We start from the raw sequence: 115,343 nt of genomic DNA on the forward strand, positions 1-115,343 counted from the left end.
CCCGAGAGCGACCCCGCCGTGATATTGACATTACCTCCCTGCCTTGAGTATTAAGAAATCGCGCCTGACCGTAAGCACCACTGGATATTCCGTTTGTACCCACTCCATCAAAAGAGACTTTATCGCGGGCGTTAATAGTTACGTCGCCTGCGTCCCCTTTTCCAAGGGTACCGGCACTTAGGTAAGCACCACCTGTGACCTCAAGCGACCCTGTCGAGATATAAATATCACCCGCTTGCCCCACACCTGTTTTATCTACCTGGCTGTAGGCACCGCTGCCTAGGTAGGGGTAGAATCTACGATTTCTACCCACTCCATCAAAAGAGACTTTATCGCGGGCGTTAATGGTTACGTTGCCTGCGTCCCCTATTCCAAGGGACCTGGCACTCAGGAAAGCACCTTTTGTGACCTCAAGCGACCCTGTCGAGATGTAAATATCACCCCCCTGACCCCTGGCACCTGGGTTCACTTGAGTTTGAGCAACACTAGGAAAAAAATCGTCAGCAGGAGGACCCGCTCCATCAAATCGAACTGTATCGCGGGCATCAATAGTTACATTGCCTGCATTTCCATACCCCTCAGTATTAGCATTTAGGAAAGCGCCATCACTCACTAAGAGCGACCGTGTCTTAATATAGATATTACCCGCTTGCCCCACGCCTTCGTCTCCTACCCAGGTGTAGGCACCACTGGAACGATTATTGGGACTCTCCCCAACAAAGGAGACTGTATCACGGGCGTTAACATTCACATTGCCCGCATTTCCTTGTCCTCTAGTATTCGTGTTCAACTGAGCACCATTGGTAACGAAGAGCGAACCTGTCGTAATATTGACATTACCTCCCTGACCCCTGGCATCTATGTACACTGAAGCGTAAGCACCACTAGGAAAATAATTGTCAGCAGGAGGACCCGTCCCAACAAAGGAAACTGTATCGCGGGCATCAATAGTCACGTTGCCTGCGTCCCCTATTCCTAAGGTAATAGCACTTAGGAAAGCGCCATCACTCACTGAGAGCGACCCTGTCTTAATATAAATATCACCTCCTTGCCCCACACCTTTTTCTTCTACCCGGCTGTAGACACGGCTGGAACGATTATTGGGGCTCTCCCCAACAAAGGAGACTTTATCACGAGCGTTAACGTTCACATTGCCCGCATTTCCTTGTCCTCCAGTACTCGTATTTAATTCACCTCCATTGGTGACAGACAGTGAAACTGCCGTGACATTGATGTTGCCTGCGTTGCCAATAGCGTTTGATTCTACCTGATTGTATGCACCACTCCCTTCTCCATCAAAGGAGACATTACCAGTGCTATTAATCTCAATATTGCCTGCTTTAGTGTCACCTAAACCTAACCCCGACGCTATTCCGGCTTCCAGTTTACTTCCTTGCGTCAGATTCAAGTTCTGAGCATTGATAGCAATACTACCGCCACCAGAGGCGCGGACATTCACTTCAGCACGATTGTCGAGGTACACATTAGCTCGTGCCACCACATCAGGAAAACTCAAACGCAGACCATTACCATCAACAAAAAGCTTTACCGCTCCCGGTCCCCCCACACCTGCTATCTCCACTCGACCATCCAGAGCACTCAAACTGCCGCCATCCAAACCTACATCGCCGCCCACAAGCGCTAAGGTTTTACCTGGCTGAACCTGTAAACCTACAAATTCACTACTACTATTGGTCGCCTGGGATTGATTTTGGATGCCCGCCGCATTCCCTCCGTATTGCAAACCTATTGGAACACTAACAGTCAACAAGGGTGTGCTTTGGGGAGCAGTCGCACTGAACTGAGTCCCATCAGCAAAATTCAGGCTACTCGCCGTACTCCCCACAAACGAACCACCGATATCTAGACTGGCATTCGGTCCAAAGATAATGCCATTAGGATTGAGCAGAAACAGGTTAGCTGTGCCGTTAGCTTGGAGCAAACCATCAATATTCGAGACTGACTTACCCGTCACCCGGCTAATAATGTTCTGAATATCCGCAGTATTGTTGAAGAAGGCTGTACCTCCAGTAGGCACAGAAAACTGCTCAAAGCTGTGGAACAAGTTGCTTCCCGCCTTGGTTCCTTCCTCAATAATGCTGGTATTGCCAGAGGGAGTGACACGAGAATTATTGGGTAGAGTAGCATCAGGTACGATCTGGGCAAAAGTGCTATTAACAGAGGCGAGCGTACTACCCACCACTAACCAACTCCCTAGTCCCAATTGCGATCGCCAACGCTGCCTACACCTAAACATTGCGTTCCCTAAATAAACAGCACTCAAGTGAACTACAACCTTCACAATAGACAGGAAACTTACCGTAAAATTGCTTGAAATAGTTACAAATAGTTACATTGCTGTTTCATCGGCTCACCTCTCATATGTTGCATATATATAGCAATCGCCAAGGCGATTAGGACATATACTAGAAGTAGCCCCTTTTGTGGTACAGCGATCACTTTGACCTATGCCCAAACCTTACAGTTATGATCTTCGTCAAAAAGTCATCCAAGCCATTGAACTTGATGGACTGAAGAAAACTGAAGCAAGTCTTCTATTCAACATCAGTCGCACTTGCGTTAGATTTATGGCTGAAGCGACAAGGCGAAACAGGTGACTTCCGAGCCTTACCCAATCAGCCTCCTGGTAATAGTCACATGCATCACTGACTGGGAGAAGTTTCGTGAGTTCGCTCTGACGCATGGGGATAAAACCCAAGCTGAGATGGCAGAACTTTGGGACGATCAGATTAGCGATCGCACAATCTCACGGGCCCTGAAGAAAATTGGTTTTACTCGAAAAAAAAGACATATGGCTACCGTGAGCGTGATGAAGACAAACGACAGGCGTTCATAACGCATTTGTCCACCCTACCCCAGGAAAAAATTGTGTACGTTGATGAGTCTGGGATGGATAGCCGCGACGCATATGATTACGGTTGGAATGAAAAAGGGGAGCGCTTCCATGCACTTAAATCAGGGCGACGTGAAGGTCGGGTGAACATAATTGCAGCACTTTGCGCTCAAAATCTGATAGCGACCTTTACTGTTGAAGGGGCGTGTAACCGAACAGTGTTTGAAACTTGGTTGGAGACTTGTTTGCTTCCAACACTTAAACCAGGACAAGTTGTGGTAATGGATAACGCCACATTTCATAAAGGTGGTCGTATTCAAGAATTGATTCAAAATGCTGGTTGTCAGCTATTGTACTTACCCCCTTATTCTCCAGATCTAAACTTAATTGAAAAATGTTGGTCTTGGTTAAAGAGTCGAATCCGTAAAAAACTAGGGCAGTTTGATTGTTTACGAGATGCCATTGAGGACGTCTTGCGTTTGGCGTCCTAACCGCCTTGGCGGTTGCTATAGATGGTGTTGCTTTTTCTCCGTCACTGCATCACCGTTTGAAAAGCCATAATTCTTAGGGTTTTCAATATTACTGTGAACTATTGTAAAGAGTTGTGGAATTCCAGGACTTTTGATTCTGATAAATAGGCGATGGTTCACAAGGAGCATCCAGAGGAACATCCAGTCCAACAAGTTTTACTAGGAGGAATCGCTGTGGAAAATCAAAATCTTTACTTAACACCTTTTCAACGAAAATTGCTGCTAAAAAGTTTAGAAACAGATTTGCGCCTAGAATATCGCCGTCGTATTGAAATTATGTTGCTGGCAAATGCTGGTCAATCTCAGGCTCAAATCTGTGAAGCTCTGGGGTGTTCGCAAGAGACAGCACGATACTGGATTGCAATGGCACAAGCAGGTAACGCTCACCACTGGAACGATCGCCCGATGGGACGCCCCAAGGCTGTTAATGAGCAGTATCTCGCTCGCTTGAAAGAACTAGCAAGCCATAGTCCGCGTGAGTATGGTTATACATTTGAACGTTGGACAGCGCAATGGTTAAGCAAGCATCTAGTAAAAGAACAAGGAATTAAGGTTAGCGCTTGCCACATTAACCGCTTGCTTAAGGAGATGGGACTTTCCACTCGGCAGAAACGCGAAACTATCGAGAAAGGAACCGATCGCACCAAGGATTGCAGCATTACTATTCGCGATTTGCAGTCGAACTCCGAGCCTACTTTCCTGTGGTCACTCAATCTCATCAAAACTGGTAACTGTAAAACTCAAATTTGATGCTTATCCTTTCCAAGATTATGGAGTGGTGGAAGGCAAGCTTCGCTGGATTTCTCCTGACTCTAAAGTTGTCGAGACTGCTCAAGAAAAGGTTGAAAATTTTGAACTAGAAATTGAATTGCCACAAACCTATATCCAAACTGAAAACAAACGTCTTGCCTTAACACCAGGTCAAACAGCAACGGCTGAAGTCATTGTTCGGCAGCGTCGCATTGTTGACTTTGTGCTAGACCCGTTTAAAAAGTTGCAAAAAGGTGGTTTGAAACTCTAGAAAACCTGTTCTTAACTGTTAATAAGTAGATAAGATATGTCGCAAATTTCCACTATATATTCAGACGAAATTATTCATCAAATCAAACTTTCTTGCCAAATTCCTACTATTGTTGAGAGTATTCTCACTCGCAAAATTATTGTGAGTGCAGCACAAGAAGCAGGCATTAAAGCAGAGCCATCAGAACTTCAGCAGACAGCAGACAACTTGCGGTTAATGAGCAATCTTCAGAGTGCTGACGCCACTTGGCTCTGGTTACAAAAACATACTCTATCATTAGATGATTTTGAAGAGTTGGTTTATCATACTGTCATTTCTTCAAAGTTGACAGAACACTTATTTGCCGACAAAGTTGAACAGTTTTTTGTTGAACATCAGTTGGATTATACACAAGCGATCGCGTATGAAGTGGTCTTGGATGAGCCAGATCTCGCGATGGAACTCTTTTATGCAATTACTGAAGGTGAAATAAGTTTTCCTGAGGTTGCCCACCAATATATTCAGGATACTGAAGCTCGCCGCTCTGGAGGATATAAAGGAATACTGAATCGCACAGATTTAAAACCAGAAATATCAGCCGCTGTATTTGCAGCAACTCCGCCCCAGATTCTTAAACCAATTGTTACCTCCCAGGGAGTACATTTGATTGTGGTTGAGGAAATCATTCAACCACAATTAAATAATATTACCCGTTCAAAAATTATTTCTTACTTGTTTTCTGAATGGCTGAAGCAACGAATTGAGCAATTGGAAGTTGAAATTGTTCTTAACTCAAAATAATGAGGCTTTCAACCTGAAAACGTCAAAGTCATTGCTGATATGAGTGATGGCTATTTTCTCTGAGGAGAGTCCTAAACCGCGCTCGGTAAGAAATTGCTCCACTATGGGTTGCGAGAGGTAGGCGATGGCTACCTCTGATTTTTTGATTATCATTCTTTTATTAGTTTATTTCTATATTTGGATGTGTTGACAAAATTTACTTGTTTTTAACTTGTCACCAATGTGCAGAGCATGGAAACGAAGGTGAATACTCTACAAGATCCCTGACTTCTTCAAGGATGCTGTTGGCGAATGATGGGTCTGACCCCTCACCCTAACGATTTTATAGGCGTTTCAAGACGATACTCAGAATGCGATCGCGTCCTGAAATGGCGCTAAAATAGCTTATTTCTCGTCAATAGGGGGTGTCACCCCCCATCGCCAGATGTATCCTTCAAGAAGTCGGGGATCTGACTAATTTACAGCCATTTTCAGGTAAATAGACCACAGATGTAGGGGCGCAAGGCATTGCGCCCTTACAAACGGTGTGGTTCATTTAAGTGAAAACTGCTGTAAGTCACAAAAGTGTCATACAGGCACTACTCAAAATACAGATTGTGATGTTAGGCTTAGGTATCAAAATTTACATAATTTTACCAAGCTGCATCAACTTAATTCTATGTCTAAGTTTTTATCTGTAACTTTATTAGGAATGGCTCTTTTTTTAGGAGGAACTGACCACAACACCATTACGCTCGCTGGAACTTGTGCTTCACACTGCGGTCGAAGTCCAATTGAATTTACACCCGGTCAGCACGTGCGAGTAGAAGTGTTAAATGCTACATCAAGATTAATCCAAGTAGAAAAGCCCTATGGTGTTGGTCAAATTTCCATACGGTCAGGACAGCAAATACGCTTAGAACAGGGGGATGGTACGGAACCCAACATATCTGTCGTATTTTGGGATGACACTGGACGACCTTTGAAAGCTATTGTCTCCAAACCAAATTTTGGTACGTTGCGAGTCGAACTTCGTCCTAGTAGGCAATCCCCTGGCGATCGCTCCGTGTATATTCGCGACGATGGGCGCGTTAACATTCTTTAAATTATGAATGGTAAATTATGAATTATGAATGATAATTTAGAATTCATAATTCATAATTTTTTATTGTGCTAGATCAGTCTATTCCTAAATTTTCTCGTCTCGGGCAAAAACTACCATCACAGCGATGGCAAATTTACCCTCAGAAAAATGACTTAGCACAAAAGCTCGCAGCAATTACGAATTTACCTCCTCTGATTAACCAACTTCTCATAAATCGAGGAATTGAAACACCAGAACAAGCACAAGCTTTTTTAAATCTGGAGTACTTGGCACTACCTTCGCCCTTAGAAGACTTCCCCGACTTAGCTGTATCTCTGGAGTTATTGCAAGAAGCCATTGCCACGCAAGAAAAAATAGCTATTTGCGGGGATTATGATGCTGATGGTATGACAAGCACTGCGTTACTTTTACGCAGTCTCCGATGGTTGGGTGCTCGAGTCAATTACGCCATTCCTAGTCGGATGCATGAGGGATATGGCATCAACAAACGCATCATTGAAGAATTCCATAGTGAAGGCGTCAGTTTGGTTTTGACTGTAGATAATGGGATTTCAGCATTTGAACCAATTGCTAGAGCTAGAGAACTAGGTCTAAAAGTTATAATCACCGACCATCACGATATTCCCCAGCAATTACCACCAGCTCATGCCATCCTCAATCCCAAACTTATAGATGAATCCTCACCTTACCGAGGTGTGGCTGGAGTTGGCGTTGCCTATATTTTAGCGGTATCCCTGGCACATCAATTGGGAAAAGCTCAGAGCAGCATACTCGATCCACTTCTCGAACTGTTTACACTAGGAACCATTGCAGATTTAGCACCTTTAACAGGTGTGAATCGCCATTGGGTGAAAAATGGTTTGCAGCAATTACCCAAATCCAAACTTGCTGGAGTGCAAGCACTTATTCAGATGTCTGGAGTGCAGGTGAGGGGACTGGGGACTGGGGGGGGAAGCAAGGGAGCAGGGGAGCAGGGGAGCAGAGGAGCAGAGGTGATAACTAATCTTCAATCCTCAATCCAAAATCCAAAATCTAAAATCCAAAATCCAAAATCCCTCAAGCCAGAAGATATTGGCTTTCGCCTCGGTCCGCGAATTAATGCGATTGGTCGTCTTGCCGATCCCGAAATTGTGATTGAATTGCTGACAACTGACGATATGGGAATAGCGTTGGAAAGAGCAATGCAATGCGAAGACATCAATCGCCAGCGTCAAGAAATGTGCGAGCAAATTGAAAAAGAGGCAATAGCAATTGTAGAAGCAGAATATCTTGCCTCTCTTCCAGAAGAGCGCGTGTTGGCGATCGTACAACCTGAATGGCATCATGGGGTGATTGGTATCGTTGCTTCTCGCTTGGTGGAACGCTATGGTGCTCCAGTCTTTATCGGCACTTATGAAGGGGAAGAGCATATTCGCGGTTCGGCACGAGGAATACCGGAATTTCACGTATTTGAAGCGTTAGATTCTTGTCGTGACTTGCTCGGTAAATTTGGCGGACACAAGGCGGCGGGAGGTTTCTCTCTGCTAACGGAAAATTTGGTGGCTCTGCGATCGCGTCTCAGCGAGTTTGCAAATCAGTGCCTCGAACAACAGCACCTTAAACCTTTAGTCAAAATTGATACTCAAGTCAATTTAAATCAAATCGATCGCCATTTCTACCAACAGATGAATGTTTTGGAACCCTGCGGTATTGACAACCCAGACCCCATACTTTGGACGCCGAATGTCCGCGTTGTTGAGCAGGAAATTGTGGGCAAAAGTCACGTTAAACTAACAGTAAGTCAAACAATTAACAATCAACAGTACAGAATCAAAGCGATCGCTTGGCGATGGCGCGACTATTTTCCCCTACCGTCACAAGTCGATATTGCTTATAAACTGAGAGAAAATGAGTTTAACGGTCAGATAAACATTGAGTTGGAGCTACTGGGTGTAAGACTCCCAAGTCAAAACCAATATTCGGTCACTCAAGCCACTCCAGCAAGAACTTCTTTTGAGTTTAACGAGCGTTATTATGACTGCGGTATTTATGAAAACTCTGCTCTACCTGAATTAAGAATTATGTACCCTGAAAAGGTTATCTTAGCTGTTCCGTTGGGACAATCTACTGGCTTATTGGGAACAAGTCGTCAAGAGGCTAGAGAAGTTGATATTTCTCAGCCTCAATATGCTTGTCTTATTCAAGCAGCTTTTCACGCGTTATCAGTTGAACGTACTATATAGTATTGAGCTATAATTTGGATACGAGACAAGCCGGATAGCACGATCGCAATGGCAGAATTAACAATTCAAATTCCTGATGAACTGGCTCAACGTTTAAAACCTTTGCAAAATCGCTTACCCGAATTGCTTTGGCGATTGTTAGACGTATCTAATTTACCAACTAATTATCAGTCACCAGTTCTAGCTGAGACTACAGACATTCCCGCCGCTTATCAAGAAGTTCTGGACTTTTTAATTAAGCGTCCAACACCAGAAGAAATTATGACTTTTAAAGTTTCATTACAAGCTCAAACACGCCTGCAAGCATTATTAGAAAAAAATCGCTCTGCAATACTCAGTCCAATGGAATTAGTAGAATTAGATGTTTACGAGCAATTAGAACATATGATGATTTTACTAAAAGCACGAGCCTCCACTAGAATTTAACAAATGACTTCTAATTCAATTCCTGCCGAACTACGTAAGCTAGTTATATCAAGAGCATCTGGATGCTGTGAATATTGCTTAATTCATTAAGATTTTTCAATTTATACCCATGAAGTAGACCATATTATTGCCGTAAAGCATGGAGGTGAAACGACCGCCGACAATCTAGCACTTTCATGTTTATCGTGCAACCGTCATAAAGGTTCGGATTTCGCCACCATAGACCAAGTTACTAAAGAAATTGTCCCATTGTTTAATCCTCGTCGTCAGGTTTGGGATGAACATTTCTATCTTGAAGATGGGAGAATAGAAGGGAGAACTCAGATTGGTCAAGGGACTGTAAGGTTGCTTCAGTTTAATGTTCCTAATCGCATACTTCAACGGCAAGTTTTGATGAATCAAGGACAATATCCGTAGATAGAAGACGAAGTGTAGCTAAAGGGATTGGTTGATGAGAATAAAGAAGATGCTAAGGAAGGATAAGGCTGTAACCTAGGTTAAAGTATTCCGCTTGTTTGCGTTTGCTTTCCTCTCCAGACACTATGCTTATTAGTAACATAGCGATCGCTTTCTTTTTCCCAATCAACACTTTCCGCTTCCCACACATTCTATTTTTGTCAACCCCTATAGCCCATTTTTCTGATAAAACCCCTTCTTATAAGAGTTTTGTGATTGTTAAGAAAGATGCAGGTAATGGATAGCTTAAAAAGTTACATTATGGCAAGCCGAAAAACTGTTTAATAACAGGTATGAGATTACCACAGGTTTTAACGAGTTCTGCTGTAGAAGGTAGATCTACAATTAATCCTTTCAAGAATGTCAACGCATTTTTAGCTATTTTCTGCATAGCCCCCTCTTCTGGCTTTTGACCTGCTTCTGCAATTTTTTTAACCTGTTCTAAAGCTTCGGCTTTGTCCTCTTCACTCAGACTAGTATCAGCTTCAATAGAGGCTTGCAGGTCGGTTAGAATTTCTTTAATTCCAGGTTTGTCCGGTTCATCAGAGTCAGGTAATTGATTAATGGTATTGGTAACATCACCACTAATCGTACCCATTGCAACTCCAGTCATAGATGAATCTTCACCTGTTGCGACAACACCGCTAATATTTCCTTGAGTGCCACTTATATTTAAATTTCCTTTACTAATATTTTCTTCACGTTTAGACATAATAAATTCTCCATGAGATTGATAAGTTTGTGCGAAAAACTTGGGCTGTTGCATGGCATCTGACAGCAATTTTTCTAAACTACGAATCCTTTCATCTTTTTCTGCTACTCCTGCCAGCATTGCTTGTAAATCAGTATAAGATAAAGATTGAATTTTTGTGTACTTTTGAAAATATTCTTGATTGAGTTCAGAGGAATTAGCGTTATTTGAAACTATTGCTTGCAATCGAATTTTTTCTTGTCCTCTTCCCTCTAGTGCTACCAGTTCCAAATCTGCTGTTGGATGACTTTCTGCTAACTGAGTGATGGCAATGGCAGCAGCAGTTGGATCGATACCTTCATAGTGAAATAGGTCAAGAGTTTTAAACTTTTTCCCAACTTCACGCGGATCTACATTTTGACTTTTGTACAAATCAAGGGTTTGAATAATGGGAGCAATAAAATCAGCAAAGTCTCCTGATTTGAAGGTCTCTTGTCGATTATCAGGTTTACGCCAAGGGTCGGGATCATCCGGTGTTGGTAGTCGCATATATACATAATCGCACTGAATCCCGTCAAGTTGAGTATCAGTGGAAATACCCCAATTTTCAATATATGCTCCAGTTAAGCAAGCACCTGTAAGGTTGGCTTGATATAGCTGAGTCTGAGCCAGTTTGACACCAAATAAATTAGCATTTTGCAAATTAGCTTCACTTAAATCTGTGCTGATAAAGCTGGCATCTTGTAAATTGGCATCTTTAAGGTTAAGATACCTCAAATTTAGATTATTAAACTCTTCTCCTCTGCCGTCTTTGGTGATTGCTAAATGTTGTACATTTGGTTGTTCTAAATATGTGCCTTCTACGCGAGCTTGTTCTAAATTTTTAGCTTGAAACCAACAGGTACGGATGAGATTAGCTTCTCTGAAATCTACACTTGTGAGAGTGGCTTGGGTAAAGTCTGCATCTGTTAAGTTGGCACCACGAAAACTTGTTCCCCCATAAGCAACAATACCAACTGTTAGCGAACGAATAAGTTGATATTTTGTATTTCCATTTATAGCTTCCTTGCCAACAGAACTACCGATTGTAATTGATAATAAAGCAATTAAGCCTGCTTGAATGTAAATTAATTCATTTGACCTAACTCCCAGTGAAACACCGAGCATAATACCGACAAAACCTATCAATCCAGTGGAAGTTGTAGCCAGAGGCATAGCTATGACTTTTGCTAAAGCCACAGCTACAGCCATATTAATAACACTAGCCATTGCACCAGCTAAAGCGATCGCTGTAAATTGTGCATTGATGGTAAGAAATATTTCAGGTTCTTTGTTTGGGAAAAACGCAACTGCTGCAATTAAACAAGAAGCTAATACCTCAGCTAGTGTTGCCAGCATTACTCCTAGCCCACGCCAGAAAATAATAGTTAAAAAAATTGCTAAAGTGATTAAAGAGAATAACCCGAAAAAGTAGAATCCATAACTATTGTTACTCAACAAATCCCCTATGAGTGCAGCAGCATACCCTGAAACTAATCCAGCCAATAATGCCATAATAATTGACAATCCTGTCAGGCTAATAACCCAGAAATTTGGTAAGCCTGCTTTAGAATTGCAGAAATTTGCACTAATCAAAACAGCGTTACTAAAATCTGCACCCCGAATATCGACATGGCTAAAGTCTGCTCCTGTAAAATCTTTTTCCTTGAAGTTTTTGCTTTTTAAATTAGTGGGATGAGGTTGATATTTCATCAATTTCCATTAGTAAAATTAAAATTATTTTTACAAAGGCTTGTGATTTTTATTCATCTGTTATAATCTTTTTTGTGGCTGAGGATTATCTGTTTTTTTATCAACCTGTGTTTCTATATTTTCAGTCAGCTTCTCGTCTGGACATTTCCAAGGAAGTAAAGTTCGTATTATTGAAACTTTACATACTACAAGTGGTTGGGCAGCTAAGTAATTTCTTGTTACTTTCCTTACCTTACTCGCTCTACTTCCAGTTCCATAATAAGGCGAGAGCATAAAATTATCCCCATATATGTTTACAACGGAGAGAATCTTCTTATCAGGGGCAATCGTGTTTATAGCCCGTAAAGCTTGATAACGAACATAATTTACATTCTTTCTATTTAAGAAAACGTTAGTAAGTTCAGGCAGTGCCTCTTTTGCTGCTGTACCAATTTGTCCTAATACTCCAGCAGCCTCATAACGGACAATATCATCTTTATCTTGAAGAGCTGTAATGACAACTGGAACAGCGTCTTTACCAATTTGAACTAGAGAAGAAACAATCAAACTATCAGAAAAGACACTATCATATTTACTTAGTTTTAGAGCTTCAATCAAATTAGTAGATGCATATTTTAAGTTTCCCCTAATTCTAGCAATAGCACTTATAGCCATATAGCCGAATATCCTATAATCATCATAATTATCATCTTCAAGAGCAGTAATTAATGCCGGAACAACTTCTTTTGCCCTGATACCAATTTTTCCCAACGCACCAGCAGCCATAAAACGAACATCACTATCTCCATCTTTGAGGGCAGTAATTAATGCCGGAACAACTTCTTTTGCCCTGATACCAATTTTTCCCAAAGCATAAGCAGCTCCAGAGCGAACATCACTATCTCCATCTTTGAGAGCAGTAATTAATACCGGAACAACTTCTTTTACCTCTGTGCCAATTTTTCCTAACGCTTTAGTAGCCTTATGGCGAATATGACGATTGCTATCTTTAAGAGCAGCAATTAATACCGGAACAACTTCTTTTGCCTCTGTGCCAATTTTTACCAACGTATAAGCAGCGCTAGAGCGAACATCACTATCTTCATCTTTGAGAGCAGCAATTAATGCCGGAACAGCTTCTTTTGCCCCTGTGCCAATTTCTCCCAACGCCTCAGCAGCGCCATCACGGACAGAACTATCTTCATCTTTAAGAGCAGCAATTAATGCCGGAACAACTTCTTTTGCCCCTGTGCCAATTTTTCCCAACGCCTCAGCAGCGCTATTACGGACAGAACTATCTTCATCTTTGAGGGCAGTCATTAATACTGGAACAGCTTCTTTTGCCCCTATGCCAATTTCTCCCAACGCATCAGCAACTCCAGAGCGGACAGAACTATCTTCATCTTTGAGGGCAATAATTAATGCCGAAACAGCTTCTTTTATTCCTGTGCCAATTGTTCTCAAGGCTTCAGCATCCCTATCGCGGATAGAACTATCTTGAATAACAGTAATCAGAAATGCATCTTGTTCCCCAAAGCTAATTTTTCCCAAAGCATCAGCAGCGCTATCACGAACAGAGCTATCTTCATCTTTGAGGGCAGTCATTAATGCCGGAACCACTTCTTTTGCCCCTATGCCAATTTCTCCCAACGCCTCAGCAGCGCCATCACGGACAGAACTATCTTCATCTTTAAGAGCAGCAATTAATGCCGGAACAACTTCTTTTGCCCCTGTGCCAATTTTTCCCAACGCCTCAGCAGCGCTATTACGGACAGAGCTATTTTCATCTTTGAGGGCAGTCATTAATGCCGGAACAGCTTCTTTTGCCCCTATGCCAATTTCTCCCAACGCATCAGCAACTCCAGAGCGGACAGAACTATCTTCATCTTTGAGGGCAGTCATTAATGCCGGAACAGCTTCTTTTGCCCCTATGCCAATTTCTCCCAACGCATCAGCAGCGCTATCACGGACAGAGCTATCTTCATCTTTGAGGGCAGTCATTAATGCCGGAACCACTTCTTTTGACCCCGTGCCAATTTTTCCCAACACTTCAGCAACTCCAGAGCGGACAGAACTATCTTTATCTTTGAGGGCATTAATTAATGCCGGAACAACTTCTTTTGACCCCGTGCCAATTTTTCCCAACACTTCAGCAACTCCAAAGCGGACAGAACTATCTTTATCTTTGAGGGCAGTCATTAATGCCGGAACCACTTCTTTTGACCCTGTGCCAATATTTACCAAAGCTTCAGCAGCGCCGGATCTGACCTCACTATCTCGATCTTTGAGGGCAGCAATTAATGCTGGAACAGCTTCTTTTGCTCCGATACCAATTTTTCCTAATGTATGGACAGTCAGAAATCGAAGATCCTTACTAGGATTGTTGAGTGATGCGCTTAAGTAACGTGATGCTGGTGCTGCATTTACACCAATTTCACCAAGTACAGAAATTGTAATAAAGCGAACAGTTCCATCCGGATTGTTGAGGTCTTTGATGAGGTAGGGTACTGCTTTGGAGTTACATTCTACTAGCTTTTTGAAAGCAGAAAGTGAACCATTCCTTGTTTGTCTAATATACAGTTCAATCTTTATTTCTACACACGGAGAAATTGTTGTTGAGTAAGACTGAGCCTGAGCTAGCATTTTTGTATTTGTTAACAAAGATAAGTTGACAGTCCCCAGCATACTTAGAACTGTAAGTATAACGGCTCTGAATTTACGACCTTTGTTAACCACTAGAAATTTTCTGTAAAATAAAAATAGATCTTAACTTATCTTATGTAAGAATACTGTTGTTACGCAAGCGCATACAGTAGGGTAGTTTAACTGCTGTAGGAAAGAGTGACAAATATGCCTTAAACGACATCTCCCCACAATCTACTCACAAAGCGGATTTCATCCCACAATGATATCGAATTCCTTGACTAGGCTTTAGCTTAACCCTTTGATACGGGTTTTGGGTTGCGTGCTCTGGGCGTTGCGATGCCCAAATAATTACATATCGAGGATAGGGGTGAGGGGCGCGTTAGCATTCGCGATCGCTATCATTTGGTAAAATGGTATTACATCTCCATTTTCCGCTTTTTCCAGTAATCCGGTTTGCGCTTTCCGTGTGCAATCGCGATCGCTCAAATCACTTCTTCAAGTTCTGTATAAAAAATGAGATAGGGAAAATGTTGAATAGTGTAACGGCGTACCCCTGTGATTTTGGATGGCGTTCCTACATTGGGATTTTGTTGAATTTTCCCAATAACTTTCTCTACTTCAGATAATAAATCAAGTCCCAAGCCTACTTTTTGCTCTTCATAGTAAGCAATCGCACACGTCGAACTCCTTTCGAGCTTCAGTATGGATAACGATAAATTTCATGAATACTTCTCGCGTAACTGGGAAAACACTTGAACTGAGGGTTCGCCAATCGCCGTTCCGCGATGAATATCTTCCAACCGTTTGGTTAATTCTGTATCCCAAGCAGCCTCTACATCATCATTTACACCTTCATCTAAAGAATGAATCAAAAAGTGTGCAAGTTCAGCACGTTCTTGTAGAGAGAGTTGAGAAAGTTCAAGCTTAAGTTTTTCCGCAGTCTCAGTCATGTTATTATATTTTCCAAGAATTCAGACTTTATGCTTAACTATTCAATCTTATCAGCACGTCGATAGCGATCGCTATGTACGCTTGGATGGGCAAGGTTTGGCTTACCTGGAAAGGAGAAAAAAATGAGGCTTTGCGATAATGTCCCCTATTTTATGCAATGACTCGCGCACGGTATAATTCTTGCTAACTCAATTCCGCACCTTTTGGGGCGAAAAACTCATGTCCGTGCCCAAAAGCCACGGGAGGTTGTGCAAGAGGTGTATGGTTGGTTGTTGGGGCATTGGTGAGTAAGAGTGTTAATGCAACAAGGCTGCGATCGCTGCTGATGTTCCACCATTACGTCTAAGTTTTACAGGGACATTACGAGTCATCCGTCGTGCTATTCCGCGCGTTTCAACGCTTACAACAAGAAGAATTACCCCTTTTTTCGATTGGTTAACTGTAGAGATTTTGAATACGTTGTTGCCCCGCCGTGAGTACCGATCACCTATTCGCTCCTGTCAGCAATGAAGTTGAAGAAATGCAGAAGATTATGGTGGCAAGTATTAATAAACTTAAAACTTAAAACCATATTCCTCTACATCCTTCAGCATAGCTGCCCCCTGCTCTCTGCCTTTTTTTCGTGCCATTCTGCTACAGCCGGGGGTTATCTTACTATTAAAGGTTACCGTTGCGAAATGCTAGAACAAAAATTACCGCAGGACCGGCTAACATAATGAGTGCAACAGATGTCAGCTGGAAAATCACTTCCCAGTTAATATTGGCTAAAGCTTCCATTTTTCCTCCCAATTGACCTAAGAGATTAAATACAGGTGTAATACTTGGAAATAATCATATCTGGCATTTGGCGGTAGACTTTAAGTAACTTAATAAAAGTATAAGAAATAAAAAATAAAGGTTTTAATAGTGGCAACTTGGCAATGTGTGAAGCAATGTGGAGCGTGCTGTTATCTCGACCCAGCAGAGCGCCCAGACCTGGATGAGTATCTATCACCTAAAGAATTGGAACTTTACCTGAGTATGGTAGGTGACGACGGGTGGTGTGTGAATTACGACAAGGAGAATCGGGAGTGCCGTATCTACCCAAATCGCCCGCGCTTCTGTCGGGTGGAAACAGAAGTGTTTCAGGATATGTACGGTATAGAACCAGAAGAATTAAACGATTTTGCCATAGACTGCTGTCACCAGCAAATAGAGGGAGTTTATGGCGATCGCAGTTTGGAAATGTTGCGTTTCGACCAAGCTGTTGGTTTCTAGAGGAAGCGATTTTTTGGGAAATCTAGAAGATACACGGTTTTCAGGTCTGCATCTCATCCATGTCTACGTATTTTTGTCAAGTTCATTTTTGACAAATTTTAATGCGTTTGCCCTCCACAAGCAGAAGAAAGATTTCAAAAGTTGCTGCACTCTCAACTAGTTCTACTAATAAACATGGCAACCGTGTTGGTTTGAGCCACAACGAGTTTGGTAAGTTCACCAATGTTAAGTGCTTGCTGCTTAGCTACTTCTAAATGACCATTCACGGCGCTGGTGAGTTCACTAATGCGGTCAGCTAGTCCATCAATTTTGTCACCCAACCGCTCGATTTTGATATCGATTGCGGTGAGATGCTCGGACATCAATCCGACCTGGATTTCAATCCGGTCAGCAGACTGCCGCATCCCTGACACGGCATCGTTGACGTGACGTTCAATTCGGTCAGTAGTCTGCTGCATCCCTTCTAGAGTGCGGTCAACATTCTGACCTATGCGGTCAATATTCTGACTAGTTCGCTCTACTGTCGCAGCCAAAGCACTAAGTTGACGATCTGTCACCTCACGGCTGGCTGAGATCGCCTCCATGACTCGGTTAATTACATTGCTACTAGATTCAGTCACTTATGTTTCCTATATCTTGCACCAGCATCTCCGCCGAGAAAATCATAGCCTAAAAAGCTTGTTATTTCTTTAGGATAGGCACTGCTAGCCCTGTCAAGGTGGATAAAAACTTCAGGCAATCAATAGCCCTCTCACCTCTTCCCTCTGCGTTCTCTGCGCCTCAGCGGTTAAATAAATGACTTTGGAACCGCAGAGTACGCAGAGGGCGCAGAGAGTAAAGATGAGGAATTCCTGCCTGAATCAAAATTTTATGAGCCACCTTGACAGGGCTAGATAGGCACTGCCCACCTTACCTTAAAAAGGTTATTGTTTCGTAAGCAGACTTCTGAACTAGATAACACCTGCGCTACTTTGTCATTCAGGCTGTGTCAATTAAGCCATTTGTCGAGCCATCAACTGGGCAAACAATCCTTCCTGAGAAGTTAATTCCTCAAAATTGCCTTGTTGTACAACTCGACCACCTTGGAGTACATAAATGCGATGGGCATTGCGAATAGTGCTAAGTCGATGGGCGATCGCTATCCGGGTTACTTGTAGCTTTTCTAAACTTTCACTGACAATTGCTTGGGTTTTGTTATCTAAAGCACTAGTAGCCTCATCGAATAGCAAAATTCGGGGTTTCAATGCCAAAGCGCGAGCAATGAGTAACCTCTGCCGTTGTCCTCCAGAAAGATTGCCACCACCTTCACTAATTACTGTATGCATTTCCATTGGCATGGCTGCAACATCATCAGCAAACCCAGACATCCGGGCTGCTTCCCAGGCTTCATCCAAAGTAATTTGAGCACCACCAGCGATATTATCAAAAATGGAAGCTGATGTTAACTGACCACCTTGCAAAACAACACCCAATTGACGGCGCACTGCGTCAACATCTAACCCAGACAGGTCTTGACCGTCGTAGTAAATGCTACCAGCTTCTGGAGTTTCAAATCCCAGCAATAATCGGAATATGGTTGATTTCCCACTGCCAGAGCCTCCTACCAACGCAATAAACTCTCCAGGTTCTGCATAAATACTTACATCATCCAGCGTCTGCGGTCCATCACTCCGGTAGCGGAAAGTAACACGATCCACAACAATTCTACCGATGAGCTTACCAGGATCGGCTTTGCTCAGATCCACTTCCGGTATGCTTCCTAGAATTGGCTGGGAGCGTTTCCACTGAGGAATGACTTGCAAAACCTCAGTAACTGTATTGCTCAGGTTTGTGGCTCCCTGAATAAAATTGCCAAAGGCTGTATTGAAAGCGAGGAAGGTGCCAAGGGATAGTCCGATACCTCCTGAAGTCTGAGCCTCCTCAAGCAAGCTGATGGTAAACCAAAAAAGTACTCCAGAAGTCAGTGTCGGCATTACAGTATTGAAAAGTGCAACAATATCTTCAACTTGCTGTGTGCTCAATTCAAGTTTAACTTGCCGACTGTAGTTTTTACTCCAACAGGCAAAGGCGCGTTCCTCAGCCCCAGCAATATGCAATTTAGAAATGCCATTAATTAATTGCACCGTTTGTCCAAAAATATTTCCCTGTAATTCCAGCAGTGGACGTACTTTACGCAGGAGGAGCATACCAGAGATTGTCGTAACAGCGATCGCGACTATTGCTACAGCAACAGCAACTAGGGCTAATTTGAAATTGTAGTAAAACAACTGCCCCAAGTAAAATAATGCAAAGAGGCTAGTAATCAGATTTATGAGAGTCCTACCACTGAGTTGGCGACGGATCGTACTAATTGAAGATACGCGAGACTGAAGGTCACCTGTTGTGTACTGGCGGAAAAAAGATACTGGTAGGTTCAGCAGTCGATCCCAGACAGCCGCTTGAGTGGAAGCGTCAGAAGTTGATTCCAAACGCAAGATAGCAAAGCCTTGAGCTAGCTGAAATACAGCTGTGCCTAAAGCAGCAGCCAGCAGCCCTAATCCTACCTGTAGCAATAATCCTCTGTCACTATCTGGAATCGCATTGTCCATAAGAATTGCAGTCGCTTGAGGTGTGAGCATCCCCAAAAGCGTGACGGCAATGCCTGTAACTAAAATGACAAGCAGTTCCTTGCCACGTCCTTTCAGTGCAAACTGGAGTAGCTCCAAAGCTTTGAGAGCTTTATCGGGCAAAGACCGATAAAACATATAAGCGATTGGAGCCAACGTTGCGGCTATGCGTTCATCCACCCTCACGCGGGTTTGCTCAATGGGGTCAAAGATTTCATAGGAAGTTGCAGAAACGCTCAGCAGCGCCACTGGTCGGTTTTCTTCCTGCGTATAAGCAACCATTGGACCGCAATCTTTCTCCCACCAGTTGTCCCGCAACAAAACTCGCCGCATCCGGATGCGCGAAGCCCGGACAATTGCTTCGAGTGGTTCTTTGACCCGCTTGAGGTTTTCTGAACGAGCGGGAGGGCGGATTTTTACCCCCATAGCTCTTCCCACTGCACCAGCAGCAACTAACAAAGGTGTACCTTCTAGGAAAAAGTTCCCATCTTGATAATTCAGGGTGGATGCTAGTTCCCCTAGAGCTTCCGCTGTGACTTGACGATTAAGACGTTGGCGATCGCGCAGACGCTGTAGTTCTTCTTGGGCTTCCCGTTCATCCAGCAGGTAAATGCAGTGTAGGAGTTGAGTATGAAACTGGGATAGCCCTGCTTTGATAATATCTGGGTCTCGAATTTCTGAAGTGGTCACAGTAGCAAGCTGAACCCCCTCTACAGCTTCTAACCACATTTTGTCATTGAGGGGAAAAGTTTGTGCCGCACTTGTCAAAATCAGTTCTTCAAACCCCAAAAAACGGACAAGTCCTTGAGTCAGCTGTACCCAACAAACGACATCTGATTCAGGTTGGAAAGTCTGACCATTGTTCAAAGAAAATCGTGCTGGTGCAGAAGCCCTCACTGCAATTGCTGGCGTCGCAACATGGGAGAGTGTACTGCCAAGTTGCAACAGCCAACTTTCTACCCAAGCGTTAAGCGAAGCTCTGCCGAAGGCAATCGCCGTTGCATCTGCATTACTTAACAGCTGCGAGAAACATTCCTGATGCACTTGTAGCAGTTGCGTTTCCCCAATCGGTACTGCCAAAATCTGGCGTTGTGGATCAGAAGAATTGACAGATGTTCCAAAAAGTGCTTCACCCTGTTTCATCGTGCATAGATAACGGCGAGTGCCTTCTATAACACCATCTTTAACTGTAACGGCAAACAACGCCATAGACCCACACTGGATTACCCAAACCTTATCTAGGTCATCCAGCAGTATCGGCTCATTGCCCTTAACTATATAAAGTTGCCCTTGTATTACCATAATCAATAGTCAATTGTTTTTATATGAATTCGCGCTTATTACTGCTAGAGATAACTCCCCCTGCTCGCCATCACTCCGCCTGTAGCGCTTCACCTTCGGTGCGAATTAACCGCGAGTAAACTCCCTCTACGTGCCACAATTGTTGGTGAGTGCCTCGTTGTACCACCTTTCCTCGTTCTAGGACAATGATTTCATCACAATCCCGGATGGTGCTTAAGCGGTGTGCCACGATAATGCAAGTGCATCCCCGCTGCCGCAGATTCTCGTCAATGATTTTTTCGGTTTCCGCATCCAAGGCGCTAGTAGCTTCATCCATGACGAGTATGGAGGGGTTGTTCACCAAAGCGCGTGCTATTTCCAGCCGCTGTCGCTGACCTCCACTTAAATTAGCAGCACCTTCTATCAGTTCTCCATCGAACCCACCAGACATAGAAAGAACCACATCGGCGATCGCTGCATCCTGACAAGCTCGAATCAAGCTTTTGTCTGGTACCGTAGTATCCCATAAGGTTAAATTATCCCTGACGGTTCCGCCAAATAGCAGGATATCCTGTTCTACCATTGCAACAGAGTTAGTCAGTACTTGATGCGGAATCTGCTCTCTGGATTTACCATCAAACAAAATTTCTCCCGCCCAAGGTTGATAAAGCCCGCTTATCACTTTGGCAACAGTAGATTTGCCAGAACCGCTCCCACCTACCAACGCGACTCGCTGTCCGGGTTGAACGGAGAGGTTTAAGTTTTCAATCAAGGGGGGTTCTAGGCGGCTATAGCCAAATGTGATGTTGTGCAACTCGACATACCCCTGTAGACGAGGAGACAAGGAAGAATTTGTTCCTTTATCTCCCCCTTCTCCCCCTCTCCTGTGCTCTATTATCGGATCGATAGGGTTGTCCAGCACATCATCTAGGCGAATTAAATTGCCCTCCAGTTCTTGAAGAGTACTACCGAAGTTGACGAGATTGTTCACAGGTTGCTGAAAACTGTGCATTAAACCTTGAAAGGCTATAAGCATCCCAATACTAAGGTGTCCATCCATCACCCGCAAACCGCCTACAATCAACAAGAGCATGGACGAGAGGGCTGATAAGAGCATGGGTAATACTGAGAAAATCTGGTTTGTGACACCAAGCTCTTGCTGGGAATTGATAGCTTTGGTGTAGTAACCTGACCATCGGGAAAAGAAATCTGACTCTAACCCAGATGCCTTGAGTGTTTCTATACTTTGAAGAGCGGCAATGGAAGCACCAGCAGCTTTGCCATACTCTTGTATCAGTCGCTGATTGGCGTCTACCCGTTGTCGGGAAATCCACTGTAATGTTAACACATTTATGGCAGCAAAACTAACTACAATTAAGCTCAGTACCCAGTCATACTGAAGCATGACTAGGGCGTAAAAAATTACCATTACCGTGTCGATGCCTGTAGTTGCCAACTTTCCGGAAAGGACATCAGCAACTTCGTCGTTAAGAGTGGTGCGATTGCTAATTTCTCCGGCAAAGCGTTGCGCGTAAAAACCAACAGGTAAACGCAGGATGTGCCAGAGAAAGCGACTGGACATTCCGACAGACAACTTGATTTTCAAGCGACGCAGGTACCGTAACCGCAGTAATGTTAGCGACCCCTGGAGTACGGCTGCGATCGCCATTCCCAAAAGCAGTGGACGCAGCCAGTGCTGTCGTTGCTGCACCAAAATGTCGTCTACAAACACTTGGCTAAATATGGGTACCGCCAGCCCGACAAGAGTTAATAAAAAACCCGCAATTAGGCAGTAAACTAAAGCACCAGCAGCACCGTGTAGCCGTTCCCACAGCGCTGTTAACATACTGGGTTTGCGACCACCTTTGGTGAACTCAGTACCTGGTTCCATGACCAGCACCACTCCAGTATACCCCTCGTCAAATTCCTGTTGGGATATAGTACGCGGTCCAGTGGCGGGGTCATTGAGATAAACGCGTTCTTTGCTAAATCCCTCCACTACCAGGAAGTGGTTGAAGTTCCAGAACACAATATAAGGAGGACGCAGGTCTTGCAGTTGCTGTAGTTCTTTTTTAAAACCTTTCGCTTGGAGTCCGTAGCTTCTGGCAGCTTTGAGCACATTAGACGCCTTGCTGCCATCGCGGGAAACTCCACACTCTCGACGCAGTTCTGGCAGTGGTACAATCCGACGGTAGTAACCTAAAATAATTCCTAACGCAGCAGCACCACATTCCACAGCCTCCATTTGTAAGAGAGTGGGAGTCTTTACGCGTCGCCTGCCTCTATTATTAATCAATGTTTGCAGGTGCCGCAAAAGATGAATCGGTGTTTCTAAAGTTGGATTAGTAGATACCACTGAAAGACCTCAAAATAGGTAAAACGAAGGTGATAGGAGCGCGTTCATCCACCTGAACTCGAACAACAGTGGTAGTTCCAGGAGAGATTTTTAAGTGCGGTCCAGTGGAAGAAGACCACTTGTAGCCACTGAAGGTGGAATCCGTCTGTAGCTCAGCGAAGACTTGCATTAGACCTTCCTGTTTTTGAGATATCAGACCTTCTACCACTTCTGGATTGCCCACCTCATTAGCGGCTGCCTCTTTTGTAATAGGAAACCGTGAGATACTGGTTACAGTACCCACAATGCCGCCAAAGCGTTCTCGTTTGACAGTTTGGGGGGTAATTTGGATTGCCATACCCGACTGAATTTTCTTGCCTTCCGCAACCGGAAAATAGGTGACGCCAACCAGCTTGTTGGATGGATTCTCCGCCTCCACGGTTGCCAAGCGGGTTCCCGCATTGACGACTTGCCCAGGCGTAACAGTGAGTTCGAGAATGCGTCCGTTATGTTGGCTGATAATCTGGCTGTTATTGCTGAGTTGTTGTTCGAGTTTGGCAATCTCGCGCGTAACTTCTTGAATTTCGTTTTTCCGGACTGTTAAAGTTTGTAGGTCTTGTTGAGCTAGATTGGCTTCTTTACTTTCCTGTTCTTGCAACTGGGCTTGGATATTTTTGATTTCGTTCAGGTTCGAGAGGTATTGCTGTTGTGCATCTGCTTCTTTAACATCAAGTTGCTTCAACTGAGCTTCAGCTTCATCAATGTTTACGCGGGCATCGTCATATTGCTGCCGCGCTTGTAGCACCGTATCATCGGCAACCGCTCCCTGTTTAAATAGCATCTGGCGATTGTCCAATCTCTTCTTGTAAGTAGGAAGCAGCCCCCGGAGTATTTGCAAGCGTTGTTGTAAGTTCTGACGCTCGCGCTGGATTGACATCAGCCCTTTCTCCCTCAAAATAGGTGTCAAATCCTGCACGATCTTTAGTTTTTGCTTAAGAGACAGGCGTTGTTCTTGGATTGCTTTTCTGTCAAGTTGTTGACGTTGCACTTGGAGCGAGCTAGCGTTACGATCTTGCTCTTCTAGTTGGACTAGTTTGGCGCGTACTAATTGTAGCTGCTTGCGTAAATCAACTTGGTCAATTGTCGCTAGCACCTGCCCCTTTTTAACAACATCCCCAACTTTGACATCAAGAGCAAGTAATTGCCCTGCGCTTTTCGATTGCAGTGGCACAACTTTGCGGGGGTAAATGACTACCCCTCGACCCTCGACAGTGATGGGGATGCGTCCGTAAATACTCCAAACGATAGCAACTGCTACCAGAGAACCTAAGGCGGTTAGAGGTAGCCAGCTTTTAGGACTAACCACCTGCATGAGTTGGTCTAGTCTTTCAGGGGAAGATAAACGTTCAATTGATTCTTTTCTAAATAAACTGCGCTTTTGGTCTAACATTTACACTCACGTTTGTATCATAAATATGGGATTTTAGGTTTTAAGTGTCAGGAATGAATAACAGCACATTTGGTGCTTGACAAGAAATTCAACTTACTTTTAGGCGTCCCTGCATCCAATCAAATCTTTTTCCAGCCAGCGCCATACGATCTAAAACACTGACATCCAGTTCATCCTCATATTCAACATTTTCATCTAATGGCTGACCTTTGCTATAAACCCGCCTACCATAACCAAGGCTGCTAAGCATTCCTTGCAATCTATGTGAAAGCAAAGTTGCAATCACTCGATAAAAGCGGGATGCAAAACCGATATCTTGCAGTAATTTTGCTGCTAATTGCTGGCGCGAAATCGACAACACAAATGAGTCTTCAAGAGTTTTGACCGTTGCAGAGGGTAAACGACCATCGATAAAGGGTGTTTCTCCCACGATTTCGCCTTTCGATAATCTCGCTATCTCGAAACCAGAAAAATCATCACCCTCTATAGCTGCAAAAGCACGAGCCAAGGGATTGCGCGAGTCACCAGAAACAGACAGAGACATTGTTCCACCAAGTAGAATATACAGCGCATCCACAACTCCTCTTTCATTGATGAGTACGGTGTGAGCAGGAATTCTTTGCTGAGTTCCACAACCCACGATCCAGTCAATGTCACTGTCATGCAATTCGCTCAAAATAAACAGCACGTCCCTTAGGGGTTGACTTTGAGCAAAGTTGCTACGACCAAACCGATTGATAATGCTTTGCAGTCTGTCTGAGAATAAAATAGCGATCGCCCGATAAAAGCGTGAAGCAAAACCTACATCTTGTTGTAATTTTGCTGCCAAATGCTGTTGGGGAATTGACATCACCAGGGACTTTTCAGTAGCCTTAACCGTAGTGGCGGACGGACGGACACCTACAAAAGGGATTTCTCCCACGACCTCACCACTGGATAACCTAGCAATCTCCCGTCCTGAAGTTTCACTACCCTCTATGGCTGCAAAAGCACGAGCCAGAGGATTGTTGTCAGTACTTGAGACGCTAACTGTTAAATTTCCATCTAGTAGGATATGCAGACTATCGGCAGCTTTTCCTGGGTGAAGGAGTACAGTGTTGGCAGGTATTTCTCGCTGACGCCCTGTAGCAATCATCCAATCGATGTCGCTATTACTCAATTCTTGTAGGAGAACTTCTGTCATAACTCATACCTCTTATAGGATGGGTGGATTTTGAACCGCAGATGGACGCTGATGGACGCGGATAATTTTCGGTGTTATCTAAGTATATTCGCGTATATTAATAGTTGCTTTTTTGATGGCTATATACAGATAGTAGGGTGGGCATTGCTAACTATCTCTCCTCTTACCTCTGCGTACTCTGCGTCTCTGCGGTTAAATAAATTACTTTTAAACCGCAGAGGCGCAGAGAGCACAGAGAGAGAAGATAAGGAATTGCCGCCTGAATCAAAATTTTATGAGTTATCTTGACAGGGCTAGCATTGCCCACCCTACGCCTCCTTAATAAGGGTCTTTTGGATACGTGAGGAGGCCTCAACAGAAGCCAATTCTTCCAATGTCAAATGAGTCAGTGCCATCAACATAAAGGTTTGACCATTAACGGTTCTTAACTCGTCTGCATACTCAGCATCAAAGCGCTCTAAATTTTCTGCGGCAGCTTTCACTAACGTCTGTAGAATCTTAAAAGCGCCATCGGAAAGTGGGGGCTGACCCCGGTAGTTTTCCAGCCTACCTCCTTTTCGGTAATTGGGAAACGACTCCAACCCCACAAAGCGCAAGAACCAATCGGCTCGATAGTGTCCTGTAGCGGCGACAATGCCTCTGTAGTCGGCAATGAGTTCGTCGAGCATATTGTTTCGCATTGAGTTAAACAAGCGATGTGTGAAGTAGTGGGTACATTCATGTTCTAGCCGAAGGATTAGGGATAGGCGCTGCCATTCGGGTTCTTCTAGTCCCACGTCCTTGGCAGAAACGTTGCTATAGGGACCGTCACTCAAAATAATGAACCGATCCTGATAAAGCTCCTTTTGTGAGATTAAGCGTTTAAACTCTTCTGCCCAACTACTTTCGGAGCAATTGCCGGGATTTTGAGTTTTCCATTGTTGCCGATAGGAGCGAATCCTGTCCCAGTTGTTGTACCCGCCGACTATGCATGCTCCCATAGAAGCAGGGACTGGTAGTGGTTCATGCCGCATGGTGAGCGCCTGTACCAGAGAAACAAAGTCCTCTCGATTTGGGGCAACCAAAACCGGGATGGCTCCTGCTACGCTTTGATGTACGATCGCCTGGAGTTTCTCAGGTTGTTTCAAGACTAAACCAGTCGCCTCTGGTATGCCATCCACTGGAACGCCCTTACGGGTAGCAGCGCGATATGCCTCACTTTGGCTGATACCTTCGAGTATGGGAAACCGGAACTGCACAAGCCGTTGCTTGAGTGCTTCAAATGCTCCGTCAATTGCTGCAACAGCATACTCCTGCCAAGCTGCCACATGGGCTTCAGGTGCAAGTGGAAATTTAACGGGATGGGTAAACGTGTTGCGATGAAAGACGTTTTGATTGTAAGCCAGTAGTTCCTCTACCTCTTTTGCGCTGGCTGCGAAACTGGCAAGGACACTAGCGCGGAATGATTCTTGAGCAAGCATAGGACATCGTTACCAAATGGTTAGTGGTTAGTGGTTAGTGGTTAGTCGTCCTTTTTTACAACTAACAACTATCAACTATTAACTATCAACTAACAACTAACAACCAACCCACAAATCTCGTCAACAATCCCTTTCACAGTCTGACTTATGGGATGTTCAGAATAACTTAGGCAGAAGATACCTTTGCTGGCTAATTGTACCATTTCTTCAGACAGGGGCAAAATACCAGCCACAGGGACGTTATAAGTTGTCTCAACTTGTTGCCGTAAGTCGGCAAAATCGAAGGCTGATAACACCTTATTAACCACTAGCAGCATTTTGGGTACTTTGAGCTTTCGAGCTACATCCACTGTTACAGCAGTACCTTGGAAGTCTTGGTGATCTGGACGTAGAATGACGATTAGAACATGAGATATCCCGATGGAAAGTAAAGTTTCTTCATTAAGACCGGGGTGCGTATCAATTAACAAGTAGTCTAGGTTCAGACAGCGAATGAGTTCTTGAAAACCATCGTTGAGCCGGACTACGTCATACCCCTCGCGCAGAACTCTAGCGATTTCACTAGCCTTAATACTAGAGGGAATCAGGTAAAGGTTACCTTTTAGCGTACTTATTTCCCCCTGTGTCATGAGAATATGACTTACGTCATGAGCAGTGTCTTTAATATCACAGCGTCCCCACAGGTAGTCATTGAGGGAGTAGTTCATGTTTTCCTCGTTGAGACCGAAAAGAACGTGAACTCCTGGTGACTGAATGTCAGTATCAACAATACCTACTCGTTGTCCCTGACGCACCATAGTAGCAGCAACGTTAGCAATCAAGTTTGATTTGCCAGTACCACCACGGAAAGAATGAACAGCTATAATTTGTGCCATATTTTACCTCTAGTTATTTGTTAGTTGTTGGGTGTTACTCTCTTTCCGCTATAAGACTACTGATCGTATGTTCCTCTTTCTTCGCGCTCTTTGCGTCTTTGCGGTTCATTTAGATAGGTAATCTTTGGGCGGGAAGGGAGTAGTTGTCAAAAAGTACCACTATCCACTAACCACTAACTCTCCATCTTTGGGAAATGTCAACTTTAACCAGCACGAGTCGCTAAAAAGAGGTAGCAAAACTCGTCCGGTGGATAGTTTCAAGTCAAACTGTATATTCTTGTTTCCACTCTCGACTTCTATAAATGCAGGTAAACTCTTTGAGTCTCCGTTGAAGTTGCTACTGTGTGCCCATACTCTCAGTTCTTCTTCTCGCTTAGTTGTTAAGCGGAAGATGGCATAACGCAACGTCTTTAGGGATGGAATTTCCACACTAGCAGCTTGGTGGTATTGTTCACCCTCAGCATATCCCAGGTATACCTCTGCCATTTTTGGTTGTCCGCTAGCAGTGATAGTGAAGACGGATCGTCCTCCTAAGTGCTGCTCTTTTCGCAACTCTACTACCACGCGGGAAGCGAAGGCTCCATAGCGCTTCATGACAAGGGTTGCTCCTAGCGATAGCAAGGCGATGCACAATGCGCTGATACGTGCCACAGGATTCGACCAGATGAACAAACCGTGGACGAACAAAATGGCTAAAAAGAGGCTGTAGATACCAACGCTGAAAAACGGATGGTTAAGAATTTTCAAGACAACTCCCGGCACCAACTCGCCCTTGCGTCGGCTGGAAAACAACAGTAAAACTGGGAAAATACCACCAACCAAGGAGTTACCTAGAACACCAGCAAAGGCAAGTATACTAGTAAACGATTGTACACCAGTCAGGAAAAGCCACTCAGTCAGCAGGAAGACTAGCACTAACGGGCTGATGGATAGAAGGAAGCGACGTTGGTTGAGCAGGGTTGTCCAGAATCGTTGCGCCCTTGTTGGCATATTGACATTATCAACAGTAGTATTGCGGACATCTGCCTTTAACCTTCCTTCATAGGCTATGAGCATTGGTGAAGTGACTTGTAAGCACACACTATCTTGGTTTGCCGAACGTACCTCTAAAGTTAGGTGAATGTCCCACTTGTGGAGGTCTGCAAACTGATCGAGTACCTCTTTAATCTCCCAACGCTCTGTCACTGTTATCTCTGTATGACGGATTTTGCCACTCGATTGAACATCTAGGCGAAACCTTGGCGCTTGTTCTTCCAGTCCTAGGTAGGTTAAACCAATATGGGGAACACGACTGCGATCGCCACATGGGTGTAATATCAATGTTCCTTGTTGTCTAGGCAACATCAAGACGGGTTGAGGTCGGATAGGTAACCACTCCCTAGCTAGGTTAAGCAGAAGACTCGAACTACGGAGCCAAGCCATTCCCAAGAGGAGTGTGACTAAAACTGCTCCCAATACTGAGACAATGGGACCGACTTGAAGCGCTAGTGGCTCCAAGGCAGTGCCTGACTGTCCAGCTAGCAACTCCGGTGAAATAGCTCCGTTGACAGCCAACACCCAGATGCAAAAAAGAACAGTTAAAAAAGCAGTTCCCGCTACACTACCCCAAATCAGTGATGAAGCACTTGGGTCGCGTGGGAGTATGACCTTAGCGCATTCTCCCACATAGACATGCCCAAAGTAAAGCATGAGGCTAACACCAAGTACTTGCTGTAGCATCCAAGGTTGGAAAGGATGACCATTGAGGAAAGGCAAGTTGAGATAAAAAAGGTTGTCCAATTGCAGATGGCTCAAGGCAAAAATTGAGAGAATCAGGAGCAAACTCACGTTGATTGCTGCAAGAGATACCATTACGGCAACGGTAAAATTTAGGGATTTACGCGATCGCAAGTACAACCCGGCAAAGAAAAGTAACACTGCCCACAGTGCTGGGCTGATGTGGGTGAAGTTTGCTAGAGTTGTTGACAAACCGATGTAACAAGCTAAAGCTATGAGAAAAACACGGATGCCTACAGCTAGAGAAAGTATAAAGGAGCCAGTATTTCCTAAGTAATTGGATACTAATTGTTTGATAAAAGGATTACCATAACGGAAGTCACCACTACGACCAACAGCCTCAGCCATACAAGCCATAGTTAGTATGTTAATGATGCCGATGATGACTAAAAAAGCAACAGTAGCCAGAGGACCAATATCGGCGACAGCAATGGGCAAGGCTAAGAAGGCTTGGGGCAAACCCAAAGCAACTGTAATCAAGCAGGCGAGCCAGAAGGGTGGCAAAGACTCTAGCCGTTGGGCTAGAGCAGATAAATTCCAGCGCAATTGTTCGGTTATGGGTAGCGTAGATGCAAATATTTTTACTACTTGTCTTTTGTATAGGCGGGAATAAGCCACCTGTACCGCTTTCTCATCCAAACCCAAAGCTGCCCGGATATTAGGCACTGCCTGGTATGTGAAAGTGTACTTCTCGCCCAGAGCGTGGACAACAGCGGCTTTAAGTTTAGTGTTTTCCGGCACTAAGGGTGTCCATTCCGAGGCATAGCGTTCTAGATGCTGGATGGTGGGGTGGAGTGGAGGCGCATTTCCTAAGGCAAAGGCTTCCAAAAAAGCCAAGTCGCGCTCTGACGCAGTTTGTTCTGTGAGGGCAAACTCCACCCGCGATCGCGCTACTATCTGCGCTGTCCGACTCTCAATCAAAAACAGCAAAGTATTTGCTCGTCTAGCTGGAAAACCCGCTAGCACCTCCTCACGCGAGATAAGTTCGTCGTCATCAGATGTCATATTTATCACCTCTCAAGAAGCATGGGGAGTGGGGAGTGGGGAGTAGGGAGTGGGGAAAAGAGTGTTTCTTTCATGCATAATGGGTTGCAGGTTCTGTCGGTGGGATGCTTTTAAGGTACAAAGTAAAAATAAGGTTTCATTTAGTAACTTGTACGCTCTTTAAGGGATTGCACCTTGCTATGCAATCGCTGGAAGTACTCTGTCTCAGTCTCACCTGAGCTTACGGTTTGCTGTTTCAGCTTTTGTATCTTTTTTTGTAACTGTTTAAAGTGTTCGTTCTCAGTAATTTCCGCAACTTGATTGACTCTTTTAGTTTCGTCTATCTCAATTCGCAGGGCGGTTACCTGCTGTTTTAGGTTTTGCTCTCTAGTTTTAACTTCACGAGCCATGTGTAAAAAAATACGCACAAGTTGACCCATGTCGTCATGAGTGCGAGACACAACAGCCAATTCTTGAGGATTGAAATCCCCTTGTTCCAGTGCTTGTGCTGCGGTTGTGAGGGCGCGAATTGGTCTGGAAATAGTCCGTGCTAAGAACAATGCTATGATTGCCGTCATTCCCCCTACAACTAGCACAATACTGCCGTGTTGCCAGATTAGGCGATTCAAGGGAGCGGTAAACTGTGCTTTGGGTTGGTTGACTCCTAAAACCCAAGGTTGCTCTTTCAAAGGTGCAAAGCCAACTATCTGGGGCATTTGTGCAAGTCTCAAGCGATAGCTGGTGTGTCCCGGATCGTTGGCTCCCACCATTACCGCTAACTCTGGAATGTTTAAGCTCTCGATCTGCTTAAGACCATAGCGTCTGTCGGTTTCGACCTGCTTTCGCGTTTCTGGCGGCAAGGGGTTGAGGCTATGATAAAGTAGGGATTGGTCGGGATGACTGATAATCACCCCGTACTGGTCAACAAGGAAGGCATAACTCTGGGAGCCATGCAATTCATTAACAATTTCCCAGATATCTTCTCCCTTAATCTTGAATACCGCCACTCCCACAATTTTGCCCTTTTCAGATTGCACCGGGTGCGAGAGGAACAGTCCTGGTCGTCCGGTCGTTTGACCTACCAAGATGGTAGAGACGTAGGATTTTCCTTGGATTGCCTGTTGGAAGTATTCCCGATAGTTATATTTATTACCAACGAATTTTGGTTCGGTGGAAGCGACACATTTACCTTGTGTGTCCATGAGAAAGATAGCATCAAAGTCTGGGTTAGAGTGGGAGATGTTTTCCAGTGTCTGCTGCATCGACAGACGGAAGGCTTTTTGCTTTCCAGGAGCGTTGGAAGTGAGGAAACTTACCACATTGCGATCGCTGCTAACTTGGACTAAAACGCGATGAATATCAATAATCAGTTGGTCTAGGCGACTAGCAGTACTGGTAGCTTGTAATTCTAGTTTGCGGTATTCGCCAGCTTCTAGGCTATCTAAGCTCTGTCGCAGGTTGTAGTAGGCGGTGAAGCTCATCGGTATAATTGCAACTGAGAGCAATGCCGCCGAAAGTTTGGCGGCGATCGACCAGGCGGGTGGGTAAAGTAACCGATGTGTAAGCTTCATGTAGGTGTAAAATTTGTCAACAGAACTGGATTGATAAACAGCCTCAACCCCAGAGGGTAGCAGTAATCTCTGCCATATCCAGGGCTTGTTTCGCCTTAATCAGAATCCTCAAAAAAGCTTGTTGATTCTGCCAAGCAGAGCGAGGTAAAAGGGGAGACGGAGAATCCAATTGACCTTCAGAAACACTTTTCGACCACTCTTGATGCTCGGTGTTCTCAGAATCGACTGAGTTGTTCTCTGGAACTGAGAATTCACCAGTTGTTTCGTTCACAGTATTTATCTTGCTAAGGAGTAAGTGTATTCAGGTTCTTCTTGCCAACTGTTTGACCATTGAATGCGGTCAGCAGTAAAATGAAGTGGATCGTCGAGAGGCCAAGGAGCGTCAAGTGGCTCCTCAATCAAGGCAAACTCACCGTTATCAAAAGGAAGTCCTTGCGCCCTTACTTTAGGGTAAACACGCTCTCGTATGCCATGCTTCGCTTGCTCTAGAGCGCGGTGATGGCAGTAAGGATTGTTACCTCTGCGATTGAAAAAGACGTGAGCCGTCCAAGTGCAGCCTCCACGGCATAGCTCAGCAAACTTGCAGGTCTTGCAGAATCCCCACAAATGTTCCGTCCCTTGGGGAGTATCGGCACCGAGGTTAAACCGCAGCTCTTCTGTTTGTTCAATAATTTCACGTAGAGAGCGCTCTCTAATGTTACCACCAGTATATGCTGCCGTGGGTAATGAAGGACAGCCTTTAATTGCACCATCCGCTTCCAGACCCAGCGTGGATAATCCGGCACCGCAACCCTGCCAAAATGTCCATTCATTACCTCCCCCACGTAGCAACCGTTCATAAGGACCGTAGTAACCGATGTTATTACCAGCACGTACCTTGACTCCTTCACGGTTGGCTCGTTGGGTAACACGGGCAAGCATGGGGTAGATATCTAATAGTTCGGATGGTTGGAGCAGGATGTCTGCGTTATCTGCTGCGTTGCCCATAGGAACAGTCAGCTGGATTTGCCATGCACACGCGCCAGCATCACGGATATGCTCGTAGATAAGCGGGAATTCCGGAGCAGACAGGCGGTTGATCTGGGTATTGCAACCGAAGGGAATACCAACTTCCTTGAGGTAGCCCATAGTTCTCAATCCGGACTTCCAAGAGCCTTTTCGACCACGCAGGTGGTCATGAGTCGCCTCCATTCCATCCGTTGAGACGGAAACCATAGAAATTCCTGCTTCCTTCATCCGGCGTGCCATGTCTAGTGAGATGCCATAGCCGCCGGTAGTCATGCCGCAGAGCATACCTGCCTGAGTAATAGCTTTAGCAATCTCCAGCCAGTCCGGACGCAAAAACGCTTCTCCTCCAATGAGAGTCACTTCCTTGATGCCAACTTCGGCTAACTGTTGAACAAGGTCAAGCGCTTCTTCTGTTGAGAGTTCTTTTGTACGAGCTTGACCTGCTCGTGAACCACAGTGGCTGCAAGCGAGGTTGCACTTGAGGGTAATTTCCCAAACAGCATAACTGATTCGTTGGTACTCTTTAGACATTGTTTCACCCTGCTTAAAAGGTTCTAAAGTCTTGGTCCGCCGTAGAAAGGATACACAATTGGCCGTTTCGGTAGCTTGCCTAAGAGCACTGACGCTCCACCGCTAACTGCTGTTAGTTCTGCGTCGCTGAGTTCTTCATCAGATGACTCTGAGATTTGAGTCATGGCGGCTTCCCATTCTTCTGGGGTAAAGTTATAGCCAGCAGCTAGTACAATTTCTCGGCGTTCATCATCACTGACAGCATTTTGGTATTGAGTTTTGAATGCTTCATCGGTAACAATCCTTTCGTAAAAGGCTCTTGCGCTTTCAATAGACATACATTCCTCCTGTGAAATTTAAGTGATGTAAGTTAATACTTGACGTACAACCGTTTTAAGACCAGAGGCAAGTTATAGTTTTGGTTTTGGCCAACGAAGGTTGGGCGGTAGAATAACACCATATGCAGCAACAGGCAAAATACCACCAGCGATCGCCTCTAGCTGAGCATCGTTGAGTTCTGTGTTAGCTTCAGATGCTTCTAAAATATCAGCGGTAGCAGCTTCCCATTCTTCTGGAGTGAAATCGTATCCGGCTGCTTGTATGATTGCTGTGCGTCCCTCACTGGCAGTATTCTGGAGTTGAGTTCGGAATGCTTCATCTGTAGTTATTCTTTGATAGAAGGCGTTTGCGCTTTCAATGGACATATTTCTTTCTCCTGTTGATAACTAGAGCTTAGGCGAGTAAAACTCTGACCACAATACACAATATTTCTGTGAGAGTAGCAATTTTTCGGGTTCTGCGGATGTAGACTGTAATGCGCTCGGATATCAGACAAATCAGTTCAAAACTCTTTACCTAACCATCGCCAATTTTTGCAACAAAAAGATTTTTGTTGCTGTTGCGTTTCTGTAGCAAACCTGCACTTAGAAGACTAAACGCCAAGACACCCAACACCGACGTGGGTTCAGGAATGGGCGTTACAGAAGGACTAACGAGTGCCGCTACGGCTCTATCAGCCTGAATAAAGCCATACCCGCTGTCAAAGTCAAAGCCAAGTGTCCTCATATCGAGTGCTGTGCTTTCCAGGAGCGAATAAATCTTACTAGGGCTGGTGTCCGGAGCTGCTTGGAGCATTAACGCCGCTACAGCTGCCGCATGTGGGGCGGCGGCTGATGTGCCAAAGAAGTTCGGTAATCCATCATTATCGGGATCTACCCCAGCAAAGAAAAATGTGGTGTTAACCCCGGTTGGAGCAACGATATCCGGCTTCAAGCGAATCTCCGGGTTTGCCAATCTATTGCCAGATGTATCAAATAGTATTGGTGTCGATCCGGCTGAAGAAAATGGATCTAGCACTGCCGGAGACGTACCAAATTCAGGTGTTAAATAGTAAGGTGCTGCTACTACCGCCTCTGCTCCAGCAGCGTTAGGATGTCCGTAGAGCGCCCCACTATCGGTGTTAAACTCGTTGATAGTACCCAAAAAAGTTAACGCTACGTACTTCATCAAGTTAGCGTAGGGTCCAGCTGAGTGCGAAATTGCGAGGTTGAATTGATCTGTCCCGAAGGAGCCGTCGTTGACGAACGTGAAGACCTCTATAGCATCTGCACCAATGTTGTTATCGGCGCTGAAGCTCAATACATTGGTACCAGTACTATCAAATAAAAGAACGTTCAGATCGTTGGGGGAGCCGCCACTGCCAGGGCTAACAGAAAAAAACGGTGAATCCCACTGGAAGGAAATTCTAAACCTGGTACCTTCGGGAACTGTAATGCTTTGTAAAACATCCACTCCTGATCCCGGATCAAAATCATGCAACTCACCCCTCAATATGGGGTCGCTTAAGCCGCTTGGATTAAATGCACTTTCATAAGCGTCGCGACCATAATTGCCAGCAGAGGAGAAGTAGGAAACGCCTTGAGCCACTACGCTGTCCACAGCTTGGGCAATAATCCCATCTTGGAACATCGGCTCAGCGAAGTAAATTACGTTGTCTACGATGACGTTAGCCCCAGCTTCGTTTGCTAGCCTTAGAATGCCATTGGCGAAATCAGCCTCACTCACGAATGCCGTGTGAAAAGCCAAGTTGGCACCGGGAGCCACATCGTGAATCACCTGCATTGTGGCACGACCTTCATCGTTGCCACCACTTGGCAAATCCTTCAGCACGTTAATGCCGGATGGTAGGTCGCCACTAGCCACATCGGCGGCTGCCCCGCCCAAGTTATCAAAGCTGTTCGACAGTACGCCCACCGTAACACCAGTTCCGTCCACATTAAAGATACTCCGGGCAACGTCGGCCTTCATAGCGATATCGCCTTGGCTAGTAGTTAGTCCTACATTGGCTAACGGTTGATAGGCTGGTCTAGCAAATTGCAGGCTGTTTAAGTTTGCCATATTGTCTATAGCTTCGATAGGCAGCATACCCGAAACGATAGATCCTCTTGTTGAGGTCTTGTGTAACCCTAACTGTTCCAGGTTTTTTAACAGGGCGTTTGTGCTACCAGAAGCAACGGCATTAATTGCCACATGATTGTTGTGCAATTGTAATAAAGAGTCGGGCAGTTGGAAGGTGACACCGTCTGCTTTTTGGAGAGCCGATTCATATGCAGTATAGAGCGAAGCTAGGTCGCCGCCCACCTTAGCTATCGGCTCCTCCCGATCGAAGCTAATGCTGTTGGTCAACGTGGCTGCTTGTGTGATCGCCGACAAACCTCCAAGGAATGCAGTTGTAGCGATCGCTGTTGATGCAATGGTTTTGTGGAGAAGCCTCATTTCTTCATTCCTCTACGTATTTAGAAGCTGTCAAGCACTTTTCGCCTAAGTTGGCTTAAAACCGTATTTTTGCTGAATTTACATGAACAATCTTATCTTACTATTACTTAGACGTTACTGAATGAAGAAATGATTGAGGTAAACAAAGAAACCATTCTTTACTCCAAGTAGTACAGCAGCAAGCGCCTTGACTTTTGGAGTATCATGCAGTTTCCTACTGCCATAGCAGCACAGAGGGAAGCAAGTTTGGATACGCTAACCTCAATAGCTCGTAACCAATTCCAGATGTTCCCAAAAAGAAACCAGGATTGTAAATATCTTTATGAAGATTGGGAAAGAGATAAAAAGAACCAGCTTGTTCTGCTCTAGTCACAACCCATGCTGCTTGTTTTTGAGCGGTTTCAATTAATTCCGGGCGTGATAGTTGCTGGGCTGCTATTAGCAGAAGCTCAATTCTGCCAAAGTTGCCGCAGCACAGACGGTCTACTCCTTGCAAATTGACTTGTAGCGTGGTCTTTAAAGCTACTTCAATTTCATGTCGAATTTGACAAGTATCAAGCACCGAAACACCACCTAAGCGCACCATACCAATACCAGGAGCGCCATGACACCAGCTGGTTTTAAACGACGGTTTTTCAAACCTTAAGTCCGGCCAATTGCCAGCTTCTGGAGAAAAGACGCTGTGTTCATAGGCGATCGCTTCCTTGGCAGCTTTCAGAAACACTGAATCTTGAGTGGTATCATACAACCGCAGCAAAGCGTAGGCAATGCCAGCTGCACCGTGGGAAAATCCTGTCAATAGTTTTCCGTCTAAACTTAACCAAGTTCTAGAACCAGTATCACTGGCAACACGGTTTTTCAAGAGATGATTGCCACAAATCGTTGCCTGTTCCAGAAATGCTGGCTCAGCAGTGAGATTGTGTAAGGCTAACAAACCTAGAATTGCCCCTGCAGATCCACCCATAACGTCAAAATGTTGATCGGTACCAATAGCCTCCGGTTTCATTAGGTGTGCTGCTTGTTTAGCATCTTCCACGAGAGCGGGTTCGCCCAAAAATTGACTAATTCGCACTAAAGCATAGATAATTGAACCTAGCCCCATAGCTCCACCGATACCTGTTTGCTCGGCGAATTTTTGCTGATATTTAAGGTCTGAGGTTTGCAAAACCCGACGCAGGGGTTGCAAAGCTTCCAATGCCAAGTCGCGAAATCCAATGCCGCCCGTGACAGCTTCTAATGCTGCCAGGAATAAGGCTACCCCACAACGTCCGTCGTACAAGCCATCTCCTATTGGCTGAAGTTGGAATCGGTCTGCCAGAGGCATATATCCTAGTCCAATCCAGGTAGCACTACCGTCGGCAGCACAAATTGCGGAGCGTTTCAGATCTTGAGCGATCGCAACTGCCTGCTCCACCATCTGTTTCTGGCTCAAGGGGGCGACAGCATCAAAATTCAAATAGGCATTACTATATGGTAATGTATCGCTCAGTTCACTAGTGATACTTGAGTACAACGAACCCCGTATAATAATAATCTGCTGTGCTAGATCCTTATCGCTGAGCTGCTGTAGCCGAGAATTCACTGCGGAATAAGTAGGTTCTGTAAAACATTGTTCGATAGTTTGACTGGAGCCAATCGACAATGCAGCACTATCTGAATAAGCAACGAAGTAGGGGATATCCATCTGCTCCATCGCCTGTAGTTCTACTTTCAAGAGTGACCATAAGAGAGGCTTTGAGTCTGATGAGAGAAAGGCTCTGCTGAGAAGGTCGAGCTTAATACTGCGTTCGACGCCATCCCGCAGCCATTCAGGTTGCAGCGAATTGCAAAGTATAGAACCATAGACTTGGGTGGCACGAAAAACAAAGCGAACTTGTTGATGGTTTAGCGCTGTCAAAGGGCTATCTGAGACCAAGAGTGCTTCCCGGTGTTTTACCAGGAATTGATACATTTGTTGAAAACCATCCACAAGTTCTTCAACATAATCGTTTGGCAATAAAGTGACACCCTTTAAAGGAGGCACATTAGCTCTCGACGGGATTTTCGCAAATTCATAACTTAAGGACATATTATCGGTGTTAATGTTACGCCATTTAAGTACGTGATAAGATGTCTCCTGTTCGCCGTCTGCCCCTCCTAATCCACTTAAGGTAAAAACTTTGCGTCCGTCCGGTCCAAAGAGCCATTGCGGTAAGAAATTGCTTCGCAGGACAGAATCCTTAAAAAGTTGTCGATCCGCCAGTAATTGAGCCTGTGCATATTTTCCTGAGTCTGCCGTCTCCCGGACTTGGTGATGCATTAACGTCTCCATATCCACCAAGACTGGGTGTTCCCCGCAACTAATCAGATTTTCAAAATGGCAGTCATTTGCTTTTAGGAGATACAGCACGCACAGCAGCATCCCAGCACGCTGGTAATAGCGTTGGACTTCCTGTTTATCTTGACATGGCAAAGACTCTACAAATTCAACCCAACCGTAGGTTGAGTGATTGATCGTTCTAAGTAACTTAAAAGGTAAAGAGATTCCTTGCTGATTAATCCAGGCAAGTAACTTAAAATACCCTTCTTCCAAGCCTAAGTCTCTAGGTTTGTATATCAATTTCAGACCTGAGGCAAAAACTACCGCGATCACGGAACGACCATTATTATGGGGGTCAGAAAGAGACGGATAGATGGTAACGACCTGACTTAGTTCCGCTTCAGTCTGAAAAGTTCGCTGAATTTCAGACCAGTCTGAGGCTAATCGCAGAAGAAATTCCCCAATAGCATCGACCCAAAAGTCTGTTACCGTCGCAACTAGTCTAGCTAACACAGGGTATTGCTGGAAAAAGGACAGGAGTCCCCCTCCCTTGAGCATATACTTGATAAAAGCTTGATACTGCTCCTTGGAATGACTACTCTCAAATTGTCCAAGTAAGCGGAGTAGTGGAGACTGCTTACTGGCACGAAAAGTTGAGAAATTTAATTCCAGTATTGGTGAGGAATAACCAGCAAGCAATCCCAAAAGACTACGCTCAAGTGTTGCCTGGGCTTCTTCTGAAAGTAAATGGTACTTATCGCCTGTCCGAACAATTAATTTCTGCTTGGCAATATGTATGAAAGGCAAAAAAACTTCTTCAAAGGGAACTGGCTCTTGGCAACTCAAACAACGGTACACTTCTGCCGCACCCTTTTCTAAGGTTTCAACAGAAATCAAAGCAGAGGCTTTAATACCTTCATTTAAAGTTTTCACCCACGGTGGTAAATTCTGCTCATCAGCCATGTGAACAGAACCAAGCACACGGCGCACAGTGTCTAAGGTAAGACCATCCCAAGCAAGTCGCTTCTCGAATTTCTCCTGGTCTCCCTTAGCGACAATCTGACACCACTTTTCAAGCCTGGATGGAACGATATCATCGAATTCTAGAGCATCATTAGGCAAGAACCCAGTTCCAAGGCGTTCGGTAATTGTGCTGGCTCGCTCTACGATGTTAACCAGCTCTTTTTTAGAAAATTCCATCGCTTATTAATCAAGTCTTTTGGTGAATTAGGCCAGTACTAGTTCTTGAACGAACACGGTTAGGGTTTTGTCCGAGGCAGACTTAAAACTTTACAACATCTTGCAGGGCTTTGGTAATGATTTGCTGTTCAAAATTTTGATTGGAGTTGCTCATATTGTAGCCTCTAATTGAAACTGTACAGGCGCTTATAAGACTGTAGGTAAATTATGTTTAGTAATGCCTCGGACAAACACGGCTAGGCGTTTCTCCGAGGTTACCGTGTCAAGTACTTGACACGGTAGTGAGAAGGCAAATTCTCACTGTCCGTTACTCAGCAAAATGCCTCACAATCAGTGAAGCAGTAACTACTTACACACTCCTGAATTAGCGTCTACAGACGGCAATACTAAAGATTACAACGGCACAAAATGGTGTTGTCTGTGCTTCAGCTCCTACACCTCCTGCCACAGCTTCTAACTGTTGCTCAGACAACTCTTGATTCGGCAGTTCATCTGTATTTGGGGGAAGTACCAGGTAAACTTTCTTTTTCGTTTGCTGAACAACTTCAATTTCAACTTCCTGTGGCCAAGAACGACCCAGTTCTTGTTCAATAATTAACCTGGGATTGCTCATTAGCTGTTGCTTATAAGCCTCATCGTTCATTGCTTTGGCAATAATGCGTTCTTCGAGAGTTTGATTTGGATTACTCATGTCAATTACCTCTATTTAGTAACCTACGGGCTTCTGTGTAAGCGCTTATTACATCTCTAAGATTAAAATGGATAAACCGAGGTTACAATCAACTATTTTTTGGTCAGACTCGCGTTTATTTTGATGCTGGTTGTTACTGATAATGTATAAACCAAGGTCATAATCAACTATTTTTTGGTTAGACTCACGTTTATTTTGATTTTGCTTATTGCTGACATTTTCTTCCAAAAATTATGAATTAAGTGCTCTTATTGGAAAATAATTTTAATGAAAAAATATATTTTTAAAAAAATAAATAAATCTCTCTGACTATGATGGCACTGCGGATAAGAATTTGATTTTTTGTAATCGCACTAAACTAAACCGATGAGGAGATGCGATCGCACTTCTGCTCCCAAACTCTAAAGCTTGGATTTTCAACAACAGTCAGTATGATTTTGGCTCGTAAGGCGAGTACTTTGACCTGTTTTGCGGACGATACGGCTTTAGCCGTTAGCGCTTACGCTATCGCTTGTTGCTGCAACAGCCTTTTTTCGTATAAATGTCAGTTGCACAGAGTAAGTTGTTTGCCGACCAATCATAATCCTGAATGGTTGAGGGAAGTAAATCCAAGACCAATATCGGCGACAGCAATGGGCAAGGGCGTCTGTCGGTTTTGACCTGCTTTCACGTCTCTGGCGGCAAGGGGTTGAGGCTATGATTAAAATAGGGATTTGTCGGGAGACTAATAATGCCCCGTACCGATCAACAATAAAGGCGTAACTCTAGGAGCCACGCAATTCATTAACAATTTCCCAGATATCTTCTATCTTAACGTTGAATACCGTTACTCCCACAGCAATACGGAAGGAAGTGATTCTGGATATGCTAGCCTCAGGAGTTCATAACCAATTCCAGCAGTGCCTTGAAAGAAACCAGGGTTGTAAATATCTCCGCGAAGTTCGGGAAATAGATAAAAAGTACCAACTTGCTTTGCTCTTGCTACAACCCATGCCGCTTGTTTTTGGACAGTGTTCCAGAGTTCGGGACGCGACAGTTTGCAGGCTCCTACCAATAGCACCTCCATCCTGCCAAAATTGCCGCAGCAGAGATGGTCGATGTTCTGCAAACCAAACTGTTGAGTTGTATTTAAAGCGACTGCAATCTCTTGTCGGATTTCAGGAGTATCGAGAATTTCCAGACCCCCCAAACGACCTAAACCAATGCCAGGAGCGCCATGACACCAATTGGTTATAAACGAAGGCTTACCCCCTTCAAGAGTAAAGGATCTTACGTCTGGCCAATTTCCAGCGTTGGGAGAAAATACACTGCGTTCGTAGGCGATCGCTTCTTCCGCCGCTTCTAGAAAAACCGTTTCTTGTGTGGTTTTGTACAATCGCAGTAGGGCGTAGGCAATGCCCGCCGCGCCATGAGAAAAGCCCGTCGCTAACTTGCCTTCTAGAGTTGCCCAAGCTCTAAATCCAGAATTGCTCTTGGTGCGATTTATCAGCAGATGATAACCTAAAGCAGTGGCTCGATCCAGAACAGCTGGATCTGATGAAGCTTGGTAGAAACTCAGTAATCCTAGTATTGCTCCTGCTGCCCCTGCTATTATGTCAAAGGAGCGATCGCTAGCAATGCTTTCCTGAGTTATTAAGGAGGCTGCAAGGCTAGCAATATTTAAAAGCTCCGGTTCATCTAGAGATTGACTAACCCTTACCAAGGCGTAAACTATAGACCCTAATCCAGTACTTCCACTGATACCCATTTGCTTGGTAATTCTACGCTGAAAACTTGTATCTGTCTCCTGCAAAGTTTTTCTCAGGGGCTGTAAGGCGCTCAGTGCTAAATCTCGAAATTCTGTATCATCCGTAACTTTTGCCAACGCTGCTAAAAATAAAGCGACTCCGCAAACACCATCATACAATCCATCCCCCAAGGGTTGAAGTTGCATCCGCTCAGCCTTGGGCAGGTATCCCATGCCAATCCAGGTAACACTACCATCGGCGGCTTGAATTGCTCGTTGTTGCAGTTCTTTGGCAATTTCCACTGCTTCATGCACCAGTTGTAATTGTGTCAAGTGAACAGTTGCATCCAAATCTAAACCAGCATTAACAAACGTACAGGGTGCGGTATCGGTCATGCCACGAGCAACCCGCGAGTAAAAAGAACCCCGAATAATTGCAATCTGTTGAGCTAAATCTGCATCATTAAGCCTCTGGAGATGTCTAATCATTCGATTATAACTAGGTTCTTTAAAATATCCCTCAATTATCAAATCAGGGTTGACTATCAGGGCATCACTACTGGAATCAGCAACAAAGTAAGGAATATCCATTTGTTCTAAGGCTTGGAGTTCCACCGCTAGCAGCGACCAGATTGGGGGTTTTGCGTCGGCTGCCAAAAACGCACGACTCAGTACATCCAGCTCAATACTATAGTCTACGCCATGGCGCAGGTAATTTGGATTGAGGGCTTTACCTAGAACATGAGAGTAGACTTGGGTAGGGCGAAACAAAAACCGTACTTTCTGATGAGCAAAGGCGGCTATTGGACTATCAGTTGCCAGAAGCACTTCTCGTCGCTCTGACAAGAACTGATACATCTGCCGGAAACCATCTATGAGTTCATTAACGTAATCATTTGGTGATAAGGTAATATCATTCAGCAAAGGTGTATTGGCTGCGGGTGGCATGATGCCAGGTTCATACTCCAGTGCCATGTTATCAGTGTTGATGTTCTGCCACTTTGGCATTCTAAAAGGGATTTCCCCGCCAGCTCCCCCCAAACCACTAATGTCGTGAGCGTTCCCTCCATCTGCCCCAAATTCCCATCTCGGCAGGAGTCCAGTCCACAGCACGGAATCTTCAAAAAATTGCTCATTGGCTAAGGATTGCGCCCCTACTTCATTTGTGGCATTAACCTCGCGGGCACGGGGATGCAGAAGGGTTTCCAAATCTACCAGCACTGGGTGTTCTCCACTGGCGATCAGATTTTCATCATGGCAGTCATTTCCTTGCAGCACATAGAGTAGACACAGCAGCATTCCGGCACGTTGGTAGTATCGCTGCACTGCAGCTTCGTCTTCACATGGCAAATGCTCTACAAATTCCATCCAGCCGTGGGTTTTGCAGTCGATAACTTTGAGTAACTTGAACGGCAACAGAACTTGCTGCTGATTACACCAGGCTAGTAACTCAAAATACGTAACTTCCAAGCCCAAGCTTCTAGGTTTGTATATCAGTTTCAATCCAGAGGCAAAGGTCAAAGCTATCACCGAGCGTCCCCTATTGTGAAGATCGGAGAGATTCAATTGGATGGCAACAACCTGACCTATATCTTTTTGGAAGTTTTGTTGTATGGTTGACAAGTTTAATGCTAACCGGTGGAAAAATTCCGCTTTTTCCTCCACCCAGAGATCCATTGCCGTTGCTACCAAGCGAGCTAAGACGTTGTACTTCTGGAAAATGGACAGTAACTTGCCTGTTTTCAGGTCTTTGACAAAAGTTTGGTACTGCTTATTAGAATTAAAGCCTATGTCTTGTCCTCCTCCCCATAAAAGAGTGAAAGCAGATTGCTTGAGCGCTTTAAATAATGAAAACTCTAACTGTAGCGGCTGGGCGGAAAGAGACGCTAACTGCAACAACAGTTGACGTTCCAGAGATATGTGAACTGCTTCCGACAGCAGTTGCCAACTAGCACCGACGTGTGCAATGAGTTTCTGTCGCGCTACATACACAAAGGGTAGATAAACTTCTTCAAAGGGAATTGGTTTTTCGATATCCAGACAGCGAGACGCATCAGCATCAGCTGTTTCCCAATCACTTTGTAAAACTTCCCGCAAAGTTTCTGTCCAGACAGGAAGCTGTTTTGGATCGACGAGGCGGACAGATCCAAGAACACTCCCGACAGCTTTAGAATCCAGTCCATCCCAGGCAAGACGTTTGGCAAATTTTTCTGGGTTGCTTTGTGCAACAACCTGACACCAGGTTTCCCACTGGGAGGTAATCAGCTTTTCGTTAGTTTGGGACTCATCAGGAATAAAGCACTCGCCCAATCTTTCAGTGAGTGTACTAGCTTGCTCAACTATTTTGATTAAATCTTGCCGTGAAACTTCCATTTTTGCATCCTGTTTTATTTGAAGCAGAATGTTTGTCCTACTGTTACTTAGATTTGTAGTTTAGGAGATGTAAAGCCCGAATCACAATCTACGATATTTCGGTAAGACTAACAATTTTTCAGCTTCTGCTTTGTACCTAATGGAAAAAGATGAAACTTGAGCAAGCCACTGGTCTTTTTTACCTTACTGTTTTCCTTATTAAATACTGTTGCTGATGAATGATTTTATTTTTTGATTTGCTAACTGCTTCACCATGTTTCAGTAATATATCTTCATTATGAAACTACTGTTTTTTAAGATTTTATACCTAAAAAAAGTACATTGACGCTTCAGTTTAGAAATCGATATTCTGGTTAGTGTCAATCCTAAATTGACAAAAGCAAGTAAGGAGAAAAGGAAATGCACGAAGAACTGAAACAAATCATCTCTCAGGCAATGAACAACCGATTCGAGTTCGAGCAGAAGCTCATTCAGCGGGCTTGGGAAGATGAGAACTTCAAGCAAGAATTGCTGAGCAATCCCAAAGCAGTTTATGCGAGGGAGTCAGGAGAAGAACTACCAAATGATCTGAAAATTGAAGTCATCCAGGAAACTGGAAACAAGGTCTACTTGATGCTTCCAAATAACCCTGCTTCAGCTATTACAAATGAGGGAGAATTATCAGAGGAAGCCCTGGAAGCAGTAGCAGGTGGTAAATATTGCGTGCAACGTAGTGCTGCACACAATACAGAGGGGTGTTCATGGTTTAGCTCTGCCTATACACGCAGCGCCAACAATAAGGTGTAAGAGTAAACTTAGTACGCTAGTAACCACTTGGAGTTCCGAACTATTATAACCTAGTGAGCCTTGACAGAGAATTCTGCTGGACTCACTAGATTCTCTGGGATAATTAACATTTAAGTGTCTCAGTTCGTTACTCCTCATTTTTTTGAATATCTTCCTAAACAATTCAAATAGAAAGTTGTTTCTTCCCATCAAGATTCTGAGTTATTAACAGAAGCAAGGAGAAAAGAAAATGCACGAAGAACTGAAAAAAGTCATTACTCAAGCAATGAGTACCCGCTTCGAGTTTGAGCAGAAACTCATTCAGCGGGCTTGGGAAGATGAAACATTCAAGCAAGAATTGCTCAACAATCCCAAAGCAGTTTATGCGAGGGAGTCAGGAGAAGAAATTCCAACAAACCTTGAAATTGAAGTCATCCAGGAAACAGCCAACAAGGTTTATTTAGTACTGCCAATTAACCCGGTTGCAGCTAATACATCTGAGGAAGAACTATCTGAGGAAGCTCTGGAAACAGTGGCAGGTGGTGTCGAGTGTACGTTCTTTAGTGCAGTAAGAGCTACATTTTGCATTATCAGCAGTAGAACAATAAGAAACGCCAACAACTTAACCTAAGCGTAAGTTTAGCACGTCAGTAATCAGCAATAAATTTCATTAGTACTGCCAATTAACCTGGTTGCAGCTAATACATCTGAGGAAGAACTATCTGAGGAAGCTCTGGAGGCAGTGGCAGATGGTGTTTGCTTAGGATTCACTTCCCTTATAATACATAAGTGTACTTAGTTTATTGCCACTAAGGTACGCAACCCTAAAGATAAGGTGTAAGTGTAAGCTAAGTACAGGATTGCACAAGTTCGTAACAATTTTCATCCCAATGCAATTGCTGCTCGTAGTAAGCGCTTAACCGCTTACTACAAACTTTTAACTGAGTTACTTAAATAATGCTACGAATTAATGCAATTCTGTACTTAACCCGCCAGTAGTTAATTAACAGTACATCCAACCTGCTCTAACAAGAGTGAATCTTGAGAAGGTCTTTAAATGCCATGAGAGATTTGAGACTACTCCAAAGAATCGTCACGTCAGGGGTGATTGCGACGACTGCGGTACTAGGAAGCCTCGTTGTCGAGGTTCAGGCGGCTACCTTCACCCTACCGATTGAACCAGCTGCCAAAGCTACAGGGGTTGATATTTTGCGCGATCGCTATGGTTTAGATGGCACCGGGATCACCATCGGTTTCATATCTGATAGTTTCGCCACAGCAGAGACTTTCGGCACCTCTGGCAACCTAGATACTTATGCAACCAACATAGCTGATAGCTACTTACCATCTGGCGTTAATGTGCTTAAGGACTACTCAGAACCTGGTGCCACGGATGAAGGTCGCGCCATCGCGCAGCTTATCCATGCTGTAGCTCCGGGAGCTAAGTTAGTATTCCACACAGGTGTGGGCGGTGTAGATGACTTCGGTCAGGGCATTCAGGCTCTAGCGGCTGCTGGGGCAGATATCATCGTGGATGATGTCGGCTATATCCCCCAAAATATCCCTGATGCGCCTTTAAACCTTCTAGATCTGGAGCCTCCGAATGGACTTATTAACCAGGCGATTAATGCGGTAGTCAATCAAGGAATTTCTTACTTCACTGACGCTGGTAATGATTTTCCCGAATTGCCAATTTATGGGCACACCAATAACCCAAATGCACTCACCGTTGGAGCAGTGTATTATGGGAACGCAAAATCCTACTCAAACCAGAGGTACGGCGTTGTTATAGAGCAGGGGCAATTGCAACCTTTTTCTTCAGAAGGTAACTTTAATTCCCTAAAGCCTGATGTTGTGGCTCCGGACGCACTGCCGATTTCCTTCGGCTTGGGCGGTGAAGATGCTCGCCGTGTTGCCAACCCCGGCTTCTTCGACTTCTTCGGTACCTCTGCGTCGGCTCCGTACACGGCTGCAGTGGCAGCATTGCTACTACAGGCAGATCCAAGCGCAACACCCACTGATATCTATAATGCTCTAAGAGATACGGCTGACAGTCCTTTGCCAGGTTTTGACTCCCGACTTGGCTTTGGTCTGATTCAGGGAGAGAAAGCCCTCATGGCACTCAATACGCGAGCCAAACTGAAAACAGTTCCCGAACCTTCCGCAGTTCCTGCCTTGCTGTGTATCAGCGTTCTAATTGCTAGTCTGTTTGTGAAACGGACTAAGCAAAGGTCAGAGATTATAGCAAAGCCCAGCGAGAGTCTCACCCTAGTTCACTCAGGACTTACCCAATTGCTATGAGGATATGCGATCGCACTCTTGCAGTCAAACTGCAAAAAGCTAAAACCACAACGTTTTGACTACCTGAAATGTTTTGCAGACAACTCATTTAGACAGTCAAAACGTTTTCTTAAAAAGTATGAAAATTCTATTGACGCTGTTATTTCAGTTATGTTTTATGCTATTTTGAATGCGATGCGCGTTTCTCCAAACTTGAGGCGTAGTTCCCTGGTATTGACGGAATTGACGAAAGAAATGTCCCGTATTTTGATAGCCCACTTTTTCAGCAATCTGCTCAATTGACTGGTTAGTCTCCAACAGCAATGAACACGCTGCTACCAGCCGACGTTCTACAATCCATCGGTTCACCGTAAGCCCAGTGAGGCGTCGCATGAGGTCAGTTAAGTAACCAGGAGCGTAACCCACTGCTTGGGCTACGTCACATAAACTAATTGGTTGGTGATAATTCTCTTCAATGAATTGGAAAACCTCACTTAAGTGCGGACAGGACGGAAAAATCGACTCACTAGTTGTGGCTTTTGCCTCCTCAGTAGCCTCAGGCGTTGAGATTTGCTGCAAAGCAGTGTACCACTGCTTCAGAGCAGCTTGTTTTTCTAATCGGGCGGCGATCGCAGCCAATAATTCCTCTACTGTAGTTGGCTTAGTCAGATAGTCATCAGCTCCCAACTTCATAGCGTGGCGAAGTTCCGCATTGCTAGCTTTAGCAGTCAGAAAAATGAATGGAATAATCGCTGTCATCGGATTTTGGCGCAGCGTGGTGAGGACACCGTAACCATCAAGTTCTGGCATCATAATGTCACAAATTACCAAATCAGGTAGATGTTTCTGCACCTGCTCAACACCAACAAGACCGTTTTGGGCACCGATGGCGTTGAACCCTTCTGTTTCCAAGGATTCTAAAAACATCTCTCGGCTTTCTGCTTCATCTTCTATTACTAAAATCTTTGTCATTGTTATCTCCAAGAGAGAGTGATTTTGAACTAAATCACAGCCATTTTTAGGTAAATAGACCACAGCCGTAAGGGCGCAATGCCTTGCGCCCCTACCAACGATGTGGTTCATGTAGGTGAAAACTGCTGTAAACCAAAAATATAAGGTTGAGATTGCCTCAAGATTGGAAAAGCGATTCCACCAGCAACCATCTCTAGTTGGGAATCACTCAGTTGCTGCTTATTCGGATTCATAGGAATGACGAGATGTCTGACAGTTGGCGTGCCTTCGTAAAAGCAAATAGTTAAATCCTCAGGTAAGTCTTCACCTGTTGCCTCTTTAATACCAGCCTTGGGGTTTTGGAGCAGTTTGGCTTTGAAGGCTTCATCAGCTAAAGCTCGTCTTATAACTTGAGCAATAATCAGATTTTGTTCTTCCAGATTGTACCTTTCTAGTTGCTCCTTCATTGGCAAAATATAATTTCGCAAGTTAAGCTTATCTTCATGCACTTCAATCTTTTTTAAAAACTCGGGAAGTTGCACCCCAAACTCACATAGTATAGGCTTGGGATCTGCAATGAAGCAGTTTTTGAATTGTTCATCAGACCATAGTCGCTCGAGAAGAAGTTTGTAGAAATAGATTCGTTTCGTCATTATATACCTTGACTTTTGCAAGTTAATTCTTGTAAAAGAGCTTTCCTTTTTATCTTCATATGCACCTTCAACCTCATAATTAGACTGGGTCAAGCTCCTTTCTTCCTAAATTTAGAGTTTAATGAGCGCCATAGCATTAACGGATTTTTTGCTCTTGATTCTTAGATTTTCAGCTTTTGATAAACGCTATGAATAACGCTTTTATTTCAATGAAATACATTCAAACAACTTTGGAATAGATGACATCGAACCCTTTTGCCTCCAAACATTCAACAATTATTTCTTAGTTTTTTGCTTCATCTTCGTTTGTCAAGATTTTTTTCATTATCTTCATATCAAATCCGTTTGTATCGGAATTATTTCTCTTTCCTCTCTCTGTGCTCTCAGCGTCTCTGCGGTTTTTTAATTATTCAGATGCTACCAGATTTGATATCAAAGGCTGGTTCCGTGACTGGTAATGTAATTGTAAACGTCGTACCCACACCGATTTCACTTGCCACGCTGATTTGACCGCCATGCAGGTCTACAAACTTTTTGACCAGTGCCAATCCCAATCCACTACCTGGTACATCGCCGACATTTTCAGCCCGATAATATGGCTCAAACAGTCTTTGTTGCTCTGCTTTTGGAATACCAATTCCCCTATCCTTAATCTGGAAAATCAGTTTTTTATCTTGATAACAGAGTATAACATCAATTGTGCTGCCAACTGGAGAATACTTGATTGCATTCGAGAGTAAATTCGTGAGAATGGGCTGTAGTAATTTTTTATCCACACAGACTGTTCTACAATCACCGCGACTGGCAAAAGTGACTGCATGGTGGCGGTTTTGACTCAAATTGAATTGAGCCAATATGTCATGGCAGAATTGGATCGGATTAAGTGGTTCTGGCTCAAACTTTAGCTTTCCTACTTCTGCTCTACCCAGCATGAGAACTTCATCCATCAATTGGCCGATCTGTTCAACTGCTGTTTGAAGGCGCTGTAAATACTGGAGTTTTTTCTCTTCACTCAAGTGGTGATAATAGCGTTTCAGCGAGCTGGTGGAGAAGGAGATGATGTTTAGGGGAGTGCGGAATTCATGAGAGATCATAGAGGCAAAGTGTGCTCTATGTTCAGCAAGTTGTTTTTCTTGTTCTAGAGCGATCTCTACCCGCTGACGCAAAGCTTTCTCGCGGCGTAATTCCTCATTAACATCACTTAATTCACCTAAAAGCTCTTGTATTCTCGACTCTAGCTCTTTATTAGTCTTCTGTAAAGCTACTGAGGTCTGCTTGCGTTGGCTGATATTACGGATCGAGATACGAGAATTGCGTTGCTTTGAAATGCAGTTGCCAAAAACCATAGTTCAACTCCATGTAATTACTGAATGAAGCTCTGAAAAATGAGTCCCTATAGGCATACCCCTGATAGTGTCTCAACTCACAAGACTCTTGCCAAACTCTTGAGTAATATATTCAAAACTTATGTAGTATCGATACACCCTCTTGAAAATCGACGTGTTACTCTAACTGTTTCTCTTGCTACTACGACTTCTTTTCTTCAAGAATTTAGTTTTTTTTACAAAAATTAATATTTCCTGCCAACAGGTGTTCTGCTCCAATGAGAGTTAGGGAGTAGGGAGTAGGGAGTAGGGAAGAGTCATTATAATTGCTAACCTCATTCAAACAGAACAGCTTATTTCTTGACTCAGAGACAAGATGTAAATGTTTGTAACAAATTTTGTGGTTTTACAGAAAGTAGTCCAACGAAGCGCGAGAAACTAACAGAAGTTCACGTCGGCTCTTCAATAAGGTTTAAGGTCTCAAATAATGAGGAGAGATGAACTTGATTCATATCTATTACAGCTTGCTACAAGAGCGCAGCGATATCCACCGCATTCTCAGGAACGGCAAATCGCTTTAACAAAGCTGATTCATGGCATCGTGCGCTTTGGTCATTTTTGGTATCCCTCAAAAAGTCAATTTTCAGGCAATGTTCAAGATATTTATAATGAGGCACGTCAGGAACTTTTTCTTTTTATTTGTCAAAATATTGACAAGTATAATCCGGAACGCGGTACGGTTATGGCATGGGTCAATGTTCTTTTGGAACGGCGATTTTTTAAAGACACTATTCGTAAATATCAGACTCACAGTCATGTAACAAAAATGACTATAACTGACCTGGATAGTTTTGCCGTACCTACCGAACCAAAAGACCTTACAGAAATAGTGAGGGAATGTATAGAATCAGACCCAGAAGACCTTTTCAAAAATGAGTATATAGAAAAATGTCCTCAAGCAACCTTTCAAGCATTAGCTCTGCGAAGAATGTCAGGAAAATCATGGAAAGAAATTTCAGAAGAATTTGAAATGAAAGTTCCTACAGTGAGCAGCTTTTATTACCGATGTCTAAAAAAGCTTTCTCCTAAGTTAAAAGAATACTGTGAGAATCAGGTAGATTAAGGAATAGGTATACAAATGAGAGGAAATTTATCAGAATCTTTAACCTTTATGGTACCGCTCGGCTTAGAAGCTCACGCACTTGCAGAACGTTTCCGAAAGAAACACAAGAGTCATCAGAAAGCCAAACAAGTTTATCTCAATACTTTGGCAGTATTTGCTGTCCAATTTTATCTACGTTGCATGGGAATTAAAACTTCTTGTGAAGGAAGTTTAAGTTGGGACTCAGTCATGCAAACTCTAATGGATGTTGCTGATTTAGAAGTCATCGGTTTAGGGAAAATAGAGTGTCTTCTAGTGTTACCAAATGAGAAAGTTATTCAGATTCCACCAGAAGTTTGCTTAGATAGAATTGGCTATGTAGCTGTACAGTTTGAGGACTTGCTTGCAGAAGCAACACTTCTCGGATTTGTCAAAACAGTTCCTTCTGGAGGCGAGTTACCTCTAAGCCAGTTGGATTACCTTGAAGATTTACTTATACACCTGAACCAAGCAACTGAAAAAATTAAACAACCAATTCACTTGAGCCAGTGGTTCATGAATGTTGTTGATCTCGGTTGGCAAACTATAGAATCGCTTCTAAATCCGCAACAACAAGCAGAATTAGTTTTTAAATTTAGAGGTGCTGAACACTATGAAGCTCTTCAATTAGAAAATTTAAATTCTAGTGTACAAAAAGGCAAAATACTGGACTTAGGACAAAATTCAAAAAGTCAACTAATCGCTTTAGTGGTAGGACTGATACCAGCTTCGAGAGAAGAAATAAACATTGGTGTTAAAGTTTACCCAATTGGAGAACAAAATTACCTACCAGAAGAACTTGAACTGACAGTATTGGATGAAGTTGGAATAACAGTCATGCAAGCGATCGCGAGAAACACAAAGAGCATTCAATTAAACTTTATTAGCGAAATCGGAGAACGTTTTAGCGTTAAAATTACTTTAGGTAATGTCAGCTTTACAGAGGTTTTTCTTACCTGAATGGCTGAATCTAAAACCACTGAGCGCTGATTATAATAAGTGGATGATCGAAAAGAAAAATCAGAATGTAAAGAAATGTAAAAATCTTTAAACCCCTTACCAATGACAAATGACAAATGACATTTATAGCGTTTCCTAGTCTGCTGAGAGACAAACTTATCTGCGTTCATCTGCGTTCATCTGCGGTTAATTCTTTCATCCTGTCCCTCACGAATGTGGGAATTGCTATAGTATTTGTTAATGTTATTTTGAAACTCCAAAATCCCAAGTTTAAAATGGGTCTATGGTGAAGTTAGTAGTTCTGAAAATAGATGGTGATTTAGAATACCAAGGGTTTCGGGTGACACTTGAGATTGGCTCGGAATTTGCTCGCCCAGAAATAGAAATCTCTGGTAAATTGCCAGCAGATCCCGACTTAGCAACCTGCTTAAACCAGTGGCAAAAAAAGTACCGCAGGTTGGGAATGCCAAGTCGCATTAAGCCCCAAGAAATTATTTATGATGGCTCCATCAATACGCGAATTTCAGAATGCAGTCAAAGAGGCAGAATTTTGAGCGATCGCCTGCAAAAGTGGCTTGACTCTGAGGAATTCCGCCCTATAAACAACACATTACGCGAAGAATTAAAACGAGATGAAACAATTCGAGTGCTAATTCGCACTGATAATAACGACTTACACTATATTCCCTGGCATTTGTGGGATTTTTTTAATAAGTATTCATTTGCAGAATTTGCCATAACTGCGACAGCGTCTGAAACCCCTCCGAAACCACCGCGTAAACCTAAAGTAAGAATTTTGGCGATTCTAGGTAATAGTCGTGGGATTGATGTTCAACTAGATCGTCAGTTGCTAGAAAATTTACCAAATTCCGAGACAGTTTTTTTGGTAGAACCGCAGCGCAAAGAGCTAAACAATTATCTGTGGCAACAGTGGGATATTTTCTTTTTTGCTGGGCATAGTGAAACTGCTAATGATATTGGTCATATTTATATTAATAAGACTGATAGTCTATCAATTGAAGAGTTAAAGTATGGTTTAAAAAGAGCAATTGAGCAAGGTTTACAGCTAGCAATTTTTAACTCTTGCGATGGTTTGGGATTAGCACGACAGTTAGCTTCTTTAAACATCCCGCAAATGATTGTCATGCGACAACCAGTCCCGGATGAAGTAGCACAGGAATTTTTAAAGAGTTTTCTTAAAGCTTTTTCGGGTGGTCATTCTTTGTATCAAGCTTTACGAGAAGCAAGAGAAAAGCTGCAAGGCTTAGAGGATAAATATCCCAATGCGACTTGGTTACCAGTTCTTTTTCAAAATCCCAGAGTTGTCCCCCTGACTTGGCGAGAATTAAGCACTCCAAAAATTGAGTCTAAACGTCATTTTATGAGTGTACTTATGGTGAGTGTGTTTGTCACAGCAAGTATAATGGGAGTCCGCTATTTGGGAATGCTACAACCTTGGGAACTGCGGGCATACGACCATTTAATGCAGCTGCGACCAGCAACTGAAAGCTCAGATTCACGTTTGTTAATAGTAACTGTTGATGAAGCAGATATTCATTATCAGAACCAGCAAGGAATGAAAGGGCGAGGGTCGCTCTCAGATAAGGCATTAACTCAACTGTTGCAAAAACTTGAGCGGTATCAACCAACAACAATCGGTATAGATATTTATCGTGATTTCTCTGTAGACCCCAACTACCCAGATTTAATGACTCGCCTAAAGCGGGATAATCGTATTTTTGCGGTGTGCAAAGTTCCTGCTGATTTTGATGGCGCACCTGATGGTATTCATCCCCCTTACGAAGTTCCAATAGAACGCCAGACTTTTAGCGATCTTGTAGCAGATGAGGATGAAGTCGCCCGTCGCCAGTTACTGTACCTCACTCCTCCTGCAAAGTCTCCCTGTACAGCAGAATATGCTTTTAGCCTTCAGCTTGCACGTCACTATTTGCGTGACAAAGGCATCAAGGCAAATATCACCCCAGAAGGGTATTTACAAATTGGCAAAGTTTTACTTAAACCAATAAAGGAACACACTAGCGGTTACCAACAAATCAATGCAAGGGGTTATCAAGTCCTGCTCAATTATCGTTCTTTAGGCAACCAGGAAAAAATTGCTGATTCCATCTCTCTTAAAGATGTACTGAATGACCATGACCACATCAACCCTGAGTTACTGAAGAACCGTATTGTCTTGATTGGAGTTACAGCCCCAAGCACTGCTGATTATTGGAGAACTCCTTTAAACAACAAAAAAGTACCGGGGGTATTTGTACAAGCGCAAATGATCGGTCATATCCTCAGTGCTGTTGAAAACCAACGCCCTTTGTTGTGGTGGTGGTCTTGGTGGGTGGAAACACTTTGGATGTGGGGATGGTCGTTGGTAGGAGGAATCATAGCGTGGCGTTGTTCCAAGTCACTGTACCTTGGGTTAGCAGTAGCTGGGGCGCTATTAACACTATTTGGAATTTGTTTTGGCATCTTTACACAGGCTGGCTGGATACCACTGGTTCCGCCTGCCTTGGCGTTAATATTAACCGCTATGGCTGTGGTATTGAGAATCAAAAAATAAAATTCCGGAATATAGGGATTGCCTGCTGATGTTATAAATACAACATCAGCATTTGGACACTTAATTATGAAACTTGCTGGCGTTATCCCTGTGATACTCCTTTGTCTTGGGAGTTACCCCCCACAACTACAAGCACAAGTTGCCCAGCCGACTCAGACTCCTACTGGGAATACACAAAAACGCCTTGAGAAATTGAAATTTCCACGTAGCGGCGCACCCACTGGGCGTCGTCAAGGAGGGGCAAGGCGTAATGGCTGCCCAAACCTGAATCAGTCTGTGACTGCCTTGGTTCCAGGTGAGAGAACTGTGAATAATGAATCAATATCTTTCGTCGCATTGACAGTCTCTGAGTATCCAACCTTTTGGGTTTATGTACCTGAGTTACCTGCAAATTTACGTTCTGGAGAGTTTATATTTCAGGATGAAAAGGGTAAAAATATCTACAAGACAGCTTTGAAGCTGCCCGATCGCTCTGGTATCATTGGTATCACCTTACCGCAAAATCCGCAGTATGCTCTCAAGCAAGATAATAAGTATCAATGGTACTTCAAAGTATATTGTGGCGATCCGGAAAATACATCTGATTATTATTATGTAAAAGCATGGGTACAGAAAGTCGCTCTCAGCCCAAACCTTGAAAATCAGTTAAAGCAATCAAAACCAGAATACACTGCCTATGCTGTTAATCAAATTTGGCAGGATGCCCTAACCAATTTAGCCCAGTTGCGTCGCACCAATTCAGGTTCGTTAGTACTGGCACAAGATTGGAATAATTTGTTAAAAGCTGTTGGTTTGGAAGAATTTGCAACGGCAGCGATCGTGCAACGTTATACTTTGGAAAGATAATCGTAATTTCGCTGAAGCAGTGGATAAACAGGTGTCAAGTTTTGTAGTTTAACCTAGTGGTCCGCCACATTGAATTTGAGGGGTGATGAACAAACCGCAAAGACGCAAAGAGCGCGAAGGAAGAGAAAAAGAAGATGAGTCTGAACATCGTTTTACCCATCAGAATTAATGTGGTGAACTACTAGATCACCTCTGAATATTAGTCGAGATAAACAGTTAAATCACTAAATTATTAGGAAGTAACGAAGATGACAATAATTCACGGCACCTCTGGAAACGACAAAAACGATAAGAAATTAATAGGGACTGAATTAGCTGACAAAATATATGGCTATGAAGGCAATGACGAGTTAATAGGAGGCTCAGGTAACGATTACTTAGTTGGAGGACTTGGTGATGACATTCTCACTGGTGGTGCGGGTAAAGATACCTTTGTCCTTTATTACTCAGGTGGCGGTATTGATACCCTGACAGACTACACAGTTGGCAAGGATTTGATTAGTATTACTTCTGCTCCTAATAGACCGTCAATCGATCTACTAACGCTTGGAACAACAAAAAACTTTGCACCACCTGATAGTTATTTGAACTACAACGCAACCACTGGTGCTCTATCTTATCTTACGCAACCTAATCATTGGCAACAGATCGCCCAGCTACCTACTGGACTTGATTGGAATAAGGTTATAGATGATATCAACGCTAGTTCAACGCCAAAGGTGAAGTAGTTTTCACAGCCGATGCACCCACCACCACGCCTCGCAGTTCCTGGCGAAAATCAGTTGAATGCCGTACTTAGATTTTCATTTAATGAAGTTTTATAAAGAAATAGCGGATTTTGTATAAAACTCATACTCCTAAAGCTGAGAAGAAGACAGATGTGCCTTTGAGTACCACTAGATGTGGTTTACTTTATACTGGTGCAGCATAATCGTTCAGCAACTAAAACGCTTGAGGAGGTGCAATGTCCGGGATAAGTACTCGTTGGGGTTGGTTATTAGGGATTGCGATCGCTGGTGGGTACGCTTTCTGGACAAATTGTGCTTGTGCTCAAGTTACTCCCGATAGAACTCTACCCAATAACACCAATGTCACACAAGCGGGAAGCACCAGCATTATCACTGGAGGAACACGAGCTAGTGGCAACTTGTTCCACAGTTTTGGGGAGTTTTCCGTTCCTAGGAGTGGCACTGCTTTCTTTAATAATGCTGTGGATATTCAAAACATTATCAGTCGGGTAACGGGTGGGTCAGTATCTAATATTGATGGGTTAATTAGTGCTAATGGTGCGGCTAATTTATTTCTGATTAATCCCAATGGGATTATTTTTGGACGTAATGCAAGATTGGACTTAGGAGGGTCGTTTTTGGCGACTACAGCCAATGCGATCGGGTTTGGCGATCAAGGTTTTTTCAGTGCTTCCGCTCCAAATACTCCTGAACTGCTCACAGTAAATCCTTCTGCGTTTTTCTTTAATCAAATTGCTGCTGCGCCGATTCAAAATAACTCAGTTGCGTTAGCAGGAAGAGATTTATCAGGATTTCAGGCATTTGGTCTACGTGTTCCAGATGGGCGGAGTTTACTGCTATTAGGTGGCAACATTAACATGAATGGTGGTCAACTAAATGCTTACGGTGGTCGAGTCGAGTTGGGAGGATTGGCAACTCCTGGGACTGTCGGGCTTGGGGTAGATGGTAATAATTTGAGCTTGAGCTTTCCTGATAATGCAACGAGAGCAGATGTGTTTCTTACCAATGGCGCTAATGTACGTGTAGATGCTGCTGGTGGCGGTAGTATTGCAGTCAACGCCCGCAATTTAGATATTTTAGGAGGAAGTACCCTGATTGCTGGCATCGGGCAACGTTTGGGATCAGTTGATAGTCGGGCGGGAGATATTACCCTCAATGCAACAGGGGAAATAAAAGTTGTAGGTGTAGGGAACGGAGTCCTCAATATTGTGCAATCACAAGCAGTAGGCAATGGGGGAAATTTGACAATTGACACCCAACAGCTGCTCGTGCGAGATGGGGCGCAGGTAAGTGCTGGCACTTTTAGTGTGGGCAAGGCGGGGAATTTGACTGTTAATGCCTCTGACTCTGTACTATTAATTGGTCGCTCCGCCAATGGTCTACTTCCCAGCGGTTTGTTTACTCAAGCTACCCCAAATGCGGCAGGGGCGGCGGGAGATTTGTTAATTAACACTCCTACGTTGCTCATTCAGGATGGAGCACAAGTAGTTACTAGCACGTTTGGTGCGGGTAAGGCGGGGAATTTGACTGTCAATGCCTCTGACTCTGTGCAATTGGTTGGTACCTCCGCCGATGGTCAGTTTCGCACTAGCTTGTCTGCTAATTCAGCAGCAGGAGATGCGGGAGACCTAATGATTAACACTCCTACGTTGCTCGTTCAGAATGGGGCGCAGGTCAGTGCTAGCACCTTTGGTGCGGGCAAGGGAGGAAATTTGACTGTCAATGCCTCTGACTCTATACAAGTGATTGGTACCTCCACCGATGGTCGGATTAACAGCGGCTTGTTTACTCAAGCTGACTCAGATGCAACCGGAAATGCGGGAAACCTAATGATTAACACTCCTAAGTTGCTCATTCAGGATGGGGCGCAGGTCAGTGCTAGCACGTTTGGTGCGGGCAAGGGAGGAAATTTGTCTGTCAATGCCTCTGACTCTATACAAGTGATTGGAGAATCTACCGATGGTCGGTTTGCCAGCAGCTTATCTGCTCAAGCTAACCCAAACGCAATCGGAGATGCAGGAAACCTAATGATTAACACTCGTCAGCTGCTGGTGCGGGATGGGGCACAGGTTAGTGCTGGCACTTTTGGTGCAGGCAAAGGGGGGAGCTTAACTGTCAATGCCACTGACTCTGTGCAAGTGATTGGTCGCTCCGCCGATAATCAGTTTCCTAGCAGCTTATCTGCTCCAGCTAACCCAACCTCAACAGGGAATGCGGGAGATTTGACGATTAAAACTAATACTTTGCTAGTGAAAGATGGGTCACTGGTCAGTGCTAGTACATTTGGTGCGGGCAAGGGGGGAAATTTAACTGTTGATGCTAAAGATGTGCAATTGATTGGTACAAGTGCCGATGGTCGGTTTTCCAGTGCCTTGAGTGCTTCTACAGAGTCAACAGGGAATGCAGGTAATTTGACAATTAAAACTAATACCTTGCTGGTCAAAGATACGGCACAAGTGATTTCTGGTACAAGTGGTTCGGGCAATGGCGGAAATTTAAGCGTTGATGCTCAAGATGTGCAACTGATTGGGACAAACGCTGATGGTGAAGTTGTCACTGGCTTGTCTACTTCCGCACAGTCAAACTCAACAGGGGATGCAGGAGATTTAACGATTAAAACCAATACCTTGCTAGTGCAAGATGGAGCGGGAGTAGGCGTGCGAAGTTTCGGAACAGGAACCGCAGGCAAAATGACAGTAAATGCTCGCTCTATCCGTTTAAACAACAATGCCTTACTCACCGCTAATACACGAAGTGCTAAAGTTAACCCAAATAGGGAACAGGCGACAATCAACATTAACTCACGAGATTTGATAATGCGCCGTGGCAGCAACATCAGAACCAACGCAACAGGAGAAAATGTCATCGGCGGCAACATCAATATTGTCACTGATTTCCTCATTGCTGTTGAAAATAGTGACATCAGTGCCAATTCTGCTAACTTCCGTGGAGGGAATGTGAAAATTAATGCTCAAGGTATTTTTGGTACACAGTTCCGAGATATGGCATCTGATAGAACAAATGACATTACCGCCACTGGAGCAAGTCCTGAGTTCAGTGGCACTGTGGAACTGAATACACCCGATATTGATCCCAACAGTGGCTTGGTTGAGTTGCCAACAATACCAGTTAATACCGAAGTTGCTCAAGGTTGCTACAGTCCGAATTATGCCCAAAGCAGTTTCATCATCACTGGACGTGGTGGTTTACCACCCAACCCTAAAGACGTTCTGACGTCTGATGCTGTAGAGCTAGATTGGGTGACTCTCAACCCAAACATTGACAACTTTAAGAGTCCATCTGTTTCCACAAATCCAACAAATCCCACACCAGAACCTATCGTTGAAGCGACTGGGTGGGTGTTCAACGCCAAAGGTGAAGTAGTCTTTACAGCCAATGCACCCACCTCGCCTCGTAGTTCTTGGCAAAAACCAGTTGAGTGCCGTACCTAAATTTTAGCTCAACATCATTCCTCGTTCAAGATGGAGCCGCTAAAATCCAATACATTCATTACCGAATGGTTCTCAAGCACCAACGCCTCGATCGCATTCCTTATCTTGCAGTGCCCAACACCATTTATCAGCAACACTTCAGCAACCCATTTTTTCAAGATAGTCTAAAAGAAAATCAGATAAAGAAAGCTAATTGTGAATGCCATAACACATGAGGTCGATCAATGGATACCAAATCCAGAAAGCTAACCAATCCCACTGCGGTAGATTCTCAAAATCTAGTTGAGCCAAGTTCACAAGAAACATACCGTCAGATCATTACAGATATATTTTCCATTCATGCCAACACACCAGATGTTAACCCACACGTTCAAACCATAACTGTATTTGATTTCCTACATGACCACTATCAACTATTGCGAATGGGGTGGACAGACTCTCACAAGCGCATTTTCAACCCAATTCTTCATCTCGATATTATTGAAGGTAAAGTCTGGATTCAAGAAAATCGAACAGATATCGATATCGGTGAAGAACTTTCCTCAAGAGGCATTCCGAAATCCGACATTGTTTTAGGACTGCACCCGCCTGAGGGTGCGACCCTATAACTCAGAGTATTCAATCACTTAATGCACATTGAAATTTCTAACGACATCGTAGATGTTACGCGCTCCTTGGTCTTCTATAAGTTGCCCTTGGAGCTACTTGAATTTAAGATTTACCCTCACCCTAGCCCTCTCCCAAAGGGAGAGGGGACAAGAATTCTAGCTCCCGAATCCCTTTGGGAGAAGGGTTGGGGATGAGGGAATTCATACTGTTATTCAGCAAGCCCTACTTACAGTTCAACTACGAATTATTTGTCATAACCAATTCCCCAACAACACATAAGGTGCCCAATGATACGGACTATTATCCTTGGCAAAAACCGTAAGTTGAGCATGCTGGAGTGCTTCAGCTTTAGTCACCCCTTTCTGTAACTGTCGGTAAAACTCGCTCATTACATCTGCGGTAGACTGGTCGTCCACTGACCATAAACTTGCCAAAGTACTGCGTGCGCCCGCCCGCACAGCCATTCCAGCTAATCCTAATGCTGCTCGCCTGTCTCCCAGGGCGGTTTTGCAAGCACTCAGGACAAGTAATTCGATGTTGCTTGACCTGCTCAAGTCGCTCACTCGCAGTAAACTATCAAATTCCTTGACTTTGAGCAGTTTATCCCAAGTGAGAATAAAGGTTTTTTCCGGATCGGAACTGAACTCACCATGAGTTGCTAAATGGACTACTGAAAACGGATCTGATTGTAGTTGCTTTTGCAGGTTCGTTTCGGTAAACTTCTGATTTAGCAACTCTTCACTCCTGGGTACCTCAGACTTGATTTCTTTTAATTCCCTTGGCACATTTTGCAATGCAGGAAAGCCAAAGCGTTCTTCGCCCACTCCCGCAGTTAAAGCATTTAGCCGTACTTGCTGCAACGGTTTGGGGTCAAAAAGTCGCAAACCAGGGGTGAAAGCGATCGCATATTTCTCGACCAGATATGTCTGCTGCTGTTTATCGTAGAGAACCCCCATTGGGATATTCTGCAACGAACTATCGAGTACAAACACTAAGGTTTTGATACCACTCTTGGTTAATTCTGCTTGTGCTGGTCGAATTAACCAATCATATATCTCCTGCGACTTCTCCTGAACCTGAAAAGTTCCCGCCACATCCAGTAAGCTTTTCCGCAAATCTTGTACGGTGCGTTCCACTTTCTCCTGGGGTATGACCGTTGTGTATTTACGAAGTTCCTTTTGTTCAGACATCGTGAGAATAACTTCTATGCGGTCTGGTAAAATAATTGGATATATAATTGCCGCTTTTTTGTCTTGCTGAACCATAGTATCAATTTCGACTCTGGTTTCCACGCAGGGTGAGCGAAAGAAATTGTTTAGTTCCGCTAGTTGAAGCGATTCAATCACATTACGAGCTTGCGTGAGATTGTATTGTATAGATTCAGGATTTCCCTGACTTTGCAAACGCAAATCAACTAACTCCCGGTACACAGGTTCCACACTTTCCCGGAAGGAAAACTGAATTTCTGGATTGGCGACTAGATCGCTACGCAGGGATTCAAGGGTTTTGAATGCTTCATCGTATGCCGCGATCGCTCCTGGAATATCTCCTTGAGCTTTCAGTAAACGTCCCAACTGCCATTGCCACTGATAAGCAATGTCCTGTGACTCAAGAGTTTCGGCTATAAGCAGTGCTTGCTTGGTCAGGTTTTGTGCTTCAGATAACTGCTTGGTTTGTTCGTACAATCCGCCTAGAGTCCCGAGTGCATAAGATTCTGCTCGCTGGTCTTTTAAGCTTCGCGCCTGCTCGATAGCGGTGGATAATATCTGAGCAATATCCAGCCATGAGGGGTTGTTGGCGCTACTTTTCTCTTTTAATTGTGTTAAATTTTCAGCAAAATTAATCCAGGTATATACTGAATTTCTGCTAGGAGACAACTTGCTTATTTCTGGTTGAATTTGAGATACCAAAGCCAACGCAGCAGGAATTTGCTCTTTTTCCACAAGTAAGCTGAGTTGATTCAGTTGTGCCTGAATGCGCGTGGCGGGTGGTGCAACAACAGCAGCTTGTTGGTAATATTTTAATGCATCTCGAGTTTCTTTTTCAGCCAAGGCTTTATTGTTTAGGCTGAATTGAGTTTTCCCCTGGGCGAGAGCCGTGTTACCTAAACTAAGCAAAGTATCGCCAGTTGCTGTTGATGATTGTATTCGCTGTGCAACTGCTAAACTTTGCTCTAAGACCTTTCTAGATGTATCTAAATCACCAACGACTCTGAGGATATTACCAAGACTCCGCAGTCCTGTGGCTTTGAGTGGAGAGTCTGGATGGCTTTCGAGGGATTTCTCAACCTCATCTAAAATCTTACTAGCCTGACGGTAAAGACCCAAAGCTTGCATCGCTTGAGCCGTGTTAATGCGGTTGCGGGTTAACGTCGCCTCATTGCCTATTTGCTTGTAAATCTTTGCAGTTTCCTGCCAAGTCGAGAGCGCTGCTTGAGTTTGTCCCTGTGCTAATTGTAACCGCCCTTGCACATCTAGAGCTTGGGCAAAGATGGCAGAACGCTGTTTTGAATTGTCGCCATTTTTTAGGAGATTCAAACTTTGGGTAATTGCTTTTTCTGCTGGAGTCCACTGTCCTAGTTGTTGATACACTAGGGAAAGATTGCTTAAAGTCATAGCTTCATTGAATTTATCCCCACGGGCTTTAAAGGTAGCAGCAGCTTGTTCCAAAACCTTGACCGCTTCAGCAAACCGTCCAGTCTCATACAATGCTTTGCCTTGTTGCACAGATTTTTCGTTTTGAGCCGTGCTACTTGATGCCGTTTGGGTAGTAGAATTAACCGCTACAACGGTGGCTAAAACTGGTGAAACGACTGTGCAGAGAAACGCGGTAAGCAGCACCAGTAAACACCGACTTAGCCAACCCTTATGCGATCGCCTAGATATCAAGAAGGATTGTATTGTATAGAAACACACAAATATTTTTCTAGCCATGTTCTTTCCGTACAGAAGGATTTTGAAGATTTAGTTTTCACGACAGTGGGTTTGTGATTGCCAAGAACTCTGGTGTTGTGTTGAGACTTGGGCTGTCAATATCACTTCGCCTTTGGAACCCAATACCCAGTTAGTGGCTTCAATTATTGGGGATGGTGTGGTAGTATTTAGATTGGTAGAAATATTTGTGCTAGAGTTTGTGTTTAATTCAAGGTTAAGTGTTACCCAGTCTACTTCCATAGTTTCGGGTGTAAGAATGTCTTTGGGGTTGGGGGGTAAGCCGCCGCGTCCAGTGATGACGAAACGGCTTTGAGCGTAGTTCGGGGAGTTGCAACCTTGAGCGACTTCGGTGTCAACTGGTACTGATGGTAAGTTGATTAAGGCGCTGTTAGGGTCGATTTCAGGTGTGTTAAGTTCTATAGAGCCGTCTACGCCAAATTCTGAACTGGCAGTGATGTCACTCAGAGAGGTTGGATTTTGCCGTGGTTGAATGCCATAGATGCCATAGGCTCTAATATCCACTCTACCGCCTTCGCCTGTGTAAGCATTAGCAGTGATGTCGCTGTTTTCCCTTAGGACAGCAACGATGAAGCCCGCCGGTGCATTGATAGTGATGTTACCACCGTCTCCACCAGCCCCTTCAGTGCCAGCTGTGGTAGATATCCGACTGTCGCGGCGCAGCAGCAGTAAATCCCCTAGTTGCAGTGTAATATCGCCGCCATTTCCCGACCTAGTTGTGGCTGTAATAGCTCCTTTGTTGTCCAGCTGGATAGAGCGAGCTTGGACTGATAGGTTGCCTGTCGATCCTGAACCTTCACTGCTGACAGATACTCTAGCCCCATCCCGGACAGTCAACTTTCCAGTTCTAATGTTTATATTATTGGCATTACCAGAACTGGTGGTTCGAGCCGTCAAGAGGCTGGGGCGCTGACTTTTAGTTGAGATGCCTATCAGTTCTACCGACTCCTTTGCGTTTACTGTTAAAATACCCGCAGAACCCTCACCCAAGGTACTAGATCCTATCTGTGCCCCATCCCGGATGCTTAACCGCCCCGTTTCCAAAGTTAAATTACCACCAGAACCCGTGGCTTCTGGCTGGACCGAAGTAAACAAGCCGCTGGAACCCGGACCATTAGCTGAGGTGCCAATCAGTTCCACTGACTCCTTTGCGTTCACTACCAAGTTGCCCGCATCTCCTGTGCCAAACGTCACAGTTTTTGTTTGTGCCCCATCCCGGATGCTTAACCGCCCTGTTTCCAAAGTTAAATTGCCGCCAGATCCTGTGGCTCCTACGGTTGAAGTAGACAAGCTGCTGGAACGCTGAGCATTAGCTGAGGTGCCAATCAGTTCTACTGATTCCTTCGCGTTCACCACCAAGTTGCCCGCATCTCCTGTGCCAAACGTCGTAGTTCCTATCTCTGCCCCATCCCGGACACTTAACCACCCCGTTTCCAAAGTTAAATTGCCGCTAGCACCTGTGGCTCCTGGCTGGGCTGAAGTAGACAAGGTGCTGAAACTTTGACCATTAGCTGAGGTGCCAATCAGTTCTACTGACTCCTTCGCGTTCACCACCAAGTTGCCCGCATCTCCTGTGCCTAATGTCACAGTTTGTATCGATGCCCCATCCCGGATACTTAACCGCCCCGTTTCCAAAGTTAAATTGCCGCCAGATCCCTTGGCTCCTAAGGCTGAAGTAGACAAGGCGCTGGGAAGACCATTAGCTGAGGTGCCAATTAGTTCAACTGACTCCTTCGCGCTCACCGCTAAGTTGCCCGCATCGCCTGTGCCAAATGTCGCAGTTTGTATCGCTGCCCCATCCCGAACGCTTAACCGCCCCGTTTCCAAAGTTAAATTGCCGCTAGCGCCCGTGGCTCCTGGCTGGGCTGAAGTCAGTAAGCCGCTAGGACCCAGAACATTGGGTGTGGTGCCAATCAATTCCACTGACTCCTTCGCTTTCACCAGCAAGTTGCCCGCATTTCCTATGCCAAATGTTATGGCTTGTATCTGTGCCCCGTTGATGACATTTAGTTTATTTGTTTCAATAGTTACATCTCCAGACCTCCCAGTTCCTGTTGTTACAGATGCCAATGCACTAGGCATCTCCAAAGAATCTACAGCATTGATTGCCACATTTGCTGTTCCCACAAGTTCTACGGACTTTGGTGCAGTCACGTTCAACTTTCCTGCTGCACCTCTGCTAATGCTACTAGATGCTACCTGTGCTCCATCCCGGACAATCAACTTGTCCGTATAAATCGTTATATCTCCTGCCGAACCGGAGTTTAAAGTTTCAGTAAACAAGCCGCTTTGAATTTGATTATTTGGATCGGTTCCCATTAATTCCACAGCATCGTCAGCAGCTAAGGTTAAAGTTCCACCCGGTTTTACTCCCAATGTAGAAGCCGCAATCACCGAACCATCAGTCAGTGTAATGCGTCTGCCCCGTACTTGAATATCACCGCTGCCCGTACCACTAACATCTACGGAAGCTGCTTGGGACAGTTGGATATTCCCAAAGTTTTGCACCCCTTGATATCCCAATGCCCAGCCCTTGTTTATTGGGTTCAAACTTACAAAATGACTACCAACTATACTCCCCAACTCAATCCGTCCCGACGTAGCCGTCAGATTACCACCCTCTAGCATTACGTCACCACCTACAAGCGCTAAAGTTTTATCTGGCTGCACTTGTAAACCAACAGGTCTTTGACTTCTATTGAATGTCGTACCTATTACAGTTCCACTTGCATTTCTTTGTGGATCTTGGCTCAGGGAGTTACCTGGTCCTTGCACCAAAATCTTTCCTGAATCCCTCCCAAATTGCAAGCCAATGGGAACACTCACAGTCAGCAGAGGCTTAGTTTGGGTAGCCTTTGCACTAAACTCTGTGCCATCCGCAAACTTCAAACTACTCGCCGTACTCGCTACAAACGAACCCCTAACATCCAAACTAGCATTCCGCCCAAAAATAATCCCATTCGGATTCATCAAAAACAGATTCGCATTACCCAAAACACCAAGTTTCCCAAAAATCTGAGAGGCATCACTCCCCGTCACCCGACTTAAAATATTCTCAATCCCACTTGGATTAGCAAAATACGCCTCTCGTCCTTCTCCGATATTAAATTGTGAAAAACTGTGAAACAGGTTAGCTCCGCGAATCGCTCCGCCATCAATTCTGTCAGCTTGCGGGCTTGTTGGTGTGACTACAGAACTCTCTGCACCCAGCGTATTATCAGCTACAGGCTTGAGTTCTTGAGCGAGAGTAGAATTAAAAGAGAATGCGACTGTCTGCAACACGGCTGCACCGAATGCACATACTGGAGCAATCCCTAACCTCCAGAAGAACCTGCACTTACGAGCATTCATCAAGTAACACCCCCTAGCACTCCTTTGCAGTTACACCAATGTTAAGTAAATCACATTGACTGGTATTCAAAGTCATATCTACCTACTTCTCAGCTTCCTTTACATTAGTTTTATGCAAACTTCACTAATCCTTTACCAAAATTTATTATTTAGTGATAAGAAAAACCCCGCCCAATCATTTGACAGTGCGGGGGTGCTGTAATTGGTGTCGCGGCACCTACTTAGAACTCAGTTTCAAAACACAAGTTTACGCATAATTTGCTAATTCTTTACAAAAGTTTATTAATTTTCCGGAAACCCTGCTGTTGTAAGTGCTTGAGTAAGTAGAAGTTGCTCATTTTTATGCTTTCAGTCACAAGTGACAACTGAATAACGATAAGATAGGTTGCAATTTGTAAAAAAAATTGAGAAAATGAGAAGAATATGAAAATAAATTAGTGACACAAATACCACCCGTGAAACTTGACTCCGCACCGCTCAATCTTTCTCATCTGTCTGAAGCTGAAAGTCAACTAGAAGTTAAACAAGATAAGGATTATCGTTCAGTAACTGCCTTAGTTGAGATTCCACCATCTTTAGTTGTTAACGAACCTCCAAAGCCGCAGAAGGCAATGGTTATCTTTACAACAACCTTTGTGACCATCTTCCTGGCAGAAATAGGTGACAAGACACAGTTGTCTACCTTATTAATAAGTGCAGAATCTCAATCTCCGTGGGTGGTTTTCCTGGGATCTGCGAGTGCGCTTGTTATGACTAGTTTACTAGGTGTTCTTTTGGGAAGTTGGATGGCTAGCCGATTGTCTCCCAAAACTATAGAAAAAGCATCCGGAATCATGTTGCTGTTTATCTCCATCATGCTGTTTTGGGATTTGTTAATACAGTGACCAGTGACCAGTGACCAGTGACCAGTGACCAGTGACCAGTAACTAAGGACAAATAATGGATTGGCATCTTTTAGGATTAAGCTTCATAACAGTATTTCTGTCAGAACTGGGGGATAAAAGTCAGCTAGCAGCGATCGCACTTTCGGGACGCAGTCACTCTCCTCGTGCAGTATTTTTTGGAACGGCTGGCGCACTGCTTTTGACCTCTTTTTTAGGAGCATTAGCCGGAGGGGCTGTGGCAGAGTTTTTACCAACAAGATTGCTGAAAGCGATCGCTGCTATAGGGTTTGCTGTACTCGCTATTCGCCTGTTGTTTTTCAATAATGAGGAAGCCTCAGCTGATACGGAGCGTTGATGATTACCTTGGCTACAATTTCAGATACACCTTAAAGGCTAGTGAGGGCGATCGGCATGACCACAGTGACCAAAAAACTCACCTTTGAAGAATACCTTGCTTATGACGATGGGACGGATAACAGATACGAGCTTGTGGATGGAGAGTTAGTGGAAATGCCACCAGAAACGAAAAGAAATAACTCGATCGCCATCTACTTGCTGTCAAAATTTCTCAAGCTCGTACCTTTAGACCTCATCTGTCACAAAGATACGGAAATTGTGGTAACAGGGAATCGCACTCGCGTCCGCCTCCCAGACTTGATGATCTTAACTGAAGAGTTACGTGCGGCGATTGGTGGCAAACGAGCAACAATTACTCAAGATATGCCATCTCCCTCATTAGTGGTTGAGGTTGTCTCCCCTGGTAAAGTGAACGAAGATCGCGACTACCGCTACAAGCGTTCTGAGTATGCAGCACGCGGAATTCTTGAATACTGGATTGTCGATCCTGGTAACGCAAGAGTTACAGTGCTAACTCTGGTAGAGGGATTCTACGAAGAATCTGTGTTTCAGGGGAGCGATCTCATCACCTCAACAACTTTTCCCGATCTAAAACTGACCGCACTACAGGTCTTGGAAGCAGGCGAAGGGGAATGATACTCAATCCGCGTCTTATACCCTTTGTATAATTTAGTCCGCGCAGGCGGACTTCGTTTGTATAGCTGCGATTTCCAATCGCCCGGTTCAACAGAGGTGATAAAAACGGATTAGATATGAATCCCGTCTTATGTTGTATACTCGGCATTAATTTTCACATAGTCGTAACTGAGATCGCAACCCCAAGCAGTACCGAAACCATTACCATTGCCAAGACTGACAGAGATAAGAACTGTATCCTCTTTTAAATAAGCACCCGATGCAGCTTTTTTCATATACTCGCTTGCAGCAGCGCGATCGAAATCTTGTGGTTGACCCTTCTCCATAAGCAAGAAATCTCCTAATCTAATCTTGAGGTTTTCTTGCTCAAAAGGAACTCCAGCACGTCCAGCAGCAGCGGCGATCCTTCCCCAGTTGGGGTCTCGTCCAAAAATAGCAGACTTGACAAGCGATGAACCTGCAATGGTTTTGGCAACTTGTCGGGCTGTATGTTCATCGTGCGCTCCCGTGACTTGTACCTCCACAAGGCAAGTGGCACCTTCACCGTCACGAGCAATTGCTTTGGCTAAATGCTGACACACTGCTGTGAGCATTGCCTCTAATTTTTCTGCTTCTGTACCCATTTCAGTTATAGCTGGGGTACGAGATTGACCATTTGCAAGAGCAATTAAGCTATCGTTGGTGCTGGTATCTCCATCAACAGTGATGGAATTAAAGCTTTTCTCAGCAGCACGGCTTAACATTTGTTGCCATAGGGCGGGAGACACTGCAGCATCACAAGTGACAAAGGCTAGCATCGTTGCCATGTTGGGATGAATCATGCCAGAACCTTTGGCAATACCACCAATTCGGACAGAGCGATCGCCAATAGTTGTCTCCAGTGCGATAGATTTTGGCACTAAATCTGTGGTGATAATTGCACCTGCAGCAGCATCGGAACCTGTATCGGAAAGGGCGGCAATAAGTTTGGGAATTCCAGCTTTCAATGCATCCATAGGAATGCGTTTTCCAATGACTCCAGTAGAAGCTAAAAGCACCGATTCAGAGGGAATGTTAAGTGCTTGTGCTAGAGCCATTGCAGATTCTAGGGCATCAAACCAACCGTGACTCCCAGTAGCAGCGTTTGCTTGTCCTGCATTGCAAAGAATGGCACGAGCGCTATGCTTAGCTTGCAATTGCTGGCGGCAATAATCTACACAGGCAGCTTTTACCTGACTTGTTGTAAATACACCTGCGGCAATAGCTTCTACATCTGATACTATCAAAGCTAAATCCGGTAGCCCCGAAGGCTTCAACCCTGCTGTAATTCCTGCTGCTTGATATCCTCTAGGTGCAGTGACACCGCCACTAATTTCCTGCCAGTCTGCCATTCCTTTTCCCCCACGACTATAATATTCGCTCGATCGGCGATTATATCAGTGACCAGTGACCAATGACCAGTGACCAGGGAGTGGGGAGTGGGGAGTGGGGAGTGGGGATTAGGAACTAATGACAAAAAAAAAGAGAGCCACTTGGGCAGCTCTCCAGATCATCAGGGTGCATCTGTATATCATTTTATAGCATATCTGGGATGAATGGTCACACCCCTCATTGAAATTTTTACATTAAACATTTTCATATCTAGAACATCGGTCTATTAGTCACAAAGGAGGAAAAAAACCCGGTTTCTCTTTGTGGTCAAGTTTGATATCTCGTATGCTCAACTTGAAGAAACCGGGTTTTTGGGATTACTGGTCACTGGTTAAAAAAATAGGGAAAAAAAAAGAGAGCCACTTGGGCAGCTCTCCAGATCATCAGGGTGCATCTACTTATCACAGTATATCATTTTTGCCGTGAGGGGCAAGACCCCCTATTCAATTTAAATCTAAAAAAAATCTAAAGAAATATCGAGTTGAATAAGCAAAAAAAAAGAGAGCCACTTGGGTAGCTCTCCAGATCATCAGGGTGCATCTACTTATCATAGTATATCATTTTTGTGGTGAGGGGCAAGACCCCCTATTCAATTTAAATCTATTTTTTCTTAAGCTAATCCCGTAATTTTATAAATAAAACTTATGATTTCATCTCTATTATCCTCTTGCTAGAAAATAAATTACCAGTAAAATTGGTTTAGATATAAGAAAAAGAGAGCCACTTGGGTAGCTCTCCAGATCATCAGGGTGCATCTACTTATCACAGTATATCATTTTTGCACTGAGGGGTCTTACCCCTCATGTATCTTTTTATGAAGAAGCTGTAAAGAGGGAGTTAGTTAGTAGCCACTGGTCACTGGTCACTGGTCACTGGTCACTGTTAAGCTTCTTCTCAACCAATTCGTTGGTTAATTTTGGTTCCGCAAGTTTGTTGGTCTTTTTGAGAACTTGCCCGATGAAGAAACCTTTAAGGTTGGTGTTGCCTTTGCGATATTTCTCCAACTCTTTGGGATTGGCAGCCATAACTTCATCAATGATGGCTTCCAGTACGTTAGGATCGCTAATCAGTTCTTTCCCTTTGAACAATTCGTCAGGAGAACGACCATTGAGTAACTCTGGCAAATTCTCTTTGGCTATGGCATTGCTGATTTTGCCTGTTTCAATACGAGTGATAAGATCAGCAAGATTTGCAGGTGTCAGGGCGATTTCAGTAATGCTGAGTTTGTTCTTGTTGAGATAGGCGGCGATATCTTGAGTAATCCAGTTAGCGGTTTGTTTGGCGCTTGCACCTGCTTTGAGCGTTGCTTCAAAAAATTCAGATACCGCATGTTCTTCTGTCAGCACTCGTGTATCGTAAGCAGAAAGTCCCAGTTCGCTTTCATAACGATGGCGCTTTTGTGCTGGTAGTTCGGGGAGTTGAGCACGCCAATTCTCCAATTGCTCTGGAGTAACTTCAATGGGAGCTAAATCGGGTTCGGGGAAGTAGCGGTAGTCGCTAGAACCTTCCTTAACCCGCATACTAATTGTGCGTTGACTGCCCTCTTCCCACAAGCGAGTTTCTTGGATAATACGCTCTCCTGCTTCTACGGCTGCAATTTGCCGTTCAATTTCGTATTCGATCGCCCGTTGAATAGCGTTGAAGGAGTTCATGTTTTTAATTTCTACCTTTGTGCCAAATTCCTTTTGTCCAAAGGGACGCACTGAGATATTGACATCGCAACGTAGAGAACCTTCTTGCATATTGCCATCACTGACGCCAAGGTAGCGTAAAATTCGGCGTAACTCTTGGGCATATTCAGCAGCTTCTTGTCCGGAACGCAAATCGGGTTCGGAAACAATCTCCACTAACGGTACACCCGCACGGTTGTAATCGACTAAAGAATAAGTGGAACCTGAAAGGCGATCGCTTCCTGCGTGGACTAATTTACCTGCATCTTCTTCCATATGCAAGCGCGTAATACCAATTCGCTTGCGGGTGGGGTTACCATCCTTATCAACAAGCTCAATTTCCAACCAACCGTGTTCGGCTATGGGAAGGTCGTACTGAGAAATTTGGTAATTTTTAGGTAGATCGGGATAAAAATACTGTTTGCGATCGAATTTACTGTATTTAGCAATTTGGCAATTGAGTGCTAAACCAGCTTTGACAGCATATTCTAGTACTTTTTCATTAAGGACTGGCAAAACTCCAGGCAAACCCATGCAAACTGGGTCAATGTTACTATTGGGATCAGCACCAAACGCTGTAGAACTCGTGGAGAAGATCTTGGTTTCAGTGCTGAGTTGACAATGGGTTTCCAGACCAATTATTGCCTCGTACTCAGTTTTGACTGGAGCAGAAGAAGTCATAAAATTGCGAATTCTCGTTTTATTTAATCAATCTTTAAGGTCATTGTAGCGGAAGGGTAGGGGGCAGTGACCAGTGACCAGTGACCAGTGACCAGTGACAAATGCCCTCATATCCTGTTTTCACCTGTAATATGTTTTAGAGTGGCAAAGCCATTTGGGTCTACTTCATAGGCAGCACCAAAACCAATAACGAAGCGTCCCGTGTTTGGTGTTAGCTTGAAAATACGAAAATCTGGCAACTCCCGCAACATTTGAATAATATCGCCAAAACGTGCTTCAAAGCGATCGACGATTTGCTGCCAAGAATCGGTATCTCGTTCTATTAAGGTCGCTGTACAGTCAAAGATAAGACGGCGGCGGGCAAAGATTTGTTTAGTTTGTGACTCATCTTCAATAAATAACACGCTTACTGTGGGTACTGCGTGTAAATTTTGAGTGTGGGTAGCAAGACCGCTTACGTATATGTAAATATTTTTGTTTTCATCAAAGACAAACGGAGCGTAGCTAGCATTGGGTATGCCATCTGTGCTGACAGTGGCGATCGCAACACTGAGAAATTGGTCTGTGAAGCCTTGGTATGCAGTAAGGGCAGTTTCAAATTGTGACATGAACAATGAATGAAGAAGTTTCGCTTAAAAGTATGCCAGGTTAGAGGGTTCCCTAGCATACTCTTAATTAAAAGCGGTTGCGCGATCGCCCGCTTGCCATAGAGCGTTCCTGTTCTCTGAGTGTTACAGCATCAGGTGCTTTGAATCCAAAGTAAGCAGCGATTAATGCTGTGACTGCATGAAGCCAAACGTTGTGACCAAATACCGGAATTATGCCGAATACTGTATTGAGAACTGGTAACAATCCCATGATTGCCAGCACTCCATAAAAAACTGCTAAACCGCGTGCATAACTCCGCGATCTAATATAGCGACGGTAGGAAATGAGTCCCCAAACACCCACAGCTATATGTACAATGTTATGGATAACATTGATAGCAAATAATTCCAGTAAGTAACCATATCCGGTCTTAATCAAAACTTCAGGTCCACCAGTACCCGGTGTTGCAACCATACCTGGTATGAAGCCAAAGAGACCTAGCAATACATACACTATGCCGGAAATTAGGGCAAAGTAGCGTACTCCCATAACAATACTCCATGTTTATTTAGATTTTGGGAAACCAGAGGAATTATCGATCCCTGCATTAACTCACTCTGCTTATGACAATAAACATCTCCTGAAATTATTTGTCATTGTATACAATATTTGTAAACACGCGCCATGGCTCGTTTCTACGGTCATTGCGTACAATTTTTACAAAGACTAGCCATGCTTAGTCTCTACATTGTTTTTCGGAGATATCTAATAGTTTCTTTACCCTTAATTTATTTCCAACCTAGGAAGGAATTCAACTACCAAAAGTGAGAATTATTCAGTACACTTCTCAACAGTTAGAGCAGGTCACTGGTCACTGGTTACTGGTCACTGATTACTGGTCACTGGTCACTGACCATTGGAAAATTGTCAAAATTTCGTCGCACCCAATCCATACCGACTTCGTTGTTGAGTTTGATATGCTGTACTGTATTGGTATAGAGTTTGCCCAAAATATCAGCGTCTTGCTCGATAACAATATCAATTAGCCTGAGGAGATTTTTTTTAAGCAGATGGGCTAGGGGAGAATGTGCTTTCATGAACATCAAAACTCCAACACGGGAACGCTCTGCTGATTCTGGAATATAAAAATGACATTCTTTAAGACTGAAAAGCGAACTCTCACCGTGCATGATTCCCAAGCATGGAAAGTAGTTTTCTAAATGAGCTTCAAGTACTTTTGGCAATAACACAAGGGCTGGGTTCTTCAAGATGTCGCGGAGTTTGGGTTTGGTTCTCGGTTGAGCGATATAAGCATGGGAGTGAAATCCGTTATCGATAAACTGTTTGAGTTGGACTTCTTCAATCTCAAATAACTGCCGATGAGTACCATTTTGATGATTGTAGTCATGCATATTTAACAGCAGATTGAGAAAATCCGTCTTGATACTGCGATCGCCTGTCAAACCAATAAATTCATACTCTGCTGCAATTTCATTCATAATTTTTGGGATGGGAATTTTTGGCTCACATCCACCGTATGACCAAATAAAGTCACCCTGAACAATTAACTCTAATGGCTTTATTAAAGATTTGGTGGGCTTGTTGGAACCGGGTAAAACCGTGCAACCAGTGCCATCAAATTCCAGCGCATGAAATGGGCAAGCTACCGTACTGCTACCATCAGGTTTAGTGACACACCAACCTTCTGATAGCATTGCACCCATGTGGGGACAGGCATTCGGCAAGCAGTTAATTTTTTTGGTACTGTCTTGCCAAAGAACGTAATCGTTACCGCACAGCGAAACTTTTACAGGCTTGTTTGGCTTGAGCATAGAGCGATGTCCCAAAAGCCACGGTGCGCCTTGTAGTATTTTCATACAATTTATTACATGACTAACTAATTTTTTAGTTAGTCTAATAGGTTATAGTGAAGACCGTCAAGGACAAATTTATGATGGTGAAAGAAAACCAAGTGTGAGCAGTCATGGTTCAGTTGCGAAAAATAAAGAATCGCCCCGTGCGCGATGCAGAAGTTACTCAACAGCAAATTCTGGATGCAGCAGAACTGGAGTTTGCACGCCACGGGTTGTATGGAGCACGTTTAAGCGCGATCGCTAAAGCTGCGGGTGTGACGACTGCTATGATTCACTACTATTTTGAGAGTAAAGAAGGTTTGTATAAAGCAGTGTTACAGCGTCCGGCGGCTGAACTGGCAACAGAATTTGCTTTACTTAACTTAGATGAGCTTTCACCAACGGAAGCCTTGGGGAAAATGATCGGAGTTGCGATCGCCTATGAAGCCAAACATCCCCATCGGCAAATGCTGTGGTTTCAGGAAGCCAGCCAAAATCGTGGAGAATACATTAAACTGAGTCAACAGAACATGGCTGAAGTTCATTCTTATTTGTTCAAAGTTTTAGAGCGTGGTATTAGAGATGGGAGTTTTCGAGAAGTAGATCCTGCGCTGACTGGGCTTCACATCATTTCGATTTGCATTTTCTATTTCATAGCTCATGAGAATTGGAAGCATCTGACACCAGAGGTCGATCGCCTCAGTCCAGAGATGGTAGAAAAGCATACCAAAGCAGCGATCGAACTTATTTTGGCTGGTGTGAAGAAAATACCATGAACAAAATGCGTTTAAAAAAACCCTCGAATTGATTCGAGGGTTCATGAGGAGCAATTGGAAATCTGTATTGTTTATCGAGCTACCCAATTATTGATTTCTACCAAAGCAATAATTGGTATTTCAAAAAAATTGAAAATTTTACGTTTTAATAAGTTGAACATGGGGCATGAGACCTAAAAAAAGAATTATTTTGATTCTTTTGTTTTGCCGAAACTGGGTGCGATATGGCTGTACTCCGTTAAGCCTCCGGCTTATCGCTATCTTGAAAATAGGGGTCAGGAGAGAACCATTGCCCATTGCCCGTTCCTTGTTCCTTGCCCACTTTCCATTCTCATGGGTAATTTTCTGACAACAGACTCAGAGACTTGACACGCTAATATACATTTTTGACCACTTATGGCTGGCATATCTTGCCAGCAACTACGACAAAACCAGTGAATTTCGTTACTACGAATATGTCGTAAAAGTTGGTCAGAGCAGCAAGGACAGTAATTCATAGTTTATTAAGGTTCTAATATTAAATGTTTTTGTTTGAATTCTTGAATTGCCTGTCCGCAAATCTATAAGAGATGGCGAACAAACTTTTCAAGTTTTAAACATAAATTGCAAATGTGAGGATCTTGTGAGGAAACTCTAACATTGATAAAAAACTATGGAGGATCAAGGCAAAAAAATGAAGTTCTGGCTCCTTCAGCATTTCTCAAATTTTATTAACCTTACCTGAAAGTCAAAGGAGAACTCTGCTGAAGGCGCTTTGCACCCGATCTCCATAACCTAATACGGTTCAGTTAAGGGTCGCGAGGGGAGCACCAAACCCGGTATCTTGGAGATACCGGGTTTCTAAATAACTGCTTAACTGAACTGTATTGCTCCATAACCTTGTTTGGGAACGCTTTTATCAATGGCGAATGATTATACTGGCTTTAACTAGAAATCAAGGCTTTTAATAAATTTTGTCATAAAATTTATCAAAACATCTATAATGCAAGAGCTACTTTTACCACTTTTAACAACCTATGGGGTGGGGCGTTCAGAAATCTTCTTGGCAGCAGATTGTACTTTAGTTACGACTTCATGCGGTAGAGGAACATATCCTAGTTCTGCACTATATTTCTGACCTTTAGTTAACGCCCAGTCAACAAACTTCTTGATGACTTGAGCTTTTTGAGGGTCTTGATATTTTTGATAACTGAGAAGCCAAGTGTAAGTAACAATTGGATAAGACCGAGGATCTGCTGGATCGGTGATGAAAGCAATTAAATTCTTGGAGGGTAATTCTATTTTTTCTAAAGTTTTAGCAGCTGAGTCTAATGTTGGCATTACATAACGACCTGCTTTATTTTCTAAAGCAGCTACAGATAAATTATTTTGCATGGCATAGGAATATTCTACATACCCAATTGTTCCTGTAAGTTGTTGGATGTGAGCGGTGACACCTTCATTACCTTTAGCGCCAATACCGATTGGCCAAGCTATAGCTTTACCAGCCCCTACTTTGTTTTTCCATTCCGGACTGATAGCATTTAGATGTTGCGTAAACACACTTGTGGTTCCGCTACCATCAGAGCGATGTACAACTAAGATTGGTAGATTAGGCAACTTAACTCCCGAATTAACTGTAGCGATTCTCGGGTCATTCCAAGTTTTGATTTTGCCTAGAAAGATATCTGTATAAACTGCACGTGGTAGTTTTAGACCTGTTGCCACATTAGATAAGTTATAGACTACCACTATAGCACCAGCAGTCATTGGTAGAGCGATCACACCCCGTTTAACTTTAGCAGCTTGTTCGTCTGTAATTGCCACATCACTGGCTGCAAAGTCCACAGTACCGTGAATAAACTGTGTGACTCCGGTACCACTGCCAATGGATTGATAGTTGATTTTCACATTCGGATGTTGCTGGTTGTACATGGAAAACCATCCCTGATACAAAGGCGCGGGAAAAGTTGCGCCTGCACCAGTCAAGGACACATTGGTACTGTTTTTACCATCGCTAGTACAGGAAGCAAGACTTAAGGAGACTGCAATTAAGGATAGAAGACAAAACTGTCCTAGAGATCGAAGTTGAGTAGACATAGCACTATTAAGTTCCAATGTGTCGTTATTACTGCATAAAATTGACTGTTTACTGATAATCATCCCTCCATACCACAATTCCCTCTGTCGATAAAATTTTATAAGGTTGGGTGTTCTTGGTGAACAGTTCTTGGTACCTTTGGATGGAAGAGAATTACCAGTTACTCAGCAAAAATTTATTCTGTTTGTTGATAAGCTTATATTAGCTGCTTATTATCTAGTTGCTTGAGGACGAAGTTGCAGTTAAGCTAGAGCTAAGATTCTTTAGTGGGCAATCCCAAGTTTTTAACATATGACCAGTAACCAAGGTGTAGGGTGGGTGTATTCCACGGCTTCTACTCCTTCCAAGCGATTGACAACTTTTTTCACTCTAGTTGCAGATAGTTTTGGTTCTACTGGCGTGTCAGCCTTTTGCAGTGCTTCAGTGAGTTGCAAAACCTCATTCAAGTTTACCTTATCTCGGTTGGCAAATTTTAGCCCAATTTATAAAAGCGGTGATACTGAACACAGTTGTTAGCAATTGAGAACTGGTGTCCATCTTCATTGAGGAAATAGTAACGCTCACCTTTGACCCCTGCAAAATTCACCACCAATTTGTAGCCATTGAGAAACTCAACTTCATAAATTTTGCCAAGCTTGAGTTCATTTGCTTCTACCTGTTCCATATGATAACAACCCCCAGTTCCTCGCACAATTTAGGTCCTGGGGGATTTTTACTCAAATTTTTATTTTGCTTTTTACGACATTGTACTATCATACCAAACCATAACTTGAAAAAATATCAAGATATAGCAATTATATAGCTATCCCATTTAATTTACGAACACTAGGCTCCTACAGAGAGCCAATTTCAACTGGTTTCAGTTTGGATTGCTATATAAAAAAGTTAACTGGCTTGAGAGAGCGATGCCGATTGCTCTTAACCAGTCTGTCCGTTTGCTTGTCTGCTAATAGCTTGCAGATTTGGTTTATTTAAACTAATTGTTACAACTCTATTTTTTTCTTCTTCAGGTTTAGGAAGTGTCAGACACAGTAAGCCGTTGTTATATTCAGGCAAACAATTTGTTCCTAAAGCAACTGGATGAGTTTTTGTTTTGAGTTTAATGTATATCTATTTACAAAATTTTCCCGAATACTTTTTGCTCTTTGAAGAATGGTAATAAAAGGTACGATCGCATACGCATCAAACGATGTGCTAATTCTGATAGCACGTAACTTCACGTATAATTCATAAAATATTTAGGTTTTCGACTAGATCGTTGTCCAAACTGTAAGTGCGATCGCGAAGCGCAAGCCGAAAGAGTGCTTATCGCTTGCACTATAAACCCCCAGTCTTTTCAATTGTTGATTCTGGGAGTCTGAAGCTGCTATCATTAGGATTGCAACTAAAAATGAGGTATACATCTCCTAAAAAGATAATGGTGAAAAACCAGATTAGGAGAGTTCTCTGCAAGAATAGCCAAAGCTAGAAATAGCCAATTTCGAGGGGAATTACGAGCGTTCCTCCCAGATGTTGTATCTGGGAAACAAAATTAAAAAAATACTAAAGGGATGGCTTTTGCCTTCCTTGAACTATGAGCGATTTGGACTTGTAAAGTTTATAAATCGCTTAATGCTTGTGGACTTATTCATTGAAAACAAGCATTTCTAAACATCTAGGAGAGTACATATGTTCGCATCAGATAGGACAAATACGAATCGTTTAGACGGTAGTCATACCAGTTTTGTTAATAATGGCACTCAAGCAAGTATAATTAGCTCCAACAGCGATCGCGGAGTTTTAAGTACAGAGAATCTATTTACTGGAACATTTAGCAGTAGTGTCACTAGCTTACCAGACTTGATCGTAGAAAATGCTAGCAATACTGAAAGGGCGATCGCAAGGTGTATCTGATTCAGCAATTTCGCTATAGTCTTGGGAAAGAAAGCATCGAAGTTATATGCGGTGCAGTTGAAGAAGATGAACCTTTGCAAGAAGCAGCACAACGTGAAATAGAAGAAGAAGCTAGCATCAAAGCATCAGACTTCTTTGATTTAGGTGTCATTGATTTAGATACATCGATTGTTCGTTGTCAGGTGCAGATGTTTTTGGCAAAGCCGTTAACTTTAACAGAAGCACACCAAGAAGGGACAGAGACGATAAAAACACTTCATATCCCCTTAGATACAGCCGTGCAAATGGTAATAGAAGGTAATTTGCCTATTGTTAAGTCTTCAGGTTTCAGTTTCACGCTAACAGGGTTGCCAGGGAGAATTTTGACGATCGCAAAACTTTTCAACCAGACACAATATCAGCCTTACCGATGATTCCATTCCGCTTGGCGGTCAGATAGATTTTAATTTGTTCGAGTTGCTGTATTTTTTCAGAAATTTCTTCGAGTTTGCTGTCAATCACTCGAATTTTTTCATCAGTTGGCATTATATCATTTCCCCACGCTTGGATCAGATACTTAATTTCATTGAGGGTAAATCCTAGAGATTTTCCTTGGGTAATCATCATCAGCCTTTCCACCATCAAGGGGCTAAATTCCTTGTAGGTTCTTGTACCTGCTTGTCGCTCATCTGCATCAATTAGCCCCATTTTTTCGTAAAAGCGAATCGTATCTTTGGACAAGCCTGTTGTTTTAGCCAGTTCACCAATGAGCATTGCAGCTACCTAAAACTTTAAAAATTTACTTGACTGTGGACTATACTCCACAGTCTACTCTAGCAACTGAAAACACAAGAAATTTCTGGAAGTTGATGGCGATGGGTAAAACTGTGCTGATTACAGGTGCTTCAAGTGGAATTGGCGAAGCAACTGCTAGGTATTTTTTGCAAAAGGGTTGGAATGTTGCAGCTACCATGCGTTCACCTCGTGAGTTTGTAGAGGCAAAGGATTCAAGGATTATCTATCCACATTTGGATCTAACGGTTCCTGAAACGATTACTTCTGTGATCGCAAAGACATTGGCGCACTTTGAGCGCATTGATGTGTTGGTCAATAATGCCGGATATGCCCTGATGGGACCCCTTGAAGGAGTAACGCAAAAGCAACTCGAACAGCAGTTTCAAACCAACGTGTTTGGTCTGGTCTCCACCATACAAGGAGTGCTGCCCGTGTTGCGCCAACAGGGCGGTGGTACGATCGTTAATGTGACTTCAATTGGAGGTCGTCTTGCTTTTCCGCTAACCGCTTCTTACCATGGCACAAAATGGGCAGTTGAGGGGATTTCTGAGGCGATTCGCTATGAGTTAAGACCTTTTGGGATTCGGATCAAAATTATTGAACCCGGTGGAATTAAAACGAATTTCATCAATCGTGGGAGTACTTGGGCAGTGCATCCCGAATACACGGAGATGGCGAGCCGAATGAAACAGTTTAGCGAGAAAGTGAATGACTCTTTACCAGAACCAGAAGGTGTTGCCAAAGTCATTTACCGAGCCGCAGTTGACCGCTCTCCAAAACTACGCTATTCACCTTACGGTCAAACATTTCTGTTATTACACGCCCTGCTCCCTGATTGGATGTGGAGATCGCTCGTTGAAAGAATGATGTTGCGTAAACGCTAAAACTCTATCGGGAAAGATTCATGAAAGCTTTTGTAACAGGTGGTTCCGGGTTTGTCGGTGGTTACATGATTCAAATGTTGCGCGAGCGAGGATTCACGGTCAATGCTTTAGTGCGATCGGAGCAAGGGGCGCGACAGGTTATCCAACTCGGAGCTAAAGCAATTCGCGGAGATTTACTCAATGAGTCAGTCATGATACAAGGAATGCAAGATTGTGAAGTAGTTTTTCACATTGCTGGATTTTTGAGTATTTGGGGTGATTATAGAGCATTCTACAAAACCAATGTCATGGGTACAGAATGTACGTTAGCAGCAGCTCAAACTGTAGGAGTTCCGTGCTTTGTTCAAATCGGTGCGGCGGCTTCTGTGTTGGATCGCAAACCATTGTCAAACATTGATGAAAAAGAGCCTTTAAAGCAGCCTCGATTTTCTCCTTACATTGCTACCAAAAGCATAGCTGAGGAACGAGTCATTGCTGCCAATCGACCTGGATTTAAAACTTCTGTTGTTCGCCCTTCATGGATTTGGGGAAATGGCGATCGAGTGTTGCCGCAACTTGTGACAGCAGTAAAAACCAAGCAATTTATTTGGATTGACCAAGGCAACTATCCTTACATGACAACTCATGTAGCGAATGTCTGTCACGGTGCTATCTTAGCTGCACAACGAAGTCCAGGCGGACAAGCTTACTTTCTCAGTGATGGAGATGCGGTGAAGTTCCGCGAGTGGGTGACCGCTTTGCTTGGGATTGCAGGAGTCAAGCCAGGGAAGTTAAGCATTTCTCGGCGGCTTGCTTGGAATGTTGCTCTGTTGACGGAAATGATTTGGCAAATCGCTCAGCGCAAAACAGCCCCTCCCATAACTCGAACGATGGTCAGACTTATCGGTCAGGAACTAACGTTTAGCGATCGCAAAGCACGTTCAGAATTGGGTTATGCTCCGATCATGACTCGCGATATGGGGTTAGAGGAACTCGAAAAACTCCCCGTCTGGCGATGAAAGTCTAAATGCGAAACCCACTGAAAATGTAGGTACTTCACAGTAATTTCTAATAGACCATATCTTGTGGAGCGGGCATATCTTGTGGGGCGGGCGTCCCCGCCCGCTCTATTAAATGTACGGGCGGGGACGCCCGTACCACAAGAGCATAGTGGTTCATCTATCTGAAAACTGCTGTATATTTGCTGGAACGCGCATACATTTTTTGCGAATAATTTAGAATTCCTATAGGAATATTTTGAGAAGAATTGTCATAATTTCATTTCACTTAACCTCAACGTAAATTTCTCTACCAATCTGTCGAAATTCATGAGTCCATTTTCACCCAAGCGGATGACTTAAAAACGTTGCGGGAAATGGTACGAGATGCAGTTCAATGTCATTATCTTGATGAGCAGACTCGTCCCAAACTCATCCGCCTACATATTGTTCTCTCTTACGCCACACCATACCCTGTATACGGACGTTTGTAGGGCAGATGCAATCCCAAAACAATATCTTCCTTTGATACTCCCATCTCTACTAATGCTTGGGCAATATCTAGCTCAGTCGTATTGCGCTGAATCCAAATCTTGCTATCTTTAATATCCACGTGGATAAAACAGTTATACACTCGCTTGAGTCCTTCCCAACCAACATCTAGTAATTGATAATGGTCATGTTCTGTATCAAACACCAACTGACACTCAACATCTGGGTTGCTATTTTCCATAGATGCTTGTTCGCTTAGCAAGTTACGGATGCATTGGATGAATTGTTGGCGAAGCAATTCATTAAGCGAGTAGAATTAGAAGAAACAGGTACACTGGCAAAAAACGAAATTATAGAAATCATCACGATCATTACCGTTTATAAATTTTCGTCGTTGACTAGAGAGGAAGTTGAAGCTATGTTAGGACTAAGCATTGAAGAAACACGAATTTACAAAGATTTGGAACGTCAAACCATGTTAAAAGCAGCTAAACGCTTTTTAGATATGGGCTACAGCATTTCCGAAGTGGCGAAGGCGGTCGATTTGTCCGTGGAGGAAGTCACAAAAATAGCTTCAAAAGCATCTGAAGAAGGTTAGGTGAGGAATTCTTACAATAGGGCAGAGTCATTCTCCCTATTGTATAAGTGTTTGGGTTCTCTAGAAAATTGACGAGCATCCAAGCGTAACTATCACTTTTTCCCTGGCGTTTCAGAAGTTATTAGAACGCAACCCAACAGCAGCAGATTTGATTCGCGTTTCAGCCTTTTTAGCACCGGATGCGATTCCCGAAGAAATTTTTACTCTTGGTGCGGCAGAATTAGGAGAAAATCTCAGCCTCCTAGCAGATAAACCCCTAGATTTTGTCCATGTCATCAAAGAAGCAGGACGGTTTTAGCTGATTTACCGCAACCCAACTCCTAAAACTTTTGATATTCACCGCCTTGTGCAGTTCGTGTTGAGAACTGAGATGGATGAGGACAGCTGCCGTCTTTGGGCAGAAAGGATTGTCGCTGCGCTCGCACAGGTTTTTCCACAGGGTGAATATGCAAACTGGCGAGTCTGTGATCGGCTTTTACCCCATGCGAGAGTTGCAATTCATTGGATTTCCCAGTATCAATTTGAGTTGGAAACAGCCGCTTTGTTATTTAATAAAACTGGCTACTACTTGAAAGAACGCGGTCGGTACTCGGAAGCCGAACTACTGTTACAAAAAGCGCTAGAACTCTTGCAAAGGCTGCTGGGAGAAGAGCATCCCTCTGTTGCCACTAGTTACCATAACCTAGCTTATCTCTACTCCTCCCAAAAAAGGTATAGCGAAGCCGAACCACTTTGCCAAAAAGCTTTGGAAATTGCTTCAAAAAGTTTAGGGATAAATCATCCTCACACAGCTACTATACGTGCAAATCTAAAATCTTTGCGCGATCGCAATGATTAACGCCATCATATAGAAATAATACCCAATAATTTGATGAAATGTTGGGTTTCGTTCCTCAACCCAACCTACCAAATCGTTTCTCATTCTTCTGGTTTCTGTTTTTCTGTTGGGGCTTATGCAATTTCAACGGTGTTTTGGGTGGTTTTACAAGAATTCATTGATGTCAAATCCTTGGCTAATAAACATTTGCGTGATAGCAATCTGAGAATCTGGTGTGAGGTTGGCACTGCTGATTTCATGACCTGCAAATTTAAAGGTGAGTTCTCCTGATAGGGAAAGACGATCGCATTCACAAGTCAGTGACAGTTCTGGGGTTTTGGGTATTGTGAGTTGGAAGGTGACTCGCTGATTGGCTGGAATTGTCTTTTCTATGGGTTTTTTTGTATCAAATGACGGCAATTCTTTAATATATAGATACAGGTCTGTAAGCGGTACGGTGTTGGAATTATCAATGGTAATCTCGATGTTTCCTGGTTTTCCTGCTTCTCCTTTGCCATGACAGCTAATAATGACGGGAGTGCGTTGTATGGTTTTTTTCAGGATGGAGAATCCAACAACAACTTCTTCGGGGAAAAGCCCTCCGTGAGAACCGAGAATTTTTTTGTCGGGGTTGTAACTAAAGGAACTGATGCTGGCAGAACTTCGTACTATACTGATATCGTGGGGTAAACCATATCGTTCGCACTCCAACACGACGAACCGAGGATCTGTGGTTTTCCCTTTGGCGATTCTTCCTTGGGGTTCTAATTCTGGAGGACAGGTAATTTTTTCCGAGGTTCCTAAAATCTGTCCGTGGTCGCTGGCGATCGCAACTCGAAGTTCCTCTGGATTAGGATATTCTTGTACAAAGGATAGGATTTCCCTAGCTATAAGTTCTAGGGTGTGGGGACGCTTGATATTATAGAGATGCTGCCAATCGGTGCTGTTGTGATGCAGTTCGTCAAACTGGGTGGTGTCCCAACAATAGAGTTGGTGTTTTCTTTTGTTTAAATCTTTGCGTAGGCGATGGATGCGGCTGTCTGTATAATGCTCTCCCAATCCCATCTTTGCAAAGGCTTTTTTAATACTGTCTTTTTCCCAAGCAGAACTATTGGGTAAAAGTTGGGAGTACAAACTTCCTTTAGCATATTCTGTCTTGGTTGGCAAGATACTGAACCGAGGTTCTATATCTTTTTCTACTGCTAGTTGGCGATTTTGGGTGAGGATAGATAAGAGTTCTTGGTGATCCAACCATCCCAAACCATCCACCACAACCCAAAGCACGGGGCTTGACTGACAAAGATTTCGGACTAAGGATGCAACGCTGTAGTTGAGATAGGAATGTTCAACCGAGTCTACCTTCATCAGGGGATAATATTCTAGCATCCATTCTACAAAGCTATCTGCTATGCGTTCGCTCGTTCTGCTTTCCAGAGATTGGTGGATGACTTCCCAACGACGGTAAGGGAGATAACTTTGCGTAAAGACTATTAAAAGGTTGACTAAATCAAGCAAAATTTAGGTAGACATTTTGCAGACAAATCAGAATTATTTTTTTTAATAAAGTATTATTTTTTGAAAACTGAGTTTTCAAAATTCAATGTAACCACGTTATGCTTATCCTTGTGATAGGTTTTTTAACGTAAAAAAGTATTACAAGTGCTTTTATATTTAAATCTGATTGGAGATAATTTTGTAAGCAAAGAGAGTAAATCCGAACTATAAAAACCTCATGATAAGCAAAATAAATAGATATATTTCCGGATGTTTGTATTACATTTTGAAATTGTTGATATACAAACTAAATTTACTATAGTAAAATAAAAAAATATGGATTTTATTGACCAAATTAAGCAGCTTTCTCAAAAGGTTCAGAGGCAGAAAAATCTTATAAAAACTGAAGAAGCTACGAAAAATGCTTTTATATTGCCTTTAATTCAAGCTTTAGGATACAGTTTTGTGCGATTTCTGGGAGGATGTACTATAATTCCATCAGTGGTGTCGATTTGGCGGCTGAACCCCTTGCTGGGTATGGTCTCCTAAACGAACTCCCTACCGATTGGGTTAAATCGGATTAGTTGGAAACCATAGATACTAGGCGTCTGTCAAAAAATTACTTACCCCTACCGATTGGGTTAAATCGGATTAGTTGGAAACTTGTCTTACCTTGGCTCTTTGCAGCGATATATCGACCCTACCGATTGGGTCAAATCGGATTAAAAAGACTGCACGAATTTGTACAGTCTTTTTCCCTTGGGAAATGCGTAGTAAGTACTGACTTTACTAGAAATAATGAACTATACCAATAATAGACTAGAGAGAAAAGTACGTTTTTTTAAATGACTGATGGTAAGGTTGCTTAGGGCATCATTGGGAGGTGTTTAAACGAGTTAATATCTCATCATAAGTTAAGTCTCGAATTTCATTTAAATCATCCGAGTTCAGCATTTTCATGATTCTTGTAATTTCCATGGAAACTAATAAATCATTAATTTGATATCCTTTTAAAAACGGAAAATATCTCACAAAAAGTTGAATTAATTTATTCATTTTATCTTCCCCATTCAATCCAGTTTTGACACAGTTTATAAGCTGGAATTAAATCGCCATAATGATTGTTCTCTAAAATTAACTCTCCATAGTCCCATGCTTGCTTTTCGCTAGCTTCATTATTTGATTCATGACATGCTTTCCATTCTAAATAGGTTTGGTTTGATGTTATAAATTGGACGTAATGGGAAATCTCGTGAGCATAAATAAATTTTGCAACATGGTTGACTTTAATTCCTAAACTTTTAGAAATTTGCTTTACATCTTCTTCATAAATCACTATATCCCAATTTCCATCTGATAATGGGGTAATGAAGGAGCATTCCGTTAATTTTCTATCCACCAAATAATGAATTTCTATATTATTTGGCTTAGTACTTAAAAGTGTTCCTAGTCTCTGAAGTTTTAAATCCTCATTGCTAAAACTGGCTATGATTTCTCTAACTTCCTGATAAGTTGTAATACCCGGTTTTTTTTGAAAATCTGATAACTTTTCTTGATTCGATTTCGCAGGCTTTAAAGCATTCTGAATCAATTTTTGAATGTATTCCAAATCAATCGAATCATTATTGTTTTCTGCAACCAGTTGTGTTTCATTATTTTTTGGTAAATCACTATTAATGGTCGCAGGTTCTTTTTTAACGTTTTGACTTTGAACGAATTTAGCCTGTTTCTTAGCTATACTAGCTTCTTTAAATTTAGCTGCTTTAGCATTGTTTACTGAATTTATCAAATCTATTAATTCCTGTGATTCTTCATTTTCGATTCTATAAGTTAAAGACGTTGCCATTGTATTACCTCAAATTTTGTAACTTTGGTTGAATTTTGTAACTTTGGTTGAATTTTGAAAACTCAGTTTTCATTTTTTATTTTCTCTCTAATAAAAATTCTCCCTAGTCTCAAAACTGGGGAGAATTTTTTTCAAGTCTAAGAAGTTAAAGAAAGAAGGTTTTTTGAAGACATTTGCCCCAAAATAATCAGAATTTAAATATGCTAGCTGGGGTCTTCGACTAGCAAAATTTATAAAAGAAATATTTATTAACTTTATTATAGCATTCTCCATTTTTTAGATTTTAATCGAATTGAAAGTCAACTTTAGCTTTACTCATAAAAGTCGTAAAGCTTTTTTTGAAAGCGTTCAATCTTTTCTCAAATTTCTTAATTTCACTTTTGAAAAGAATGAGTTTATCGTCATCCAATTGTATTGCATTATTTAATTCATAACCTAGCTGCATTAGCTTAGGACTAGAGATATCCAAAGTTGTTATATCATTAATTAAGCTTTGGAACTCTTCTGCTAAACCAGGATTTTCGATTGTAAATTTAGCATTCATTAAACACCACCAATCAACTTTAGCTTTTGTTCTATTGATTTTATTAGCTATATTTTCAGCTTCTTGATTAAAGTCGCTCATGATTTTTAGTCCTTTTAACAAGTTATCCAAAGTTTTCTGTCAGTAATACTTATGCTTTTTTCGCTAACTTCCAAAATTGCTGGAATAAATACTGACTTCCAAAGTTCAAGTCCTCTCAAGCCTAAGAATCCTTGAGAAAGTTCACCTAAGTCAGGAAGAATTAAAGTTTTAGGAAATTTAGGCTCTAGATTTGAAAAATCATCGTTGAATTCAAATCCAATCTCATTGGAGTTTTGAAAAATGATTCCTATTGGGTTTTGACTTCCTGGTAAAAAGATGTTAGCCAATTTTTGATTAACATATTTTACTTCCAGTTCGAGAGTTACGATTTTTCTGGCTGTCACAGATATACATACTAATCCTCTAAAAATTCTTCATCATCAAACAAGTCTTCCTCATCTAAAAGCGATTCAGCTTTGATGAATTCAATATCAATTCCCTGAATTTTGGCATCTTTGAAGCCATCCAAGAAACTTTTTATGGAATTGTCCCTGTAATAAACTTTGATGCCCTTTAAGCTGCCATCAATAATCCTGACTTCCAAGTCCGCATTTACTTTAGTTGTATTAGTTGTCGATGTTAGACGCATACTTCCTCTTTTTGAATAAACGAATTATCTTTCTCGTAAATCCTGCTTTTAGTTTTAGAAACTTTTGAAAAGTCAGTTTTCGTTTTAGATAAGTTTCCAATTTTTTCTTTTTGGATATTTACCCATAAAACTAAGGCTTCTTCAGTGGCTTCACCCAGCGTTAAATGCTCGCTGGCGCAAATCATTCTAATAAGGGTTGATAGCTGCCTGGGGATACTTGCATTGTGTTGTACATAGTTTGAAGACCTTCTTCTGTCCATAATTGTTATGTCTTGATGTTTAGCCTTAGTGTCTAAACGTTTAATACTATTGTATCATTAGTAAAATTCATGAAATATTTTTATTCAATCAGCTTAACTAATTAAAGCTAAACTGATTAAACTTTGCTAACTGGGATGATTTTTGAAAACTGAGTTTTCAAAATTTACTTAGCAAGCTTTTGGCAATTCTTCAATCTCGTTATCGTAAATTTCAAACTCTTCGATATTACATTCAACGGTTTTAGTTCCATTCGTTCTTTCAATAATTAATTTTTTATTTCGTTTAATTTCAATCAGAAAGTAAGTTTTGTTATCCTTTTTGTAACATCCTTTAATTCCTATCCAAGCTTTCATGTTTTCAAGAGGAAGATTATCTTTGAAATATTTACAATAATCTTTGTCAATTCTTAAATCTTTGTTTGGTTCTCTTTCAAGTTTTGTTTCTTCAACTTCTTGAATGGCTTCAACTTCTTGAATGGTTGGAGTTGTTTCTTGGACTTCTTCAACTGGTTGCGTTGGTTCTTGAACTTTTTGCTTTTGATTGATTGGTATTACTTTTTCTTCATCTTCATAAATGTCGAAAGAATCAATATCAATTTCAACATTTACTAAAGACTCACTAGAAGATTCTTGCAAATTAAAGCCCAAAACTTTATCAAAAGCTTTATAAAAAAGAGATTTTCCTTTTTTCTTTATTGAACCGTATCCGTATTTTTCTAACTTTTTAATAAAGCTTTCAGCAACCATTGTTGGTTTTTGATCCTCTAATTTTGCATATCGTTCAACTCCCTTTACTTTACGGTAAATATCACGAATAGTTATGCCTTCATCAAAAGTTTTAGATAATTCCTGAATTTGTAAAAGTATTAGATGTTCATCATCTGAATCTGCTACAGTACCAAGCAGATACTCTAAAGATTGTTTGTAAAATAATCCTAGAGTTAATGCTCTTTGCATAGTTAAAGCGGAAATTTCTAAAGATAGTCCATATTGTGTTCCATCTTTTTCATCTAGATTGATAACATTCCCTTTATAATATGTTTCGATAAGATGAAAACAAATTGCTAAGCGTGATACGTGAGAATTAAATTTACCAATCCAGTTTTGCATTGCAGTGCTTGAAGATTTTTTATACCATTCATCTTCCTTCTTTTTAATCTGCCAATACATTTCATAAGCCTCCTTAGAAAATCTAATTTCTAAGTTAGGAATCGAATCTAAAAATTGGTAAAAATGATTTAGTTTTCCAGATAGTTCAGCAATTTCTAAAGATTCGTGACTATCAAGCCTTTTAGTGGAAGCAAATAAAAAACGTGCTTGTAATCCGTCAGAATCCTCAACATCTTTGAAAGCTTTCCTAAATACCCCTGGTTGAATGCCGCCAGTTAAGGATAATGCCGATCCATTAGAGATTTTTGGTTCGCTAGCTACTCTGGTGATAGAAATATCTTTACCATCCCAGAGTTTTAATAATCTAGGTCTATCATTTGATTTGGAAGTCTTACTGTATTGTCCCAATGAATCGAAAATTGATGAAATTTCATCCGTATACCATAATCCAGAGTGAGTTGGATTAGAAACCAGTGTGTTTTGAACTGCGGATACAGTAGAATCGTCAAAGAGGTAAGTTCTAGGCTTAGGTTCTTCAGGTTTAATCAATTCACCGCTTTCCCTTGCCAAATTTAATATTTCAGATTTGTTTAATTCATCGACTATTAAATTTTTATTTTCTATGAATTGTAAAAATTCAGGAGAAATATCAGGTTTTCTATTTGAAGAATTTCCTACACTTTTAACTATCGAATTATATTTTTCTTCATAATCAAGCATCTCATCTTCATATTTTTGTCTCTGTTCTGCTAATTTTTCCAAACTTTTGGCTTGTAATTTAAAAATAGGTTCAATTATTGAATCAGCTCCTCTAGATTTTCCAGTACTAGGAGCACCTACAATAGCACTCCAAATAATTGCTGGAACTTTATGAGAATTGATTCTCAGATTTACTTTATTTCCTACTAAAGATGATATAGCGGGAAATAAAAGCTGAATTAAAATGATAGGTTCGATGTTTTTAATTTTTGCTTCATTTTCTATGGCTTCAGCTAAAGTTTTAGGAAAAATATCAAAAAGGTTTAATTCAGCTTTTCCAGCTTCTAAGAGATTGTTTAATCTCTTTTGTTCTAAAGAATCTATTACGCCTAAATCTTTGCGAACTGAGTTAATTAATTCGTTGAAAAACTTTGCTGGGAATTTGAATTCATTTTGCAACCGAAAATGCAAATGAGAAAGTTCTTTAGATTCCTGTGAAGATAGTAAACCTTTAGAAAGAATTTCTCTAATACAGTCTTCGATTTTTGAGATTGAATATTTTTTATTATGTTTATTGTCGGATTTTTTGAAAACTGAGTTTTCAAAATTTGACTGGGATTCATTTTCTGAATTACTATTATTCTCTTTCGGTTGCCATTCGGGTAAATCGATTCCTGCTTTAAAAGCTAGGTTCTGAACAATTTTTACAAACCAATGCCCTGTAGGTGTTCCAGATTTAACGTGTTCGTATTGCCAGATATAATTGATAATATCTCCACCAATATCAAGTTTTTTGTCGTGCCATCCCCATTTCCCATGTTCATCGAGCCATACGTGAAAACTTGTATTACCTTCACTATCTCTAAAAGGTGGTATTCCTTTGTAAGTGTCACAATCATAAATGAAATTGTGATCGATTACATTAAAAAGTTCATCAAATGGGATTTTAGGCACTACAACATAATGAACGAAATCACTTAAACATTGAGAAGATTGAGAAGATTCTCCTCTTTCTACTACTTTTGGTATTTCTGTTTTAACATTTTCAATCTTTTTATTCCATTCATTGATAATAAAATCACACATCCAAGCGGGTAAAATACCAATTTCGGTATCTTCAGGGGAATTTATCCATTTATAGCAACCAGTGTTAGGATGAATAGATGGAGGCAGAACTGATTGATTAATATGTCCATATCTAAACTCAAGTCCTCCATCGTTGCTAGATATTCCATCGAAAGAATCTAAAACAACTTTTGTAATAGGTTTGAAAGCTTCTCTATAGATATCGGGAATTTGATACAAACTTTGCTTTCTACCTTTTTTTCCACTGGTTAGCGAAATAGTTTTAGGTAGTTGACCATCACCTAATTTTTCTACAATTTTTTCTAGAATTTCTCCTGGAATTTCACCATCTTCATCTATTGCAATAATTCCACCAGAAATCTCTCCAGTACGAATTCCAAATCCAGAAATGTACTGAGTATATTTTCTACCTTTTTCGCTAACAGTCTCAACACCATATAAAATGTGATTTCTTATTACATCTTTAGATACTGGATTTTCACCATTCCAGTTTTTTCTACAAGGTTTTTTATTGATTACCGGAGTTATCACCCAAGAATCCGGGATGAAATCCAAACCTTTAGCGATCGCTTCTGCATTATTCGCTCTTTTCCAAGGTAGGTGTTTAAAAGCGTCTTTTTTTTCTTCTACAATGGAATTATGAGTAGAAGTGGTTGCAATTGTATTGCTTTCCATGCTAATATTTCCTTAAGAAAAATTTATATTTTTTGAAAACTCAGTTTTCACCCTAGTTACAAACTGGGGTTATTTTTTTAGATACATTAGAGAATTAAAAACTGAGTTTTCAAAAAATCTCTAAATGTATTGCAGATTTACATTATATTATCGGAATTTATTTGAGAATTCAGAATTTCAATTCCCTTAATAAGAGTATCTCTTTCATTCATTCCTAGTTTTGCTGAAACTTGTTTGAGTAACGCATCTTGTTCTGGAGTAATCCAAATGTTTTTTTCTTTTTTAGATTTAATCCTGTTAGCATAATCTCTTTTGCTTTTAGTGTTTTTGGGTTGAATGATTCCGCTAATTGTCATAGTTTTCTTTCGTGTTCCATACGTATATAATAACATACATTTTTTTTGCAGAATACTTTTCATTCTCTACATTATCTCTATCAAAAATAGTATAAGATTAATAATTGATTTTATATGCTTACCTGATTAATTTTATAGCAACTGGTTTCTTGAAACACAAAAGTATTAAAATGTCAAAATCATTTATACTTAATTTAATAAACTGAAAATCGGAGAAATAAAGCATAAAAATATTTATTGATGTATGAGCCTTGAAAAAAGTTAGCAAACGTTCTAGACCAGTTCTAGAACGGTTTTAACCATGAGAATAGTTTCATAAGTTCCGTCTCCTGTTAAGTAAGGAGACGGATTAAAACCAGTTTTCAAAAATTAAGGGTGTTTGACTAACTTTTTATTTTTTTAAGTATAATCAAACACTATCAAAAAACTGAGAAAACACTTTTCTAAGTATAAAAATGAATTGACACTGTCAATACTCTGAATTGACATGGAATTGTCACGGCTAAAAATCTATACAGCATAAGGTTTACAAGAAAATTGTCAGAATTGTCATAAAAAACTTATCTAGGAAAAGAAAAAGAAAAACATAATGTATTATTATTGTCTTTAAATGAAGTCAGTAGATATAGAAAAGATTCTAAGTTGGTATTATGCAACCAGTGTTTTTGTACTATGTAGTATTAAAGATAGTACAAAAGAAATCTAAGTAAGCAATAAGTATAAAAAAGAGAATAAATAATTTGTTTTTTCCTCTTTTTATTTTTCTCTGTCAATTCTGTCAATTCTCCTGTATTCTTTATCATATATAGCTTTTTAGCCATGTCAATTCCACGTCAATTTGTGAAATTGACAGTGTCAATTCTTTTTTTGTACTTAGATAACTTTTTGCGCTTGTAAATTTTATACACAGTTTGGTTTTGCTTCTTTATTATGAGTATTTATACTCTTAAGACCCTCGAAGAATGTCTAGTACAAAACACTGGTTGCATCAAACCATAAACTTGTAGGTTGTTCCGACAACCTTAACTGGTCGGTCGGAATTCTTTTAAAAAATCCGACCGACCATTAAGAGCTTAGCTCCAATATGGAGCGAGCTTCTAGGATGTCCTGTAAGCCTTGGAAACTATGAAAGCGAGTAAGTTACCCAAACATCACCAAGCAGTACCCAGACATCACCAAGCGTTCGGAAACTGTTATGGGGACTTGGAATTTTTTAAAATGCTTGAAACCTTTGTTTAATAAGCTGTTAAGTCTGGGGACTTTAAGGACTACCTGAGATTCTAGGTAGTTCCATATCCTTGTGGAACGAGCCAAGCATTGATAAAGTTTTTAATGCTGTAGAGGACGTTCGGTAACTTTAACCCCTGTTACAGGGCATTCTGATAGACCTTTAGCCGTTTTAAACGGTGAAAGTCACTATCTTGAATGGATAGTGTTATGGAATCATTTTTCTCGTTGTCGAAATTCCGATCCGTGGTCGGAATTTAAAAAAGCTTTCAATAAGAAGAAATATCCGCAGTTTTATTTACAGTCAACAGACATTAAACCTTTATCTGGCAAGAGTTTCTCCTTCACAACTTGATTGATTGGTTATAGTCAAAAGCAATATTCAAAATTCCCCAATGATTTTTCAAATAATAGTACTAGAAGCTTTACTGTTAAAACTTTTGGGAACATTCAGACATCTTTAGATGATAGTAGGACGTATTACATTCTGAAAACTCAGTTTTCAAAACAATTCCTTCTAAACGGAAGTGTAAGTATTGCGCGATCGCAAGAAAGTTTTTACCCAGTAGTGTTAAAAGGTCTAAAACCCTTGTGGTTCAGCCGAAGTTGTCTAAGAGTTTCGGTAACTTTGGTAAATCATTTCTGGATAGCAATGGTTGCATCCATAAAGGAATCATTGGTTAATGGTTAACGGCTGATGAAAACTTTTCCTCCTTCTGGAGGACAGGAAATCGCCTTCCTGTAAGGTTTTCATCAACCATGATTAAAACAATTCCTGATTATTAAGAAACTCAGATTGTATTACCTTGTTTCGGAGTAAACAGGATTTTGTCAAGCTTTTGCTAAATAAATTAATGATAAAAAGACAATATTTGTTGACAATCTTATATAAGAAATATTAATATAAAATTGTCAACAAATTAATAAAAAGATATCTTTTTAAGAATACCATGTTTGCAACCGCTAATAAAACTTTTGATAAAACCCTAAATATTCATTCAGCAGATGAAATGTTTGCCGAAATTGAAAAATTTTTATCTAGAGCAAATCAAAAAGAAGCTTTCAAATTTCTTTCCCGTGTTGATTCCCATATGAAAGAAATCAGAAAGAATAGTAATAAAAAAATATTGCAGAATTAGGTCAGTCCTCAAAAAGGACTCACCATTTTAAAGTTTTTCATTACCCAAAGTTTTTAAAAGCTCTGGGTAATTTTGAAAAATCAGTTTTCAAAACTTACATTACTCCCAATGCTTCGGCAAGTTTAACACCACGTCTAACTAAAAGCATTTCTACTGCATCAGAAGCACAAGAAGCTTTAAGGGTTAGATTACGAGTAGGCTCATAGTACCAAGCATTTTTTTCTCCGTCGTACCAAACATCGCCCATTTTATTTCTATTGTAAAAAACTTTAGTAGAAACTCTCACACTAAACCAATCAAACTCACTGAAAGAACAATTAAATTTTTTCAAAGCTTTTTCAAGTTCTTTACTAGCTTCTTCTTTTCTATTTCTAAGTTCTAGTAATTCTTGATTAATTTCATAAATAATTTGAGGTTCTTTAACTTTTTTATCAGTTTTTTCTTGAATTTTTTCAAATTTTTCATTTTCTTGAATTTGCTTTGCTAGTGATTTTTTAACGAATTCAGCAACCATTTTTTGATGCCTACATTCTCTATTAAAGTTTGCTGCCATGCAGTCACAACGTTCTCTAAAACTATTAGCAAGTAAGTTTACAGTATAACTAGCTTTCGTTTGATTATTAATTACTTGATATTCTTGATATTCTAAAGGATTGATAGTATATCCAGTTTTGGCAGTTTCTTTAACTGCTTGCATAACTGTACTAATTTTAGTTAACTGTTCGTTACAAATTTTAACGATTTCATACCAACTAAAGGCTTGATTTAATTTTTTATCAGGGAAAAGTTTCTTAATTTGAGCAATAGTAGCAAATTTTACGTTATAAACTTCAGTAATTAGTCTTTTGGCAGTGGTTTTAAGGCTTGATAGAGTAATCATGGTTGCATTCTTGTTTGTTTTATTTCTGTAATTTGAAAACTGAGTTTTCAAAATTATGTGATGTTTTTTGACAAACTGCTTGAAGCTAGATAAACTTCAAGCAGTTTGTTTTATTTCGAGAATCCCTGAAGTAGTAGAGATATTTCGGGGATTATTCTTCACTCTACTGAAATTGTGGAATATTTTTCTATAAGTCTTAAGATTACGTTCTTCAATCGCTTTCCGATTTTTTTGGAGAATTTCAAGTTTTCCAGAGATAAATAATGTTCTTCAACAATTTCATCTTCTAACAGGTCGTACTTCTCTAATTTGATTAGAGTTTGATTTATTGCAGAATGAAGCTCTAAATTGTAATAATAAACGTCTGCGTCAGGAGTTATAGAGAATACTAATCCAGTATTACTTTTTTCTTTCTCGATTATGTATTTCATGGTTGCTAATCCGTTTGTTTTATTTCTATGCTTTTATAGTACAGTGCTTTTATAAGATTGACAAATAATCTTATAAGATAATTAATTATTTTAAATAATTAAAAATTTTATTTTTATAAACTTAACTAATCAATTCAGTAAACACCAGTTACCTACCTTTTCAAATACTCAATTGTTAAGCTTGTATGTATTTTCTAGCACATAGCTTACTCGCTTAATAAGTGGAAAATTTCAAGAACCTAGTTAAAAACGTTGAAAAACCCCCTAGAATCTTAGCTTGTCGCCATACCCCTACAAAGGTTTCTGCCTTGTGTGACAATGGTTCCAGCCTCTTGTACGGAGATGATTTATAAATTTTGTCTACGTTTCTGCTATATCAGAAGCTTTTGTCGCCATATCTAGCTATATCAAGAAGCTTCTGTCGCCATATCTGGCTATAGCTAGAACGTAGAATGACCTGAAATGTGCTTTTAAAAACTTATACTTAAGTAAAATCGCTAAGTATTGTGATTTTTACTTTCAGTATTTTCATCTTCTTTATTTAGAGCAATTTCGCAAAGATAAGCAATCATCTGGCTCATGGATCGCTTTTCTTTTTTAGCCAAAGTTTTAATTTTTTCGTATAACTCTGAATCTAAAGTAATACTAAAGTGTTTTCCTTTATAAGTCATCTTTTACAACCTTTATAGAACCTTTTAGAACCTTAACCAATTATCTCAGAAAAAAGTTATAAGAATAACTAATAAAAAGCTTTGGTTCTATTTGGTTCTATTTGGTTCTCCTGTGTTATAATAAAAGTGTGGTCGAAAGAATTGACGTATCAAAAATGACGACAAAAAATTATCAAAAAGAATACAGAAGATTGAAGGAGATTTACGAAAAAATATTAGGTTGCAAAATTTCAGATATAACTTGGTATAGAGTCGTATCCCAATTGAAAAAACATTTTAGTTTTGAAATATTAGGGAAAAATTCAGAAACCTTAGTTAAGCTTTTTGCCAACTTAAAAAAATCTACTAGAAATTTTAGAATCAGCGATAATACCTTCAATGATTCCTGGGATATTTTTCAGTATTACTACAAACAAGAAAGAAGTATTACTTGTGCAGAATTCCTAGAAGATTTATCAAAGAGATTAGATTTAAAAGTTTCAAAGAAAACCATTTATAAATGGTTTACCAAGGCTGAATGTCCTTACAAAGCCGATAAATATTATGCAGTTAAGGATTTAGCTTTAGTTGCTTTTCAGGCTTCAAAATGCATCCAGTTAAAGCAACTACAAAAAGTAAAATCAGCAACCGTTGAAGTTAACGCAATCGTTTTAAGAGGAGCTTAAAAAATGTCAAAGTTTTACAACAACGTTAAATCCAGATTAACCAAACAAGGCTATTCAGGATTCGTAAAGAACGATTATCTAGAAGCCGCAAAACATTTAGGAATCATTGACCTGGAAAATCCAACCACTGACCAAATAAAAGCAGGAGTTGATTACCTAATCAATAAACAATCTTCTCAAATTTCAATTGATGTAACACCAATAGTACAATTGAACCAATAAAAGATTTTGAAAACTCAGTTTTCAAAACTGAAGATGAAGTAAACACTAATGAAATCCAAGGAGAATCTTTAATGAATAACGAATCTGCTCTTTCCGTTCAAAATGAAGTTTCCAACGTGCCAGCAAACACTACTCAGAATAAACCAATCGTTCAGCATATTCTGGAATCGGCACCAAACGAATTAAGAGAAGAATTGATTATTGAATATGCTAATAATCAATTAAGTTCTGCGGCTGAAGTTCTACAAATCAAGCAAGCCATTGATGAAAAAGTTAGAAATTTTCTAGCTATTCAAATGCAAAAGAGCAATGAAGAAAACAGTAATTTTTATACTGAGGTTGTTAATGATTACAAAGAAAAATCAATAGTGGAGGCTGAAAAAAGAACAGAGCGATTTCAAAACCTCCTCAGCAACTTTGACACAAGACTCGCAGAATTCAAGCTTAACTAAAGAAACAGAGGAGATCAAAGGAGAGTTAACGATATTTGGAAAACTTTTAATATTTTTAATATCTTTAACTCTCTTTTCTATTCCTTTATACATGGTTGCATCACATTTTATCTGGATAAGGAATCAATACGAAAAACTTTATCCAGATATTTCTAAAAAAGATTGCAGATATCAGCAACACTGGGAAGATTCTAGATTTTATTTAGTATGCCCCGAAGAAAGTTTAGAATCTTCTAAAGAAAAAAACGATAACTGGGAGAAAGAACAAAATGAGAATCAAAGACTTCGTGAGCAAAAGAAGCGGGAATATCGGCAACAGGTTACAGAGAGATTTAGGTCTATCGTTGGAAGTCCTTGATTCTCAACTACAAGGCAATCCAGAAGCATTGAAAGAATTAGGGGAAACTGCTAGACAAGCAGATTTAATCAATCACTTCTTACCATCTGTAAAGGAACAGTGGAAAAGTATCATTACTGCTCAACGTGACTATAACCAGGCTATTGGAGAACTTATCAGTGAGGGACAAAAATACGGCTTAACCGTTACTAAAGCAGAAGCTCAAGCAGTTCTTAACGAAACTAAATACAATCATGGAATTTCTGAAATAGAGGCTGAAAGCATTGCTCAACAGCTTTTTGAAAATAGAAGACATGAAAATCAAATGGGCTTCATTTCAATGAGAGCCGAAATTGATAATGAATTCCAAGAAGTAGAACATCAGGATAGACTCAAACAGCAAATGGTACGTCCTGCATTAAAACAAATGCAAGAGGACATGGATTATCAATACGAATTAGGCGATCATTATTTAGAGTATGGTGAAAAATCCCAACCTACCTTGATTAATAGAAAAAACTATTTAGGGGCAAGTCAAAATCCTGTAATGAGAATTGCTCAAAGATTAGGAATTGTTCGATAAATTTTTGAAAACTGAGTTTTCAAAATTGAAAAAAAAATGCAACCACTAGCGTCTGACACAAGTGGTTGCTATAAAAAATAAAGTATTAAAAACTATGTTACCTTTTTTTTCTTCTGATAACTCTGATGATATAGATACAAAATATCCTGACCACGTAGAAGAACAGATAAAAGAATTTTCAGATAATTATAAAAAAAGAATAGAAAAAGAAAACAACCATGCTGAAAGAATTAAAAATTACGCTTATCTTAGTGCTGCTTATTTTACTGGAAAAACTTTATTAACCTTAAGTATATCCCCTATGATTATTGCTGTTTCAGTAGTAATTATTGCCATGATTCCCAGTGTTTCGGATTTAGACGGATTTAATGCTAATTATAACAATGGTTTGGAGTTACAGAATATGCAAAAACCTTTATCTTTTATTTTTAAAGCTTTAGGTGCTGGTTTTTTAGCTTACGGAGTTCTAGCTAATTATTACACTCTAAAATCCATGACTGAAAGAACTTATGAAGTAATTGATTCCCAAATACAACAATATGAAGGTAATAACCAACCTACAACAATTCCTGGGAGTGTTGGCGTAATAGCTTCTATAGCTCTCGCAATTGCTGCATTTTACTTTGTTCCCAAAAGACCTAAATAATTATGAATTTTCTTTTTAAAAATAAAGCCGTTTTAGCTTTAATCATCGCTGGCAGTTGTCATTTAGCATCACAGGCTGGAACACAATTTGATAGATTGCAAATATGTTTTGCGCCTTCAGAAGCTTCAAAAGTAACTGGAAGATGTGAAGAAGATGTTGATTTGGTAGTCTTGAAAAATTTTTATGATATTAAAAATTATGCTCAAGGATTGGATGGATTCGAGACAAAATGGTTAAAAACTATCAAAAAATCCATAATCTTTCGTGAACTCCCTGCAACCAATCCTTACATTCCTCTATTTGCTGGAGGAACATTAACAAGTTTGTTATTTGCCTATTATTTTCAAAAACAAAAAGCATCACAATTAGAATTAGAATTTTCTACTGAATTAGAGAAGTTTGCTACCAAAGCTTACGAAAACTGGGTAATAGGTTATCACCGTAGAAGAATCGTTAGCAAAACTAAAGAATTTAAAGCAGAAAAAATCATTGCTAAAGAAATAGTTAGTATGCGATCTCAAGGAGAACTTGAGCATTTGCAACAAGTATTAGATAAAAGTGAAATTTTGGATAATCTAAAATTTGATTTAACAAAAGAACAAATCGTAGAAAAAACTGAAGAGCTAAAAACTAAATCTGCTGAACATATTGATAAGAGAGAAAAGCTAGGTAAAACTTTGAAAAATGATTATAAAAATACTGATAAAAAATTTGAATTAACTCCTGAGTATCAATGGATTAATCAACTTTTGAATCTTCCTTTTAGGATTCTTTCTGGTGCTCAAGGCAGTGGTAAAAGCACTTTAGAAAGATTCATGATTCGATTGATTAAAGATGCTGATTGGCATATAATTTGTATAAATCCCGAAACTAATCCTAATGTTTGGAAGGGTGTAGAAGTTATTACAAATCATCAAGAGATTACTGAATTTTTTGTTAACTTTCCATTCTGGGTAAAAGAAAGACAATCTGAAATAATGGAGAAAGGATTAGATGAAGATGAATATTTGAATACATTGAATGATAAATCGGGCAGAGAAGGTAAAGTTGCAATATTTCTAATGGAATCAAACACTTATGAAGCCTGGGGAATTAATGCAGAAAGTTTTGCAACATTTCTAAAACAGTGTTTAACAAACATTAGAAAATGGGGTTTTACAGTTTGTCTAACTGCCCATAGTGACAATCAAACTTCTATTAGCAGTAAGTTAAAAGGATTTTCTGAAATGATTAACAGTGCTCCCAGGGTTGATTGTATTGCAACCACTACCGATAACGGTCAGGCTGTAAGCAGTGGTAAAGCTCTGCTAAAGATTAAAGGCGTTAAAGACCTCGAACCTAAAGAAGTCAAGCTTTACAACTTTCCAAAAACCAAAGATTTTAGTTAAAATCATTTTTGAAAATCATCTCATTCAGGGATGATTTTTTATTTAAAAAATTTGATTAATCTTTGGCTAACTCAGACTAATTTTAAAAACTGAGTTTTCAAATTTTATATAATTAATTGATAATCTTATAAATAAGTGTTATTATCAAACTATAAGCTAAAAGTCAAAAAAATAAGACAAATTTTATGAAAAAGCGCAAATCAGTTAGATTAAGTTACCAAGAAACTTTAAACTTGCTAAGTCAGGATAAATTTGGTAATTTTTTAGAAAATAATAGAAATTTTTCATATGTTAGCTCGGAAGAAATAATAATTTCTTGCTCAATAGTAAATAATGATTACATTAACGCTTCCAAGCATTCTAAAGGTAAGACTTTCACTACTTATGTAGGGAAGATTGGAGAATTGAAAATTTCAGATTTTGAAATAGCTGCTGAAAATCTTAAATCTAGATGTAATGATTGGGCAGTCGAAAAACAAAAAGCGGATGCGATCGCTGCATTCGAGAAATCTAAAGAATTGTTAGAAAAGTTGGGAATTTCTCAAAATTAATCAAAGATTGTTTATCAGTAGACTTTGCTTAAGGTTTACTTATTTTTTAGCAACCAGTGTGTTTTGCATTCATTATTATTATTCTGAAAAAAAAACTAAATTCATTAAGAGTTTTCTTCCTCAATAAACTTTTTAAGCATAGTGATGCTTACTTTTATTCTTCCTGTTTTACCTGGCATTCGGTAAAAGTGTTTTCCTTGTAATAGTTTACCTTCGTAAATCCATCGTTTAATAGTGCTTTCACTGAAACCTTTACCTAAAATGTTTTTAACGTCTTTAACATCAACACAATCTTCCCAGGGTACTTCTTTAAATAGAGAATTTTTAGGCATGATAAAAAATAATTTAAATTGTTTTGTAATTTCTTCCAATTTTTGAAAACTCAGTTTTCAAAAATTGGATTATGTTAAGGAATCATTATTACTTTCATCTATTTCATTATCATTACTTTGATGTTTATTTGCTCTTAAATCTCTTTTCAATTTCAGTTTTACTTGAAGCATAATTATTTTTCTTAAAAAATTAGACATACTCTCTTCTTCAGGCATAGCTTTTAAAATTAGGGCTTTCTCTTTAGGAGTGACAAAACAACTTAACAATTGATTAGTAACTTGTGTTCTTCTTCTTTTCTTTGGCATAGAAAATCATTAAATTAACTAAAATTAAATATAAAAGTAAAAGCTTTTGTAATACCATTTTCTTAACAAAGTATTACAAAAGCTTGGTTATATTTTTTAAAAAAATATTAAAAATTTTGTTTTATTCTTGGTTGAAAATATCAGGAATCTTATTTTCAATGCCTAAATCAGCATAGTAGTGATTCCACATAGTACTTTGACTATGACCAGTGATTTTTGCCAGCTTTAGAGGACTTAAGCCAGCCTCTAGAGAATGACTTATCATGGTCGCTCTAGTATAGTAAGGCTTACGATAACTAATATTCAGTTTGATTAGCAAAGGTTTCCAAATATAATCACAGAAATATTTTCTGCTTACTTGTTCGGATTTCCGAGTCTTAGCAGTAAAAACATAAATATTAGATTTAGCTTTATCTTTGGAATCGCGTATAACAGCTTTTAATTCTTCAGTTAAAATTAATTTTCGAGCTTTTTTAGTTTTATCTGCAAGTATCCAAACTGACGAAAAATCTTCGGTAACATTTTCCCATTTTAAATTAATAGCTTCACCTATTCGGCAACCACTATAAAATAGAAATTTTACAAAGTTTCTATAATGTTCTGGACAGTTCTCTATAATACTAAAAACTTCTTCTTTAGTGAAAGGTTTCGGTTGTACAGGATTTGGTTTAATTTGCTTTTTAATGATTTTCCATGGTTCGGTATTATCAAACACTGCTGCAAGTTTAATAAGATAAGATTTAATTGTTACTAGACTCAAACCTTCATTTTTTAAATGTTCTAAAAATTTCTGTAAATCTGTTAAATTAGGTTCTTTCTTGCCATAAAAGAAACTTTTATAACGTTTAACGACAGCTAAATAGACATCTTTAGTGCCTTTGGATTTGATTCCACGAACAGTAAAATAGTTTTCCAGCCGTGAATCTATATCTAATTCTTTCTTAGCTTTGTTAACTTTCTCAACCGTTTTCTCTGGTTTATATTTTTTTAACGTTTCGTCAAAGTTCTCAAATATTATATCTAGTTTAATTTGATTGGCAAGTTTTTCAACTGCGATCGCATTAACTTTGGATTCCGATAGTCCTGGAGATAAGTAAAACTTTTCTCCTTTATATCTCCAGTAAAGCTGATAGTTGCCATTTCTTAAACTGATAGATACTTCACCCTTTTTACTTCTCATATTTATTAGAGAATTATTTTTTAAAGTTACCCAAAATTTTTAAACTTTGACTGATTACTTAATTTTAAAACGATTGAGAATCTTTAGGTAACTTTTAAAGGTGTTTTGCAGACATTTTACAGACAAAAAACTTTTTCTTAAATAGATTTTTTAGAGTTCGCTCGTTCTGCTTTCCAGAGATTGGTGGATGACTTCCCAACGACGGTAAGGGAGATAACTTTGCGTCACCCAGGTGAGTGCTTGAGAGGGGGTAGCATCGAGAGGTAATGCTTGGGGTTGGTGTACATTCGCAAATTATATGTCGCAATTCGCAAATTAGTGTCGCAATTACTTCTAATAGCTGAGATCTTTATTGCGTAGGACTTACAAGCTATTTATCCATAAAACTGAGTAATTTGCCTGTTTCGCAAATTAGATGTCGCAAATCCTATTTTCGCAAATTAAATGTCGTTTATTAAGATTTGCCTGTTTCGCAAATTAGATGTCGCATTTTTGCCACATTAGTGGTACTTTAGTACCTAAAGTGTTAATCAGTGGTTTTCACTCCAATGTTAGACGAAGAATTTGAGTTCACTGAGGAATTGACGCAAGCTCCAGATGTTATTGTGCTTGACAAGAGTCATTTTGTGGTAGACCCATCCCAAATTATTCTGCAAACATCGGATAAGCATAAACTGAGATTTAATCTTATCAAGTGGTTCGCTGAATCCCCCAACATTACTATTAAATCTCAGAGAAAACAGGCAGTCGTAGATACCCTTGGTGTTTCTACTCGGCAGGTGGAGCGTCTCCTCAAGCAATATCATAATGGTGAGTTATCAGAGACAGCGGGAGTACAACGCTCAGATAAGGGGAAACTTCGCATCAGCCAATATTGGGAAGATTATATTAAAACAACTTATGAAAAAAGTCTGAAAGATAAACATCCAATGTTGCCAGCAGCTGTCGTGCGGGAAGTGAAGCGACACGCGATCGTTGACCTCGGACTGAAACCAGGAGATTATCCCCATCCAGCCACCATCTATAGAAATTTAGCTCCTTTAATCGAGCAACACACGCGGAAGAAAAAAGTTAGAAATCCGGGTTCGGGATCTTGGCTGACCGTTGTCACGCGAGATGGTCAGCTACTGAAGGCTGACTTTAGTAACCAAATTATCCAATGCGACCATACCGAGCTGGATATTCATATAGTTGATAGTCATGGCAGTTTATTGTCTGACCGTCCTTGGCTAACTACTGTTGTCGATACTTATTCAAGTTGCATTCTTGGTTTTCATTTATGGATCAAACAACCAGGTTCTACGGAGGTAGCTCTTGCCTTAAGACACGCCATTCTACCCAAAAATTATCCTGAGGACTACAAACTTGGCAAAGTTTGGGAAATATATGGACCTCCTTTTCAATATTTTTTTACTGATGGTGGAAAAGATTTTAATTCAAAGCATCTAAAAGCCATTGGTAAGAAATTAGGATTTCAGTGCGAACTACGCAATCGCCCGCCCCAAGGTGGAATTGTAGAACGTCTTTTTAAAACCATTAATACTCAAGTTCTTAAAGAGCTTCCCGGTTACACGGGGGCAAACGTTCAAGAACGCCCGAAAAATGCAGAGAAAGAAGCCTGTTTAACAATACAGGATTTGGATAAAATTCTAGCTAGCTTCTTTTGTGATATTTATAACCACGAACCCTATCCCAAGGAGCCTCGCAACACGAGATTTGAACGCTGGTTTAAAGGTATGGGGGGAAAATTACCCGAACCTTTGGACGAGCGAGAATTGGATATTTGTTTGATGAAAGAAGCACAACGAGTTGTTCAAGCTCATGGTAGCATACAGTTTGAAAACCTAATTTATCGAGGAGAAGCTCTTAAGGCATATAGAGGTGAATACGTCACCCTAAGATACGATCCCGACCATGTCCTGACTTTATATGTCTATAGTTGCGAAGCTGATGATAATGCAGAAGAGTTCTTGGGCTATGCTCACGCTATAAACATGGATACTCATGACTTGAGTATAGAAGAATTGAAAACTCTCAATAAAGAACGAAGTAAAGCTCGTAGCGATCATTACAACTATGATGCTTTATTAGCATTGGGTAAACGCAAAGAACTTGTAGAAGAAAGAAAACAAGACAAGAAAGCAAAAAGGCAATCAGAGCAAAAACGTCTCCGCACTGCTTCCAAGAAAAACTCAAATGTTATTGAACTACGCAAAAGTAGAGCTTCGAGTTCTTCAAGTAAAGATGACCGACAGGAAATTTTACCAGAGAGAGTTTCTAGGGACGAACTAAAGCCGGAGAAGACAGAACTGAAATATGAGGAAAATCTGTTAGCACAGACCGATACTCAAAAACAGGAGAGACATAAGTTAGTTGTCTCTGACCGTAAAAAAAATTTAAAGAATATTTGGTGATTTATGGCGATATCTCAACTGGCAACCCAACCATTTGTCGAAGTCTTACCTCCAGAGTTAGATAGCAAAGCTCAAATTGCTAAAACTATTGATATTGAGGAGCTTTTCAGAATTAATTTTATCACAACCGATCGGTCTTCAGAATGTTTCAGATGGTTAGATGAGCTGCGTATCCTGAAACAATGCGGTCGGATCATTGGACCAAGAAATGTAGGCAAAAGCCGAGCAGTGCTTCACTATCGTAATGAGGATAAAAAACGAGTTTCTTATGTAAAGGCTTGGTCGGCATCGAGTTCTAAACGTCTATTTTCACAAATCTTAAAGGATATTAACCATGCTGCATCAACAGGTAAACGACAGGATTTACGTCCAAGATTAGCTGGTAGTCTTGAACTATTTGGATTAGAATTGGTCATTGTTGATAATGCTGAAAATCTTCAAAAAGAGGCGCTCTTAGATTTAAAGCAACTTTTTGAAGAATGCCATGTTCCTATTGTCTTAGTTGGAGGTAAGGAGTTAGATGATATTTTAGAAGATTTTGATTTGTTGACTAACTTTCCAACGTTATATGAGTTTGAACGATTGGAACATGATGATTTTATAAAAACATTAAAGACAATTGAATTGGATATTTTATCTCTTCCAGAAGCGTCTAAGTTAAGTGAGGGTAACATATTTGCAATTTTAGCTGAGAGTACAGGTGGGAAAATAGGAATTTTAGTCAAGATACTAACTAAAGCAGTTTTACATTCTCTTAAAAAGGGATTTGGTAAAGTTGATGAAAGCATTTTAGAAAAAATCGCAAGTCGTTATGGAACAAAATACGTTCCCATTGAAAACAAAAATAGAAATGATTGAAGATGATGAAATTCGTCTAAGGTTGGGCTATGTTGAACCACACCCAGGTGAAAGCATCAGTCATTATTTGGGACGGCTTCGTCGATTTAAGGCTAACAGCCTTCCTTCAGGATATGCTCTAGGAAAAATTGCGGGTCTTGGGTCTGTTCTGACTCGATGGGAAAAGTTGTACTTCAACCCATTTCCCACTCAACAAGAACTAGAGGCATTAGCACAAGTGATTCAAGTGGAGGTTGAGAAATTAAGAGAGATGCTACCCACTAAAGGTGTCACAATGATGCCTCGACCCATTCGATTATGTGCGGCTTGCTATGCAGAGTCACCTTATCACCGGATCGAGTGGCAGTTTAAGGACAAAATGAAGTGCGATCGCCATCAGTTGCGCTTATTAACAAAATGCACAAACTGTCAGACACCATTCCCCATTCCTGCTGATTGGGAAAAAGGAGAATGCTCGCATTGTTTTTTGTCTTTTGCTAAGATGGTGAAGTGTCAAAAGCGTCGTTAGCGACAAGCCTTGTCTGGCTGCTGGCACGGGATAATTTTGCTGTCAGCTTTTAAAATGTCAAAGCGGCTCGAAATGCTCGTGCTTGAGGACATTGATATGAAAACTAAACTTGGAGAATGTGAGGTGTGTTACTAAAGCGATCGCATTTAATGTGGCACCAGTTTTTGCTAAGTCTTGAGTAAACCGCTAAATAAAACCTACCCAAAGCTACCCATATCTATTCAGATGTGGACTTTTGTGTTGGCTTCCTGCTTCAACCGGGACTGTCGGTGAGACCAGTGCTGTAGGAGGGTATCCCTCCGCAGGCAACTGGCGAACCCGTAAGGGCAGCACCCCGTCCACAGGCTAACCCAGGCAGAAGGAGCAAAAGCTTTGACTGCAAGCTTTTTGTTTGTTATTAATGGTTGCTTTATTTATACCGTGCTGTACTAGCTTGTATGCAGTTGCTTGCCCAACCATCTACGAAAGTTAGAATGGTAAAAACTATAACAAGTTTCTTCGCCAATTTGCTGCGTTTGTAAAAATTCAAACCAATTTTCTAAGACTTCCTCTACATCATATTCATCTCGATCTAGAATTTGGGAAATTGCTTCTACTGAGATCCCTTGTTCTGTGGCAGTCAAAACTCGAAGCACCTCTAATGCAATATCGGACAAACCTTCATTGGTCATTTTCTCCCAATGTTGTTGGTAATATATTTCCAAACTAGGTGGTAATTGATGGTGTTGCAAAGGTTCTGCGTAGAAACTGTTAGTTATACTGCTGATTGTCTGGCTGAGGTACATAAAATTATTTTCGCTTTCAGCAGTTAGGCGATCGCAAAATTCTGCGCCAGATATATGATGACCAAGTAGCCAGGATTTTAAGTTGAGCCTTTCGCTACTTTCTAGATTGTCGTGTTTTTTCAGAGAAGGACTTAATGAGAGATAATATTGAATGTATTGACATAAGTCCTGACGATTTTGCTCGGGAAAATCCGAGAGATTTAGAGTTTCAAATGGTGCTTCTATTAACAAACCCGATTTTTCTCTCAAGAAAGGACGGCGAGCAAGAACCACGTAAACTTTTTCTGGGAGATATCTGGGAAGATAAAAAATATTTGAACCCGGAATTTGATCGCTGTAACTTACTCTATCTAAAGCATCGATAACAACAATCAATTTTTGATGCGGTTCTAATTGGTCGCTCGTTCTTTGAAGCAGAAGGGAGAGATGCCCGCTTCCCTCCGTAGCACTGTGAAAACTAGAATGTAGAGAAACGTTCGTGTCGAGTTCCTGTTCGCGCAACGTGTGCTTTGCGTGTAGGGAGCCATTTTTAACCGGAACAATTTGTTGATATACATCCTTGAAAAATTCCCCAGCACAATTTTTCCCCTCAATTTCAGCATTGTAATAGATAACTTGAGGGTTTTGGGTTACATATTGAGCAAGGATAGCACTTTTACCGCTACCGGGATAGCCAACAATCGTGAAATAACCGCGATTGTAATTTTGAAGAAAGTCAGCGATAGCTCTAAAAACAAAGTCACGACCAACAAAATTCCGGCTTTTTTCCCGAACAACTTGCTGAAATGCTTTCGAGTATTGACTGGGAGGCGGTAACGAGGTACTCATAGTCGTTGAAAACTAAAGCATATTAATAAGGAACATCTGTAGCCAAAGTCGCAGACAGTTGATTTGCGATCGCCAGAGCTAACTTATCTGTTACACGGGTTAAATCATTTATGACAAACCTTCCATACGCAAAAAATGCACCCGCCCCAAACTATCACCAACAGCGATTGTAAGCCCATCGAGTGCAACTGTACAACAAAACAAAGAATTGTCCCCTGCAAAAGTCACAATTATCTCTCTAGTTTCCAGATTCCAAACTTTGAGCGTGGAGTCATCGGACGCAGAAATCACGCGTTTGCCATCAGGAGTCAGCACCAGAGCATTAACCCTGGAGCTATGACCCGTGAGGGTGGACTCCAGGCTGCCCGTTTCCAGATTCCAGACTTTGAGCGTTTTGTCATATGACGCAGAAATCACGCGTTTGCCATCAGGAGTCAGCGCCAGAGCATTAACCCAGTCGCTATGACCCGTGAGGGTGGACTCCAGGCTGCCCGTTTCCAGATTCCAGACTTTGAGCGTTTTGTCATCGGACGCAGAAATCACGCGTTTGCCATCAGGAGTCAGCGCCAGAGCATTAACCCAGGAGCTATGACCCGTGAGGGTGAGAGTGAGCAGTTGCCTTCGAGCGATCAAATTTTTAATCAAAGAGAAAACTCCTTTCCCCGTTTCCAGATTCCAGACTTTGAGCGTTTTGTCATATGACGCAGAAATCACGCGTTTGCCATCAGGAGTCAGCGCCAGAGCATTAACCCAGTCGCTATGACCCGTGAGGGTGGACTCCAGGCTGCCCGTTTCCAGATTCCAGACTTTGAGCGTTTTGTCATCGGACGCAGAAATCACGCGTTTGCCATCAGGAGTCAGCGCCAGAGCATTAACCCAGTCGCTATGACCCGTGAGGGTGGACTCCAGGCTGCCCGTTTCCAGATTCCAGACTTTGAGCGTTTTGTCATCGGACGCAGAAATCACGCGTTTGCCATCAGGAGTCAGCGCCAGAGCATTAACCCAGTCGCTATGACCCGTGAGGGTGGACTCCAGGCTGCCCGTTTCCAGATTCCAGACTTTGAGCGTTTTGTCATCGGACGCAGAAATCACGCGTTTGCCATCAGGAGTCAGCGCCAGAGCATTAACCCCGGAGCTATGACCCGTGAGGGTGGACTCCAGGCTGCCCGTTTCCAGATTCCAGACTTTGAGCGTTTTGTCATCGGACGCAGAAATCACGCGTTTGCCATCAGGAGTCAGCGCCAGAGCATTAACCCCGGAGCTATGACCCGTGAGGGTGCGGATGAGCCGCCCCCCAGGCGGTGTTAAGCTAGGGGTTAAAGGACGCAACCAAGGGTCTTTTTGCTGTTTTAGCATCCCTAGCAAAACCTGAATCTCAGGCGCTTCACATAACATCAAGCGCCCTAATAATTGTCCTGCTAATGGTGTTTTATCCTTACATAAAACATGGGCTGATAATCGCAGTGCTCCTTGAATTAAGGTCAGTGCTTTTACCTTTTCGGTGTCATATTCTGGATTATTTATTGCATCTGGATCGGCATGAATCAGATCGTAGTCACGAATCAGTTCATCAATTCCATAGTCAGGATGGTGAGTTTTGTCTGCCAAAAAATGAAAATTGGTTAGAAATTGAAAATACTTCTCCAAATGTCCGGGCTTATTTGACTTCACCAAATTTGGTAATAAGGCTCCCAAGCGAACTCTTTGGCTAGAAGCACTGGTTTTGGCTGGTTTCTTAAGTTGGTTCTTCATTATGGCTGTCTACTCCGTATCCAATAAGTAGTCAGCAATGCGTTCATTCACTTTTTGAAATAGCTTACGCTCTGAGTTCAAGACCCGTTTTTCTTTCAAAAAGTCAAGATAACTTGCATGATAAATACTGTAGCAGGTTTCTCCTTCTATTTCTTGCTTCGTCAAATACTCAACCCACTCATCCAAAACTGACTGCACATCATATTCATCTTGCCCTGCAATTCCTGCAATCATTTCACAAGGAATTGCCATTCCGACTTCAACAAGAATAAATAGAATAATCACCTTTGCTTCCTGGGGTTTTTCATTCATCCCCATCAGCTTCCAATGCTGTTGATAATAGTCCTGTAGTCCATTGGGTAATTGCTGTAAAGTCAGGTCATTGTAAAAACCTCGAGCAATTGCTGGTAAAAGATACCGCAAGTACATAAAATTATTTTGACTCTTTTGAGCTATTTGCTCAACAAACGCTTCAGGAGGGATGTTACACGATTGAATCCACTTTTTTAGTTCGTATTTATGTTCCGGATCGTCATTAAGAAAAAAGCGAATATATTTTTTCACATCATTTAAACTGAAATCCACGTACTGACTCGCTCTTAAATCTAGCTCTTCTACGGGAACGCCTGGGGATACAAACAACCGTTTTGTTTCTACAGTATAGGGGCGTCTCGTCAGCAGAAAATAAACTTGCTCTGGAAGAGTGGTAGGTAAATAGAGAAGGTTATCCCCTGACTTCTGCTCTTGTTCTACTTCATCAAGAGCATCCACCACAACAATCAAACGTTGATTGGGAAGAAGCGTTTTGCTGGCTTTTTCTAGTAAAGTAGGCAAATCTGTTTTTTCCGAATTCTGTAACTGATAGCGCTTAATCAATTGTTGGCGAATGCTTTCCAAAAACTGTTCTGGTTTATTACGTCCCTCAGCACGAACATTAAAATAACAAGGAGACTTGTAGTCAAAGACATACTTAGCAGCGATCGCACTTTTCCCCATTCCTGCATCTCCCACCACCGTGAAGTAACCGTTGGGCTTATTTTGCAAAAACCGAGCAAAAGAGTCAAAAACAAACTGACGACCGCAAAATGCTCGAATCTTTTCTGTTATCAACGGTTTAAATTCTTCTGGATACTCATCTAGCCGCCAGTCCGGATAAGGTTGGAAATCTGATGATTTCGTCTGTTGTGCGACTTTAATAAAGGCTTTGCCAAATTCTTCTAACTCAGAACGAACTGTGATTCCAGCTTCTTGTATCTCTTCTCCCAAAGGATTCCAATGCAGAAATTGTTCTACTTTCTTTAGGAATCCAAACGGCTCGTTGGAAGTGTAGGCTTGCCAGAAAGCGTCTTTTATCTCTTTTTCTCTAAACAGTTTTAGAATTGCCTCAGGTTTATATACACCATATTCTACCAAAGCATAAGCATAAACACCATCAACATCCTTTGGCGGTTGTGTGGGGTTAAGTCTTAACTCTTTTAAAACTTTGATAACATCTTCGTGACGCTGGGCTTGATGGATCAGGGCTTTTGTTGCAGGACTGGCAAAAGGTTGGATGGCTTTAAAGACTGCTGACAAGTCAAGCATGAATTTTAATCTTAAGAAGTTACTTTGGGAATTCGGACTTTATATTTGCTTCAGCTACGCTAGCTTCTTTTTCGGATAAACAACTTGAGACAAAAAATAGGTTTTTGAGCCAATTTTTTTCCAGAATTATAGCTCCTTTTGGCATCAATAGATATCAGTTTAATGTTTTCTTAATAGAACACTTCTACATACAGGAGAGTACGGAAATATTTATCTAGAGTTGTATCTTGTATAAATTATTGCATTACCATAGATATTTTGACATTTGAGCTAGTCTGTGGATGAAAAATCAAGCGCTTATCAAACTCATGAACCCCTGGTTTCTTACGAGTCCGGTATGATGCTTGAGATGCAATTGAAGAGAGTGACGAAATGCCAGTAACGAAAATTGGGAGAAAGCAAGGTACGCAAACGAATTTCGCGTCGAGCTTGATTTCGTAACAGAGGTATCAACGCATACTAGGAGAGTACTGAACGCTGCTCAAGTTTCTTGAAGTCAAACTACGCTTTTGGGCGTGCAATAGCAGACCGCTGCAAGCGATCGCGACATCTGACGATATTATGTTATTGGAAAACGCTATTATAAGCATCAAAATTTTCAAATGTCTGATTCTGAAAGAGATGCCAAGGTATGTGAACCTATCCCACTATTCTAAAAATGCCAAGTTGTTGGAGTAAAATGTGCTTGAAAAGGTTTATTTTTCGTTTTGATTTTTAAGCTCTCCAGCACAAATCTTATTAGTGGGATAGGTTCATAGAATTCCCGCACCTTTATGCGATCGCTCAAAGAAGGCAATTGTCTCTATTGACTGGCAGCAGCAACGTATTTTTCATCTCTTTGATTTTTAACCCCCGCAACTGAATGCGATTTTCAGTAACTCAGAGCGATTTGCATTCATCAGCAGCGCCCAAGCGATCACATACAGAATTGGTCGCGAGTCACGATCAATTCTCTTCAAACCCCCTTGCTCTACAGACAGGGGCCACTTTACGCTGACTGAGAGTACAGACTTACTGTTGTAGGTGATATTCCGTTCGTCAAGTGAGCGATCGCACCCACACAAGTTTTTTACTTTGACACCTTTGTAGTACCCAACCATTCATGATGGCAGCAATGGTAGAACACCAAATGAATTCAATCTCTACCTTTGATATCACTAAATATTTTCTTCTTGATATGATGAAGGACATCAAGACCGGACGCATTCAACTTCCCGATTTTCAAAGAGATTGGGTTTGGGATGACATTCACGTGCGTCGTGTCCTAGCGAGTATATCTCTGGCTTATCCGATTGGCGCAGTCATGATGCTCCAGCAAGGAAACCAACAGCAACAATTTAAACCTCGCCTCGTGGATGGAGTCATTGCTCCGGAGTACCCTACACCTAACTTGCTTATCCTTGACGGTCAACAACGCCTCACGACTTTGTTTATGGTATTACTCTCCGGGGAACCCGTTGCGATTAAAGACCAAAAAACCCACAAACTGATGAAAAAGTGGTACTACCTCGATATTCAAAAATGTTTGGACTCAAACATCGACCGTCGCAGTGCCATTGTTGCCTTACCGGAATCAAAAAAAATGCGACTGAAAGCTGGGGAAGTTATTGATTGTTCAACGCCGCAAAAAGAGTATGATGCACTCCTGTTTCCCCTATCCAAAATCTTTTTCTTTTCTGAGTGGAGAAGTAAGTATTCCAAGCATTGGCAATACAATGCTCAAAAGCTCGAACTGCTCGATACCCTAGAATTAGAAGTCCTGAAGAAATTCGAGCATTACCAAATCCCGGTGATTCAGCTGCGCGATTCGCTCCCGAAGGAAGCGGTTTGCCAAGTATTTGAAGATACTAACACTGCAGGATGCGATCTCAATTACTTTGACCTGATGAGTTCTAGCTATTGTGCTGGTGACTTTAGTTTGAGAGATGATTGGAAGCAACGCGAAAGCTACTTTCAATCTTTTAGAGTTTTGCGTAAGCTGAGAAATACAGATTTTGTACAAGCGGTTACCCTTGTGGCTAGTTATAGTCGGCGGATGGAGGCTTTGAAGCAAGGTTGGAATTTGGATAAATTACCAGCGGTCGCTTGTAGCCGCTCGGATGTTTTAAAACTGACGAAAGAAGAATATCAAACGTGG

The 115,343-nt window shown here is 41.6% G+C and carries 102 protein-coding genes and 4 pseudogenes (1 of these 106 running past the window's edge); 47 read left to right on the forward strand and 59 right to left on the reverse strand.

Going from position 1 to position 115,343, the window contains the following annotated elements; translation table 11 throughout:
* The coding region (locus tag WA1_RS23550; protein ID WP_201789115.1) for a two-partner secretion domain-containing protein at positions 1-2,257 on the reverse strand (2,257 nt) is incomplete at its 3' end.
* 211 nt (positions 2,258-2,468) lie between these two features.
* Here WA1_RS23550 and WA1_RS53120 point away from each other — a divergent pair.
* The 4 genes and pseudogenes from WA1_RS53120 to WA1_RS23575 all read left to right on the forward strand — a co-directional run bounded on the left by WA1_RS53120 (position 2,469) and on the right by WA1_RS23575 (position 5,185).
* Positions 2,469-3,345: pseudogene (locus WA1_RS53120) on the forward strand (IS630 family transposase).
* Between the two features lie 150 nt (positions 3,346-3,495).
* Positions 3,496-4,134 (forward strand): helix-turn-helix domain-containing protein, encoded by a 639-nt coding sequence (locus WA1_RS23565; RefSeq protein WP_017740099.1) that lies wholly within the window; start codon positions 3,496-3,498, stop codon positions 4,132-4,134.
* Positions 4,118-4,405 (forward strand): annotated as a pseudogene (locus tag WA1_RS23570) (beta-barrel domain-containing protein); the annotation flags it as partial. The gene WA1_RS23565 and the pseudogene WA1_RS23570, both read left to right, overlap by 17 nt.
* Positions 4,406-4,441: 36 nt before the next feature.
* On the forward strand, positions 4,442-5,185 hold the full coding sequence (locus WA1_RS23575; RefSeq protein WP_017740097.1) for a peptidylprolyl isomerase: 744 nt from the start codon (positions 4,442-4,444) through the stop codon (positions 5,183-5,185).
* On the opposite strand, the gene WA1_RS57200 is transcribed toward WA1_RS23575, so the two are convergent.
* Complete coding sequence (locus WA1_RS57200; RefSeq protein WP_017740096.1) at positions 5,177-5,338, reverse strand: hypothetical protein; 162 nt, start codon at positions 5,336-5,338, stop codon at positions 5,177-5,179. The genes WA1_RS23575 and WA1_RS57200 overlap by 9 nt on opposite strands.
* Before the next feature lie 505 nt (positions 5,339-5,843).
* On the opposite strand from WA1_RS57200, the gene WA1_RS23580 reads away from it, so the two are divergent.
* The 4 genes and pseudogenes from WA1_RS23580 (at position 5,844) to WA1_RS53125 (ending at position 9,334) form a co-directional block, all read left to right on the forward strand.
* Positions 5,844-6,269 (forward strand): hypothetical protein, encoded by a 426-nt coding sequence (locus WA1_RS23580; RefSeq protein WP_017740095.1) that lies wholly within the window; start codon positions 5,844-5,846, stop codon positions 6,267-6,269.
* A 65-nt stretch (positions 6,270-6,334) separates the two neighbouring features.
* Positions 6,335-8,491, forward strand: a complete 2,157-nt coding sequence (locus tag WA1_RS23585; RefSeq protein WP_017740094.1) for a single-stranded-DNA-specific exonuclease RecJ — start codon at positions 6,335-6,337, stop codon at positions 8,489-8,491.
* Positions 8,492-8,539: 48 nt separating this feature from the next.
* Complete coding sequence (locus WA1_RS23590; protein WP_017740093.1) at positions 8,540-8,917, forward strand: hypothetical protein; 378 nt, start codon at positions 8,540-8,542, stop codon at positions 8,915-8,917.
* A 3-nt stretch (positions 8,918-8,920) separates the two neighbouring features.
* Positions 8,921-9,334, forward strand: a pseudogene (locus tag WA1_RS53125) (HNH endonuclease).
* A gap of 298 nt (positions 9,335-9,632) precedes the next feature.
* On the opposite strand, the gene WA1_RS23595 reads toward WA1_RS53125, so the two are convergent.
* The 4 genes from WA1_RS23595 to WA1_RS23610 form a co-directional block, all read right to left on the reverse strand.
* On the reverse strand, positions 9,633-11,816 hold the full coding sequence (locus WA1_RS23595; RefSeq protein ID WP_017740091.1) for a pentapeptide repeat-containing protein: 2,184 nt from the start codon (positions 11,814-11,816) through the stop codon (positions 9,633-9,635).
* A 60-nt stretch (positions 11,817-11,876) separates the two neighbouring features.
* The gene (locus tag WA1_RS23600; protein ID WP_158516682.1) at positions 11,877-14,438 is read right to left on the reverse strand and encodes a HEAT repeat domain-containing protein; all 2,562 of its coding nucleotides are present in this window, start codon (positions 14,436-14,438) and stop codon (positions 11,877-11,879) included.
* 485 nt (positions 14,439-14,923) lie between these two features.
* A complete protein-coding gene (locus WA1_RS58765; protein WP_017740088.1) occupies positions 14,924-15,082 on the reverse strand; it encodes a hypothetical protein in 159 nt (52 codons plus the stop codon).
* A gap of 78 nt (positions 15,083-15,160) precedes the next feature.
* A complete protein-coding gene (locus WA1_RS23610) occupies positions 15,161-15,391 on the reverse strand; it encodes an addiction module protein (protein ID WP_017740087.1) in 231 nt (76 codons plus the stop codon).
* Here WA1_RS23610 and WA1_RS60150 point away from each other — a divergent pair.
* Entirely contained in the window at positions 15,390-15,518 is a 129-nt protein-coding gene (locus WA1_RS60150) for a hypothetical protein (RefSeq protein ID WP_017740086.1), read from the forward strand. The genes WA1_RS23610 and WA1_RS60150 overlap by 2 nt on opposite strands.
* A gap of 71 nt (positions 15,519-15,589) precedes the next feature.
* Positions 15,590-15,831: pseudogene (locus WA1_RS55260) on the forward strand (IS4 family transposase); the annotation flags it as partial.
* A gap of 218 nt (positions 15,832-16,049) precedes the next feature.
* Here WA1_RS55260 and psb30 read toward each other — a convergent pair.
* A complete protein-coding gene (gene psb30, locus WA1_RS23615; RefSeq protein ID WP_017740085.1) occupies positions 16,050-16,169 on the reverse strand; it encodes a photosystem II reaction center protein Ycf12/Psb30 in 120 nt (39 codons plus the stop codon).
* A gap of 129 nt (positions 16,170-16,298) precedes the next feature.
* On the opposite strand from psb30, the gene WA1_RS23620 reads away from it, so the two are divergent.
* Positions 16,299-16,649 carry a YkgJ family cysteine cluster protein gene (locus WA1_RS23620; RefSeq protein WP_017740084.1) on the forward strand — a complete coding sequence of 117 codons (351 nt, stop codon included), beginning with the start codon at positions 16,299-16,301 and terminating at the stop codon, positions 16,647-16,649.
* Positions 16,650-16,801: 152 nt separating this feature from the next.
* On the opposite strand, the gene WA1_RS23625 is transcribed toward WA1_RS23620, so the two are convergent.
* The 17 genes from WA1_RS23625 to WA1_RS23710 all read right to left on the reverse strand — a co-directional run bounded on the left by WA1_RS23625 (position 16,802) and on the right by WA1_RS23710 (position 44,752).
* Positions 16,802-17,269: a hypothetical protein gene (locus WA1_RS23625; RefSeq protein ID WP_017740083.1), complete on the reverse strand. Its 468-nt coding sequence runs from the start codon at positions 17,267-17,269 to the stop codon at positions 16,802-16,804.
* 372 nt (positions 17,270-17,641) lie between these two features.
* Positions 17,642-20,557, reverse strand: a complete 2,916-nt coding sequence (locus tag WA1_RS23630) for an NHLP bacteriocin export ABC transporter permease/ATPase subunit (protein ID WP_026134322.1) — start codon at positions 20,555-20,557, stop codon at positions 17,642-17,644.
* Between the two features lie 70 nt (positions 20,558-20,627).
* Positions 20,628-22,892, reverse strand: coding sequence for an NHLP family bacteriocin export ABC transporter peptidase/permease/ATPase subunit (locus tag WA1_RS23635; RefSeq protein ID WP_017740081.1), 2,265 nt, complete (start codon positions 22,890-22,892; stop codon positions 20,628-20,630).
* Positions 22,879-24,321 carry an NHLP bacteriocin system secretion protein gene (locus WA1_RS23640; RefSeq protein ID WP_017740080.1) on the reverse strand — a complete coding sequence of 481 codons (1,443 nt, stop codon included), beginning with the start codon at positions 24,319-24,321 and terminating at the stop codon, positions 22,879-22,881. Before WA1_RS23640 ends, WA1_RS23635 begins: the two co-directional genes overlap by 14 nt.
* Before the next feature lie 88 nt (positions 24,322-24,409).
* Positions 24,410-25,504, reverse strand: a complete 1,095-nt coding sequence (locus WA1_RS23645; RefSeq protein ID WP_017740079.1) for a cyclic nucleotide-binding domain-containing protein — start codon at positions 25,502-25,504, stop codon at positions 24,410-24,412.
* Positions 25,505-25,812: 308 nt separating this feature from the next.
* Entirely contained in the window at positions 25,813-26,964 is a 1,152-nt protein-coding gene (locus WA1_RS23650) for a DUF7005 family protein (protein WP_017740078.1), read from the reverse strand.
* Between the two features lie 89 nt (positions 26,965-27,053).
* Positions 27,054-27,839, reverse strand: coding sequence for a MinD/ParA family ATP-binding protein (locus WA1_RS23655; RefSeq protein WP_017740077.1), 786 nt, complete (start codon positions 27,837-27,839; stop codon positions 27,054-27,056).
* A 159-nt stretch (positions 27,840-27,998) separates the two neighbouring features.
* Positions 27,999-30,620: an amino acid permease gene (locus WA1_RS23660; RefSeq protein WP_017740076.1), complete on the reverse strand. Its 2,622-nt coding sequence runs from the start codon at positions 30,618-30,620 to the stop codon at positions 27,999-28,001.
* A gap of 140 nt (positions 30,621-30,760) precedes the next feature.
* Entirely contained in the window at positions 30,761-32,170 is a 1,410-nt protein-coding gene (locus WA1_RS23665) for a PDC sensor domain-containing protein (RefSeq protein WP_026134321.1), read from the reverse strand.
* 43 nt (positions 32,171-32,213) lie between these two features.
* Entirely contained in the window at positions 32,214-32,441 is a 228-nt protein-coding gene (locus WA1_RS23670) for a hypothetical protein (RefSeq protein WP_017740074.1), read from the reverse strand.
* A 5-nt stretch (positions 32,442-32,446) separates the two neighbouring features.
* Positions 32,447-33,709, reverse strand: coding sequence for a nif11-class peptide radical SAM maturase 3 (locus WA1_RS23675; protein WP_017740073.1), 1,263 nt, complete (start codon positions 33,707-33,709; stop codon positions 32,447-32,449).
* A gap of 23 nt (positions 33,710-33,732) precedes the next feature.
* Positions 33,733-34,026, reverse strand: coding sequence for a Nif11-like leader peptide family natural product precursor (locus WA1_RS23680; protein ID WP_017740072.1), 294 nt, complete (start codon positions 34,024-34,026; stop codon positions 33,733-33,735).
* A 72-nt stretch (positions 34,027-34,098) separates the two neighbouring features.
* The gene (locus tag WA1_RS23685) at positions 34,099-34,392 is read right to left on the reverse strand and encodes a Nif11-like leader peptide family natural product precursor (protein ID WP_017740071.1); all 294 of its coding nucleotides are present in this window, start codon (positions 34,390-34,392) and stop codon (positions 34,099-34,101) included.
* A gap of 151 nt (positions 34,393-34,543) precedes the next feature.
* Positions 34,544-36,463 (reverse strand): S8 family peptidase, encoded by a 1,920-nt coding sequence (locus tag WA1_RS23690; RefSeq protein ID WP_017740070.1) that lies wholly within the window; start codon positions 36,461-36,463, stop codon positions 34,544-34,546.
* 214 nt (positions 36,464-36,677) lie between these two features.
* The gene (locus tag WA1_RS23695) at positions 36,678-39,962 is read right to left on the reverse strand and encodes a type 2 lanthipeptide synthetase LanM family protein (protein ID WP_017740069.1); all 3,285 of its coding nucleotides are present in this window, start codon (positions 39,960-39,962) and stop codon (positions 36,678-36,680) included.
* A 364-nt stretch (positions 39,963-40,326) separates the two neighbouring features.
* Positions 40,327-40,653: an NHLP leader peptide family RiPP precursor gene (locus WA1_RS23700; RefSeq protein ID WP_017740068.1), complete on the reverse strand. Its 327-nt coding sequence runs from the start codon at positions 40,651-40,653 to the stop codon at positions 40,327-40,329.
* Between the two features lie 826 nt (positions 40,654-41,479).
* Entirely contained in the window at positions 41,480-44,752 is a 3,273-nt protein-coding gene (locus WA1_RS23710) for a type 2 lanthipeptide synthetase LanM family protein (protein WP_017740066.1), read from the reverse strand.
* A 399-nt stretch (positions 44,753-45,151) separates the two neighbouring features.
* Here WA1_RS23710 and WA1_RS23715 point away from each other — a divergent pair, with 399 nt between their 5' ends.
* The 3 genes from WA1_RS23715 (at position 45,152) to WA1_RS23725 (ending at position 47,818) form a co-directional block, all read left to right on the forward strand.
* Positions 45,152-45,538 carry an NHLP leader peptide family RiPP precursor gene (locus WA1_RS23715; protein WP_017740065.1) on the forward strand — a complete coding sequence of 129 codons (387 nt, stop codon included), beginning with the start codon at positions 45,152-45,154 and terminating at the stop codon, positions 45,536-45,538.
* A gap of 229 nt (positions 45,539-45,767) precedes the next feature.
* The gene (locus WA1_RS23720; protein WP_017740064.1) at positions 45,768-46,148 is read left to right on the forward strand and encodes an NHLP leader peptide family RiPP precursor; all 381 of its coding nucleotides are present in this window, start codon (positions 45,768-45,770) and stop codon (positions 46,146-46,148) included.
* A 410-nt stretch (positions 46,149-46,558) separates the two neighbouring features.
* Positions 46,559-47,818, forward strand: coding sequence for a S8 family peptidase (locus WA1_RS23725; RefSeq protein WP_148662747.1), 1,260 nt, complete (start codon positions 46,559-46,561; stop codon positions 47,816-47,818).
* Between the two features lie 144 nt (positions 47,819-47,962).
* Here the strand turns inward: WA1_RS23725 and WA1_RS23730 are convergent, their stop codons facing one another.
* The 3 genes from WA1_RS23730 to WA1_RS23740 all read right to left on the reverse strand — a co-directional run bounded on the left by WA1_RS23730 (position 47,963) and on the right by WA1_RS23740 (position 50,747).
* Positions 47,963-48,769 (reverse strand): response regulator transcription factor, encoded by an 807-nt coding sequence (locus WA1_RS23730; RefSeq protein ID WP_017740062.1) that lies wholly within the window; start codon positions 48,767-48,769, stop codon positions 47,963-47,965.
* Between the two features lie 107 nt (positions 48,770-48,876).
* Positions 48,877-49,401, reverse strand: a complete 525-nt coding sequence (locus WA1_RS23735) for an NHLP leader peptide family RiPP precursor (RefSeq protein ID WP_148662748.1) — start codon at positions 49,399-49,401, stop codon at positions 48,877-48,879.
* A gap of 410 nt (positions 49,402-49,811) precedes the next feature.
* The gene (locus tag WA1_RS23740; RefSeq protein ID WP_017740060.1) at positions 49,812-50,747 is read right to left on the reverse strand and encodes a sensor histidine kinase; all 936 of its coding nucleotides are present in this window, start codon (positions 50,745-50,747) and stop codon (positions 49,812-49,814) included.
* Positions 50,748-51,213: 466 nt separating this feature from the next.
* On the opposite strand from WA1_RS23740, the gene WA1_RS23745 reads away from it, so the two are divergent.
* The 8 genes from WA1_RS23745 (at position 51,214) to WA1_RS23775 (ending at position 61,054) form a co-directional block, all read left to right on the forward strand.
* On the forward strand, positions 51,214-51,849 hold the full coding sequence (locus WA1_RS23745) for a sigma-70 family RNA polymerase sigma factor (protein ID WP_017740059.1): 636 nt from the start codon (positions 51,214-51,216) through the stop codon (positions 51,847-51,849).
* Positions 51,850-51,864: 15 nt separating this feature from the next.
* Positions 51,865-52,827 (forward strand): DUF1822 family protein, encoded by a 963-nt coding sequence (locus WA1_RS23750; RefSeq protein WP_017740058.1) that lies wholly within the window; start codon positions 51,865-51,867, stop codon positions 52,825-52,827.
* 283 nt (positions 52,828-53,110) lie between these two features.
* Positions 53,111-55,399: a CHASE2 domain-containing protein gene (locus WA1_RS23755; protein ID WP_017740057.1), complete on the forward strand. Its 2,289-nt coding sequence runs from the start codon at positions 53,111-53,113 to the stop codon at positions 55,397-55,399.
* 66 nt (positions 55,400-55,465) lie between these two features.
* A complete protein-coding gene (locus tag WA1_RS23760; protein ID WP_017740056.1) occupies positions 55,466-56,245 on the forward strand; it encodes a DUF928 domain-containing protein in 780 nt (259 codons plus the stop codon).
* A gap of 248 nt (positions 56,246-56,493) precedes the next feature.
* Entirely contained in the window at positions 56,494-56,973 is a 480-nt protein-coding gene (locus WA1_RS23765; RefSeq protein ID WP_017740055.1) for a M10 family metallopeptidase C-terminal domain-containing protein, read from the forward strand.
* Between the two features lie 236 nt (positions 56,974-57,209).
* Positions 57,210-60,446, forward strand: coding sequence for a two-partner secretion domain-containing protein (locus tag WA1_RS23770; RefSeq protein ID WP_066612994.1), 3,237 nt, complete (start codon positions 57,210-57,212; stop codon positions 60,444-60,446).
* Positions 60,434-60,661, forward strand: a complete 228-nt coding sequence (locus WA1_RS53130) for an element excision factor XisH family protein (RefSeq protein WP_081402927.1) — start codon at positions 60,434-60,436, stop codon at positions 60,659-60,661. The genes WA1_RS23770 and WA1_RS53130 overlap by 13 nt, the downstream gene beginning before the upstream one ends.
* A 9-nt stretch (positions 60,662-60,670) precedes the next feature.
* Entirely contained in the window at positions 60,671-61,054 is a 384-nt protein-coding gene (locus WA1_RS23775) for a XisI protein (RefSeq protein WP_017740052.1), read from the forward strand.
* 252 nt (positions 61,055-61,306) lie between these two features.
* On the opposite strand, the gene WA1_RS23780 is transcribed toward WA1_RS23775, so the two are convergent.
* Both WA1_RS23780 and WA1_RS23785 read right to left on the reverse strand, forming a co-directional pair.
* A complete protein-coding gene (locus WA1_RS23780) occupies positions 61,307-63,988 on the reverse strand; it encodes a CHAT domain-containing protein (protein ID WP_081402928.1) in 2,682 nt (893 codons plus the stop codon).
* 30 nt (positions 63,989-64,018) lie between these two features.
* Positions 64,019-67,357 carry a two-partner secretion domain-containing protein gene (locus tag WA1_RS23785; RefSeq protein WP_066612997.1) on the reverse strand — a complete coding sequence of 1,113 codons (3,339 nt, stop codon included), beginning with the start codon at positions 67,355-67,357 and terminating at the stop codon, positions 64,019-64,021.
* Between the two features lie 437 nt (positions 67,358-67,794).
* Here WA1_RS23785 and WA1_RS23790 point away from each other — a divergent pair, with 437 nt between their 5' ends.
* The 3 genes from WA1_RS23790 to WA1_RS23800 are packed head-to-tail and all read left to right on the forward strand — an operon-like array spanning position 67,795 to position 69,234.
* The gene (locus WA1_RS23790; RefSeq protein WP_017740049.1) at positions 67,795-68,241 is read left to right on the forward strand and encodes a TMEM165/GDT1 family protein; all 447 of its coding nucleotides are present in this window, start codon (positions 67,795-67,797) and stop codon (positions 68,239-68,241) included.
* Between the two features lie 55 nt (positions 68,242-68,296).
* Positions 68,297-68,596 carry a TMEM165/GDT1 family protein gene (locus tag WA1_RS23795; RefSeq protein ID WP_017740048.1) on the forward strand — a complete coding sequence of 100 codons (300 nt, stop codon included), beginning with the start codon at positions 68,297-68,299 and terminating at the stop codon, positions 68,594-68,596.
* 56 nt (positions 68,597-68,652) lie between these two features.
* Positions 68,653-69,234, forward strand: coding sequence for a Uma2 family endonuclease (locus WA1_RS23800; protein WP_017740047.1), 582 nt, complete (start codon positions 68,653-68,655; stop codon positions 69,232-69,234).
* 128 nt (positions 69,235-69,362) lie between these two features.
* Here WA1_RS23800 and argJ read toward each other — a convergent pair whose 3' ends face one another.
* The 6 genes from argJ to WA1_RS23825 all read right to left on the reverse strand — a co-directional run bounded on the left by argJ (position 69,363) and on the right by WA1_RS23825 (position 75,460).
* Positions 69,363-70,604, reverse strand: coding sequence for a bifunctional ornithine acetyltransferase/N-acetylglutamate synthase (gene argJ / locus WA1_RS23805; protein ID WP_017740046.1), 1,242 nt, complete (start codon positions 70,602-70,604; stop codon positions 69,363-69,365).
* Positions 70,526-70,729 (reverse strand): hypothetical protein, encoded by a 204-nt coding sequence (locus WA1_RS57205; RefSeq protein WP_158516683.1) that lies wholly within the window; start codon positions 70,727-70,729, stop codon positions 70,526-70,528. Before WA1_RS57205 ends, argJ begins: the two co-directional genes overlap by 79 nt.
* Before the next feature lie 784 nt (positions 70,730-71,513).
* Positions 71,514-72,995, reverse strand: coding sequence for an Asp-tRNA(Asn)/Glu-tRNA(Gln) amidotransferase subunit GatB (gene gatB / locus WA1_RS23810; RefSeq protein ID WP_017740045.1), 1,482 nt, complete (start codon positions 72,993-72,995; stop codon positions 71,514-71,516).
* A gap of 107 nt (positions 72,996-73,102) precedes the next feature.
* Positions 73,103-73,603, reverse strand: a complete 501-nt coding sequence (locus tag WA1_RS23815; RefSeq protein ID WP_017740044.1) for a HugZ family pyridoxamine 5'-phosphate oxidase — start codon at positions 73,601-73,603, stop codon at positions 73,103-73,105.
* Positions 73,604-73,670: 67 nt separating this feature from the next.
* Positions 73,671-74,132, reverse strand: a complete 462-nt coding sequence (locus WA1_RS23820) for a DUF4383 domain-containing protein (RefSeq protein WP_017740043.1) — start codon at positions 74,130-74,132, stop codon at positions 73,671-73,673.
* A gap of 350 nt (positions 74,133-74,482) precedes the next feature.
* Positions 74,483-75,460 carry a Rieske 2Fe-2S domain-containing protein gene (locus tag WA1_RS23825; RefSeq protein WP_017740042.1) on the reverse strand — a complete coding sequence of 326 codons (978 nt, stop codon included), beginning with the start codon at positions 75,458-75,460 and terminating at the stop codon, positions 74,483-74,485.
* Between the two features lie 107 nt (positions 75,461-75,567).
* On the opposite strand from WA1_RS23825, the gene WA1_RS23830 reads away from it, so the two are divergent.
* Positions 75,568-76,212 carry a TetR/AcrR family transcriptional regulator gene (locus WA1_RS23830; RefSeq protein WP_017740041.1) on the forward strand — a complete coding sequence of 215 codons (645 nt, stop codon included), beginning with the start codon at positions 75,568-75,570 and terminating at the stop codon, positions 76,210-76,212.
* A gap of 275 nt (positions 76,213-76,487) precedes the next feature.
* On the opposite strand, the gene WA1_RS53135 is transcribed toward WA1_RS23830, so the two are convergent.
* From WA1_RS53135 to WA1_RS53140, 5 genes are all read right to left on the reverse strand, one after another.
* A complete protein-coding gene (locus WA1_RS53135) occupies positions 76,488-76,709 on the reverse strand; it encodes a hypothetical protein (RefSeq protein WP_081402929.1) in 222 nt (73 codons plus the stop codon).
* Between the two features lie 517 nt (positions 76,710-77,226).
* On the reverse strand, positions 77,227-78,291 hold the full coding sequence (pstS, locus tag WA1_RS23835; RefSeq protein WP_033334497.1) for a phosphate ABC transporter substrate-binding protein PstS: 1,065 nt from the start codon (positions 78,289-78,291) through the stop codon (positions 77,227-77,229).
* 285 nt (positions 78,292-78,576) lie between these two features.
* Positions 78,577-78,738, reverse strand: coding sequence for a hypothetical protein (locus WA1_RS57210; RefSeq protein ID WP_017740037.1), 162 nt, complete (start codon positions 78,736-78,738; stop codon positions 78,577-78,579).
* Positions 78,739-78,764: 26 nt separating this feature from the next.
* On the reverse strand, positions 78,765-78,956 hold the full coding sequence (locus tag WA1_RS23840) for a hypothetical protein (RefSeq protein ID WP_017740036.1): 192 nt from the start codon (positions 78,954-78,956) through the stop codon (positions 78,765-78,767).
* Between the two features lie 254 nt (positions 78,957-79,210).
* Positions 79,211-79,348 carry an Hsp20/alpha crystallin family protein gene (locus tag WA1_RS53140; protein ID WP_017740035.1) on the reverse strand — a complete coding sequence of 46 codons (138 nt, stop codon included), beginning with the start codon at positions 79,346-79,348 and terminating at the stop codon, positions 79,211-79,213.
* A 612-nt stretch (positions 79,349-79,960) separates the two neighbouring features.
* Between WA1_RS53140 and WA1_RS23845 the strand changes: the two genes are divergently transcribed.
* Both WA1_RS23845 and WA1_RS23850 read left to right on the forward strand, forming a co-directional pair.
* The gene (locus WA1_RS23845) at positions 79,961-80,185 is read left to right on the forward strand and encodes a hypothetical protein (RefSeq protein WP_017740034.1); all 225 of its coding nucleotides are present in this window, start codon (positions 79,961-79,963) and stop codon (positions 80,183-80,185) included.
* Positions 80,176-80,598: an NUDIX domain-containing protein gene (locus WA1_RS23850; RefSeq protein ID WP_017740033.1), complete on the forward strand. Its 423-nt coding sequence runs from the start codon at positions 80,176-80,178 to the stop codon at positions 80,596-80,598. Before WA1_RS23845 ends, WA1_RS23850 begins: the two co-directional genes overlap by 10 nt.
* Here the strand turns inward: WA1_RS23850 and WA1_RS23855 are convergent.
* A complete protein-coding gene (locus tag WA1_RS23855) occupies positions 80,567-80,938 on the reverse strand; it encodes a MerR family DNA-binding protein (protein ID WP_017740032.1) in 372 nt (123 codons plus the stop codon). The genes WA1_RS23850 and WA1_RS23855 overlap by 32 nt on opposite strands.
* On the opposite strand from WA1_RS23855, the gene WA1_RS23860 reads away from it, so the two are divergent.
* A complete protein-coding gene (locus tag WA1_RS23860; protein ID WP_017740031.1) occupies positions 80,938-81,843 on the forward strand; it encodes an SDR family oxidoreductase in 906 nt (301 codons plus the stop codon). The genes WA1_RS23855 and WA1_RS23860 overlap by 1 nt on opposite strands.
* A 20-nt stretch (positions 81,844-81,863) precedes the next feature.
* Entirely contained in the window at positions 81,864-82,841 is a 978-nt protein-coding gene (locus WA1_RS23865) for an NAD-dependent epimerase/dehydratase family protein (RefSeq protein WP_017740030.1), read from the forward strand.
* Between the two features lie 436 nt (positions 82,842-83,277).
* On the opposite strand, the gene WA1_RS23870 is transcribed toward WA1_RS23865, so the two are convergent.
* The gene (locus WA1_RS23870) at positions 83,278-83,553 is read right to left on the reverse strand and encodes a XisI protein (protein ID WP_017740029.1); all 276 of its coding nucleotides are present in this window, start codon (positions 83,551-83,553) and stop codon (positions 83,278-83,280) included.
* Positions 83,554-83,598: 45 nt separating this feature from the next.
* On the opposite strand from WA1_RS23870, the gene WA1_RS53145 reads away from it, so the two are divergent.
* The 3 genes from WA1_RS53145 to WA1_RS23880 all read left to right on the forward strand — a co-directional run bounded on the left by WA1_RS53145 (position 83,599) and on the right by WA1_RS23880 (position 84,748).
* The gene (locus WA1_RS53145) at positions 83,599-83,910 is read left to right on the forward strand and encodes a DUF2887 domain-containing protein (protein ID WP_272819210.1); all 312 of its coding nucleotides are present in this window, start codon (positions 83,599-83,601) and stop codon (positions 83,908-83,910) included.
* Between the two features lie 148 nt (positions 83,911-84,058).
* The gene (locus tag WA1_RS57215) at positions 84,059-84,208 is read left to right on the forward strand and encodes a hypothetical protein (protein ID WP_017740027.1); all 150 of its coding nucleotides are present in this window, start codon (positions 84,059-84,061) and stop codon (positions 84,206-84,208) included.
* A 72-nt stretch (positions 84,209-84,280) separates the two neighbouring features.
* Complete coding sequence (locus tag WA1_RS23880; RefSeq protein ID WP_017740026.1) at positions 84,281-84,748, forward strand: tetratricopeptide repeat protein; 468 nt, start codon at positions 84,281-84,283, stop codon at positions 84,746-84,748.
* A 144-nt stretch (positions 84,749-84,892) separates the two neighbouring features.
* Here WA1_RS23880 and WA1_RS23885 read toward each other — a convergent pair whose 3' ends face one another.
* On the reverse strand, positions 84,893-86,242 hold the full coding sequence (locus WA1_RS23885) for a PglZ domain-containing protein (RefSeq protein WP_017740025.1): 1,350 nt from the start codon (positions 86,240-86,242) through the stop codon (positions 84,893-84,895).
* Between the two features lie 315 nt (positions 86,243-86,557).
* On the opposite strand from WA1_RS23885, the gene WA1_RS58770 reads away from it, so the two are divergent.
* Complete coding sequence (locus tag WA1_RS58770; protein WP_017740024.1) at positions 86,558-86,770, forward strand: hypothetical protein; 213 nt, start codon at positions 86,558-86,560, stop codon at positions 86,768-86,770.
* A gap of 508 nt (positions 86,771-87,278) precedes the next feature.
* Here the strand turns inward: WA1_RS58770 and WA1_RS23900 are convergent.
* The 7 genes from WA1_RS23900 to WA1_RS23935 all read right to left on the reverse strand — a co-directional run bounded on the left by WA1_RS23900 (position 87,279) and on the right by WA1_RS23935 (position 93,467).
* Positions 87,279-88,067 carry a hypothetical protein gene (locus WA1_RS23900; RefSeq protein WP_017740022.1) on the reverse strand — a complete coding sequence of 263 codons (789 nt, stop codon included), beginning with the start codon at positions 88,065-88,067 and terminating at the stop codon, positions 87,279-87,281.
* Between the two features lie 283 nt (positions 88,068-88,350).
* Positions 88,351-88,692 (reverse strand): hypothetical protein, encoded by a 342-nt coding sequence (locus WA1_RS23910; protein ID WP_033334491.1) that lies wholly within the window; start codon positions 88,690-88,692, stop codon positions 88,351-88,353.
* A gap of 14 nt (positions 88,693-88,706) precedes the next feature.
* Positions 88,707-89,036 carry a hypothetical protein gene (locus WA1_RS23915; RefSeq protein ID WP_017740019.1) on the reverse strand — a complete coding sequence of 110 codons (330 nt, stop codon included), beginning with the start codon at positions 89,034-89,036 and terminating at the stop codon, positions 88,707-88,709.
* 11 nt (positions 89,037-89,047) lie between these two features.
* The gene (locus WA1_RS23920; protein WP_017740018.1) at positions 89,048-89,281 is read right to left on the reverse strand and encodes a hypothetical protein; all 234 of its coding nucleotides are present in this window, start codon (positions 89,279-89,281) and stop codon (positions 89,048-89,050) included.
* Entirely contained in the window at positions 89,272-89,541 is a 270-nt protein-coding gene (locus WA1_RS23925; RefSeq protein WP_148662750.1) for a hypothetical protein, read from the reverse strand. Before WA1_RS23925 ends, WA1_RS23920 begins: the two co-directional genes overlap by 10 nt.
* A gap of 168 nt (positions 89,542-89,709) precedes the next feature.
* Positions 89,710-93,111, reverse strand: a complete 3,402-nt coding sequence (locus tag WA1_RS23930; RefSeq protein WP_017740016.1) for a DUF3987 domain-containing protein — start codon at positions 93,109-93,111, stop codon at positions 89,710-89,712.
* Positions 93,112-93,248: 137 nt separating this feature from the next.
* Positions 93,249-93,467 (reverse strand): hypothetical protein, encoded by a 219-nt coding sequence (locus WA1_RS23935; protein WP_017740015.1) that lies wholly within the window; start codon positions 93,465-93,467, stop codon positions 93,249-93,251.
* Positions 93,468-95,644: 2,177 nt separating this feature from the next.
* On the opposite strand from WA1_RS23935, the gene WA1_RS23940 reads away from it, so the two are divergent.
* Positions 95,645-95,833 (forward strand): hypothetical protein, encoded by a 189-nt coding sequence (locus WA1_RS23940; protein ID WP_017740014.1) that lies wholly within the window; start codon positions 95,645-95,647, stop codon positions 95,831-95,833.
* A gap of 94 nt (positions 95,834-95,927) precedes the next feature.
* Here WA1_RS23940 and WA1_RS23945 read toward each other — a convergent pair whose 3' ends face one another.
* The 3 genes from WA1_RS23945 to WA1_RS53150 form a co-directional block, all read right to left on the reverse strand.
* Positions 95,928-96,713: a hypothetical protein gene (locus WA1_RS23945; RefSeq protein WP_017740013.1), complete on the reverse strand. Its 786-nt coding sequence runs from the start codon at positions 96,711-96,713 to the stop codon at positions 95,928-95,930.
* A 158-nt stretch (positions 96,714-96,871) separates the two neighbouring features.
* The gene (locus WA1_RS23950; RefSeq protein ID WP_017740012.1) at positions 96,872-97,144 is read right to left on the reverse strand and encodes a hypothetical protein; all 273 of its coding nucleotides are present in this window, start codon (positions 97,142-97,144) and stop codon (positions 96,872-96,874) included.
* A gap of 497 nt (positions 97,145-97,641) precedes the next feature.
* Positions 97,642-97,815 carry a ribbon-helix-helix domain-containing protein gene (locus WA1_RS53150; RefSeq protein WP_017740011.1) on the reverse strand — a complete coding sequence of 58 codons (174 nt, stop codon included), beginning with the start codon at positions 97,813-97,815 and terminating at the stop codon, positions 97,642-97,644.
* 155 nt (positions 97,816-97,970) lie between these two features.
* On the opposite strand from WA1_RS53150, the gene WA1_RS23955 reads away from it, so the two are divergent.
* The 8 genes from WA1_RS23955 to WA1_RS23990 all read left to right on the forward strand — a co-directional run bounded on the left by WA1_RS23955 (position 97,971) and on the right by WA1_RS23990 (position 102,659).
* Entirely contained in the window at positions 97,971-98,480 is a 510-nt protein-coding gene (locus WA1_RS23955; RefSeq protein WP_017740010.1) for a hypothetical protein, read from the forward strand.
* 3 nt (positions 98,481-98,483) lie between these two features.
* Positions 98,484-98,702, forward strand: coding sequence for a hypothetical protein (locus WA1_RS23960; RefSeq protein ID WP_017740009.1), 219 nt, complete (start codon positions 98,484-98,486; stop codon positions 98,700-98,702).
* 71 nt (positions 98,703-98,773) lie between these two features.
* Positions 98,774-99,154, forward strand: a complete 381-nt coding sequence (locus WA1_RS23965) for a hypothetical protein (protein ID WP_017740008.1) — start codon at positions 98,774-98,776, stop codon at positions 99,152-99,154.
* Positions 99,120-99,512, forward strand: coding sequence for a hypothetical protein (locus tag WA1_RS23970; RefSeq protein ID WP_017740007.1), 393 nt, complete (start codon positions 99,120-99,122; stop codon positions 99,510-99,512). Before WA1_RS23965 ends, WA1_RS23970 begins: the two co-directional genes overlap by 35 nt.
* Complete coding sequence (locus WA1_RS23975; protein ID WP_017740006.1) at positions 99,499-100,074, forward strand: hypothetical protein; 576 nt, start codon at positions 99,499-99,501, stop codon at positions 100,072-100,074. Before WA1_RS23970 ends, WA1_RS23975 begins: the two co-directional genes overlap by 14 nt.
* A 61-nt stretch (positions 100,075-100,135) precedes the next feature.
* Entirely contained in the window at positions 100,136-100,720 is a 585-nt protein-coding gene (locus WA1_RS23980) for a hypothetical protein (RefSeq protein ID WP_148662751.1), read from the forward strand.
* Positions 100,721-100,722: 2 nt separating this feature from the next.
* Positions 100,723-102,108 carry a hypothetical protein gene (locus tag WA1_RS23985; RefSeq protein WP_017740004.1) on the forward strand — a complete coding sequence of 462 codons (1,386 nt, stop codon included), beginning with the start codon at positions 100,723-100,725 and terminating at the stop codon, positions 102,106-102,108.
* 185 nt (positions 102,109-102,293) lie between these two features.
* On the forward strand, positions 102,294-102,659 hold the full coding sequence (locus WA1_RS23990; protein ID WP_017740003.1) for a hypothetical protein: 366 nt from the start codon (positions 102,294-102,296) through the stop codon (positions 102,657-102,659).
* 104 nt (positions 102,660-102,763) lie between these two features.
* On the opposite strand, the gene WA1_RS23995 is transcribed toward WA1_RS23990, so the two are convergent.
* From WA1_RS23995 to WA1_RS24000, 3 genes are all read right to left on the reverse strand, one after another.
* The gene (locus tag WA1_RS23995) at positions 102,764-103,030 is read right to left on the reverse strand and encodes a hypothetical protein (RefSeq protein WP_026134316.1); all 267 of its coding nucleotides are present in this window, start codon (positions 103,028-103,030) and stop codon (positions 102,764-102,766) included.
* Between the two features lie 30 nt (positions 103,031-103,060).
* Positions 103,061-103,297 (reverse strand): hypothetical protein, encoded by a 237-nt coding sequence (locus WA1_RS55275; RefSeq protein WP_026134315.1) that lies wholly within the window; start codon positions 103,295-103,297, stop codon positions 103,061-103,063.
* 121 nt (positions 103,298-103,418) lie between these two features.
* Positions 103,419-104,477, reverse strand: a complete 1,059-nt coding sequence (locus WA1_RS24000) for a tyrosine-type recombinase/integrase (protein ID WP_017740000.1) — start codon at positions 104,475-104,477, stop codon at positions 103,419-103,421.
* 548 nt (positions 104,478-105,025) lie between these two features.
* Here WA1_RS24000 and WA1_RS24005 point away from each other — a divergent pair.
* The 3 genes from WA1_RS24005 to WA1_RS24015 are packed head-to-tail and all read left to right on the forward strand — an operon-like array spanning position 105,026 to position 108,257.
* On the forward strand, positions 105,026-106,891 hold the full coding sequence (locus tag WA1_RS24005) for a Mu transposase C-terminal domain-containing protein (protein WP_017739999.1): 1,866 nt from the start codon (positions 105,026-105,028) through the stop codon (positions 106,889-106,891).
* A gap of 3 nt (positions 106,892-106,894) precedes the next feature.
* Positions 106,895-107,749: an AAA family ATPase gene (locus tag WA1_RS24010; RefSeq protein ID WP_017739998.1), complete on the forward strand. Its 855-nt coding sequence runs from the start codon at positions 106,895-106,897 to the stop codon at positions 107,747-107,749.
* Positions 107,742-108,257 carry a TniQ family protein gene (locus WA1_RS24015; RefSeq protein ID WP_017739997.1) on the forward strand — a complete coding sequence of 172 codons (516 nt, stop codon included), beginning with the start codon at positions 107,742-107,744 and terminating at the stop codon, positions 108,255-108,257. Before WA1_RS24010 ends, WA1_RS24015 begins: the two co-directional genes overlap by 8 nt.
* 428 nt (positions 108,258-108,685) lie before the next feature.
* Here WA1_RS24015 and WA1_RS24020 read toward each other — a convergent pair whose 3' ends face one another.
* The 3 genes from WA1_RS24020 to WA1_RS24030 form a co-directional block, all read right to left on the reverse strand.
* Entirely contained in the window at positions 108,686-109,870 is a 1,185-nt protein-coding gene (locus WA1_RS24020) for an ATP-binding protein (protein ID WP_017739996.1), read from the reverse strand.
* Between the two features lie 108 nt (positions 109,871-109,978).
* Positions 109,979-111,622 carry a WD40 repeat domain-containing protein gene (locus tag WA1_RS24025; protein WP_066613000.1) on the reverse strand — a complete coding sequence of 548 codons (1,644 nt, stop codon included), beginning with the start codon at positions 111,620-111,622 and terminating at the stop codon, positions 109,979-109,981.
* A gap of 9 nt (positions 111,623-111,631) precedes the next feature.
* Positions 111,632-113,206, reverse strand: coding sequence for a P-loop domain-containing protein (locus WA1_RS24030; RefSeq protein WP_017739994.1), 1,575 nt, complete (start codon positions 113,204-113,206; stop codon positions 111,632-111,634).
* A gap of 1,129 nt (positions 113,207-114,335) precedes the next feature.
* On the opposite strand from WA1_RS24030, the gene WA1_RS24040 reads away from it, so the two are divergent.
* On the forward strand, positions 114,336-115,343 hold the 5' portion of the coding sequence (locus tag WA1_RS24040) for a GmrSD restriction endonuclease domain-containing protein (protein ID WP_272819211.1). Its footprint extends 837 nt past the window's final position; the window shows 1,008 of its 1,845 coding nt (coding positions 1-1,008); its start codon is at positions 114,336-114,338; its stop codon lies off the right edge, out of view.

Source organism: Scytonema hofmannii PCC 7110 (genome assembly GCF_000346485.2).
In the GTDB taxonomy this organism is placed as follows: domain Bacteria; phylum Cyanobacteriota; class Cyanobacteriia; order Cyanobacteriales; family Nostocaceae; genus Scytonema; species Scytonema hofmannii.

Bases quoted from the DNA above. Each gene is read 5' to 3' on its own strand.
- WA1_RS23565 (WP_017740099.1), top strand. From the start codon at position 3,496: ATGGTTCACAAGGAGCATCCAGAGGAACATCCAGTCCAACAAGTTTTA.
- WA1_RS23575 (WP_017740097.1), top strand. From the start codon at position 4,442: ATGTCGCAAATTTCCACTATATATTCAGACGAAATTATTCATCAAATC.
- WA1_RS57200 (WP_017740096.1), bottom strand. From the start codon at position 5,338: ATGATAATCAAAAAATCAGAGGTAGCCATCGCCTACCTCTCGCAACCC.
- WA1_RS23580 (WP_017740095.1), top strand. From the start codon at position 5,844: ATGTCTAAGTTTTTATCTGTAACTTTATTAGGAATGGCTCTTTTTTTA.
- WA1_RS23590 (WP_017740093.1), top strand. From the start codon at position 8,540: ATGGCAGAATTAACAATTCAAATTCCTGATGAACTGGCTCAACGTTTA.
- WA1_RS23595 (WP_017740091.1), bottom strand. From the start codon at position 11,816: ATGAAATATCAACCTCATCCCACTAATTTAAAAAGCAAAAACTTCAAG.
- WA1_RS23600 (WP_158516682.1), bottom strand. From the start codon at position 14,438: ATGCTAGCTCAGGCTCAGTCTTACTCAACAACAATTTCTCCGTGTGTA.
- WA1_RS60150 (WP_017740086.1), top strand. From the start codon at position 15,390: ATGTTATTATATTTTCCAAGAATTCAGACTTTATGCTTAACTATTCAA.
- WA1_RS23610 (WP_017740087.1), bottom strand. From the start codon at position 15,391: ATGACTGAGACTGCGGAAAAACTTAAGCTTGAACTTTCTCAACTCTCT.
- psb30 (WP_017740085.1), bottom strand. From the start codon at position 16,169: ATGGAAGCTTTAGCCAATATTAACTGGGAAGTGATTTTCCAGCTGACA.
- WA1_RS23630 (WP_026134322.1), bottom strand. From the start codon at position 20,557: ATGGTAATACAAGGGCAACTTTATATAGTTAAGGGCAATGAGCCGATA.
- WA1_RS23640 (WP_017740080.1), bottom strand. From the start codon at position 24,321: ATGTTAGACCAAAAGCGCAGTTTATTTAGAAAAGAATCAATTGAACGT.
- WA1_RS23645 (WP_017740079.1), bottom strand. From the start codon at position 25,504: ATGACAGAAGTTCTCCTACAAGAATTGAGTAATAGCGACATCGATTGG.
- WA1_RS23650 (WP_017740078.1), bottom strand. From the start codon at position 26,964: ATGCTTGCTCAAGAATCATTCCGCGCTAGTGTCCTTGCCAGTTTCGCA.
- WA1_RS23655 (WP_017740077.1), bottom strand. From the start codon at position 27,839: ATGGCACAAATTATAGCTGTTCATTCTTTCCGTGGTGGTACTGGCAAA.
- WA1_RS23660 (WP_017740076.1), bottom strand. From the start codon at position 30,620: ATGACATCTGATGACGACGAACTTATCTCGCGTGAGGAGGTGCTAGCG.
- WA1_RS23665 (WP_026134321.1), bottom strand. From the start codon at position 32,170: ATGAAGCTTACACATCGGTTACTTTACCCACCCGCCTGGTCGATCGCC.
- WA1_RS23675 (WP_017740073.1), bottom strand. From the start codon at position 33,709: ATGTCTAAAGAGTACCAACGAATCAGTTATGCTGTTTGGGAAATTACC.
- WA1_RS23680 (WP_017740072.1), bottom strand. From the start codon at position 34,026: ATGTCTATTGAAAGCGCAAGAGCCTTTTACGAAAGGATTGTTACCGAT.
- WA1_RS23685 (WP_017740071.1), bottom strand. From the start codon at position 34,392: ATGTCCATTGAAAGCGCAAACGCCTTCTATCAAAGAATAACTACAGAT.
- WA1_RS23690 (WP_017740070.1), bottom strand. From the start codon at position 36,463: ATGAGGCTTCTCCACAAAACCATTGCATCAACAGCGATCGCTACAACT.
- WA1_RS23695 (WP_017740069.1), bottom strand. From the start codon at position 39,962: ATGGAATTTTCTAAAAAAGAGCTGGTTAACATCGTAGAGCGAGCCAGC.
- WA1_RS23700 (WP_017740068.1), bottom strand. From the start codon at position 40,653: ATGAGTAATCCAAATCAAACTCTCGAAGAACGCATTATTGCCAAAGCA.
- WA1_RS23710 (WP_017740066.1), bottom strand. From the start codon at position 44,752: ATGGAAGTTTCACGGCAAGATTTAATCAAAATAGTTGAGCAAGCTAGT.
- WA1_RS23715 (WP_017740065.1), top strand. From the start codon at position 45,152: ATGCACGAAGAACTGAAACAAATCATCTCTCAGGCAATGAACAACCGA.
- WA1_RS23720 (WP_017740064.1), top strand. From the start codon at position 45,768: ATGCACGAAGAACTGAAAAAAGTCATTACTCAAGCAATGAGTACCCGC.
- WA1_RS23730 (WP_017740062.1), bottom strand. From the start codon at position 48,769: ATGACAAAGATTTTAGTAATAGAAGATGAAGCAGAAAGCCGAGAGATG.
- WA1_RS23735 (WP_148662748.1), bottom strand. From the start codon at position 49,401: ATGACGAAACGAATCTATTTCTACAAACTTCTTCTCGAGCGACTATGG.
- WA1_RS23740 (WP_017740060.1), bottom strand. From the start codon at position 50,747: ATGGTTTTTGGCAACTGCATTTCAAAGCAACGCAATTCTCGTATCTCG.
- WA1_RS23745 (WP_017740059.1), top strand. From the start codon at position 51,214: ATGAGGAGAGATGAACTTGATTCATATCTATTACAGCTTGCTACAAGA.
- WA1_RS23750 (WP_017740058.1), top strand. From the start codon at position 51,865: ATGAGAGGAAATTTATCAGAATCTTTAACCTTTATGGTACCGCTCGGC.
- WA1_RS23755 (WP_017740057.1), top strand. From the start codon at position 53,111: ATGGTGAAGTTAGTAGTTCTGAAAATAGATGGTGATTTAGAATACCAA.
- WA1_RS23760 (WP_017740056.1), top strand. From the start codon at position 55,466: ATGAAACTTGCTGGCGTTATCCCTGTGATACTCCTTTGTCTTGGGAGT.
- WA1_RS23765 (WP_017740055.1), top strand. From the start codon at position 56,494: ATGACAATAATTCACGGCACCTCTGGAAACGACAAAAACGATAAGAAA.
- WA1_RS23770 (WP_066612994.1), top strand. From the start codon at position 57,210: ATGTCCGGGATAAGTACTCGTTGGGGTTGGTTATTAGGGATTGCGATC.
- WA1_RS23775 (WP_017740052.1), top strand. From the start codon at position 60,671: ATGGATACCAAATCCAGAAAGCTAACCAATCCCACTGCGGTAGATTCT.
- WA1_RS23780 (WP_081402928.1), bottom strand. From the start codon at position 63,988: ATGGCTAGAAAAATATTTGTGTGTTTCTATACAATACAATCCTTCTTG.
- WA1_RS23785 (WP_066612997.1), bottom strand. From the start codon at position 67,357: ATGAATGCTCGTAAGTGCAGGTTCTTCTGGAGGTTAGGGATTGCTCCA.
- WA1_RS23795 (WP_017740048.1), top strand. From the start codon at position 68,297: ATGGATTGGCATCTTTTAGGATTAAGCTTCATAACAGTATTTCTGTCA.
- WA1_RS23800 (WP_017740047.1), top strand. From the start codon at position 68,653: ATGACCACAGTGACCAAAAAACTCACCTTTGAAGAATACCTTGCTTAT.
- argJ (WP_017740046.1), bottom strand. From the start codon at position 70,604: ATGGCAGACTGGCAGGAAATTAGTGGCGGTGTCACTGCACCTAGAGGA.
- gatB (WP_017740045.1), bottom strand. From the start codon at position 72,995: ATGACTTCTTCTGCTCCAGTCAAAACTGAGTACGAGGCAATAATTGGT.
- WA1_RS23815 (WP_017740044.1), bottom strand. From the start codon at position 73,603: ATGTCACAATTTGAAACTGCCCTTACTGCATACCAAGGCTTCACAGAC.
- WA1_RS23820 (WP_017740043.1), bottom strand. From the start codon at position 74,132: ATGGGAGTACGCTACTTTGCCCTAATTTCCGGCATAGTGTATGTATTG.
- WA1_RS23825 (WP_017740042.1), bottom strand. From the start codon at position 75,460: ATGAAAATACTACAAGGCGCACCGTGGCTTTTGGGACATCGCTCTATG.
- WA1_RS23830 (WP_017740041.1), top strand. From the start codon at position 75,568: ATGGTTCAGTTGCGAAAAATAAAGAATCGCCCCGTGCGCGATGCAGAA.
- WA1_RS53135 (WP_081402929.1), bottom strand. From the start codon at position 76,709: ATGAATTACTGTCCTTGCTGCTCTGACCAACTTTTACGACATATTCGT.
- pstS (WP_033334497.1), bottom strand. From the start codon at position 78,291: ATGTCTACTCAACTTCGATCTCTAGGACAGTTTTGTCTTCTATCCTTA.
- WA1_RS23840 (WP_017740036.1), bottom strand. From the start codon at position 78,956: ATGGAACAGGTAGAAGCAAATGAACTCAAGCTTGGCAAAATTTATGAA.
- WA1_RS23845 (WP_017740034.1), top strand. From the start codon at position 79,961: ATGTTCGCATCAGATAGGACAAATACGAATCGTTTAGACGGTAGTCAT.
- WA1_RS23855 (WP_017740032.1), bottom strand. From the start codon at position 80,938: ATGCTCATTGGTGAACTGGCTAAAACAACAGGCTTGTCCAAAGATACG.
- WA1_RS23865 (WP_017740030.1), top strand. From the start codon at position 81,864: ATGAAAGCTTTTGTAACAGGTGGTTCCGGGTTTGTCGGTGGTTACATG.
- WA1_RS23870 (WP_017740029.1), bottom strand. From the start codon at position 83,553: ATGGAAAATAGCAACCCAGATGTTGAGTGTCAGTTGGTGTTTGATACA.
- WA1_RS23880 (WP_017740026.1), top strand. From the start codon at position 84,281: ATGGATGAGGACAGCTGCCGTCTTTGGGCAGAAAGGATTGTCGCTGCG.
- WA1_RS58770 (WP_017740024.1), top strand. From the start codon at position 86,558: ATGGATTTTATTGACCAAATTAAGCAGCTTTCTCAAAAGGTTCAGAGG.
- WA1_RS23900 (WP_017740022.1), bottom strand. From the start codon at position 88,067: ATGGCAACGTCTTTAACTTATAGAATCGAAAATGAAGAATCACAGGAA.
- WA1_RS23910 (WP_033334491.1), bottom strand. From the start codon at position 88,692: ATGAGCGACTTTAATCAAGAAGCTGAAAATATAGCTAATAAAATCAAT.
- WA1_RS23920 (WP_017740018.1), bottom strand. From the start codon at position 89,281: ATGCGTCTAACATCGACAACTAATACAACTAAAGTAAATGCGGACTTG.
- WA1_RS23925 (WP_148662750.1), bottom strand. From the start codon at position 89,541: ATGGACAGAAGAAGGTCTTCAAACTATGTACAACACAATGCAAGTATC.
- WA1_RS23930 (WP_017740016.1), bottom strand. From the start codon at position 93,111: ATGGAAAGCAATACAATTGCAACCACTTCTACTCATAATTCCATTGTA.
- WA1_RS23935 (WP_017740015.1), bottom strand. From the start codon at position 93,467: ATGACAATTAGCGGAATCATTCAACCCAAAAACACTAAAAGCAAAAGA.
- WA1_RS23940 (WP_017740014.1), top strand. From the start codon at position 95,645: ATGTTTGCAACCGCTAATAAAACTTTTGATAAAACCCTAAATATTCAT.
- WA1_RS23945 (WP_017740013.1), bottom strand. From the start codon at position 96,713: ATGATTACTCTATCAAGCCTTAAAACCACTGCCAAAAGACTAATTACT.
- WA1_RS23950 (WP_017740012.1), bottom strand. From the start codon at position 97,144: ATGAAATACATAATCGAGAAAGAAAAAAGTAATACTGGATTAGTATTC.
- WA1_RS53150 (WP_017740011.1), bottom strand. From the start codon at position 97,815: ATGACTTATAAAGGAAAACACTTTAGTATTACTTTAGATTCAGAGTTA.
- WA1_RS23955 (WP_017740010.1), top strand. From the start codon at position 97,971: ATGACGACAAAAAATTATCAAAAAGAATACAGAAGATTGAAGGAGATT.
- WA1_RS23960 (WP_017740009.1), top strand. From the start codon at position 98,484: ATGTCAAAGTTTTACAACAACGTTAAATCCAGATTAACCAAACAAGGC.
- WA1_RS23965 (WP_017740008.1), top strand. From the start codon at position 98,774: ATGAATAACGAATCTGCTCTTTCCGTTCAAAATGAAGTTTCCAACGTG.
- WA1_RS23985 (WP_017740004.1), top strand. From the start codon at position 100,723: ATGAATTTTCTTTTTAAAAATAAAGCCGTTTTAGCTTTAATCATCGCT.
- WA1_RS23990 (WP_017740003.1), top strand. From the start codon at position 102,294: ATGAAAAAGCGCAAATCAGTTAGATTAAGTTACCAAGAAACTTTAAAC.
- WA1_RS55275 (WP_026134315.1), bottom strand. From the start codon at position 103,297: ATGCCAAAGAAAAGAAGAAGAACACAAGTTACTAATCAATTGTTAAGT.
- WA1_RS24000 (WP_017740000.1), bottom strand. From the start codon at position 104,477: ATGAGAAGTAAAAAGGGTGAAGTATCTATCAGTTTAAGAAATGGCAAC.
- WA1_RS24005 (WP_017739999.1), top strand. From the start codon at position 105,026: ATGTTAGACGAAGAATTTGAGTTCACTGAGGAATTGACGCAAGCTCCA.
- WA1_RS24010 (WP_017739998.1), top strand. From the start codon at position 106,895: ATGGCGATATCTCAACTGGCAACCCAACCATTTGTCGAAGTCTTACCT.
- WA1_RS24015 (WP_017739997.1), top strand. From the start codon at position 107,742: ATGATTGAAGATGATGAAATTCGTCTAAGGTTGGGCTATGTTGAACCA.
- WA1_RS24020 (WP_017739996.1), bottom strand. From the start codon at position 109,870: ATGAGTACCTCGTTACCGCCTCCCAGTCAATACTCGAAAGCATTTCAG.
- WA1_RS24025 (WP_066613000.1), bottom strand. From the start codon at position 111,622: ATGAAGAACCAACTTAAGAAACCAGCCAAAACCAGTGCTTCTAGCCAA.
- WA1_RS24030 (WP_017739994.1), bottom strand. From the start codon at position 113,206: ATGCTTGACTTGTCAGCAGTCTTTAAAGCCATCCAACCTTTTGCCAGT.